The sequence below is a fragment of the Streptomyces avidinii genome (genome assembly GCF_014650695.1).
Classification (GTDB): domain Bacteria; phylum Actinomycetota; class Actinomycetes; order Streptomycetales; family Streptomycetaceae; genus Streptomyces; species Streptomyces avidinii.
Genome location: NZ_BMVL01000006.1, coordinates 451,976 through 566,053, shown reverse-complemented (window position 1 = coordinate 566,053; position 114,078 = coordinate 451,976). Strand labels below are relative to the sequence as shown.

103 protein-coding genes and 10 pseudogenes (1 of these 113 running past the window's edge) are annotated in these 114,078 nt (G+C 70.7%); 59 read left to right on the top strand and 54 right to left on the bottom strand.

The features are described 5' to 3' along the window. Positions 1–756: the 3' portion of an NF041680 family putative transposase gene (locus IE257_RS19085; protein ID WP_189970093.1), read on the top strand. The gene continues 711 nt to the left of window position 1, outside the view; 756 of the gene's 1,467 nt are visible here — the last part of the coding sequence; its start codon lies beyond the left edge, outside the window; the stop codon is at positions 754–756. A 541-nt stretch (positions 757–1,297) separates the two neighbouring features. Beyond that, a complete protein-coding gene (locus IE257_RS19080; protein WP_189970091.1) occupies positions 1,298–1,933 on the top strand; it encodes a VOC family protein in 636 nt (211 codons plus the stop codon). 103 nt (positions 1,934–2,036) lie between these two features. On the opposite strand, the gene IE257_RS19075 is transcribed toward IE257_RS19080, so the two are convergent. The 3 genes from IE257_RS19075 to IE257_RS19065 form a co-directional block, all read right to left on the bottom strand. Further along, a complete protein-coding gene (locus tag IE257_RS19075) occupies positions 2,037–3,917 on the bottom strand; it encodes a serine/threonine-protein kinase (RefSeq protein WP_372453073.1) in 1,881 nt (626 codons plus the stop codon). A gap of 179 nt (positions 3,918–4,096) precedes the next feature. Next, positions 4,097–4,348 (bottom strand): EF-hand domain-containing protein, encoded by a 252-nt coding sequence (locus IE257_RS19070; RefSeq protein ID WP_030387800.1) that lies wholly within the window; start codon positions 4,346–4,348, stop codon positions 4,097–4,099. A gap of 160 nt (positions 4,349–4,508) precedes the next feature. Next, positions 4,509–5,741, bottom strand: coding sequence for a cytochrome P450 (locus tag IE257_RS19065; RefSeq protein ID WP_189970087.1), 1,233 nt, complete (start codon positions 5,739–5,741; stop codon positions 4,509–4,511). A gap of 228 nt (positions 5,742–5,969) precedes the next feature. Here IE257_RS19065 and IE257_RS19060 point away from each other — a divergent pair, with 228 nt between their 5' ends. Both IE257_RS19060 and IE257_RS19055 read left to right on the top strand, forming a co-directional pair. Then, positions 5,970–7,292, top strand: a complete 1,323-nt coding sequence (locus tag IE257_RS19060) for an MFS transporter (protein WP_189970085.1) — start codon at positions 5,970–5,972, stop codon at positions 7,290–7,292. A 5-nt stretch (positions 7,293–7,297) separates the two neighbouring features. Continuing rightward, positions 7,298–8,584, top strand: coding sequence for an anhydro-N-acetylmuramic acid kinase (locus IE257_RS19055; RefSeq protein ID WP_189970226.1), 1,287 nt, complete (start codon positions 7,298–7,300; stop codon positions 8,582–8,584). A 45-nt stretch (positions 8,585–8,629) separates the two neighbouring features. Here the strand turns inward: IE257_RS19055 and IE257_RS19050 are convergent, their stop codons facing one another. The 3 genes from IE257_RS19050 to IE257_RS19040 form a co-directional block, all read right to left on the bottom strand. Next, on the bottom strand, positions 8,630–10,084 hold the full coding sequence (locus IE257_RS19050; RefSeq protein WP_229920494.1) for an amidase: 1,455 nt from the start codon (positions 10,082–10,084) through the stop codon (positions 8,630–8,632). 610 nt (positions 10,085–10,694) lie between these two features. Next, entirely contained in the window at positions 10,695–10,928 is a 234-nt protein-coding gene (locus IE257_RS19045) for a helix-turn-helix domain-containing protein (RefSeq protein ID WP_189970082.1), read from the bottom strand. Beyond that, on the bottom strand, positions 10,928–11,413 hold the full coding sequence (locus IE257_RS19040; RefSeq protein ID WP_189970081.1) for a DUF2975 domain-containing protein: 486 nt from the start codon (positions 11,411–11,413) through the stop codon (positions 10,928–10,930). The genes IE257_RS19045 and IE257_RS19040 overlap by 1 nt, the downstream gene beginning before the upstream one ends. Before the next feature lie 292 nt (positions 11,414–11,705). On the opposite strand from IE257_RS19040, the gene gdhA reads away from it, so the two are divergent. After that, on the top strand, positions 11,706–13,061 hold the full coding sequence (gdhA, locus tag IE257_RS19035; protein ID WP_229920493.1) for an NADP-specific glutamate dehydrogenase: 1,356 nt from the start codon (positions 11,706–11,708) through the stop codon (positions 13,059–13,061). Between the two features lie 76 nt (positions 13,062–13,137). On the opposite strand, the gene IE257_RS19030 is transcribed toward gdhA, so the two are convergent. Beyond that, positions 13,138–13,524 (bottom strand): hypothetical protein, encoded by a 387-nt coding sequence (locus IE257_RS19030; protein ID WP_189970077.1) that lies wholly within the window; start codon positions 13,522–13,524, stop codon positions 13,138–13,140. A gap of 330 nt (positions 13,525–13,854) precedes the next feature. Between IE257_RS19030 and IE257_RS38485 the strand changes: the two genes are divergently transcribed. From IE257_RS38485 to IE257_RS19000, 6 genes are all read left to right on the top strand, one after another. Then, a complete protein-coding gene (locus IE257_RS38485) occupies positions 13,855–14,649 on the top strand; it encodes a MetQ/NlpA family ABC transporter substrate-binding protein (protein ID WP_229920492.1) in 795 nt (264 codons plus the stop codon). A gap of 42 nt (positions 14,650–14,691) precedes the next feature. After that, positions 14,692–14,916 (top strand): NIL domain-containing protein, encoded by a 225-nt coding sequence (locus IE257_RS19015; protein WP_189970221.1) that lies wholly within the window; start codon positions 14,692–14,694, stop codon positions 14,914–14,916. Beyond that, a complete protein-coding gene (locus IE257_RS38480; protein ID WP_229920491.1) occupies positions 14,913–15,086 on the top strand; it encodes an ABC transporter permease family protein in 174 nt (57 codons plus the stop codon). Before IE257_RS19015 ends, IE257_RS38480 begins: the two co-directional genes overlap by 4 nt. Then, positions 15,071–15,382, top strand: coding sequence for an ABC transporter permease subunit (locus IE257_RS19010; RefSeq protein WP_229920490.1), 312 nt, complete (start codon positions 15,071–15,073; stop codon positions 15,380–15,382). Before IE257_RS38480 ends, IE257_RS19010 begins: the two co-directional genes overlap by 16 nt. Positions 15,383–15,499: 117 nt before the next feature. Then, positions 15,500–15,796 carry a hypothetical protein gene (locus tag IE257_RS19005; protein ID WP_189970074.1) on the top strand — a complete coding sequence of 99 codons (297 nt, stop codon included), beginning with the start codon at positions 15,500–15,502 and terminating at the stop codon, positions 15,794–15,796. Between the two features lie 140 nt (positions 15,797–15,936). After that, positions 15,937–16,299: a DUF5763 domain-containing protein gene (locus IE257_RS19000; protein ID WP_189970072.1), complete on the top strand. Its 363-nt coding sequence runs from the start codon at positions 15,937–15,939 to the stop codon at positions 16,297–16,299. Positions 16,300–16,345: 46 nt separating this feature from the next. Here the strand turns inward: IE257_RS19000 and IE257_RS18995 are convergent, their stop codons facing one another. Next, positions 16,346–16,870 carry a hypothetical protein gene (locus IE257_RS18995; RefSeq protein WP_189970070.1) on the bottom strand — a complete coding sequence of 175 codons (525 nt, stop codon included), beginning with the start codon at positions 16,868–16,870 and terminating at the stop codon, positions 16,346–16,348. 128 nt (positions 16,871–16,998) lie between these two features. Beyond that, positions 16,999–17,910, bottom strand: coding sequence for a LysR family transcriptional regulator (locus tag IE257_RS18990; protein ID WP_189970068.1), 912 nt, complete (start codon positions 17,908–17,910; stop codon positions 16,999–17,001). A gap of 76 nt (positions 17,911–17,986) precedes the next feature. Between IE257_RS18990 and IE257_RS18985 the strand changes: the two genes are divergently transcribed. Then, a complete protein-coding gene (locus IE257_RS18985; protein ID WP_189970067.1) occupies positions 17,987–18,877 on the top strand; it encodes a CTP synthase C-terminal region-related (seleno)protein in 891 nt (296 codons plus the stop codon). Here IE257_RS18985 and IE257_RS39215 read toward each other — a convergent pair. From IE257_RS39215 to IE257_RS18970, 3 genes are all read right to left on the bottom strand, one after another. Further along, a complete protein-coding gene (locus tag IE257_RS39215; protein ID WP_189970065.1) occupies positions 18,801–21,182 on the bottom strand; it encodes a bifunctional serine/threonine-protein kinase/ABC transporter substrate-binding protein in 2,382 nt (793 codons plus the stop codon). The genes IE257_RS18985 and IE257_RS39215 overlap by 77 nt on opposite strands. Before the next feature lie 103 nt (positions 21,183–21,285). Then, a complete protein-coding gene (locus tag IE257_RS18975; RefSeq protein ID WP_189970063.1) occupies positions 21,286–21,498 on the bottom strand; it encodes a hypothetical protein in 213 nt (70 codons plus the stop codon). Positions 21,499–21,881: 383 nt separating this feature from the next. Then, positions 21,882–22,607: a hypothetical protein gene (locus IE257_RS18970; RefSeq protein WP_189970061.1), complete on the bottom strand. Its 726-nt coding sequence runs from the start codon at positions 22,605–22,607 to the stop codon at positions 21,882–21,884. Between the two features lie 2,226 nt (positions 22,608–24,833). Here IE257_RS18970 and IE257_RS18965 point away from each other — a divergent pair. Continuing rightward, positions 24,834–26,225 carry an amino acid permease gene (locus tag IE257_RS18965; protein ID WP_229920489.1) on the top strand — a complete coding sequence of 464 codons (1,392 nt, stop codon included), beginning with the start codon at positions 24,834–24,836 and terminating at the stop codon, positions 26,223–26,225. On the opposite strand, the pseudogene IE257_RS18960 reads toward IE257_RS18965, so the two are convergent. Further along, positions 26,223–27,425 (bottom strand): annotated as a pseudogene (locus IE257_RS18960) (ATP-binding protein); the annotation flags it as partial. The gene IE257_RS18965 and the pseudogene IE257_RS18960 overlap by 3 nt on opposite strands. On the opposite strand from IE257_RS18960, the pseudogene IE257_RS18955 reads away from it, so the two are divergent. Then, positions 27,419–28,563, top strand: a pseudogene (locus tag IE257_RS18955) (cation:proton antiporter domain-containing protein); the annotation flags it as partial. The pseudogenes IE257_RS18960 and IE257_RS18955 sit on opposite strands and share 7 nt — an antisense overlap. A gap of 930 nt (positions 28,564–29,493) precedes the next feature. Continuing rightward, positions 29,494–29,922, top strand: a pseudogene (locus IE257_RS18950) (response regulator transcription factor); the annotation flags it as partial. Between the two features lie 593 nt (positions 29,923–30,515). Here the strand turns inward: IE257_RS18950 and IE257_RS39650 are convergent. The 9 genes from IE257_RS39650 to IE257_RS18910 all read right to left on the bottom strand — a co-directional run bounded on the left by IE257_RS39650 (position 30,516) and on the right by IE257_RS18910 (position 41,144). Beyond that, positions 30,516–30,590, bottom strand: coding sequence for a 50S ribosomal protein bL37 (locus IE257_RS39650; RefSeq protein ID WP_466395514.1), 75 nt, complete (start codon positions 30,588–30,590; stop codon positions 30,516–30,518). Between the two features lie 14 nt (positions 30,591–30,604). After that, positions 30,605–31,411 carry an SDR family NAD(P)-dependent oxidoreductase gene (locus IE257_RS18945; protein WP_189970059.1) on the bottom strand — a complete coding sequence of 269 codons (807 nt, stop codon included), beginning with the start codon at positions 31,409–31,411 and terminating at the stop codon, positions 30,605–30,607. Positions 31,412–32,149: 738 nt separating this feature from the next. Beyond that, positions 32,150–34,693, bottom strand: coding sequence for a DUF4118 domain-containing protein (locus IE257_RS18940; protein WP_189970057.1), 2,544 nt, complete (start codon positions 34,691–34,693; stop codon positions 32,150–32,152). A gap of 58 nt (positions 34,694–34,751) precedes the next feature. After that, positions 34,752–35,441 (bottom strand): response regulator, encoded by a 690-nt coding sequence (locus IE257_RS18935; protein WP_189970055.1) that lies wholly within the window; start codon positions 35,439–35,441, stop codon positions 34,752–34,754. A gap of 120 nt (positions 35,442–35,561) precedes the next feature. Then, the gene (locus tag IE257_RS18930) at positions 35,562–36,278 is read right to left on the bottom strand and encodes a potassium-transporting ATPase subunit C (RefSeq protein ID WP_189970053.1); all 717 of its coding nucleotides are present in this window, start codon (positions 36,276–36,278) and stop codon (positions 35,562–35,564) included. A 7-nt stretch (positions 36,279–36,285) separates the two neighbouring features. Next, on the bottom strand, positions 36,286–38,388 hold the full coding sequence (kdpB, locus tag IE257_RS18925; RefSeq protein ID WP_189970051.1) for a potassium-transporting ATPase subunit KdpB: 2,103 nt from the start codon (positions 38,386–38,388) through the stop codon (positions 36,286–36,288). Continuing rightward, on the bottom strand, positions 38,385–40,049 hold the full coding sequence (gene kdpA, locus IE257_RS18920) for a potassium-transporting ATPase subunit KdpA (protein ID WP_189970050.1): 1,665 nt from the start codon (positions 40,047–40,049) through the stop codon (positions 38,385–38,387). Before kdpA ends, kdpB (IE257_RS18925) begins: the two co-directional genes overlap by 4 nt. Positions 40,050–40,055: 6 nt before the next feature. Then, positions 40,056–40,145: a K(+)-transporting ATPase subunit F gene (kdpF, locus tag IE257_RS18915; RefSeq protein ID WP_033223114.1), complete on the bottom strand. Its 90-nt coding sequence runs from the start codon at positions 40,143–40,145 to the stop codon at positions 40,056–40,058. A gap of 240 nt (positions 40,146–40,385) precedes the next feature. Next, positions 40,386–41,144 carry a DUF4118 domain-containing protein gene (locus IE257_RS18910; protein ID WP_189970048.1) on the bottom strand — a complete coding sequence of 253 codons (759 nt, stop codon included), beginning with the start codon at positions 41,142–41,144 and terminating at the stop codon, positions 40,386–40,388. 119 nt (positions 41,145–41,263) lie between these two features. On the opposite strand from IE257_RS18910, the pseudogene IE257_RS18905 reads away from it, so the two are divergent. From IE257_RS18905 to IE257_RS18895, 3 genes and pseudogenes are all read left to right on the top strand, one after another. Continuing rightward, positions 41,264–43,130: pseudogene (locus IE257_RS18905) on the top strand (APC family permease). 260 nt (positions 43,131–43,390) lie between these two features. Next, positions 43,391–45,541, top strand: coding sequence for a potassium-transporting ATPase subunit KdpB (gene kdpB / locus IE257_RS18900; protein ID WP_189970046.1), 2,151 nt, complete (start codon positions 43,391–43,393; stop codon positions 45,539–45,541). Positions 45,542–45,699: 158 nt separating this feature from the next. Next, positions 45,700–47,637: an APC family permease gene (locus IE257_RS18895; protein WP_189970043.1), complete on the top strand. Its 1,938-nt coding sequence runs from the start codon at positions 45,700–45,702 to the stop codon at positions 47,635–47,637. Between the two features lie 41 nt (positions 47,638–47,678). Here IE257_RS18895 and IE257_RS18890 read toward each other — a convergent pair. From IE257_RS18890 to IE257_RS18875, 4 genes and pseudogenes are all read right to left on the bottom strand, one after another. Continuing rightward, positions 47,679–47,774 (bottom strand): annotated as a pseudogene (locus tag IE257_RS18890) (YnfA family protein); the annotation flags it as partial. Between the two features lie 301 nt (positions 47,775–48,075). Further along, positions 48,076–48,276, bottom strand: a complete 201-nt coding sequence (locus IE257_RS18885; protein WP_189970041.1) for a DUF5988 family protein — start codon at positions 48,274–48,276, stop codon at positions 48,076–48,078. Between the two features lie 171 nt (positions 48,277–48,447). Further along, entirely contained in the window at positions 48,448–49,398 is a 951-nt protein-coding gene (locus tag IE257_RS18880; RefSeq protein WP_189970039.1) for a 1-phosphofructokinase family hexose kinase, read from the bottom strand. A 942-nt stretch (positions 49,399–50,340) separates the two neighbouring features. Next, the gene (locus tag IE257_RS18875) at positions 50,341–50,817 is read right to left on the bottom strand and encodes a cupin domain-containing protein (RefSeq protein ID WP_189970037.1); all 477 of its coding nucleotides are present in this window, start codon (positions 50,815–50,817) and stop codon (positions 50,341–50,343) included. A gap of 509 nt (positions 50,818–51,326) precedes the next feature. Between IE257_RS18875 and IE257_RS18870 the strand changes: the two genes are divergently transcribed. Then, complete coding sequence (locus tag IE257_RS18870; RefSeq protein WP_189970035.1) at positions 51,327–52,049, top strand: hypothetical protein; 723 nt, start codon at positions 51,327–51,329, stop codon at positions 52,047–52,049. Between the two features lie 342 nt (positions 52,050–52,391). Here IE257_RS18870 and IE257_RS18865 read toward each other — a convergent pair whose 3' ends face one another. From IE257_RS18865 to IE257_RS18845, 5 genes are all read right to left on the bottom strand, one after another. After that, complete coding sequence (locus IE257_RS18865; RefSeq protein ID WP_079403952.1) at positions 52,392–52,658, bottom strand: metal-sensitive transcriptional regulator; 267 nt, start codon at positions 52,656–52,658, stop codon at positions 52,392–52,394. A gap of 53 nt (positions 52,659–52,711) precedes the next feature. Continuing rightward, positions 52,712–53,296 carry a rhodanese-like domain-containing protein gene (locus IE257_RS18860; RefSeq protein WP_189970033.1) on the bottom strand — a complete coding sequence of 195 codons (585 nt, stop codon included), beginning with the start codon at positions 53,294–53,296 and terminating at the stop codon, positions 52,712–52,714. 90 nt (positions 53,297–53,386) lie between these two features. Further along, positions 53,387–54,133 carry a sulfite exporter TauE/SafE family protein gene (locus tag IE257_RS18855; RefSeq protein ID WP_189970031.1) on the bottom strand — a complete coding sequence of 249 codons (747 nt, stop codon included), beginning with the start codon at positions 54,131–54,133 and terminating at the stop codon, positions 53,387–53,389. Then, entirely contained in the window at positions 54,130–54,489 is a 360-nt protein-coding gene (locus IE257_RS18850) for a rhodanese-like domain-containing protein (protein ID WP_189970217.1), read from the bottom strand. The genes IE257_RS18855 and IE257_RS18850 overlap by 4 nt, the downstream gene beginning before the upstream one ends. A gap of 41 nt (positions 54,490–54,530) precedes the next feature. After that, entirely contained in the window at positions 54,531–55,907 is a 1,377-nt protein-coding gene (locus IE257_RS18845; RefSeq protein WP_189970029.1) for an MBL fold metallo-hydrolase, read from the bottom strand. A gap of 153 nt (positions 55,908–56,060) precedes the next feature. Between IE257_RS18845 and IE257_RS18840 the strand changes: the two genes are divergently transcribed. Further along, positions 56,061–56,972 (top strand): ABC transporter ATP-binding protein, encoded by a 912-nt coding sequence (locus IE257_RS18840; RefSeq protein ID WP_189970027.1) that lies wholly within the window; start codon positions 56,061–56,063, stop codon positions 56,970–56,972. Continuing rightward, complete coding sequence (locus tag IE257_RS18835) at positions 56,969–57,790, top strand: ABC transporter permease subunit (protein WP_189970025.1); 822 nt, start codon at positions 56,969–56,971, stop codon at positions 57,788–57,790. The genes IE257_RS18840 and IE257_RS18835 overlap by 4 nt, the downstream gene beginning before the upstream one ends. Positions 57,791–57,804: 14 nt before the next feature. On the opposite strand, the gene IE257_RS18830 is transcribed toward IE257_RS18835, so the two are convergent. The 3 genes from IE257_RS18830 to IE257_RS18820 all read right to left on the bottom strand — a co-directional run bounded on the left by IE257_RS18830 (position 57,805) and on the right by IE257_RS18820 (position 60,460). Next, positions 57,805–58,458 (bottom strand): CBS domain-containing protein, encoded by a 654-nt coding sequence (locus tag IE257_RS18830; protein ID WP_189970023.1) that lies wholly within the window; start codon positions 58,456–58,458, stop codon positions 57,805–57,807. A 9-nt stretch (positions 58,459–58,467) separates the two neighbouring features. Then, positions 58,468–58,929 carry a Crp/Fnr family transcriptional regulator gene (locus IE257_RS18825; RefSeq protein ID WP_308278531.1) on the bottom strand — a complete coding sequence of 154 codons (462 nt, stop codon included), beginning with the start codon at positions 58,927–58,929 and terminating at the stop codon, positions 58,468–58,470. 103 nt (positions 58,930–59,032) lie between these two features. Further along, positions 59,033–60,460 carry an MBL fold metallo-hydrolase RNA specificity domain-containing protein gene (locus IE257_RS18820; RefSeq protein ID WP_229920488.1) on the bottom strand — a complete coding sequence of 476 codons (1,428 nt, stop codon included), beginning with the start codon at positions 60,458–60,460 and terminating at the stop codon, positions 59,033–59,035. A 175-nt stretch (positions 60,461–60,635) separates the two neighbouring features. Here IE257_RS18820 and IE257_RS18815 point away from each other — a divergent pair. The 16 genes and pseudogenes from IE257_RS18815 to IE257_RS18745 form a co-directional block, all read left to right on the top strand. After that, positions 60,636–60,992: pseudogene (locus IE257_RS18815) on the top strand (alcohol dehydrogenase catalytic domain-containing protein); the annotation flags it as partial. A gap of 108 nt (positions 60,993–61,100) precedes the next feature. Continuing rightward, the gene (locus tag IE257_RS18810; protein WP_189970017.1) at positions 61,101–61,781 is read left to right on the top strand and encodes a helix-turn-helix domain-containing protein; all 681 of its coding nucleotides are present in this window, start codon (positions 61,101–61,103) and stop codon (positions 61,779–61,781) included. Beyond that, entirely contained in the window at positions 61,778–62,536 is a 759-nt protein-coding gene (locus IE257_RS18805; RefSeq protein ID WP_189970015.1) for an HAD family hydrolase, read from the top strand. Before IE257_RS18810 ends, IE257_RS18805 begins: the two co-directional genes overlap by 4 nt. Continuing rightward, on the top strand, positions 62,533–64,935 hold the full coding sequence (locus IE257_RS18800; RefSeq protein WP_189970013.1) for a glycoside hydrolase family 65 protein: 2,403 nt from the start codon (positions 62,533–62,535) through the stop codon (positions 64,933–64,935). The genes IE257_RS18805 and IE257_RS18800 overlap by 4 nt, the downstream gene beginning before the upstream one ends. 239 nt (positions 64,936–65,174) lie before the next feature. Next, positions 65,175–65,630 (top strand): PEP-utilizing enzyme, encoded by a 456-nt coding sequence (locus IE257_RS38465; protein ID WP_308433289.1) that lies wholly within the window; start codon positions 65,175–65,177, stop codon positions 65,628–65,630. Continuing rightward, entirely contained in the window at positions 65,513–66,232 is a 720-nt protein-coding gene (locus tag IE257_RS18795; RefSeq protein WP_229920508.1) for a putative PEP-binding protein, read from the top strand. Before IE257_RS38465 ends, IE257_RS18795 begins: the two co-directional genes overlap by 118 nt. 50 nt (positions 66,233–66,282) lie before the next feature. Continuing rightward, positions 66,283–66,741 (top strand): Hsp20/alpha crystallin family protein, encoded by a 459-nt coding sequence (locus IE257_RS18790; RefSeq protein WP_189970011.1) that lies wholly within the window; start codon positions 66,283–66,285, stop codon positions 66,739–66,741. After that, positions 66,738–67,241: a flavodoxin domain-containing protein gene (locus IE257_RS18785; RefSeq protein WP_033223157.1), complete on the top strand. Its 504-nt coding sequence runs from the start codon at positions 66,738–66,740 to the stop codon at positions 67,239–67,241. The genes IE257_RS18790 and IE257_RS18785 overlap by 4 nt, the downstream gene beginning before the upstream one ends. 99 nt (positions 67,242–67,340) lie before the next feature. Continuing rightward, entirely contained in the window at positions 67,341–67,934 is a 594-nt protein-coding gene (locus IE257_RS18780) for an Rv1733c family protein (RefSeq protein WP_189970009.1), read from the top strand. Between the two features lie 64 nt (positions 67,935–67,998). Continuing rightward, entirely contained in the window at positions 67,999–70,608 is a 2,610-nt protein-coding gene (locus IE257_RS18775; RefSeq protein ID WP_229920487.1) for a cation-translocating P-type ATPase, read from the top strand. 22 nt (positions 70,609–70,630) lie between these two features. Beyond that, the gene (locus IE257_RS18770) at positions 70,631–70,930 is read left to right on the top strand and encodes a DUF1876 domain-containing protein (protein ID WP_189970005.1); all 300 of its coding nucleotides are present in this window, start codon (positions 70,631–70,633) and stop codon (positions 70,928–70,930) included. A gap of 169 nt (positions 70,931–71,099) precedes the next feature. Further along, positions 71,100–72,002, top strand: a complete 903-nt coding sequence (locus IE257_RS18765; protein WP_189970003.1) for a universal stress protein — start codon at positions 71,100–71,102, stop codon at positions 72,000–72,002. After that, a complete protein-coding gene (locus IE257_RS18760; protein WP_189970001.1) occupies positions 72,002–72,859 on the top strand; it encodes a universal stress protein in 858 nt (285 codons plus the stop codon). The genes IE257_RS18765 and IE257_RS18760 overlap by 1 nt, the downstream gene beginning before the upstream one ends. Before the next feature lie 8 nt (positions 72,860–72,867). Beyond that, positions 72,868–75,450, top strand: coding sequence for a cation-translocating P-type ATPase (locus IE257_RS18755; protein WP_209468387.1), 2,583 nt, complete (start codon positions 72,868–72,870; stop codon positions 75,448–75,450). Between the two features lie 5 nt (positions 75,451–75,455). After that, a pseudogene (locus tag IE257_RS18750) lies at positions 75,456–75,668 on the top strand (DUF1918 domain-containing protein); the annotation flags it as partial. 105 nt (positions 75,669–75,773) lie between these two features. Further along, a pseudogene (locus IE257_RS18745) lies at positions 75,774–76,790 on the top strand (histidine kinase); the annotation flags it as partial. On the opposite strand, the gene IE257_RS18740 reads toward IE257_RS18745, so the two are convergent. The 3 genes from IE257_RS18740 to IE257_RS18730 form a co-directional block, all read right to left on the bottom strand. After that, positions 76,762–77,355: a response regulator transcription factor gene (locus tag IE257_RS18740; RefSeq protein WP_281064003.1), complete on the bottom strand. Its 594-nt coding sequence runs from the start codon at positions 77,353–77,355 to the stop codon at positions 76,762–76,764. The pseudogene IE257_RS18745 and the gene IE257_RS18740 overlap by 29 nt on opposite strands. A 114-nt stretch (positions 77,356–77,469) precedes the next feature. Then, positions 77,470–78,114, bottom strand: coding sequence for a CBS domain-containing protein (locus IE257_RS18735; RefSeq protein WP_189969998.1), 645 nt, complete (start codon positions 78,112–78,114; stop codon positions 77,470–77,472). Between the two features lie 45 nt (positions 78,115–78,159). Beyond that, positions 78,160–78,624: a Crp/Fnr family transcriptional regulator gene (locus IE257_RS18730; protein ID WP_189969996.1), complete on the bottom strand. Its 465-nt coding sequence runs from the start codon at positions 78,622–78,624 to the stop codon at positions 78,160–78,162. A gap of 230 nt (positions 78,625–78,854) precedes the next feature. Here IE257_RS18730 and IE257_RS18725 point away from each other — a divergent pair, with 230 nt between their 5' ends. The 10 genes from IE257_RS18725 to IE257_RS18680 all read left to right on the top strand — a co-directional run bounded on the left by IE257_RS18725 (position 78,855) and on the right by IE257_RS18680 (position 88,473). Next, complete coding sequence (locus tag IE257_RS18725; RefSeq protein ID WP_229920486.1) at positions 78,855–79,319, top strand: pyridoxamine 5'-phosphate oxidase family protein; 465 nt, start codon at positions 78,855–78,857, stop codon at positions 79,317–79,319. A gap of 82 nt (positions 79,320–79,401) precedes the next feature. Then, positions 79,402–80,268 carry a potassium channel family protein gene (locus IE257_RS18720; protein ID WP_189969994.1) on the top strand — a complete coding sequence of 289 codons (867 nt, stop codon included), beginning with the start codon at positions 79,402–79,404 and terminating at the stop codon, positions 80,266–80,268. Positions 80,269–80,588: 320 nt separating this feature from the next. Then, complete coding sequence (locus tag IE257_RS18715) at positions 80,589–81,125, top strand: hydrogenase maturation protease (RefSeq protein ID WP_189969993.1); 537 nt, start codon at positions 80,589–80,591, stop codon at positions 81,123–81,125. 42 nt (positions 81,126–81,167) lie between these two features. Beyond that, entirely contained in the window at positions 81,168–82,337 is a 1,170-nt protein-coding gene (locus tag IE257_RS18710) for a 4Fe-4S dicluster domain-containing protein (protein ID WP_189969991.1), read from the top strand. Continuing rightward, complete coding sequence (locus IE257_RS18705) at positions 82,334–82,810, top strand: cyclic nucleotide-binding domain-containing protein (protein ID WP_229920485.1); 477 nt, start codon at positions 82,334–82,336, stop codon at positions 82,808–82,810. The genes IE257_RS18710 and IE257_RS18705 overlap by 4 nt, the downstream gene beginning before the upstream one ends. Beyond that, a complete protein-coding gene (locus IE257_RS18700) occupies positions 82,807–83,613 on the top strand; it encodes an FAD/NAD(P)-binding protein (protein WP_189969988.1) in 807 nt (268 codons plus the stop codon). The genes IE257_RS18705 and IE257_RS18700 overlap by 4 nt, the downstream gene beginning before the upstream one ends. A gap of 1 nt (position 83,614) precedes the next feature. Continuing rightward, positions 83,615–84,433, top strand: a complete 819-nt coding sequence (locus IE257_RS18695) for an NADH-quinone oxidoreductase subunit B family protein (RefSeq protein ID WP_189969986.1) — start codon at positions 83,615–83,617, stop codon at positions 84,431–84,433. Beyond that, positions 84,430–85,794, top strand: coding sequence for a Ni/Fe hydrogenase subunit alpha (locus IE257_RS18690; protein WP_189969984.1), 1,365 nt, complete (start codon positions 84,430–84,432; stop codon positions 85,792–85,794). Before IE257_RS18695 ends, IE257_RS18690 begins: the two co-directional genes overlap by 4 nt. A gap of 224 nt (positions 85,795–86,018) precedes the next feature. Further along, complete coding sequence (locus IE257_RS18685) at positions 86,019–86,894, top strand: universal stress protein (RefSeq protein ID WP_189969982.1); 876 nt, start codon at positions 86,019–86,021, stop codon at positions 86,892–86,894. A 103-nt stretch (positions 86,895–86,997) separates the two neighbouring features. Beyond that, positions 86,998–88,473: a bifunctional aminoglycoside phosphotransferase/ATP-binding protein gene (locus tag IE257_RS18680; RefSeq protein ID WP_189970208.1), complete on the top strand. Its 1,476-nt coding sequence runs from the start codon at positions 86,998–87,000 to the stop codon at positions 88,471–88,473. Between the two features lie 164 nt (positions 88,474–88,637). Here the strand turns inward: IE257_RS18680 and IE257_RS18675 are convergent, their stop codons facing one another. From IE257_RS18675 to IE257_RS18625, 13 genes and pseudogenes are all read right to left on the bottom strand, one after another. Next, entirely contained in the window at positions 88,638–89,513 is an 876-nt protein-coding gene (locus tag IE257_RS18675; protein ID WP_189969980.1) for a universal stress protein, read from the bottom strand. Between the two features lie 425 nt (positions 89,514–89,938). Beyond that, positions 89,939–90,814 (bottom strand): universal stress protein, encoded by an 876-nt coding sequence (locus IE257_RS18670; RefSeq protein WP_189969978.1) that lies wholly within the window; start codon positions 90,812–90,814, stop codon positions 89,939–89,941. A gap of 77 nt (positions 90,815–90,891) precedes the next feature. Next, positions 90,892–91,548: a CBS domain-containing protein gene (locus tag IE257_RS18665; RefSeq protein ID WP_189969976.1), complete on the bottom strand. Its 657-nt coding sequence runs from the start codon at positions 91,546–91,548 to the stop codon at positions 90,892–90,894. Between the two features lie 9 nt (positions 91,549–91,557). Continuing rightward, positions 91,558–92,184, bottom strand: a complete 627-nt coding sequence (locus IE257_RS18660) for a CBS domain-containing protein (protein ID WP_189969974.1) — start codon at positions 92,182–92,184, stop codon at positions 91,558–91,560. A 12-nt stretch (positions 92,185–92,196) separates the two neighbouring features. Beyond that, positions 92,197–92,805 carry a CBS domain-containing protein gene (locus IE257_RS18655; RefSeq protein ID WP_372453077.1) on the bottom strand — a complete coding sequence of 203 codons (609 nt, stop codon included), beginning with the start codon at positions 92,803–92,805 and terminating at the stop codon, positions 92,197–92,199. 240 nt (positions 92,806–93,045) lie between these two features. After that, complete coding sequence (locus IE257_RS39210; RefSeq protein WP_308278548.1) at positions 93,046–93,309, bottom strand: BON domain-containing protein; 264 nt, start codon at positions 93,307–93,309, stop codon at positions 93,046–93,048. Then, positions 93,240–93,542: a CBS domain-containing protein gene (locus tag IE257_RS39205; RefSeq protein WP_308433290.1), complete on the bottom strand. Its 303-nt coding sequence runs from the start codon at positions 93,540–93,542 to the stop codon at positions 93,240–93,242. The genes IE257_RS39210 and IE257_RS39205 overlap by 70 nt, the downstream gene beginning before the upstream one ends. A 55-nt stretch (positions 93,543–93,597) precedes the next feature. Continuing rightward, positions 93,598–94,467, bottom strand: coding sequence for a universal stress protein (locus IE257_RS18645; protein WP_189969970.1), 870 nt, complete (start codon positions 94,465–94,467; stop codon positions 93,598–93,600). Positions 94,468–94,578: 111 nt separating this feature from the next. Beyond that, entirely contained in the window at positions 94,579–94,830 is a 252-nt protein-coding gene (locus tag IE257_RS18640) for an acyl carrier protein (protein WP_189969968.1), read from the bottom strand. Next, a pseudogene (locus tag IE257_RS18635) lies at positions 94,827–95,791 on the bottom strand (2-oxo acid dehydrogenase subunit E2). The gene IE257_RS18640 and the pseudogene IE257_RS18635 overlap by 4 nt, the downstream one beginning before the upstream one ends. Further along, positions 95,688–96,143, bottom strand: coding sequence for a biotin/lipoyl-containing protein (locus tag IE257_RS38460; protein ID WP_268251418.1), 456 nt, complete (start codon positions 96,141–96,143; stop codon positions 95,688–95,690). The pseudogene IE257_RS18635 and the gene IE257_RS38460 overlap by 104 nt, the downstream one beginning before the upstream one ends. 16 nt (positions 96,144–96,159) lie before the next feature. Then, the gene (locus IE257_RS18630; protein ID WP_189969966.1) at positions 96,160–97,125 is read right to left on the bottom strand and encodes an alpha-ketoacid dehydrogenase subunit beta; all 966 of its coding nucleotides are present in this window, start codon (positions 97,123–97,125) and stop codon (positions 96,160–96,162) included. Between the two features lie 72 nt (positions 97,126–97,197). Beyond that, positions 97,198–97,893 carry a CBS domain-containing protein gene (locus tag IE257_RS18625; RefSeq protein WP_189969964.1) on the bottom strand — a complete coding sequence of 232 codons (696 nt, stop codon included), beginning with the start codon at positions 97,891–97,893 and terminating at the stop codon, positions 97,198–97,200. 264 nt (positions 97,894–98,157) lie between these two features. Between IE257_RS18625 and IE257_RS18620 the strand changes: the two genes are divergently transcribed. Then, positions 98,158–99,060, top strand: a complete 903-nt coding sequence (locus IE257_RS18620) for a universal stress protein (protein WP_189969962.1) — start codon at positions 98,158–98,160, stop codon at positions 99,058–99,060. After that, positions 99,057–99,917, top strand: coding sequence for a universal stress protein (locus IE257_RS18615; RefSeq protein WP_189969960.1), 861 nt, complete (start codon positions 99,057–99,059; stop codon positions 99,915–99,917). The genes IE257_RS18620 and IE257_RS18615 overlap by 4 nt, the downstream gene beginning before the upstream one ends. Before the next feature lie 180 nt (positions 99,918–100,097). Here IE257_RS18615 and IE257_RS38455 read toward each other — a convergent pair whose 3' ends face one another. After that, on the bottom strand, positions 100,098–100,349 hold the full coding sequence (locus tag IE257_RS38455; RefSeq protein ID WP_209468388.1) for a methyltransferase domain-containing protein: 252 nt from the start codon (positions 100,347–100,349) through the stop codon (positions 100,098–100,100). A 419-nt stretch (positions 100,350–100,768) separates the two neighbouring features. Between IE257_RS38455 and IE257_RS18605 the strand changes: the two genes are divergently transcribed. From IE257_RS18605 to IE257_RS18570, 8 genes and pseudogenes are all read left to right on the top strand, one after another. Then, positions 100,769–101,053 carry an SHOCT domain-containing protein gene (locus tag IE257_RS18605; RefSeq protein WP_189969957.1) on the top strand — a complete coding sequence of 95 codons (285 nt, stop codon included), beginning with the start codon at positions 100,769–100,771 and terminating at the stop codon, positions 101,051–101,053. 267 nt (positions 101,054–101,320) lie between these two features. Further along, positions 101,321–102,340, top strand: a pseudogene (locus IE257_RS18600) (PEP/pyruvate-binding domain-containing protein); the annotation flags it as partial. Positions 102,341–102,861: 521 nt separating this feature from the next. Next, a complete protein-coding gene (locus IE257_RS18595) occupies positions 102,862–104,256 on the top strand; it encodes an MFS transporter (protein WP_189969955.1) in 1,395 nt (464 codons plus the stop codon). A 90-nt stretch (positions 104,257–104,346) separates the two neighbouring features. After that, the gene (locus IE257_RS18590) at positions 104,347–106,326 is read left to right on the top strand and encodes a helix-turn-helix domain-containing protein (protein ID WP_189969953.1); all 1,980 of its coding nucleotides are present in this window, start codon (positions 104,347–104,349) and stop codon (positions 106,324–106,326) included. A gap of 37 nt (positions 106,327–106,363) precedes the next feature. Next, positions 106,364–107,107 (top strand): SOS response-associated peptidase, encoded by a 744-nt coding sequence (locus tag IE257_RS18585; protein WP_189969951.1) that lies wholly within the window; start codon positions 106,364–106,366, stop codon positions 107,105–107,107. Between the two features lie 136 nt (positions 107,108–107,243). Continuing rightward, complete coding sequence (locus IE257_RS18580; RefSeq protein WP_189969949.1) at positions 107,244–107,672, top strand: hypothetical protein; 429 nt, start codon at positions 107,244–107,246, stop codon at positions 107,670–107,672. Further along, positions 107,666–107,899, top strand: coding sequence for a helix-turn-helix transcriptional regulator (locus IE257_RS18575; RefSeq protein ID WP_189969948.1), 234 nt, complete (start codon positions 107,666–107,668; stop codon positions 107,897–107,899). The genes IE257_RS18580 and IE257_RS18575 overlap by 7 nt, the downstream gene beginning before the upstream one ends. Then, entirely contained in the window at positions 107,896–108,864 is a 969-nt protein-coding gene (locus tag IE257_RS18570; protein ID WP_189969946.1) for an NAD(P)-dependent alcohol dehydrogenase, read from the top strand. Before IE257_RS18575 ends, IE257_RS18570 begins: the two co-directional genes overlap by 4 nt. On the opposite strand, the gene IE257_RS18565 is transcribed toward IE257_RS18570, so the two are convergent. Next, positions 108,859–109,917 (bottom strand): endonuclease/exonuclease/phosphatase family protein, encoded by a 1,059-nt coding sequence (locus IE257_RS18565; RefSeq protein WP_189969944.1) that lies wholly within the window; start codon positions 109,915–109,917, stop codon positions 108,859–108,861. The genes IE257_RS18570 and IE257_RS18565 overlap by 6 nt on opposite strands. Positions 109,918–110,016: 99 nt before the next feature. On the opposite strand from IE257_RS18565, the gene IE257_RS39200 reads away from it, so the two are divergent. Further along, a complete protein-coding gene (locus IE257_RS39200) occupies positions 110,017–110,193 on the top strand; it encodes a DcsG N-terminal domain-containing protein (RefSeq protein ID WP_308278563.1) in 177 nt (58 codons plus the stop codon). Between the two features lie 157 nt (positions 110,194–110,350). Further along, positions 110,351–110,845, top strand: coding sequence for an ATP-grasp domain-containing protein (locus IE257_RS39195; RefSeq protein ID WP_308278565.1), 495 nt, complete (start codon positions 110,351–110,353; stop codon positions 110,843–110,845). A 41-nt stretch (positions 110,846–110,886) separates the two neighbouring features. On the opposite strand, the gene IE257_RS18555 is transcribed toward IE257_RS39195, so the two are convergent. Further along, positions 110,887–111,525, bottom strand: a complete 639-nt coding sequence (locus tag IE257_RS18555; protein ID WP_189969942.1) for a hypothetical protein — start codon at positions 111,523–111,525, stop codon at positions 110,887–110,889. Between the two features lie 116 nt (positions 111,526–111,641). Next, positions 111,642–113,708, bottom strand: coding sequence for an RICIN domain-containing protein (locus IE257_RS18550; RefSeq protein ID WP_229920484.1), 2,067 nt, complete (start codon positions 113,706–113,708; stop codon positions 111,642–111,644). Positions 113,709–114,078 lie beyond the last annotated feature (370 nt).

The window sequence follows — 114,078 nt, the reverse complement described above, 5'->3', positions numbered from 1 at the left end:
ATCTGCCCGCCGCAGGGCGGCCGCCCGCCCAAGCACGGCGGTGAATTCGTCTTCGGCCGACCCGAGACCTGGGGTGATCCAGACGCGGTCACCCTCACGGACACCGACAGGTATGGGACCGCGACGGCGCAAGCGTGGGACCGGCTGCATCCCCGGCTCACCCGCCGGGCGGCATGGGGCGATCACGAAGGGCCGCTGCCGATCATCGAGGGCACCGTGATCCGCCTGTCGGTCGAGAAACTGCCCAGCGGCGGTGTGAACAAGCCCGTCTGGCTGTGGTGGTCGGGCACCGGCGCCGATCCCCAGGACGTCGACCGCTGTTGGCAGGCGTTCCTTCGCCGGTTCGACGTGGAGCACACCTTCCGACTGCTCAAGCAGACTCTCGGCTGGACCCGGCCCAAACTGCGGGACTCGCAGGCCGCCGACCGCTGGACCTGGCTCGTCCTGGCCGCACACGCTCAGCTCCGCCTCGCCCGCCCGCTCGCACGGGATCTGCGTCGGCCGTGGGAGCGGCCGGCGGAACCGAACAGACTCACCCCTGCCCGAGTCCGTCGCGGGTTCAGGAACCTGCTGGCGAAGACGGGCACGCCAGCCCGTGCACCGAAACCGACCCGGCCCGGCCCCGGCCGGCCACTCGGATCGAAGAACCGACGGGCCGCCACCCGCTACGACGTCGGACGAGTCCTCGCCACCGGCGAGGCATACAGCCGCCCCGCACACCACAAGAAGGGGACGAAGCCGCGACGAACGGAATGAGCTGCAAGTCAGGTGCCACGGCGCAACCGTCTCTGGCAGGATCACCCCATGACGTTCTACAGAAAGGCCCATGCCGCGTAGACGGCCCGGGCGTGTCCGCGCCGAGCAGTGGCCGCGGCACCGGCTTACCTATCAACCCCCTATTGCTGGCCTGTCCCCGCCTGCTCTTGCCGAAGTTGCCAGGGTCGAGAGGAGCCGGAACTACCTGTGGCCTGGCGTCACAGCCGAGTCCGTGAGGATTTGGCGAGAGTTCGTGCGGGACCCGTACCGCAACCTCTGGAGTGAGTACGAGGACGGCGGCTGCGGTGTGTGGGAATGCTGCGGCAGCCCCTTCGAAGCACGGGAGTTCCTGGATGCCGTGATACACGGCATGTCCCGGCGCCGGGCTCGCGAGCTTCGATTCCTCGTAGAGCAACTCGACAACTCGTACTGAGCGAGTTCAGGCACGACGTTAAACGGCAAGCTGAATCCGCGGCGGACGCGGCCGGGGCGTCGGGCGTGGCGTCGGGATCTGTGCGGGCCGTCGGGTGATGATGGCGCCGTGCGACTTGATCACGTGTCCTATGCGGTGGCCCGCGACAGCTTCGTCTCGACCGTCCAGTGGATCGGATCGGCCCTCGGCGCCGGGTTCGTCGACGGGGGCGTGCACCCGCGATTCGGCACCCGCAATTTCATCCTCCCGCTGAGCGGCGGCACCTACGTCGAGGTCGTCACCACACTCGACCACCCCGCCGCCGACCGCGCACCCTTCGGCCAGGCAGTCGCGCGCCGCGCCGCCGAGGGCGGCGGCTGGCTCGGTTGGGTGGTCTCCGTCGACGATATCGCCCCGGTCGAGGCCCGCCTCGGCCGCACCTCGGCCGAGGGCCACCGTGTCCGCCCCGACGGGTTCGACCTGAGGTGGAAGCAGATCGGCCTGCTGGAACTGCTGGAGGACCCACAACTTCCCTACTTCCTGCAGTGGTTGGTCCCCACCGAGGAGCGCCCGAGCGCCGACCCGCGCACCTCCACCACCATCCACGGGGTCTCCATCGCCGGCGACGCCGCCTCCATCGCCGAATTCCTCGGCGAACCGGCCGACCACCCCCTCGACCAGATCGACGTCACCTGGGTCGAGGACGAGGAACCGGGCCTGGTCTCGGTCGAGTTCGCCACCGCCCACGGCCCGGTCACGATCTGACCCGGGCCCGACTGCCCCACGGGACCTGCCGGAGGAGCTGGGGCCGTCCCAGACCGCGCAGAAGCGGTTCTTGCGGTGGGCGGTCGATGGCACGTGGCAAAAGCTAGTTCTTCGCCGCGGCCTCGGCATTGCGCCAGACCGTCAGGTCGAGGGTGATGAAACCGGTCTCGTTCTTCCCGCCCGACCTGCCGCGGAAGGTCGCCAGCGTGATGTGGCCGGCCTTGCTCAGCACGCAGACCTGAGAACCGTCCGTGAGCTGGTCGAGGCCGATCTTCTCGGTGAAGCGGGTCACGGCGCGGCAGGTCTCCAGGGAACCCTTCTCGGAGTTGTTCAGCAGGACGATCTTGCCGTTCGCGGTACCGAACTTCTCGTCCCCGAACAGGGTGTCCCGGTAGTAGAAGAGGTCGCCGTGCCCGTAGAGCACCCCGGCGCCGGTCGGCTCCTCGGCCGGGCGCGGCGGGTTGTCGGCGAACATCAGCTGATGGTTCTGGGGCACGTCGATGCCCTGGTACGAGACCGGCTGCGGGTCGGGCCGCTTCTGCCCGGCGCTGCCGCCGCTCGACGCGCTGTCGCCCCCGTCCTTGTCGGAGCCGTCCGGCAGCAGGGACCCGATGACCGCGAGGCCGATGACCGCCGCCGCGATCGCCCCGACGACGATCAGACCCGTCCGCTTGGGGCGCGGCGCAGCGGGCCGACCGGGAACGAAGCCCTGGGGGTGGAACGGCGGCGGCGTGCCGTGGCCCGGAGCGTATGTGGGCTGCGTGTACGGGGGTTGGTTGTACTGCGGCTGCGGCTGCGGCTGCGGCTGCGCGTACGTGGGCTGCGCGTACGAGGGCTGCGCGTACGCGGGCTGCGTGTACGGGGGCGGCGTCGGGTATCCCGGCGGCACGGCCCCCGGAGCCCGCGGCGCGGGAGCTGCCTGCGCCGGGGCTGCCTGCGTCGGCGCGGCGGCCACACCGGTCGGCGTGTGGCCGGGTGCCGCAGGCGTGCCCGGGGCAGTGGCCGGGGGCTGCGGCGAGACCTCGGTCGGAGTCGGGGCGGCCGTCGGCGGCTGCGGCGGCGGGGTGGGCGCCGGCGCGGGGAGCTGCAGCCGCTCGGTGATGGAGCCGGCGACGGCCTGCGGCAGCCAGTCCTCGCCCTGGCGCAGCGGGGTCTTTGAGGCCGCGTTGCACAGCTCGATGACCTCGGTCAGGGTCGGGCGGTCGGCCGGGTCGCGGCTGAGGCAGCGGGTCACCACCGGCCGCAACTCCTCGGGCAGGGCGCTGAGGTCGGGGTCCTCGTGCACGATCCGGTAGAGCACCGCGTGCGAGGGCCCGTCGCCGAAGACGGACGCCCCGATCGCGGTGAAGGCCGCGATCTGCCCGAGGGCGAAGACGTCCGTGGCCGGGGTGACCGTACCGGCCGAGGCCTGTTCGGGCGCCATGAACGCGGGAGTGCCGACGCTGACACCGGTACTCGTGAGGGCGGTGGTGTCGGCGGCCCGGGCGATGCCGAAGTCGATGACGCGCGGTCCGTCGGAGGCGAGCAGCACGTTGGCGGGCTTCAGGTCCCGGTGGACGATGCCCGCGCCGTGGATGACGTGCAGCGCCTCGGCGACCCCGACGGTCAGCAGCAGCACGCTGCGCACCGGCAGCGCGCCGTGCCGGGCCACGGCGTGGGCGAGCGAGGGGCCGGGTACGTAGGCCGTGGCCAGCCAGGGCTGGGAGCCCTCGGTGTCCGAGTCGATGACCGGTGCCGTGTAGAGCCCCTGGACCCGCTCCGCGGCCCGCACCTCCTGCTGGAAGCGCCGCCGGAACTCGGGGTCCTCGCTGAACTCGGGCCGGATCACCTTGATGGCGATGGGCCGGCCGCCCGGCGTGTAGGAGAGGTAGACCTTCCCCATGCCGCCCGAGCCCAGAACGGCCGCCAGGCGGTAGCCGCCGACGACGGCCGGGTCGTCAGCCTTGAGCGGCTGGAAGAAGTCGGCGGAAGGTGCACTGCCCATGGGATCCATCTCTGATTGCGGCGGTTCAGCACCTGCCGGCGCCCCGAAGTCAACCGAGAGCGTACCCAATGCCCGGACCGCGCCCGCCCCGGACCGCCGGGCCGGCGTCGGCAGTTGGTGCGCCGAGCCGCGCCGCGGCGTCGCGGGTCCCGGCGGACGCCGCTCGGGCGGATCGGCCGCTACCAGCCGAAGCGGCGGTTGACCACGGCCGCGAACTCCTCGAACGTCAGCACGCGGTCGCCGTTCTGATCGGCCGCGTCGAACAGCGCCGAGGATTCGTGGGTGTCCCCGACGCCCCAGAAGGGGATCGCTCCCTGCGCCGCGAGGGTCGGACCTTTGGAGCGCAGGGCGCCGATGACCTCGGCGCGGGTCAGGGTGCCGTCCTGATCGAGGTCGAGGGCGTCGAACAGGCGCCGGGCCTTCTCACTCATCACGTGTTCCTCTCAGCGGTACACGCACCGCCTCCCGGGCGGGGCGTCCTGTACGGGAGGACGCCGAAAGGCCCTGCCGGGTTGCCCCGCCGCGTGCCGGATTCAAAGGGACGGTTCGGCTCCGGGGCACCGGTACGCATCGCGGGGCACCGGGTGCGCATCACCACGTGGCGTGCAGGGCCTGCGGTGAGCGGTGGATCAGCGTGGGCCGCATCTGCGGCGGTGGACGGTCCCGGTCCAGTCGTAGATCCGGCATCCGGCGGATGAACAGATCAAGAGTCAAACGGAGTTGTTCACGGGCCAGTCGGGAACCGGGGCAGCCGTGCGGGCCGTGCCCGAAGGCGACGTGCTGCCGGTTCCCGGGCCGGGTGATGTCGAACTCCGCCGCTCGCTCGTATCGTTCCTCGTCGCGGTTGGCCGAGCCGTACGCCACCAGCACGGTGGCACCCGCGGGCAGTTTCGTCCCGGCGAGCGTCACCGGCCGGGTGGTGGTCCGCCGGAAGGCCTGGATGGCGGTGTCGTGCCGGACGGCCTCCTCCACCGCCGCCGGGACCAGGGACGGATCGGCGCGGAGCATCCGCCACTGCCGCCCGTCGTCGTCTCCGAGCAGGTGCAGCAGCATGGTGCCGATGAGGGCGCTCGTGGTGAGGAATCCGGCGATCAGCAGGTTCTGCAGGCTCGTCACCAGTTCGTGGCGCTGTTCGAGGGTGAGCTCGGCGTCACCGGGTGCAAGGGCCGCCACCATGGTCGAGCACATGTCGTCCCGGGGCCGGGCGCGCCGGTCGCGGACGTACCCGTCCAGCAGGTGCTGGAGCGCGACCACGTCCTCGGCGGCAGCCACCTGCCCCTCCGGCGGCAGCGGCCGGAACAGCAGTTCCTCGGCCCGGTAGCCGCCCTGCACGGCCGCGGGCACGTCGGCAGGGTCCAGCCCGATCAGCCGTCCGACCACCATCCCGGGCAGCCGCCGGGCGTACGCCTCCACCAACTCCGCGGCCCCGTACCCCGTGAAGGCGTCCACCAACTCCTCCGCACACGCGCGGGCGTACGGCAGCAGCGCCGCCACCCGGGCGGCGGACAGCCCGCGGTTCAGCGGGGCCCGGTGCCGGCGGTGGGCCGGGCCGTCGCTGGACACGACGGTGGGGCGGGGACCGAACCCCCGCGGCAGGACACCGAGCGCCGCTTCCGACAGGGGGATGTCGGGCAGCAGCGAGTTGACCGAGGAGAAGTCCTCCGCGCGCAGCAGCACCTGTCGTACGTCCCGGTCGCGCGCCACGAGCCACGCATCGAACTCGGGCACGTACGTCAGACCGTCGGCCCGGCGGGCCCGGTCGTAGAGCGGATAGGGGTCGCGGTACAGCTCGTCACGCCGCGCCTGGGCGTCGTGCCACGTCACAGGGACCTCCGGATCACGGTCGGGACCGGGCGGGGGTCACCGTCGCGGGCGCCCTCCGGTGCGCCGGGTCATCCTGCCCGAAACCCTCCCGACCCGGTAGGGCGCCTGCTGGAGCGGAGCCGGAACCTGCGCGTCTGCCCGGCGCGCCTGAGCCCCCGAAATAATGCTCTGTACGGCAGATGGCGGACGGCGCTTGTGGAGCCGCCCGGGGATCAGCACGCTTGATCCATGACCACACCCGCCCCCGGTCCGGTGCGGCCTGCTGCGACGGTCCGGCCGGACGACGCGCGCCGGGCGCTGCTGGCGGGATCCGTCGGTAACTTCATCGAGTGGTACGAGTTCGGAATCTACGGCTACTTCGCCACCGTCATCGCGGCGCAGTTCTTCACTCCGGAGGGCGGCAGCGAGGTGGAGGGGCTCGTCAAGGCGTACGCGTCGTTCGCCCTGGCGTTCTTCTTCCGGCCGGTCGGAGCCGCGGTGTTCGGGCGGTTCGGTGACCGGGTGGGCCGCCGGCCCGCGCTCGTCCTGGTCGTCTGCCTCATGACCGGCGCCACGGCAACGATCGGCCTGCTGCCGACGTACGCCTCGATCGGCGCGGCCGCGCCGTGGCTCCTGACCCTGCTGCGGATCCTGCAAGGGCTCTCCGCGGGCGGGGAGTTCGGCGGGGCGGTCTCGGTCATGACGGAATGCGCGCCACCGGGCCGCCGGGGCCTGTACGGGGCCTGGCAATCGTTCACGGTCGCGCTCGGCCTGCTCGCGGGCGCCGGCGTGGCCGTGGTCCTGGCGAGCGTACTGACCGCATCGCAGCTGCACGGGTGGGGCTGGCGGGTGCCGTTCCTGCTAACCCTGCCGCTCGGGCTCGTCGCACTGCGACTGCGGCTGCGGCTGCCACCGGACGAGCCGCCCGCCCTCGCGGCGCCCGTCCCCGGGCCCGGAGGCCGGCCCCGCCCGCGTCCCGGGGAGACGGTCCGGGCCGTGGTGGCGGGAGTCGGTCGGATGATGGGCTGGTCGGCGGCCGGCTACACCTTCCTGGTGGTCCTGCCCTCCTACTTGCAGAGCACGCTCGGTACCACCTTCCAGCGGGCACTGCTCGGCACCGTCCTGGCGAACCTGGGGTTCGCCGCGTCGATCCTGCCCGCCGGCAGGCTGAGCGACCGGATCGGGCGGCGGACGGTGATGGTCACCGGGGCCCTGCTGGTGGCCGTGCTCGCACTCCCGCTGCTGCACCTGGTGCGGGACCCCGGAGGGCCGGCGTACGCGAAGGGGGCGGCGCTGTTCGCCGCAGGGGCAGGCGTCGGCCTGATGGCGGGTCCGGGACCGGCGATGCTGGCCGAGATGTTCCCGGCCGGGGTGCGCTGCACCGGGCTCGGGCTGGCGTACGCGCTGTCCAACGCCGTGTTCGCGGGCTGTGCAGGACTGATCATCACCGAGGTGGTCGAGCGGACCGGGAACGTCGACGTCCCCGGGTACTACGCCGCCGCCACCTGCGCGGTGAGCGTCGCCGCGCTGCTGACGCTGCGCGGCGACGACCACCGGAGGGCGCTGCGGTGAGCCGCCTGCGCGTGGTCGGCCTGATGTCCGGCACCTCGTACGACGCGATCGACGCGGCCGCCGCGGACCTCTCCCTCGACGGCGACACGCTGGTGCTCACGCCCCTGGGAATGATCAGCGAGGCCTACGACGACGATCTGCGGGCCGACCTGGCCGGGGCCCTGCCGCCCGCCGGGGCGGATCTGGCCACGGTCTGCCGGCTCGACACCCGCATCGGACGGGCCTTCGCCGCGGCGGCGGTGCGAGCGGACGAGGAGCTGTGCGGCGGGCGGGCCGACCTGGTGGCGTCCCACGGACAGACGGTCTTCCACTGGGCCGAGGACGGCCGGGTGCACGGCACGCTCCAGATCGGCGAGGCGGCCTGGATCGCCGAGGCGACCGGCCGGCCCGTCGTCTCCGGCTTCCGTACCCGGGACGTGGCAGCCGGGGGACAGGGGGCGCCGCTCGTCAGCATCGTCGACGTGATGTGGCTGCGGGGACGGCCCGGGGTAGCGGTCGCGCTCAACCTGGGCGGGATCGGGAACGTGACGGTCGTGCCGAGCGGGTCGGGCGGGTCGGGCGGGTCGGGCGGGTCGGAGGGGACCGGAGGCGAACCGCTCGCCTTCGACACCGGCCCCGCCAACGCGCTGATCGACGCGGCGGCCCGCGCGCTGGCGGGGCGCGACGCCTCGGGCGAGCCGTACGCGATGGACGCGGGCGGAGCTCTCGCCGCGCGGGGCGCGGTCCACCCGCCGCTGCTGCGAAGGCTGCTGGACGACCCCTACTACGCCCGTCCCGCGCCGAAGACGACGGGCAAGGAACTCTTCCACCTGCCCTACCTGCGCTCGGCGCTGGACTCGTGCGGGCCGCTGCCCGCCGAGGACGTCGTCGCCACGCTGACCCGGCTCACGGCCCGGACCGTCGCCGACGCGATCCGGCCCTTCGCGGCGACCGAGGTGATCGCGTCGGGCGGCGGGACGCGCAACCCGGTGCTGATGGACTGGCTGCGGGAGGAACTGGGCGGGATCGGCGGGGCCGGCGGGGCCGGCGGGTGCGTGGTGCGGTCCTCGGACGAACTCGGGCTGCCCGCGGGGGCCAAGGAGGCATACGCCTTCGCCGTGCTGGGCTGGCTCACCGCGCACGGTCTGCCGGGCACCGTCCCCTCGTGCACCGGCGCCCGGCACCCGAGCGTCCTCGGCTCGATCACGCCCGGCGGTCCGCGCCTGAGCCTGCCGCGGCCGCCGGCGACGGCGCCGGTCCGGCTCACCGTCGACGGCGGGCCCGGCCCGCTCCGGCCGGACCACGCGCGGTGATGCGGCCGGGCCGGTGGCGTCCGTCGCGTCCGCGGCGGCAGCAGCTCACCCGGCGGTCAGCGGCGGCCGGTGCTGCGCCCACGGCCGGACGGCCTCCAGCTGCGCCGCCACCCGCAGGACGCCCACCTCGTCGTCGCGGCGGCCGATCAGCTGCACGGCCAGCGGCAGCCCGTCCGCGCCGACGCCCGCCGGTACGGACGCGGCCGGGTGCCCGGTGACGTTCCACAGGGCGGTGTAGGCGACCATCGGGCGCGAGCGCACCATCGCCGTCAGCAGCCCGGCGCCGTCCAGCGCGCCCGCCGGGCGGGGCCGCTCGGCGATGACCGGGGTCAGCAGCAGGTCCATGGTGGTGAACATCCGGTCGGCGCGCTCCGCCAGCCGTTCGCCCGCCCTGATCCCGCGCTCCACGGCGGATGCGGGGACCAGCCGAGCCAGCGCGAGGGCCGTGCGGGTCCGCCGCTCCAGCAGGTCGGGGCGCTGCACCGCGGCGGCCTCCGCCCGGACGCCCCCGCAGAACTGGGCGACGAACGGGGCCGTCGCGTCGGGGTAGCGGGGGTCGACCTCCCGTACGTCGTGGCCCAGTTCGCGCAGCGCCCGTACGGTCTCCAGCAGGGCTTCGACGTGCGCCGGATGCGGGCGCACCCCGGGCACGGCGGACTTGGCCGAGTAGCCGATGCGCAGCCTGCCGGGCGGGGCCTCCAGAGCCCGTACCCAGCCGTTGGCCGCGGGGCCGGGGCCGGCGCTCCAGCGGTCGGTGGGGGTGGTGCCGGCGAGGACGTCGTACAGGAGGGCCGAGTCGCGCACGGTCCGGGTCAGCGGGCCGACGGTGCCGAGGGCGTACCAGAGGTGCGGGTTGGGGGCGGTGGAGACGCGGCCGCGCTGGGGTTTGAGGCCGAACAGGCCGCAGCAGGCGGCCGGGATGCGGATGGAACCACCGCCGTCCCCGCCGAGCGCCGCCGGGACCATGCCGGCCGCGACGGCGGCGGCACTGCCGCCGCTGGAGCCGCCGGGTGTGCGGGTGGTGTCCCACGGGTTGAGGGTGCGGCCGTACGCGGCGGATTCGGTGAAGGGCCACTGGCCGAACTCGGGCATCGCCGTCTTGCCGATGACGACGGCTCCGGCGGCGCGCAGGCGGCGTACGGCCTCGGAATCGGCGGAGACGGGGGTGCGGTTGGCGGCGCCGCCGAAGGTGGTGACCTGCCCGGCGACGTCCAGCTCGTCCTTGACGGCGACGGGCACGCCGTGGAGCGGACCGGTGGATTCCTGCGCGTCGCGGGCATCGGCCTCGGCGAGGGCCTGGTCGGCCAGGACGATGCGGAAAGCTCCGAGGTCCGGGTCGCTGCGGGCGATACGGCGCAGCGCGGCTTCGACGAGGGCGCGGGAGGTGGTCTTGCCGGCGCGGACCTGCTCGGCCTGCCGCTCGACCCCGAGGAACATCAACTCGGTGTCGTCCCGGTCCTGCTCCCTGCGCGCTGCGTCGTCGTCCCTGTCGATGGCCACCACGTGCCCCCTCACCCCTTACCTGCCGGTAACTCCGGCCAAGGCTGTCGCCCGGCGGCCCGCGCGTCAAGCGCACTGACCCGAAGTCGGCCTATGAGCAGCACCGTTGGATGCGCCCCGCGTCCGCCCGTCGGCGCCGCCAAGAGCCCCGCACCCACGGGATCGGTGGCGTCATCGCTGCCGGCGGACCACATGGGCGGTCGGCAAGCCCGTGTTGCGCGTCGCCGACGCATGAGAGGCCGCCCCGGGGCCGTCGCTTTCCTACGGAGCCGTCTCGACGGGCCGAAAGGCCTGCGGAGAGAACACCTGTGACCCCGTGAACGCGCCGACATGAGCGTGCAGCGCATGATCGGCCGGGCGGCGGGGGCGGCCGGGAACATTGCGCGTTGGTTGACCGTTCATCCATGTGTGGGGCGCGGGAAGGGGCTGTGTCCCCGGGCCCGACCACATGCTTGAGGGGAAGACCGTTCGGCTGAAGCCCCCCGGAGCCCTCCGCCGCGAGGCGGCCACCCTTCCCGCCCCACGCTCGTACCGCCCTGCCCGGCTCCCCCCGCCGGTCGGGGCGCGGCCCCGACCGGGCCCTTCCCCCCTGGGCCGGTCGGGGTCCCCTCTACTCGGCCGCGGGCAGTGCCCCGGGATCCTCGCCCTCCCAGCGCAGCAGGTCGCCCGGCTGGCATTCGAGCACCTCGCAGAGTGCGGCCAGCGTCGCGAAGCGCACTGCCTTGGCGCGGCCGTTCTTGAGCACCGCCAGGTTGGCGGGCGTGATCCCCACGCGGTCCGCGAGCTCGCCCACGGACATCTTCCGCCTGGCCAGCATCACGTCGATGTCGACGGCGATCGGCATCAGATGACCTCGTCCAGCTCGGCCTGCATCTGCGCGGCTTCGACGTCGCGCGCGACTGCCTGGGAGAGCAGCATCCGCAGCACCAGCACGATGAGCGCGACCCCCAGGATGGCCACCCCGACCCCACCCATGATGACGGTGACGCCCGGGTCCTCGCGTTGGCCCGGGGCGTTGACGGCGGTGACCGCGAACCATACGAGGGCGGCCGCCACGATCGCGCCGATCACACCGTTCACGTACCGGAAGGCGGCGTGGGAGAACACGGTTCCACGGCGCACCATCGCCACCAGTCGCCACACGCAGACCAGAGCGACCTGGGCCGATGCCATGCCCAGGATCGTGAGTATGCGCAGGGGGGTCAGTGGGAGCGACCCCTCCTTCTCGCCGGTGACCAACGCCCACACCATCGCGGCCTGTACGAGCACCGTCCCCGCGAGCACCACCACGAGCACGGTACGCAGCGCACCCACGGTCATTCTTCCCATGGCCCACCACCCCTTCATCAATCGATTTACGGTGGGAATCTATCGAATATCGATAGGCGTAGCAAGGGGCGGACGGCCGCGGAAGGCGGGCGTTTTTGTCCGCAGGGCAGAAGCCTTGCCCAGAGCGGCGACGTGCGGGGTAGCCTCCAGAAAGGGGTCGAGCTCCGGAAAAACTTTTCCGAAAGCGTGCGTTCGTAGTGCGCTGCACTCGGAATCGACCGGTACTCGCGGCCCCGCGGACACCATGGACCTGCCGTCGTCTGCGCACCGCGCACTCCCTGGAGGGACACACGTGAAGGACTCGAAGGACAGGCTGGAAGCACTGCGGGCCGAGATCGAGCGGCGCAATCCCGCGCAGCCCGAGTTCCACCAGGCGGTACGGGAGGTCCTGGAGACCTTGGCCCCCGTCTTCACCTCCCGGCCCGAGTACGCCGACCCGGCCGTGGCCCTGGTGGAGCGGCTCACCGAGCCCGAGCGGCAGATCCTCTTCCGTGTCCCGTGGCAGGACGACCGGGGCCGGGTTCATGTCAACCGCGGCTATCGCGTCGAGTTCAACAGCGCGCTCGGCCCGTACAAGGGGGGCTTGCGCTTCCACCCGTCGGTGGACATCGGCGTGGTGAAGTTCCTCGGCTTCGAGCAGATCTTCAAGAACGCCCTGACCGGCCTCGGCATCGGCGGCGGCAAGGGCGGCAGCGACTTCGACCCGCACGGCCGGTCGGACGCCGAGGTCATGCGGTTCTGCCAGTCCTTCATGACCGAGTTGCACCGGCACATCGGCGAGCACACCGACGTCCCCGCCGGCGACATCGGCGTCGGCGGCCGCGAGATCGGCTACCTCTTCGGCCAGTACCGGCGCATCACCAACCGCTGGGAGGCCGGCGTCCTGACCGGGAAGGGCCAGGGCTGGGGCGGTTCCGCGATCCGGCCGCAGGCGACCGGGTACGGCAGCGTGCTGTTCGCCGCCGAGATGCTGAAGGTCCGGGGCGAGTCGTTGGACGGGCTGACCGCGGTGGTCTCCGGCTCCGGCAACGTCGCCCTGTACACGATCGAGAAGCTCCAGCAGCTCGGCGCGAATGCGCTGACCTGCTCGGACTCCCAGGGCTACGTCGTCGACGACAAGGGCATCGACCTCGCACTGCTCCAGCAGATCAAGGAGGTCGAGCGGGGGCGCGTGAGCGACTACGCGGTTCGGCGCGGCTCCTCGGCGCGGTTCGTGCCCGGCGGCCGGGTCTGGGAGGTGCCGGCGGACATCGCCTTCCCCTCCGCCACGCAGAACGAACTGCACGCACAGGACGCCCGTACGCTCGTCGCCGGCGGGGTCAAGGCGGTCTCCGAGGGCGCCAACATGCCGACCACTCCCGAGGCCGTACGGATCCTGCAGGAGGCCGGGGTCGCGTTCGGGCCCGGCAAGGCCGCCAACGCGGGCGGTGTCGCGGTCAGCGCCCTGGAGATGAGCCAGAACGCCGGGCGGGTCGCCTGGAGCGCACAGCGGGTGGAGGACGAGCTCGCCGGCATCATGCGCTCGATCCACGACGTCGCGCACGAGACCGCGGAGCGGTACGGCGCGCCGGGGGACTACGTCACCGGCGCGAACATCGCCGGCTTCGAGCGGGTCGCGGACGCGATGCTGGCGCAGGGCGTCATCTGATCGGACGAGCGCGGCGCGGGGGCGGACCGGCCGACCGGTCCGCCCCCGCAGGCGCGCAGGAGGCTCCGGACAGGGGTCAGAACACGACGACCGTGAACGGGTTGTCCGCGTAGTTGCCCCTGAGGTCGTAGGTGTAGACCGTGACGGAGTCCGGGCCGCACACGCCGTTGGGGGTGGTGCTGAAGCTGCGGCGGTTGGAATTGGGCAGCTCGACGGAGACGACGCTGAACGCCAGGTTGACCTCTTCGCTGACGTTCACGCAGTACCGGCCGGTGTTGATGTGGCGTACCCAGTCGATGTTCTTCGCCCGCCTCAGCGCCCCGGAGGCGCTGACATCCGCGGCGGCCTGGACGTAGGGGGAGGTGATCGGCCTCGGGTCGGCCGCCGCGGCGGCGGTCGCGGGGACGGCGAGGGCCCCGGTCAGGGCGACGGCGACTGGCAGTGCGGGGATGAAACGGCGCATGACTGGTACTCCCGGCGAGGCGTCCTGCAGCGGGTTGCGGACGATCCATCCACACTCGACCGGCGCGCATCACGGTGCGGCCGCCACGCCGGTCCGGCATCGGCCAACCGGTGCGGAAGGTCACCCGGGTGGCCCGGCCGGTACGGCTGTAGGGGGGACCGGCCTCACCCGTCCGTCTGCATGTCCCGCCGGAAGTCACTGGATTCTTTATTCGTTTCAGATTCATGAAGAGAACCTTTCTTTCGAAGGTCAAACGGTGGATTCGATCTACGATCCATGCATCCCTTGCGCGGCCTTCCTCTGCACATGGACCACACAATGATTTCTGCAGTGCCGCGTCGACGTACCCTGCTCGCCACATCCACCGCCGCCGCCCTCGCACTGCTCGTGTCCGGCTGCGGCGCCGGCGGCACGGACGCCCACCGCATCAGGGTCGGCGTCTCCGGCGACTCCCCGGAATGGGACGTCCTCGCCAAGGAGGCCAAGAAGGAGGGCCTGGCCGTGGAGACGGTCGTCTTTGACGACTACTCGCTCCCCAACAAGGCCCTCAGCGCCGGTGACATCGAGCTCAACGCCTTCCAGCACCTGGTGTTCCTCGCCCAGTCGAACACCGAGAACAAGACCGGCATCGCCCCCATCGCGGCGACCACCGTGGTCCCCCTCGGCCTGTACTCCAAGAAGCACGAGCAGATCGCGGACCTTCCGGACCGGGCCGAGACAGCCCTCCCCAACGACCCCGCCAACCTACGCCTCCCGGGCCGTGCAGGACGAGGTCCGCCGCACCAGCAACGGCACCGCGCACCACGTCGAGCTGCCCGCCGCCGATCTCCAGGTCGAGGTCGCACGCATCCAGAAGCAGCCGGCACGATGACCGCCGCCGTGGAACTGCGCGACGTCGCCAAGGAGTTCCCGGGCGGATCGCGCGCCGTCGACGGCGTCAGCCTCTCCGTCGACGCGGGCACCGTCTTCGGGGTCGTCGGCCACAGCGGCGCGGGCAAGTCCAGCCTCCTGCGCCTGGTCAACGGCTTGGAGGAACCGACCTCCGGGAGTGTCCTGCTGAACGGCCAGGACCTCTCGTCCCTCGGTGAACGCCGCCTGCGCCCCTCCGGCGTGAGATCGGCATGATCTTCCAGCAGGGAACGACTCCGCGCCCGCCACCCGGGCCGCTTGATCACCCTGCCCGTCGCCGACGGCCGGCCCGGCCTGGAGGGCCTTTCGCAGCTCCTGCACGCCCACGGTGTCGACTTCACCCTCGTCCACGGAGGCGTGGGCGAGGTGCAGGGGCGCCCCCTGGGCAGCGTGACCCTGGAGCTGCGCGGCGAGGCCCGCGCCGTCGAAACCGTGGTCGCCGGACTCACCGCCGCCGATCGTGTGGAAGCGGGTGCCCGATGAAGGCGGAATGGAGCACGGACTGGAGCACGTTCTGGCCGAAGGTCCTCGACGCCACCGGCGAGACCGTCTACATGGTGCTCATCACCCTGGCGCTGTCGACGGCCGGCGGGCTGGCGGTGGGCCTCACCCTGTACGCGAGTCGAACCTGCTCTCCGTGGAACCCGGAGTGATCGAGGCCGCCCGCTCCATGGGCGCGAGCCCGCTGCGGATCCTGCTCACGGTGCTGGTTCCGGAGGCGCTGGGCCCCTTGGTCCTCGGCCTGACGTTCATGCTGGTTGCACTGATCGACTTCTCCGCGGTGGCCGGCACGGTCGGCGGCGGAGGCGTCGGCAACCTGGCGATGACCTACGGCTACCTGCGCTTCGACACCTCGGTGATGGTGATGACGGTGCTCGACCTGATCGCCCTGGTGCAGTCGGCGCAGCTGCTCGGCAACGTGGTGTCCCGCAAGGTGCTCCGCCGCTGACCGAAGGCGACGGGCGACGGGCGTGTGAGCCGCGGCCGGAGCGCTCCCACGGTGTTTGCTGGGGGGACGGAAGAACCGCGTCCGCGGGGACCGCCGTACGCCAGGAGGAACAGAAGAATGAAGTTCGCCCAGATCATCGACTTCGAGACGCAGCGTATCGACGAGGCACGCGACCTGCTGCGCGCCTACGAGGAGCAGGCCCGTGCGCAGGGCCGCACCGGTGCACCGACGGCCCGCACCCTGCTCCGGGACCGGGCCAATCCCAACCGCTATCTCGCCGTCGTCGAGTTCGACTCGCACGAGGCGGCCATGGCCAACAGCAGCGCGCCCGAGACCAGCGAACTGGCCGAGCAGCTGTCGGCCCTGATGACGAGGCCGACCGTCTACACCGACTGCGACGTCCACGACGAGTGAACTGCGGGGATCCGGGCGCCCGGGATGGCCGCGCGCCCGGATCCCGTACCAACAGGACCGGTCGGCCGACGAGTTGAATGACATACGGCAGGCCTCCCACCACGTGGGCCGGGAAGGGGCAGGCGGTAGCCTCGGGTGGCATGAGCATGCTTCAGTGCCGCGCGGCGACGAAGAAGGGCAGCCGGTGTCAGATCGAGGCCCGGCCCTCGGGCCTGTGTCACACTCATGATCCGGAGGTTCGGTGCCGGGTGATCAACGCCAAGGGCCGGCCCTGTGTGATCGCCTCCGGGGGCGGCCCGTGCGAGCGGCATCAGGGAGGGCAGCAGGCCCCGGTCGAGCAGGCATTGAAGGACGTGCCGCTCTACGAGCCGACCGGGGCGGAGAGCCTCTTCGCCTGCGCACCGGCGCAGGCTCCGGTCGTGGTGCGACCGGAGCCCCGGGAAGAGCCCCCGGTGGCCCGCTTGACGTACGCGTTCGTCGAACGGACCTTCAACTTCACCTGACCGTCGCGGGGCGGGGGCCGTCGCGCGGGACGGGATCAGGGGCGGATCAGTAGCCCCAGCGCTGTCCGACGCTGCTGTCCTGGCGGCAGTGGATCGTGCGGCCGTTGGCGTCCCGGCCGGAGGTTCCGACGTCGGCCTTCCTGCAGATCTGGCCGGCCTTGTAGCAGTTCCCGGCGTTGGAGCGCGGGTAGCAATCGGTGCTCGCCCCGGTGGGCTCGGGAGCGGGGGCCTGGGTGCGCGTACGGGTCGGAGCGGGAGGTGCGGGCGCAGGCTCGGTGGCGGCCGGGGCCGGCGCTGTGGTCCTGGCAGCGGGAGCCTCTGTGGTGGCCGCGGGAGTCGGTGCGGCCGAGGCGGGAAGGGCGCTCGGGGTGTTGCTCGGGCTCGTGGTCGGGAAGGCCGGCGTCGCCGAAGCGGCGGCGCCGGCCGTGACGCTCGCGCTCGGGGTGCCGGTGACGGATCCGGTGGCGCTCGGGTCGCATGCGGCGAGCAGGAGGACGGCGGATATGACGGCGAACAGGCCCCCGCATCTCTTCTTGAGGTTTTCCGTGCTGCTGGTCCACTGCATCGCCATTGAAGGGCTCCTGAGTCGCGAGAACACTTAGAACGGCGATCAAGCTACATACAACGGCGGGTCGAGCACCGGTGAGTCACCGGATTGAGATGCGCGGACGAAGTCCCTTCGTTCTCGCGGGATCGGGTTCAGTCCGCGTCCTCGTGGACACGGCTCCCGTCGCGGTGTGTGAGGAGGCCGGTCAGGCGGCGGGCCGGGGTCGAGGGGTCGGCCGGGTGGAGCAGTTCGGTGCGGTGGACCAGACGGGGGTGCCGGACCGGGACCGCCGTAACGCCGGGGAGGGCGGCGGCCAGCGGCAGGGGGAGCACGGCGAGGCCGTGATCTGCCGCGGCGAGTGCGGCCAAGCCGTGGATGTCGGTGCCGAGATGGCGGAACCGGGGACGGAATCCGTCCGCTCCGCAGACGGCGCGCAGCCGGTCGAGGGGGACGGCCGTGTCCGGGGAGTCGATCCACTGGGCCTGCGCCAGGTCGGTCAGCCGCACCGCGTCCCGCTCCGCCAGTGGATGGCCGTCCGGGAAGATGACCGCCAGGGGCCCTTCGGATGCGGCGAGCGTGACGGTCGGGCCGAGGTCCGGCAGCGGCAGAGGGTCGCTGGGTGCGGCCACGCCGTCGAGGAGGCCGAGGTCGGCGCGTGCCGTCAGTACTTCCTCGATCACTGCCTCCCGGCCCACCACCCGTACTTCGACGTCCACGCGGGCGGAGGCCCGCAGCCGGGCGAGGGCCCGGGCCACGGGTGCGCCGAGCGCGGCGGGGGAGCAGGCGAGGGTCAGCCGGTCGGAGGGGGCACGGTGCAGACGGGCGAGGTCGGCGCGGGCGGCTTCCAGGCGCAGCAGCAACGCGGGAGCGTGTTCCATCAGCCGGGCGCCGGCCGGTGTGGCGGCCACCGGACGGCGCTCGACCAGCCGGGTGCCCAGATCCGCCTCGAGCGCGGCGATGTGCTGGGAGACGGCGGACTGGGTGTAGCCGAGGGCCGAGGCCGCGAGGGAGAAGGAGCGGTGGTCGAGGACCGCGACGAACGTGCGGAGGAGATGCGGATCCATGCCCATCAGTATCGCTAATGCACGGACCGGGAATCATCGTTGGACCTGATGTCCTGGAGTCCGCAGGATGGATTCCATGAACAGCACCCCGACGTACCGGACGGTGAGCGAGTCCTCGCGATCCACCGCCCTCACCGCCCGCATCGGCCCCACCGCCCGCATCGCCCTCGTCGGCGACCGCTCCGAGGCCGTCCGCGCCCACGCCCGGATCCCCGGGCTGCTCCAGGCGCTCCGGCTGCGCGAAGGGCTGGACCTCGACGCCTATTGGATCCCCACCGAGGACGCCGGTCAGGGCATGGACGGCTTCGATGCCGTCTGGGTGCTGCCGGGCAGTCCTTACCGCAGCGAGGCCGGAGTCCTCTCGGCGATCCGGGCCGCGCGCGAGGGCGGCATCCCCTTCCTGGGCACCTGTGGGGGTTTCCAGCACGCCCTGCTGGAGTTCGCCCGCAACGTCTGCGGCCTGGACCGCGCCGCGCACGCCGAGAACGACCCGGCCACCGTGCAGGCGGACGCCGTGGTCGTCCCGCTGGCCTGCTCACTGGTCGGCCACGAGGGCACTGTCCGGGTCACTCCCGGATCGCGCGCCGCTCAACTGCTGGGGGCCGACCGCACGCAGGCGCGGTACCACTGCAGCTACGGTCCCAATCCGCACCACCTGGACCTCCTGCGGGCCCATGGCCTGACCTTCACGGGCGCTGACGACTCAGGCGACATCCGCATCGCCGAACTGGCCGGACACCCCTTCTTCCTGGCCACCCTCTTCCAGCCCGAACTCGACGGCGACGGCACCCGCGCCCACCCGCTGATCGTCGGACTCGCCGCGGCCGCCGTGGAGCACGCCCGCGGCCGCCGCCAGGCCGTCTCAGAGCGTCGGCTTCGTCCCGCGGGCGTCAGCGCGCGGCCGGTCCGCTCGTCAGGCTCGCCCAACTGCCGCCCTTCACCGCGTACACCGTCAGCCGGCGGTTGACCGTGTCTCCGGCCCCGTCGAAGGCGACGCGGCCCGTCACGCCGTCGAAGGCCAGCCCCGCCACGGCCTGGGGCAGCTTCGCGCGGGCATCGCCGGGGAGGGTGCCGTTGTTGGCCGCCACGACGGCCTTCACCGCCTCGATGAGGGTCCAGGTCGCGTCGTACGCGTAGGGGCCGTACCAGCCGGCCGCCTCCGGGTACCCCGCCTTCCCGTACCGGGAGAGGAAGTCCTGCCCCGCCGACGATTCCTCGGCGGCCACGCCGATGTTGGTGGCGAGGTCGCCCTCGGCCTTCGGGTTCGAGGTGAGGTACTGCTGGTCGAAGATGCCGTCGCCGCCCATCAGGGGGACGGTGACCCCGGCTTCCTCGAGTTGCTGGGACAGCGGTGCTGCCGCGTCGTAGTAGCCCCCGAAGTAGACGGCATCGGCTCCGGAGGACCGCACCCTCGCGGCGAGGCCCGCGAAGGCGCGTTCCGCGGGGTCGACCTGCTCGGTGCCGACGACGGTCCCGCCGAGCTTCGTGAACTCGGCCGTGAAACCGGCGGTGAGAGCGGTGCCGTGGGCGCTCGCGTCGTCCACCACGTAGAGCTTGCTCCTCTTCGCCTTGTCGTGCAGGTACCGGGCGGCGAACGGCCCCTGGTCGATGTCGGTGGCGACGGTGCGGAAATAGGTGGAGTAGGGGCGGGACCTGGTACCCGCGGCCCAGTCGGGGCCCAGCGTGAGCACGGGGTCGGTGTTGCCCGGGGACACGACGGCCATGTTGGCCTGCGCGAGCGGTGCCACCAGAGTCTTGGCGACTCCGGAGTTGAGGGGTCCGACGACGCCCAGCACCTTCTCGTCGGACACGAACCGGGCGGCGTTCGGTTCGCCCTGGGCGGGGTCGGCCCCGTCGTCCAGGGCCTTGATCTCGAAGTGCACGCCGGGGACATGCCCGGATTCGTTGGCGGTCCTGACCGCGAGGTCGGCGGAGTTCTTGATGCCGACGCCCATCGAGGACAGCGCGCCGCCGCCGCTGAGCGGTGCGTCCACCCCGATCACCACGGTCACGGAGGACGATCCTCCCGAGCCGCTGCCGGCCGCCCCGCCACCGCGGGGCGCGTCGTCGTCACGGGTGAGGGTCCAGGTCAGGACGGAGCTCGTGGCGAGCGTGGCCAGCACGGCGCTCAGCACCACGGCGCGCCGGGTGAGGGGCCGCCGACGGGTGGCCGCCGGCCCGCCCACGACCTCGACCGCGTCCTCGGCCGGGAGCTCCGGCACGGGGCGCCGCGGGGTGCCCGCGGCGGAACCGGGGTCCACGACCGTCGGGGTCGGCGGCGACGGCGTCGTCGACGGTGCCTGCTCCGGCGCCTCCGGAGCGGCAGCGGTCGTCACCGCGTCGGGTGGCGGTACGGGGGCCGTCCTCGGGTCGCGCGCAGGTGAGGTACCGGGGGAACCGGGCCCGGCTTCGTGCCCCCGCCCGGCGGACGCGTCGGGCCCGGTCGTGGCGGACCGCAGCACCGATGCCAGCATCTCGGCCGCTGCTCCGGCGTCCACGCGCTGCGCCGGATCCTTGGTGAGGAGCGCATCGAGCACGGGCGCCAGCGGGCCGGCGTGGACCGCCGGCCGGTACGGGCGCGTGAAAACGGCCACGGCGAGGGCGTGGAGCCCCTCCGCATCGAACGGCGGGCGCCCCTCGACGGCGTGGTACAGGGTCGCGCCGAGCGCCCACAGGTCGTTGGCAGGGGTCGGGCGCTTGCCCTCCAGCTGCTCCGGCGGCATGTACTGCGGCGTTCCGATGACCATTCCGCTGTGGCTCAGCTTGGTCGTCGCGTCCGCGAGGTGGGCGATGCCGAAGTCGGTGAGGACGACGCGGTCCTTGGTGAGGAGCACGTTGTCCGGCTTGATGTCGCGGTGGACGATCCGCGCCCGGTGCGCCTCGGCCAGTGCATCGAGCACGGCGGCGCCGATCTCGGCCACCCGCTGTACCGGCAGCCTGCCCCGGCTGCGGATGGTGGCTGCCAGGGACTGCCCGCGGATCAACTCCATCACGATGACGGGGACACCGTGGTGCTCCACGACGTCATGGATGGTGATGATCCCGGGGTGGCTGAGTGTGACCGCAGCGCGCGCCTCGCCGATGAAGCGCTGGAGCAGCGCCGCGCGGTCGCCGTCGTCCATGCCCGGCGGGAAGAGGATCTCCTTGACGGCCACTTCGCGTCCGAAGAGGTGCTGGTCGAGGCCACGCCATACCCGGCCCATACCGCCCTGGCCGATGCGTTCGACGAGCTGGTACCGGCCGGCGATGAGTTCGGGGTTGTGCTCGGTCACGCGCACACTCTAGGTCCTGCCGGGCCGATCGGGTGACGAAAAATGAATGGCTTGATCACACCGATGCGGACAGGCGATGGCTTCGCGCCGGGACCGGTCGGGGTCAGCGTCGGCGGCGGTCGAGTTCGCCGGGCGGGGTGTACAGCCTTCGCGCGGGGGACAACTTGTCGAAGCGGGCCTGCTGCCGGGCCCGTTCCTCCATCTGCAGCCCGTCGAGGTTCTTCGTCCGGGTGGCTCTGTCACTCCAGAGGAGGAACGCGACCAGTGCGGCGACGGGCAGTCCCAGACATGCATAGAAGACGATCAAGCCGTTCACAGCTCCCCCTGGCGAAGATCAACAAGCATGCCGAGTCTGCTCGCGGCGCGGGGCGCACGTCAAGGCCCAGGGGGAGAGCAGGTCCGCTCGGAGGCCGAAGGGGGCCCCTTCGGGGCGTGTGGTGTCGCTCGGCCTGTTTCAGCGCGCCACCGGCCGGGAGCTGTGGTGTCCGGTCCTGCCGGGACAGCGGAACCATCGGGCGACCCGCGACCCGCGACCCGCGACCCGCGACCGGCGACCGGCGACCGGCGACCGGCGACCGGCGACCGGCGACCCGCGACCCGCGAGGCCGCCGGACTGCTCCCGGCCAGGGCCGGGCACCAAGACCGCCACCCCTTGATCACGACTGAATGCTCGACCTGACGACGAATCTCCGACTCGGGTCACTCGGAGGTCTTGGGCTGGCGCACTGTGCTGGGATTCAGGTTGACGCAGCCAGGCTTGGCGCTGACGACGAACGGGGTGAGCTTGGACATCTTCTCCGAGCAGACGTAGCTCTTGAACCGGTCGGTGTCAGCTCCGACGTACGCAATGAGGAAGTTGTCAGGCGCACGCAACTCGGCTTCAACGGCGGCCCATTGGGCGTCCGGCACGGCTGCCACGCCGGCCGTGCCTTGGCCGCTCTGCAGGCCCTTGAACACCTTGGGCGTGTCCTTGCTGCCAGCGGTGAGCGTGGTGGCGGGGCGGGCGAAGTTGAGCTGGACGGTGCAGCCTGCCTGGGCCTTCTCCTTCGTGGCGAGGAAGGAGTTGACGGTTTCCAGGGAGCACACGGCACGGTCCGGGTTGAAGTAGGCGAGCACCTGGAGCTGGGGATCGCCGATGGGCGCCACGATACCGCTGACCGGCTTGAAGGACAGGGTGCGCCCGGAGGTGGTGTTGGTGACCGTCAGCTCCGCATCCGTCCTGATGAGGGCGGAGGAGAAGCCCGGTTTGTCGTTGGCGGTGTCCCTCTGCACGCCGGTCGTGCGGTAGGAGTAGGCGATGTCGAAGGTGTAGTTGTCGGCGTCCGTGACATGGGCGGTACCGGCGAAGTCGGCGGGCTGCGCCGGGGTGGTGGTCGCCCCGCCGGGCTCGGTCGCCGTGGCGGAAGCCTCTGCGGAGGATCCCACAGGGGACGGCTGGGAAGCAGTGTCCGCGGCGCCGGTCGCGGAGTTGGAGCAGGAGGTGAGGGCAAGGACTGCTGTGAGGGCGGCGGTGGCGGTGGCGGTGCCAAAGGCGGAGCGACGCATATGGTCTCCGGGCGTGACGATTGACAGTGGGAGTCTGCAGTGCGCAGGCGACGCTATCCACAACCACTGTGCCTACGTGCCGGTATGATCAAACGTCAGCCCATTTGGGGCCTGTCGTCCACGGCCTCTCGTCGTCAGGGCCGCAGGGTCGTCCACGGGCGTGAAGGTCTCCAAGGGGCGGGGCCCGGGGTGGGTGAGGCTGCGAGCGGGCGCCGCCCTCCCTCGCAGACCGGATGGATCTTGCTGGTCAGTCGCTCCGGAAGCCTTCTTGGCGGCAGTGTGGTGGCCGCGTACACAGGGTGGAGCATGAATGTGATGTCCTGCCACATACGCCGCTGAACTGGGGGCTTCTACGGTGTGGCCACACGGAACGTCCCCGCAGCCCCCCGGAAGTGGTGCACATGACCTCCCCCGCAACGGCCGCCGCACCGGCCCCGTCCGGCATACGGAGAATCGTCGCAGCGAGCCTGATCGGCACCACCGTCGAGTGGTACGACAACTCATCCGAACAGCGCTATGACCTGTGCTTTCCGTTCTTTTGAGCGCGAGCAGTCAGCACAGACCCGCACCGGAACGGCGCGTGCTCGTTATGCATGCCGGAAACCCGTACGTCGCCGCATCGGAGGTGACGCTTTCGCGACTGATGGCCGTCACGCGGAGTCACGCCTTGTGTCATCCTCGACGCTGTAGTCGGAGCCCTGTTCGAGACCGTTCGCACTGGTTCACCGCGGCACCTGCCCAGGGCGTGCGCCGCCTCCCCCGCCGTCGCGGTGAGCGCCACGACTCGCCTGCCGTACGATCCGGACTTCGAACGAGCGGTCTTGCTCATGTTGTGGCAGGCCTACATCGAATGCGCCGCGGTCCACTTGGACCCGATGCTTCACCTTGGCTGTGGATCACCAAGCTTCCCCTGGCCGCGCCGTAGGGGATGGGTCTGTAGGCAGCGAATCCTTCGAAGATCGCCATGTTCTGGAACTGGATCGGACGGTCCCAAGAGGATATCGCAGGCTTCCGCGAGGACTGGATGAACGGGACCCGCTACGGCGAGGTGAAGGGCTACGGCGGCGCTCCGATTCCAGCGCCGGAACTGCCCGTAGCCCGCCTGAAACCCCGAGGTCGTGTGCGCTGAACTGCGGCGATCAGGGAAGCGTGGTCACGTGAGTGGCCTCGGAGGTCCTTCCGCTTCAGATGCCCTTTCGGGAGTCGACGCGACTCCCGAAAGGGTTGGGCGATCTTGGCCGGGGATCTCAAGTGAGACAGTCTGTGGTCAGTTCTGGTCGGACGGATGCTGACACTTTGCTGACTCTACTGATGAGTAGTCAGATGGTGGGGGATCGGAGCAGAGCGTCGCTGCCGACCGCAGCAGAACTGGGCGATGCGCGTTGCACCGGATCCGTATCTCTCGTGGAAACCTCAGCCGAGCCGTCGGCTGGCTGTGGCGGTGGCCGCTGAATTCGGCGGTGGGGCCCAGTGTCGAAGTTGTGGGCAGTCGACAACGTGCGCCACGGGATGACTCCGGACGACCACCGGGACGCGAGCCGGCGCTTGGCCGGGCTTGTGTTGCCTGCCCGACTGTGGAGTGGCCCCGCAACACCTCGCCGTGCCCGTTCCACCCTCCGGCGCGACGATCTCGGCGTGATCCGAGGTCGCGCAGGGAGTATTCGCGGCGGGCGGCGTGCAGCCCTGTCGAACCCCAGCGGGATCATTGGGGCGACGGCAGTGAACGGAGCAACAGTCCCCCTGCCGGAGACCGCCCACGGCGCTGTCTGCGGCGTTCTACGGTCACTGTTTGGCGCGGGCCGCCGCAGGACCGAGCGCGACGCGCCCGATTGCACAAGAAGTCGCTGGTGTCCACGCGTCGCACGGGACGATGGCACCACACATCTGCTGACGAAGGGGTACTTCCCCTAACTGGATGGGCGCCTCGACTGCGCGCGGCCACGGGTCCTCGGCCATCAAGTGACCCGTCCGTGCAGTGCAATTAGCTATTCGTTAATGGGCTGCTGACGTATTGTTGACTCCTGGTGTGCCGGGAAGTCTGGTCGGCAGTTCAGGAGCCATGGGCTGTTCCATGGGCTCCGGCTCTCGCCTTGAAAGGCATCCCTCATGGCCGCCATACAGCAGCCCGCTGCGCCTGCGCCCCTGCCGGACGGCTCAGGCCGTCGGAGCCCGCGCCGCTCGGTCCTCTTCTTCGCGTTCGCCTTCGCTGTGATCGCAGACCCCGTCTCCTCCGTGGCGTACGCCATTGAGGCGGCGTTGCGTGCCCTGCACGGCGACCTCGCCTTGCTGCTGCCGACCATGTCGCTGGTCGTGGGCCTGGTCGTCGTGGTCACCGCCAACTACTGGCAGCTGGTGCGCCGCTTCCCCAAGGGAGGTGGGGCGGCAGCGGCGGCAGGGCGGGCCTTCGGGCCGCGCTGGACGTTCGTACCGATCGGCGCACTCGTCGTCGACTTCGTCCTGACCATCGGGATTTCCATCTCGGCCGCCGCCAGTGCCGTGATTGCCCTCTTCCCCGCAGCCGCAGCCTTCCGTATCCCGCTCGCCCTGCTCCTGTTGCTGGTCGTCGCCGGGTTGACCTGGTTCGGACACGGCGGGCGGCTGCTGTTCGCCGTCATGACCGTGCTCTTCGTGCTCGTCTGCGTCGCCGTACTCGTACACGGCTTCGTTTCGCCCCACACCATTGGTGAGGCCCCCGCCTCGACCGACCCGGGCCGCTCCGCCGCCCTCGCAGTCGTCCTCGCCTTCCCCGTCGCGATGGCCCTGGCCACCGGCATCGAGGCGCCGTCCACGGCCATCGCTCAGCTCGGCCAGCTCGACGACCGCCACCGTCGCCGCTTCGGGCGCGGTACGCTCGCCCTTCTCCTGGTCATCGTCGGCGGCCTCACCCTGGCCCTGACCGTGCTCGCCGTACGCCTGCGCATTGGCATCCCCGGTAAGGACTCCACCCAGATCGCCGACATCGCCCATGCCGCCACCGGCTCCGGCTGGCTCTACGGGGCCTTCCAGGTCACCAGTTCTTTGCTGCTCTTGGCCGCCGCCAGCTCCTCGTTCCAGGCCGGCCCCGGACTCCTCAAGGCCCTCGCCGGGTCTCCGGACCACCCGGGCGTCCTCCCGTCGGTGCTGGGCCGGACGAACCGCCACCACACGCCGTACTGGTCCGTCCTCGTCTACCTGGCCGCATCCGCCGTGATCATCGTGGCCGCTGCGGGGGAGGAGCAGGAACTGGTCCTCTTCTACGCGGTGGCGGTCTTCGTCAGCTTCCTTGTCGGGCTGCTGGCCATGACCCGCTTCGCCCGCAGCGAGGGTAAGACCGCCCTCGCCTGGCTCAACGGCCTGGCGGCCGTGGCGGTCGCCTTCACCCTGCTGGTGAACCTCCTCCGCGGCTGGCCCGTCCTCTCCCTGGTCGCCACCCTCGCCATCGGCGGAGCCTTCTACCTCCGCTGGGTCCGAGCCGGACGTCCCTCCGGCATCGAGGACGTGGAAGCCCGCGCCGCTTAAGTCGACCCGCCCGGCCAGGGCGCTGGCGGTCACCAGCACCGGGCGGTCCGCGGGTGCGTGGCGGACCGCGTTGCCGACGAGGTTGGCCAGTACCCGTTCGAGCAGGGGCGGATCGGCCTGAAGCGCCGATACCGATTCGAGGTTCTGCACATCGATGGCGGGCCCGCTCCCGGGCGTCAGGTCCAGCGACTCCAGTGCGGCCGGCAGGACCTCCTCCAGCGTGGTGGCCCGCAGGCCGAGCGTGAGCGCGCCGGCTTGCAGGCGGCTGAGATCGAGCAGGTTCTCCACCAGGCGGTTGAGCCGGTTCAAGGACACCTCGGCGGACTCCAGGAGTTCCGCGCGGTCCTCGGCGGAGACCTCGACCTCCTGGTTGCGCAGCGAGCTGACCGAGGCCAGCGCCCCTGCCAAGGGGGTTCGCAGGTCGTGGCTCACGGCTCGGAGCAGGGCGGTGCGCAGGCGGTCGGCGGCCTTGATGGGTTCGACCTCGGCGGCGGCCTCGGCCAGCCGGGCTCGCTCGACCGCCGCGCCGACATGCGCGGCGAAGGCGGCCAGCACGCGTCGCTCGGAGGACGGCAGCGTACGACCGCGCAGGACGAGGAAGGCTTCGTGCCCGGCCGCCACCGCAAGGGCGGGGCCCGCCTCGCGACGGGCGGGACGTCCGCTCTCCGTTCCCGGACCGATGTCGGGCGGTTCGGGAGTCAGTTCGACGGTGTCCATGCTGAACGTCTCCCGAGTACGTTCCAGCAGGGCCGGAATCGTCTGGTCGCCTCGGATGATGCTGCCCGCGAGCGACGACATGGTTTCCGCTTCTGCCGTGGCCCCCGCGGCACGGCGGGAGAGGCGCAGGGACCGGTCCGCCGCGGCTGCCACGGTGGCGGCGACGACGGCGAAGACCACCAGCGCCAGCACACTGTCCGGGTCGCTCATGGTGAACTCGCCCACTGGCGCCATGAACCAGTAGTTGAGGAGCAGGGCAGCGGTGAGCGCCGCGATCAGAGCGGAGACCACCCCGCCGATGCAGGCCACGCCCACGACGGCCACGAGGAACAACAGCGCCTCGCTGGTGAGGTTCAGCGTGCCGCGCATGCGGTCGAGAGTGAGGGTGAGCAGTAAGGGGAGCAGTAGAGCGGCCACCGGTCCGGCGATGAGGCGGGACGTGGGGAGCGTACGGCGGCGGGAGGGGAGCAGCCGGCCGTGGCCGGGTCCTGGTACAGGCTGAGAGCCTCTTCAACGACGCGACGTCGCTCGTGCTCTTCCGAGTCGCGGTCGTCGTAGCCGTGGCCTCCGCCGGGGTGTCCTGGCAGGCCGCGGGCACCGAGTTCGCGCTGCTCGCCGGCGGCGGCGTCCTGGCCGGGGGAGTGGTTGCGGGTGTGGTGGCTCTGATCCGCCGCAGGACCGAGGACCCGGTACTGGAGACCGTCATAGCCCTGGTGACCCCGTACGCCGCCTACGTGCTGGCCGAGGAGGTGCACGCGTCCGGCGTGACCTCGGTCGTGGTGGCGGGCGTCGTGCTCGGCGGTCAGGCGGGCCGGTTCACCAACGCCCGCATCCGGATCCAGCTGCACGCCGTCAACGGCACCGTTGTCTTCCTGTTGGAGAGCGTCGTCTTCAGTCTCATCGGCCTCACCCTGCTCGGACAGGTCGCGGCGCTGACCGATGCCGACCGACTCTGGCCCCTGTACGCCCTCGTCGTCGCCGCGACCCTGATCGCCGTGCGCCTGCTGTGGGTACTGCCGCTCTCGGTCATCGTCGAGCGCAGTGCGGGTACGCGGCCCTCTTGGCGGGTGCCGGCCGTGCTGACCTGGGCGGGCACGCGCGGCGTCGTCCCGCTGGCCGCGGCTCTCTCCATCCCTGCCGCGGCGGACGACGGCAGCCTGCTGGGCCAGCGCCCGCTCGTCCTCGTACTGACCACATCGGTGGTGGTCGTCACCATGGTGCCCAGGGCTTCACCCTGGCCGATGTGGTCCGCCGCTCCGGCATCGCCCTCGAACCGGACCACACCGAACGCGAGGAGGCATCCGCCCGGTGCAGCCTTGCCGCCGCCGGGATCCGCCGCCTGGACGAGATGTCCGACATCGAAGCCGTACCGGACGTCGTGGCGGACCGTTTGCGACGCAGCCTGCAGGCCCGCCTCGACCATGCCCGCGACCGCTTGGATGAAGCCGACCTGGCGGAGTCCGCAGACCATGTCTACCGGCTGCTGCGCCGCGACCTGATCCGGGTGGAGGCCGTCGAACTCCAGCGGCTGTACGACGAACACCACATCAGCGACACCACCCGCCAACGGCTGCAGCGCTCACTGGACCTGGAGGAGGCGCGGCTGGACCTGGTGACCTGAGCCGTGCTCCCCAGCGCCGACGCGTCGCAGGGGCCTGGTGGACGTACAGCATCCGTTCCCAGGGGACGACGCGCTCGAAGGCAGGGCCGAGCGTGGGCCAGAAGCGCGCGGGAGTTTCGACGTACTGGCCGGCGAACCGCTTCAACGAGTCCGGTGCGAGGACGCCCGGGTCGCCGCGCAGCAGCACGTGGTCAGCGCAGCTGACGGCGAGGACACGGGGTTGATCCGGGCGGTCGGCCCACCAGTGGCCGACGCCCGTGGTCAGCACGTGCTCGGCGAGGGCGCCGGGACCGGGCGAGCCCGTGGGGAACCAGCTGCTCAGGGCCGGAAGTTGCCGCGGTGCGATTTCGATCACGACGTTCTCCAAATGGTGCTCGGCTACGAGAGCGGGGAGGCGGGGCCCATGCGTGCACGCGGGTTCGATCGCGGACCGGGCGGGCGAACGGGAGGAGGCGAAGGGTGAGGCCCCGCGCCGACCCGGAGCGGGGGCAGGCGCCGGGTGAAGCGGCCGCCCGCAACGGGCGGGGCGGGCGGCCGCGGATGGGGCGGTGCGTCAGCGCACCGGCAGGTGAACAGCGTGCGAGGCCGGGCGCACCGTATGCGGCGGTCGGTCGTCATGGCGCAGAGCGCTGTTCACATCGCTCATCCAACTGGTTCACGAGGCGGGGCTCAAGGAGGTATGCGAGTCCTTGACGCCGCTCTGATGAGGAACGTTGACCCGGTCGTACGCGGCTCGTGCCCTGCCCGCCGGGCGAGTCGCGCCGTTAGAAGGGCGTCAAAGTAGCGCCCACGGTCGTATGGACGTCGTCAACGCCTGCCGAGGCCGCCGATAGCCGCTGTTTCCTCTAGTTGACTGCCCTGCCCGAAGCTCGTCAGCAGCTCACGACGGCCGGATCTCCAGGGGACGTACGACAGGAAGGCGGCACGCCGATGACCCGGGTGCTGGTGGTGGATGACGAACCGCAGCTGGCTCGGTTGCTGGTCATCAATCTGAAGGCGCGGAAGTACGAAGTGGACTCCGCCCAGGACGGGGGCGCGGCCCTGGACGCCGTGGCGGCGTGCCGCCCGGACGTGGTCCTGCTCGACCTCGGGCTGCCGGACATGGACGGCGTCGATGTGATCAAGAACCTGCCCAGGTCGTCGCAGGTGCCGGTCCTGGTGGTCTCCGCCCGCCACGGCTCGGAGGAGAAGATCCGGGCCCTGGACGCGGGCGCCGACGACTACGTCACCAGGCCTTTCAGCATGGATGAACTGCTGGCCCGCCTGGGAGCCGTCATCCGCCGCACGCCGCGTCAGGAGCCGGCCGCCGCGGAGGAAGCGGCGGTCGAGACCGACGAGTTCACCGTCGACCGGCCTGCCGCCGCTTTCCCGGTCGCCGCCGGTCTGCCGACGGCGTAGTGGGCGTACTCCAGCTCGGGGCGGAAGCCGGCGGTCCAGGCGAGCAGGCGGCCGAGGCGGTTGCCCGCCGGGCAGGTCCAGCTGGGCTGAGAGCGCGCGTGGCCCGGGCGGTCAGCCTGTGTACGGTCACCCCCCTGGGCGGCCGGGTGGCGGGCACGGGGGAGCGCTTGACGTACACCACGCGCTGCCAGGGCGCGACCCTGTCGAACGCGGCCCCGATCAGCGGAAGGAAGCGGCCCGGTGCCTCGATGGAGCGGTCCGCGAAGACCCTGAGATCCGTCGGCGTCAGGGCCTGCGGGTCTCCGCGCAGGAGTACGTGGTCCCTGTACTCGGCGGCGATCACGCGCGGCTGGATGACGCGGTCCACCCACCAGCGGCCGGCCTCGGTGGTCAGTACGTGCTCGGTCAGGGCGGCCGAGCCGGGGCCCCGGTGGGGAACCAGCGGACGGGCGCCGGGAGTCGGTGGGACGGCAAGTTGATCACGAGGGTTCCTGTCGGGACATGGAGGCGGGGCGGCCCGGTTCGGAGGGCCGCCCCGCGGATGGGGCCTATGGCTAGCAGGAGGGCTTGCTGCCGTGGTTGGAGCCCTTCTTGCGGCGGGCCCTCTTCTTGCGTGCGCGCTTCGACATGTGCGGGTATCCCTTCAGGCGGTGTGGCCGACGAGGAGGTCGGCGAGCTTGTTGAGGCGCTTGATCGTGCGGTCCTCGGTGGCGGCGGCGGCCGGGGCGACGCGCTCGGAGCGGTCGTAGTAGGCGCCGTTGACGATCTCGGTGGCCGGGTCGCAGAGACGAACGACGTGCTGGGCGCCCTCGGCCGCGGATTCGCCCTCGTTCCCGTACAGCGGCAGGAGACCGGTCGCGCAGACACCGGGGTGGACGGAGACGGCGGTGACGCGCAGGTCGGAGGCGAAGACGGTCAGGGCCAGCTGCGACTGCGCGTAGGCGGCGAGCCGTGAGTAGCGGCGCTCCCGGTTCGGGTCGCTCCACTGGATGGCCGCGGTGCGGTGGAGGGCGGAGGAGACGTTGACGACGCGCCCGCCGGGGTCGGTGGTGAAGGCGGAACCCAGGAGGTTGGTGAGGAGGTAGTGGGCGAGGAAGTTGACCTGGAAGGCGACCTCGTTGCCGTCGACGGTGAGCGTGTGACGCTCGGGGGCTGCGGTGGCCGCGTTGTTGACGAGTACGTCCAGGCGCGAGTGCTCCCGTACGACGGCGTGGGCCAGGTTCTCGACCTCCTCCAGGTGGGCGAAGTCGGCGGCGAGCGGTCGGAGACGGGCGCCGTCCACACCGGCGGTGGCCACGAGCCGGTCAACGGCGGCCTGGGCCTCCTCGGGTGTGCGGCCGTGGAGGAGGACGGTGGCGCCCCGCTCGGCGAGCCGGCGGGCGGTCTCGTAGCCGATGCCGGAGGTGGCTCCGGTGACGAGGACGGTACGTCCGGACAGGGAAGAAGACATGTCGGATTCCTGGAAGCAGGCATGGCTGACGCGCCCGGCGCCCCGGCGTCGGCAGGGGCGAGGGCTCAGGCCATGCGGTGAAGGGGAGGACGCGTACGGAGCCCCGGCCGGAGTCCTTCGGGACGCCGGCGGCGGGTGGTACGCGCAGGACGCGCGGCCGAAGTCAGAGGGCCGGGCGGACGGCGGGCGCTGTCGGCTGCACCTGATTCGGTGGCCGATCGTCGTAGCGCGGACCGCTGTTCATGAGCCCATCCCAGCGCATCAGGGATGCCGGGGCAAGATCCCGAACGGGACCTTGACGGCCTTCTGATGTATGTCGGGTGACGGTGCGAATCCGGCTTTCGCGCAGGTCATCAGGGGCGCGTCAAAGATCGGCAGCCGGTGGAAGGAACGCGTCAAGGAGCGTTGTCACCGAGGTCGGGCGGGAGCAGACTGGCGGAGTGACGGAGCCGGTGACGGTCCGGTGGCACGCGGCTGGAGGCCGGTGACCTGAACACTGACCATGACGCGCACGGTCCGGCCGTGGGGGTACGGTCCGGTGCGACCGCGTGCTGGTCAACCGTCGCACAACACATGAGCCGTCCAGCTCTCGGTGTGGGGATACCGGAGCTGGGCGGCTCGCGTGTTTCGGTCGTCGACGTGTGCACCGGCCGAAGTGGACTCGCGGCCCTTCCCGCGCCGGTTGTGCGTCTGTCGGTCGTCGTGGCTCTCGAATTTCGGGCCCGCCCGCGGGCCGATTCAGGTGACCGCCGAGGTCGGGAGATCCGCGGTGACCGGCGGTGTGCCGCCCGCTATGGGGAGGGTGATGACCATGGTGAGGCCGCCGCCGGGGGTGTCCTCGGCCGTGAGGGTGCCGCCGATGGCCTCGGTGAAGCCGCGGGCTACGGCGAGGCCGAGGCCGACTCCGGCGCCCCGTGGGGCGTCGCCGTGGCGCTGGAAGGGTTCGAAGATCCGGCTCTTGGCCTCGTCAGGGACGCCAGGGCCACGGTCGACGACGCGCAGTTCCACCCGCTCGTGCAGGGCACTCGCCGTGACCTTGACCGGCTGTCCGTCGGGGCTGTACTTGACGGCGTTCTCGACGATGTTGGCGACCGCCCGCTCCAGCAGGCCTCGGTCGACGGCGACCATTGGGAGCGTTTCCGGGATGTCGAGGTCGACACTGTCCTCCGGTACGCCGCCCAGCGCCATCGGGACGACCTCGTCGAGGTCGGTCTCCCGGATGAGGGGGACGACGGTGCCGGTGTTGAGGCGGGACATGTCGAGGAGGTTGCCGATCAGGGCGGCGAGGCGGTCGGCGCCGTCCTCGATGCCTTCGAGGAGTTCGGCCTTGTCCTCCTCGGACCAGTCGACGTCGTCGGAGCGCAAGGAGGTGACGGAGGCCTTGATCCCGGCGAGCGGGGTGCGCAGGTCGTGGCTGACGGCGGCGAGCAGGGCGGTGCGGATGCGGTTGCCCTCGGCGAGTTCCTTGGCCTTGCCCGCCTCGTCGACGAGGCGCTGGCGATCGAGTACGACTGCGGCCTGGGCGGCGAAGGCGCCGAGCACGCGCCGGTCCTCGGCGGGCAGTACCCGGCCGGTGAGGGCGAGCGCCATGTTGTCGCCTATGGGCAGGTCCACGTCCGCGTCTTCGGGCCGGCTGACCGGGCTGGTGCCGACGGACGAGGCGGTGTTCCAGGGATCGACCTCACTGCTCCGTTCGAGGAGGACGACCGACTGCATGGCGAAGGTCTCGCGGAGCCGTTCGAGGAGGGCGTCGAGGGAGTCCTCGCCGCGCAGGACGCTGCCGGCGAGGAAGGACAGGATCTCGGACTCGGCGCGCAGCCGGGCGGCCTGGTGGGTCCGGCGGGCGGCCAGGTCGACCACGGAGGCCACCGACACGGCGACGCCGACGAAGATTGCGATGGCGACGATGTTCTTCGGGTCGGAGATGGTGAACTCGTGCAGCGGCGGGGTGAAGAAGTAGTTCAGGAGCAGGGATCCGAAGGCCGCCGAGGCCAGGGCGGGCAGCAGGCCTCCCAGGAGGGCCGCCGCCACCGTGAGGGTGAGGAACAGCAGCATGTCATTGGCGAGCCCGAGGTCGGGAAGGACCTGGTTCAGCAGAACGGTGAGGAGCGCGGGTCCGGCGATACCGGTCAGCCAGCCCCAGATGAGGCGGGACCGGCCGAGACGGGCACCGCGGGCGATCGGCAGCCCGCGGCCCTTGGCGGCCTCGTCGTGCGTGACGATGTGGACGTCGAGGTCGGGTCCGGATTCGCGGGCGACCGTGGCACTCACGCCCGGTCCGAACACGTACTGCCAGGAGCGGCGGCGGCTGACGCCGAGGACGATCTGGGTGGCGTTGCAGCCGCGGGCGAACTCCAGCAGCGCGTCGGGGACGCTCTCGCCTATCACGTGGTGGAACGTGCCGCCCAGATCCTCGACCAGGGTGCGCTGAACGGCCAGCTCCTTGGGCGAGGCCGAGGTCAGTCCGTCGCTGGCTGCGATGTAGACGGCGAGCACCTCGCCGCCGGCCCCCTTCTCGGCGAGGCGCGCGGCGCGTCGGATGAGCTGACGCCCCTCGGGGCCGCCGGTCAGACCGACGACGATGCGTTCGCGGGCCTGCCAGGTGGAGCGGATGTTGTGCTCGCCGCGGTATTCCTGGAGGTACTCGTCCACGCGGTCGGCGACCCACAGCAGCGCGAGCTCACGCAGGGCGGTCAGGTTCCCGGGCCGGAAGTAGTTCGAAAGCGCCGCGTCGACCTTGTCGGGCTTGTAGACGTTGCCGTGTGCCATGCGGCGGCGCAGCGCTTGCGGGGACATGTCGACGAGCTCGATCTGGTCGGCCCGCCGGGCCACCTCGTCGGGAACGGTCTCGCGCTGCCGTACCCCGGTGATCGTCTCCACCACGTCACCCAGGGATTCGAGGTGCTGGATGTTGACGGTCGAGACGACGTCGATGCCGGCCTGGAGCAGTTCCTCGACGTCCTGCCACCGTTTGGCATTGCGCGAGCCGGGAACGTTGGTGTGGGCGAGCTCGTCGACCAGCGCCACGGCGGGGCGGCGGGCGAGGATCGCGTCCACGTCCATCTCGGTGAAGGTGCTGCCCCGGTACTCGATCTCGCGTCGCTCGATGAGTTCCAGGCCGTGCAGCATCACCTCGGTCCGCGGTCGGCTGTGGTGTTCGACGAAGCCGACGACGCAGTCGGTGCCCCGCTCGATCCGGCGGTGCGCCTCGGAGAGCATCGCGTACGTCTTGCCGACGCCCGGTGCCGCGCCGAGGTAGATGCGGAGCTTGCCGCGTCCCATGTTCCGACTCTTCTTCTCTGCTGACGACGGGGGTCCGTGCCGTGGATCGGGCGGGTGATCAAGGTTCGAAGCGGTAGCCCATGCGGGGTTCGGTGATCAGGTACCGCGGATGCGAAGGATCCGCTTCCAGTTTGCGCCGTAGCTGCGCCATGTAGACGCGCAGGTAATTGGTGTTCTCGCCGTAGGTCGGGCCCCAGACCTCCAGCAGAAGCCGACTTTGGGTGATCAGCCGGCCCGGGTGGGTGATGAGGATTTCCAGCAGGTGCCATTCGGTCGGGGTGAGCCGTACGGTGCGCTCGCCACGGCGAACCTTCTTCGCGACCAGATCGACGGTGAACTCGTCGGTCATGACCACGGTGACTTCGTCGGCCTGCGAAGCCGTCGGCGCTTCATGTCTCCGCGCCGCCGCCCGCAGCCGCGCCAGGAGCTCGTCCATGCTGAACGGTTTCGTCACGTAGTCGTCGGCGCCGGCGTCCAAGGCCCGGATCTTGTCCTCGGAGGTGTGGCGTGCGGAGAGGACCAGGATGGGGACCTTGCTCCAGCCGCGGACGGCCTTGATGACGTCGATGCCGTCCATGTCCGGGAGGCCGAGGTCCAGCACTATGACGTCCGGCTTGCGTGCGGCCGCGAGCCGCAGGGCCGAGCCGCCGTCGGAGGCCTCTTCGACCTCGAACTTGCGCGCCTGGAGGTTGATCTTCAGCGCGCGGACGAGCTGAGGGTCGTCCTCCACCACCAGCACCCGGGTCATCGGTGTGCAGCCTTTCCTTCGTAACGGGCACGGTGAGAGCCGGCGGGGGCGGGGCCCCGCCCAGCGGCAGCTGGGGGAGACTCCGCGCCCTGCCGGCTCCCGGTCCGTGCGATGTGGAGCTCAGCTCTTGGAGAGCGACTTCAGGGCGATGTTCAGCTCCAGGACATTGACGCGGGGCTCACCCATGAAGCCGAGCGTGCGGCCCTCTGTGTGGTCCTCGACCAGCTTCTCGACCTGCTTGACGTCGAGTTTGTTCTGCTCGGCGACGCGGTGGACCTGGAGCTTGGCGTATTCCGGGGAGATGTTCGGGTCGAGGCCGGAGCCGGAGGAGGTGACGGCATCGGCCGGGACGTCCTCGGGCTCGACCTGGTGGCCCGTCGTTGAGTTGTCGGCGATGACCGCTTCCTTGGCGGCGACGACCTGCGCGCAGAGGGTGCCTTCCTCGGCGTCCTTGGTGCACCGGCCGCCCACGGCACCGTTGTCGGCGGACCGGTTGGTGGCTCCGGAGAGGATCAGCGAGTACTGGGTGTTGAGGCTGTTGGAGCCGAGGCCGTTGGAGGGGCGCGGCTGGAACCACTTGAGGTCCGGCCTGGCGGCTTCTTCGGCGTCGTTCGGGTCGTTCTTCGGCAGGTTGTAGCTCTGCCCGATGAGGGAGGAGCCGACGACCTGGCCACTCTGGTCCTTGATCTCGGAGCCGTTGGCCTTGTCGTTGAAGAGGGCCTGGGCGACGCCGGTGACGGCGAGCGGGTAGAGGACCCCGCAGATCACGGTCAGGACGAGCAGGGCTCGCAGGCCCGCGCCGATCAGCCGGACGGTGTTGCCTACTGAGTTGTTCATTGTCGTCTCAGCCGATTCCGGGGATGAGGGAGATGAGCAGGTCGATGAGCTTGATGCCGATGAACGGGGCGATCAGACCACCCACGCCGTACAGCCCGATGTTGCGGCGGAGCATCTTGTCGGCGCTGGTCGGCCTGTACTGGACGCCCTTCAGGGCGAGCGGCACCAGCGCGATGATGATCAGCGCGTTGAAGATGACCGCGGAGAGGATGGCCGACTCCGGGGACGCCAGGCCCATGATGTTGAGCTTGTCGAGGCCCGGGTGGACGACCGCGAACATGGCCGGGATGATCGCGAAGTACTTCGCGACGTCGTTGGCGATGGAGAAGGTGGTCAGAGCCCCGCGGGTGATGAGGAGCTGCTTGCCGATCTCGACGATCTCGATGAGCTTGGTGGGGTTGGAGTCGAGGTCCACCATGTTCCCGGCCTCCTTGGCGGCCGAGGTACCCGTGTTCATCGCCACGCCGACATCCGCCTGCGCGAGCGCCGGGGCGTCGTTCGTACCGTCGCCCGTCATCGCGACGAGCTTGCCGCCCGCCTGCTCCCGCTTGATGAGGGCCATCTTGTCCTCGGGTGTGGCCTCGGCGAGGAAGTCGTCGACGCCCGCCTCTTCGGCGATGGCCTTCGCGGTGAGCGGGTTGTCGCCCGTGATCATGACGGTCTTGATGCCCATGCGGCGCAGTTCCTCGAACCGCTCGCGCATGCCCTCCTTGACCACGTCCTTGAGGTGGATGACGCCCAGCACGCGGGCGCCCTTCTCGTCCTTGACGGCGACGAGGAGCGGTGTACCGCCGGCCTCCGAGATTTTGTTGGCGAGGGTGTCTGCGTCGTCGGAGACCTGGCCACCCTGTTCCCGGACCCAGGTGATGACGGATCCGGCCGCGCCCTTGCGGGTCTGCTTGCCGTCCACATCCACGCCCGACATCCGGGTCTGCGCGGTGAAGGCGATCCACTCGGCCTGGGACAGTTCGCCCTGGTGGCGTTCGCGCAGGCCGTACTTCTCCTTCGCGAGGACCACGATGGAGCGGCCCTCGGGGGTCTCGTCGGCGAGGGAGGACAGCTGGGCGGCGTCGGCCAGTTCGGCCTCCGTGGTGCCCTTGACGGGCACGAACTCGGCGGCCTGGCGGTTGCCGAGGGTGATGGTGCCGGTCTTGTCGAGCAGCAGGGTGGAGACGTCGCCGGCGGCTTCCACCGCCCGGCCGGACATGGCCAGGACGTTGCGCTGGACCAGGCGGTCCATGCCCGCGATACCGATGGCGGACAGCAGGGCGCCGATGGTCGTGGGGATGAGGCAGATCAGCAGGGCCGTCAGCACGATCATCGACTGCTCGGCGCCCGCGTAGATCGCGAACGGCTGCAGGGTCACCACGGCGAGCAGGAAGACGATGGTCAGCGAGGCGAGCAGAATGTTGAGCGCGATCTCGTTGGGTGTCTTCTGCCGGGCGGCGCCCTCGACGAGGGCGATCATGCGGTCGATGAAGGTCTCGCCGGGCTTCGTCGTGATCTTGATGACGATCCGGTCGGAGAGGACCTTGGTGCCGCCGGTGACCGCACTGCGGTCGCCGCCGGACTCCCGGATAACGGGGGCGGACTCACCCGTGATGGCGGACTCGTCCACCGAGGCGACGCCTTCGACGACGTCACCGTCGCCGGGGATGATGTCGCCGGCCTCGCAGACCACCAGGTCGCCGATACGCAGCTCAGCGCCGGGCACCTGCTCCTCGCCCTTGCCGTCCTTGGTCAGGCGGCGGGCGACGGAGTCGGTCTTGGCCTTGCGCAGCGTGTCTGCCTGGGCCTTGCCGCGGCCCTCGGCGACGGCCTCGGCGAGGTTGGCGAAGATCGTGGTCAGCCACAGCCAGGCGGTGATCGCCCAGCCGAACCAGTCCGTCGGGTCCTTGATCGCGAGCACGGTGGTGACCACCGAGCCGATCAGGACGACGAACATGACCGGCGACTTGATCATGATGCGGGGGTCGAGCTTGCGGATCGCGTCGGGGAAGGACTTCAGGAGCTGTTTGGGGTCGAAGAGACCGCCGCCGACCCGCCCGGCCGGCTTGTGGCCTGTCGGGATGTCTTCGTGTGGTGCGCGGGTGGGGGTGATGGTGCTCATGAGGCGAGCCCTTCGGCAAGCGGGCCCAGCGCGAGGGCCGGGAAGTAGGTCAGACCGGTGACGATGAGGATGGTGCCGACAAGCAGCCCCGTGTAGAGGGGCTTGTCGGTGCGGAGCGTGCCTGCCGTCTCCGGTACGGGCTTCTGCTCGGCGAGCGAGCCGGCCAGCGCCAGGACGAACACCATCGGGAGGAAGCGGCCGAGCAGCATGGCGATGCCGATGGTGCTGTTGAACCACTGGGTGTCGGCGTTCAGGCCCGCGAAGGCGGAGCCGTTGTTGTTGGCGCCCGAGGTGTAGGCGTAGAGGATCTCGGAGAAGCCGTGCGCCCCGGAGTTCGTCATCGAGTTCGCCGGGGTGTCCAGCGCCATCGCCGCGGCGGTGAAGCCGAGCACCAGGGCGGGCGTGATGAGGATGTAGCAGGCCGCGAACTTGATCTCGCGGGTGCCGATCTTCTTGCCCAGGTATTCGGGGGTGCGGCCGACCATCAGGCCGGCGATGAAGACGGCGATGATCGCCATGATCAGCATGCCGTAGAGGCCGGAGCCGACGCCGCCGGGCGCGATCTCGCCCAGCTGCATGCCCAGCAGCTGGATGCCGCCGCCCAGACCCGTGTACGAGGAGTGGAAGGAGTTGACCGCGCCGGTCGAGGTCAGCGTGGTCGCGACCGAGAAGATCGCGGACGCGCCCACGCCGAAGCGGGTCTCCTTGCCTTCCATCGCCCCGCCCGAGACGTCGAAGGCCGGGCCGTGGTGGGCGAACTCGGTCCACATCATCAGCGCGGTGAAGCCGATCCAGATGGTGGCCATCGTGGCGAGGATCGCGTAGCCCTGGCGCAGGTTGCCGACCATGCGGCCGAAGGTGCGGGTGAGGGCGAAGGGGATGAGCAGGATCAGGAAGATCTCGAAGAGGTTCGAGAAGGGGGTCGGGTTCTCGAAGGGGTGGGCGGAGTTGGCGTTGAAGTAGCCGCCGCCGTTGGTGCCCAGCTCCTTGATGACCTCCTGGGAGGCGACGGCGCCGCCGTTCCACTGCTGGGTGCCGCCGAGGAACTGGCCGACCTCGTGGATGCCGGCGAAGTTCTGGATGGCGCCGCACGCGACGAGGATGACCGCACCGATCACGGAGATGGGCAGCAGGATGCGGAAGACACCGCGGACCAGGTCGGCCCAGAAGTTGCCCAGCTCACCGGTGCGGGAGCGCGCGAAGCCCCGTACGAGGGCCACGGCGACGGCCATGCCGACCGCGGCGGAGACGAAGTTCTGGACCGCGAGGCCGCCGGTCTGTACGACGTGGCCCATGGCCTGCTCGCCGTAGTACGACTGCCAGTTCGTGTTGGCCACGAAGGAGGCGGCGGTGTTGAAGGCCTGGTCGGGGTCGATCGCGGAGAAGCCGAGCGAGCCGGGCAGGATGCCCTGGGCCCGCTGGAGGCCGTAGAGGAACAGGACCGAGACTGCGGAGAAGGCGAGGACGGCGCGCAGGTAGGCGGGCCAGCGCATCTCGGCGGCCGGGTTGGCGCCGATGGCCTTGTAGATCCACTTCTCCGGGCGGTGGTGCTTCTCGGAGGAGTAGACCTTGGCCATGTAGTCGCCGAGCGGGCGGTAGGCCAGCGCGAGTGCGGCGATCAGTGCGAGGAGCTGGAGCACACCAGCGAGAACGGGACTCATCGGTGGCTAGAACCTCTCCGGGTACACAAGGGCGAGGACGAGGTATCCGAGCAGGGAGACGGCCACGACGAGGCCGATGATGTTTTCGGCGTTCACAGCTTGGTCACCCCCCGGGCGATGAGAGCCACCAGCGCGAAGACCGCGACCGTGGTGACGACGAAGGCCAGATCGGCCACCGTGAGCTCCTGGATGAATGAGGAAGGAATTGAATCGGCCAGATGGCCGATGTCGAGATAACCGTGTCTTCATCCCGGCGTTAAGACACCTTGATGGGGTCCATACGGAAGCAGGGGAACTCTTAACGCGGCGCATACGTGAGTGGTCGCGAACCGCCGGTCAGCCCTGGTGGGAGAGGCCGGCCGTGTCCAGCGCGGCACCGGCCTGAGCGGCCAGCGCGACCGCGACCAGGCGGGCCTCCTCGGGAGGCAGGGGACGGTCCGGGAGCGGATCGAGGAGGAAGCGGCCGTAGTAGTGCCCGCCGCCGACGATGCGCAGCTCGGTCTCTCCGTCCGGCCAGTCGGCGTACTCGACGATCCGGCTGCGGCTGCGCAACCACAAGCCACCGTCGTGCTCCAGGCGCGGCCGGTGCCCGAGCAGCCTGCCGTACTCGAAGCGGCAGCCGCGCAGCCCCAGCAGGCTCGCGAGCTCCCGGCGCACGTACTCGACCACCGCTTCCGGTGAGGCGCCGTCCTCGACCAGACGGGTGGTTCCCTGGAGGCTCGACAGATGCGAGGCGTCGGTGACCACGACCGTCCGGAGCCGCTGTACCCGAACGGCCAGCTGCGAGACGATCAGGCCGACGACGAGCAGGAGGACAGCCGTCTGGATCTCATCACGGTCGGCGATGGCGAACTGCTGGTAGGGCCTGGTGAGGAAGAAATCGAACCAGGCAGCCGCAGAGAGTGCGGCCAGCGCCCCGGCCGCCCGGGTCCCGAGCGCGGCGACGGCGACCACCGCGACGACCATGATCAGAGCTTCGTTCGTCGCTGAAATGCCCGTGCGGAACGGCACGAGGGCGAGCGCCACGAGGAACGGCACCACGAGGGCGGCGAGCAGAACGGCACGGTCGTGCAGGCGGTGCGAGGATCCGGACATGTGATGCCTCCCGTCCGGACGGGGCGGTCTTGAATCAGAACCTCTCGGGCGAGCACTGGTCATTCGGCCACGCCATCCGGACGCTGTCCTCACTTTGCCCAATCGGAGGAACAGCGAAGATGGCCATAGAAATGGGAAAGACGACCGCGGCCGGGCAGGCACCGGGCACGGAGGAACCTCCTGATACCGGCGTGCGGACGCCTCACGAGGCGGGGACCGGCACCGGCTGACCGCCCTCCAGGGCCTGGCCGCGCTGTCGCTCGACGCGATGGCCTCCGTGACGTACGGGCCCGAGCCGATCGTGCTGGTCCTGGCGGCAGCCGGTGCCTACGGCCTCGGGTTCCCCCTCCCCGTCACCCTCGCGATCGCAGCTCTGCTCGCCGTGCTGGTGGCCTCGTACCGGCAGGTCATCGCCGCGTTCCCGGACGGTGGCGGTTCGTACGCCGTCGCCAAGAAGCATCTCGGCCGACGCACGAGCCTGGTCGCCGCGGCCTCGCTGATCCTCGACTACGTCCTGAACGTCGCCGTCTCCGTCACCGCCGGCGTCGCGGCGCTGACCTCGGCGTTCCCCGAGCTGTACGGGGAACGGGTGTGGATCTGCCTCGGGGTCCTGGTCTGGTCACGGCGGTGAACCTGCGCGGGGTCGTGGACTCCGCCAAGGCGTTCCTCGTACCGACCGCGGTGTTCGTCGGGTCGATCCTCACCATGGTGGCGGTCGGTCTCTTCCGCGACGGCCCGGTCAGCACCGCCTCGGCCGCCGGCCACGCCTCCGCGCTCGGCGAAGGGGCCACCGGGGTCGGCGCGCTCCTGCTGCTGAAGGCCTTCGCGCCCGGCTGTTCCGCCCTGACCGGCGTCGAGGCCGTCGCCAATGCGGTGCCGGCCTTCCGTGCCCCGGCCGCGCGACGCGCCCAGCGGACCGAGGTGGCCCTCGGCGCCCTGCTCGGCGTGATGCTGATCGGCCTCTCGGTCCTGATCGGCCGCTTCCACCTCCAGCCGGTCGAGGGGGTGACCGTGCTGGCCCAGCTCGCGGACGCCTCCTTCGGCCACAACCTCGCCTTCTACGTGGTCCAGCTCGCGACGATGGTGCTGCTCGCGCTGGCCGCGAACACCTCCTTCGGCGGGCTTCCCGTGCTGATGAGCCTGCTGGCCCGGGACAACTACCTGCCGCACGTCTTCGCCCTCAAGGCGGACCGCCAGGTACACCGCCACGGGGTGGTGTGGCTGGCCCTCGTGTCCGCCGCCCTGCTGGTGTTCTCAGGCGGCGACACCAATACCCTCGTTCCGCTCTTCGCGATCGGCGTCTTCGTCGGCTTCACCATCTGCCAGGTCGGCATGGTCCGACACTGGTACGGCGAACGCCCCAAGGGCTGGCAGGCCAAGGCCGGCCTCAACGGCTTCGGCGCCCTGCTCACCGGAGTCTCGGCGGTCGTCGTGACCGCCACCAAGTTCACCGAGGGCGCCTGGCTGATCGTGCTCGCCCTGCCGCTGATCGTCCTCGGCTTCGAGAAGGTCAACCGGGCCTACGCCCAGATCGGCGCACGCCTGGAGCTCGGCCGCATCCCGCAGCCGCCCCAGCGCTCCCGCCCTCTGATCGTCGTGCCCGTGTCGGGGCTGTCCCGACTGACCTGTCAGGCGCTGACCGCGGCCCGCTCGCTCGGCGACGAGGTCCTCGCCGTGACCGTCACCCACACCGGTCCTGAGGACCGGCAAGCGGTCGAAGCGCTGCGCCGGGACTGGGAGTTGTGGAAGCCCGGCATCGAACTGATCGAGGTCGCCTCCGATACCCGCTCGCTCGGCCGGCCGGTGTCGGCGTACGTGTGCGAGCTCATGCAGAAACACCCGGATGCCCAGGTGACCGTCCTCATCCCGGTGTGGCTGCGGATACTGCAGAAGCAGCGTGGCTCCGTGGTCGCCCACGCGGTACGCCGCGACACCGACGCCGTCATCTGCCGACTGCGCTTCCGCATCACGGCCGACGCGCGTTGACATGCCCTTGACGGCGGCTTGACGCGTCTTGTGCGCCGCCGTCAAGAAGGTGCCAAATCCCCTGCCCACAGGGGAATTTCCGCTGGCACGGGCAGTAGTTTCCTGCCTGTTGCGCCACCGGGGATCTCGACCACTCACATGACGGCCGAGGGGGTCCATGCGAGACAGTCCCCGGCGGCGACACCTCTCACCCGCACCCGCCGCGTGCCGACCCGCCCGGCAGGGGTGCCCGGCCGAACTCACCAGAAGGTCTCCTCCCCATGCCTCCCGCCGCCGCGCAGCACGTGCCCCCGGGTCCAGGGACCCCTCCGCGGACCCCGCTCAACCGGCCGTCCCGGAAACGCTCCGGCCAGGTGAACGTGCTGGAGCCCGAGCTCCTCGCCACCTCCGCCCGGGAGGCCGTCGCCAAGCTCCACCCGCGCGAACTGGTGAAGAAGCCGGTGCTGTTCGTCGTGGCCGTGGGCTCCGTCCTGACGACGCTCTCGGCGCTCATCCACCCGTCCGTCTTTACCTGGGTGATCAGCGTCTGGCTCTGGCTGACGGTTCTGTTCGCCAACCTCGCCGAGGCCGTCGCCGAGGGCCGTGGCCGAGCCCAGGCCGAGTCGCTGCGCAAGGCGCGTACCGACACCGTCGCTCTCCGGCTGAAGCGCTGGACGTATGGGACGAACCTGCGCCACGCCGAGACCGAGGTGGTGACCCCGGCCGAGCTCCAGCCCTTCGACTTCGTCCTCGTCGAAGCGGGTGAGCCGGTACCGGCCGACGGGGACGTGGTCGACGGAGCGGCGATGGTGGACGAATCGGCGGTTACCGGTGAATCAGCCCCCGTGCTCCGGGAGTCGGGCGGTGACCGGTCCGCAGTCACTGGCGGCACGATCGTACTGTCGGCCTCGATCGTCGTACGGGTCACCTCGCGCTCCGGGAACAGCTTCATCGACCGGATGATCGCGCTGGTCGAGGGCGCGTCCCGGCAGAAGACCCCGAACGAGATCGCGCTGAACATCCTGCTGGCCGCCCTGACCGTCATCTTCATCCTGATCGTGGTCAGCATCCAGCCGATGGCCGCGTACGCGGGCGCCGCCCAGTCCACGACCGTACTGGTCGCGCTCCTGGTGACCCTCATCCCCACCACGATCGGCGCCCTGCTCTCCGCGATCGGCATCGCCGGCATGGACCGCCTCGTGCAGCGCAACGTCATCTCGCTGAGCGGCCGCGCCGTCGAGGCCGCGGGTGACATCAACACCCTGCTCCTCGACAAGACCGGCACCATCACCCACGGCAACCGCGAGGCCGCCGCCTTCATCCCGCTCCCGGGCATCGACCACACCAAGCTCGCCGACGCCGCCCAGCTGTCCTCCCTCGCCGACGAGACCCCCGAAGGCCGGTCCGTCGTGGCCCTGGCCCAGCGGTACGGGCTCCAGCCGGCCGCCGCCGAGGACCTCAGCAACCCCCGCTTCACCGAGTTCAGCGCCCGCACCCGGATGAGCGGCGTCAACCTGAGCTGGGACACCGGCGCGGGATGCGCCATCCGCAAGGGCGCGGCGACGGAGGTCATGGACTGGGTGGCGATGCGCGGCGGGACCGTACAGGCGGAGGCCGCCGCATGGTCCGCCCAGGTCTCGCAATCCGGCGGGACCCCTCTGCTGGTGGCGGTCCACGACTGGGACGGGCCGCGGGTCCTCGGCATCATCCACCTCAAGGACGTGGTCAAGGAAGGCATCCGGGAGCGCTTCGCGGAGCTGCGGAGCATGGGGATCCGTACGGTCATGGTGACCGGCGACAACGAGCTGACGGCCCGCGCCATCGCCGCGGAGGCGGGGGTGGACGAGTACCTCGCCCAGGCGACGCCCGAGGACAAGCTCGCGCTGATCAAGCGGGAGCAAGCCGGCGGCAAGCTGGTTGCGATGACCGGTGACGGTACGAACGACGCCCCCGCCCTCGCGCAGGCCGACGTCGGCGTGGCGATGAACACCGGCACCTCGGCCGCCAAGGAGGCCGGGAACATGGTGGACCTGGACTCCAACCCGACCAAGCTCATCGAGATCGTCGAGATCGGCAAGCAGCTCCTCATCACCCGGGGTGCGCTCACCACCTTCTCCATCACGAACGACGTCGCGAAGTACTTCGCGATCATCCCGGCGATGTTCACCGCGGCCTACCCGGGGCTCGAAGCCCTCAACATCATGGGCCTGAGCAGCCCGACCTCTGCGATCACCTCGGCGATCATCTTCAACGCGCTGATCATCGTGGCCCTCATCCCGCTCGCCCTGCGCGGTGTCCGCTACCGGCCCGCCTCCGCGCACGACCTGCTGCGCCGCAACCTCGGTGTCTACGGCCTCGGCGGGCTGATCCTGCCCTTCGTAGGCATCAAGCTCATCGACCTGGTGGTGTCCACCATTCCCGGCCTCGGCTGACCTCGGGAACACTGCGGCTACGCCACAGGTAGCTCTGTTCGCGTTAAGGACGCGTCAGGATTGCCTCAGCCGCGGGCATATGAGATCAATCTGCGTACGCTTGCTCCGCCGTCGGTGTCGATGGCTGATTCTTTGCCGTACGACAGGAGCTCCCCACGATGGCCACCCCGGCCCGCTCCTCGCGCCTGCGCGCGTGGATGCTGGAAGGCTTGACCGCCGAGAACAGTTCGCCCGCCGCCAAGGAGGCGGCGGCCCAGCCCCACGGCCGGCCGTGGTGGCGGGTCATGTGCCTGACGGGTCTGGACTACTTCTCCACCCTCGGCTACCAGCCCGGCATCGCGGCGCTGGCGGCCGGGCTGCTGTCGCCGCTCGCGACCATCGTGCTGGTCCTGCTCACTCTCTTCGGCGCGCTACCGGTCTACCGGCGAGTGGCCGAGGAGAGCCCGCACGGCGAGGGCTCGATCGCCATGCTGGAGCGGCTGCTGACGTTCTGGAAAGGGAAGCTGTTCGTCCTGACCCTGCTCGGGTTCGCGGCGACCGACTTCCTGATCACCATCACCCTCTCGGCCGCGGACGCTACCGCGCACCTGGTGGAGAACCCGCACCTCACCAGCACGTTGCACGGCCACGAGGTGCTGATCACGCTCATCATGATCGCGCTCCTCGGGGCTGTGTTCCTCAAGGGGTTCAGCGAGGCCATCGGCGTCGCCGTCGTCCTCGTGGCCACGTACCTCAGCCTGAACGTCGTCGTGGTGGCGCGCGGCTTGTGGGAGGTGGCCGCTGAACCCCATGTCGTCACCGACTGGACCGAGGCGCTGACCGCCGAGCACGGCAACCCGCTCATGATGGTCGCCATCGCCCTCATCGTGTTCCCGAAGCTCGCGCTCGGCCTGTCGGGATTCGAGACGGGTGTGGCGGTCATGCCCCACGTGAAGGGCGACCCGGAGGACACCGAGGAGAAGCCCGCCGGCCGGATCCGCGGTGCCAAGAAGCTGCTGACGACCGCGGCCATCATCATGAGCGTCTTCCTGATCACCAGCAGCTTCATCACGACGCTGCTGATCCCGCCAGCCCAATTCCAGCCAGGCGGTGAGGCCAACGGACGGGCCCTGGCCTATCTGGCCCACGAGTACTTGGGATCGGCCTTCGGCACGGTCTACGACATCTCCACGATCCTGATCCTTTGGTTCGCCGGCTCCTCCGCGATGGCCGGCCTGCTGAACCTGATGCCGCGCTACCTGCCCCGCTACGGCATGGCGCCCCACTGGGCGCGAGCGCTGCGACCGATGGTCATCGTCTTCACCCTTGTCGCGTTCGTGGTGACCTGGATCTTCAACGCCGATGTCGACGCGCAGGGCGGCGCGTACGCCACCGGTGTCCTCGTCCTGATCACCTCGGCCGCGGTCGCCGTGACCATCGCCGCCCGCCGGGCGGGGGAGCGCGGCTGGACCATCGGCTTCGGCGTCATCTCGGCCGTCTTCATCTACACCACCGCCGTCAACATCGCCGAACGCCCCGACGGCGTGAAGATCGGCGCCTGCTTCATCGCCGGCATCATGGCCCTCTCCCTTCTCTCCCGTCTGGCCCGGGTCTTCGAGCTGCGCGTCACGCACATCGAGTTCGACGACATGGCCCAGCGGTTCATCCGCGACACCGCCAACCGCACGATCCGGTTCATCGCGAACGAGCCCGACAACCGGGACCTCGCCGAGTACCGGCAGAAGAAGGAACAGATCCGCGCGGACAACGACATCCCCGCCGGGGACGACGTCATGTTCGTCGAGGTCACCGTCCTGGACGCGTCCGAGTTCGAATCCGGCATGCGCGTACGCGGCGAAGTACTGCACGACCGCTACCGCGTCCTGACCCTGGAGAGCTCCAGCATCCCCAACGCGTTGGCCGCCCTCCTCCTCCACGTACGCGACGAGACCGGCCAGCGGCCCCACATCTACTTCGAGTGGACCGAGGGCAACCCCTTCGCCAACTTCTTCCGCTTCTTCCTCTTCGGCCAGGGCGAGGTAGCCCCCGTCACCCGCGAGGTCATCCGCGAGGCCGAACCGGACCGCGCCCGCCGTCCCCACGTCCACGCGGGCTGACATCAGCGCCAGATGCCGACAGGAAACCCTCCGGATACTCGCTTGTGCTCGCGGATGCCCTGCCACACCAGCCAGGCTCCGCCGATCTCGAAGCGGGCGGCCACGGCGAACAGGGCAACGGAACGAGCGACGGTCATACCGGCTGACCCTACTGGCGGCCGCTGCCCGTGATCTCCAGCGGGACGGCGCCCTCCCGGCAACCGCACCCGCCCTCGCCTGCGCTCTTCGCTCCGCAAGAGCAAGAGCGGCGGCGTTGCCTTCGCGCCATTCGTTTGAGCGGTAGCGGCTGGAAGCCGGTCGCGAAGTACCAGGAGGACGGAAGCCGTTGGGGAACGGGTGGACTGGATCGAGGCCGGCGATCCAGTCCACCGTGCGGTGTCGGCCCGCGCATCCCGACCGCCGTGGTGAGGTACAGGCGAGCGTGCTTGACCGTCCGTTTCATTCGGCGATCTCTGTCCGTTCCCACCACTCGTAGACCGCCAGTCGTCCCTCCGGGCTGTCCTGGTGCCGCGACGTGTTCTTGAAATGCTCGTACCCGCCGCGGTGTGGAATCTTCAGGTCTTGTCCGGGGTCGGAGATCGGAACGATCCGCTCGGGCAGATCGTCCGGGCCGCCCTCAAGCACTGCCTTGGTCGCCATGCTTCCAGTCTTCCCAACCGCGGGCCCGCTCGCATCACGAGGTCGGCACTGGCGTGGCTCAGCACCACCGGCAGCGCCTCGCCCCGACGTGGTGACGGGGCAGGGTCGGCTTGTGGGCACGGGGTACGCAATGTGGTGGGGGGCAGACCGAACGGCAGGGGGTGGGCAGGGTCAAACGCCCCGGCGCCGAGCATCGGTCTGGGACCTGGTCCTCACCTGGGAGCGGAGGGATCGGGCCACGTCCAGGTCGAAGGGCTCGGTGCTTGGGGTGAGCATCGCTGCGGCGGCTGCGGCCACCCCCAGCGCGCAGGCGCTGACGGGATCCTCTCCGGCGGCCAGCTGTGTGATGAGGGCGGCGACCATGCTGTCACCCGCCCCGGCGTCGCTCAGGGGCTCGCCGGGCAGCGGCGGCGCGTAGAGCTCGGTGTGGCCGTGGTCGGTCGAGCACAGTGCGCCCAGTTCACCGAGGGTGGTGACGGCGATCTCGGCGGCCCCTGTGGTGAGCAGGTGCTCGTTGAGGGCCCGGGCGTCGTCGAAGCCGCGGACCGGCCGGCCGGTCAGGCTCTCGGCCTCGGTCCGGTTGCACCTGAGCAGGAACACGCCCTGCGCGAGTGCGCTGCGCAGCGCCGGCCCGGAGGTGTCCAGGACCAGCCGGGATCCGGCTTCCCTGATGCGGCGGCAGACGGCCGCGTAGAAGTCATCGGGCAAGCCGCCGGGCAGGCTGCCGCTGGCCACGACGTACGGGCAGTTGCCGACGGCCCGCTCCAGCGCATCCAGGGATCGCCGCCTCTCGTGGTCGTGCAGGTGCGGGCCGGGCGGCACGATGTGGTAGCCGCGGCTCGATTCGGCCTCGAACAGCACGAGTGCTTCGCGGGTGTCGTCGTCGATGTCGACGGCGACGTGGTCGATGCCCTCTTCGTCCAGCAGCCGGTTCAGGCGCAGGCCGACCTCGCCTCCGGCGGTGTGGACGGCGGTGGCTCGTCCTCCGAGCCGCACGACATGACGGGCGACGTTGATGCCTCCGCCCCCGGCGGCCACCGACCTGACCCGGGCACGGTTCTTGCCGATGACCTCCAGGTGCCCGACCTCCCAGCAGAGATCGACCGCAGGATTCATCGTCAAGGTGAGGATCGACGGCTCGGCCGCACTCTCCGATCCTCCTGCACCGTCGGTACTCCTGGCTGGGGTGGGTTCCGGTGTCGCGGCCGTCCTCATCGCGGTACCCAGGTGGTCGCGCTGACCCCTTCCCGGCGCACCGCCCGCTGGGCACGGCCCCGCTCACTGCAGACTGAGGAAATCGGGGCCGCTGTTCTCTCGCACAGATTCACGGAGGCCGTTTCCCGCCCCGTGCCGTGGCTGCTTGCGCCTTGGGAATGGTGACCGTGAGCGCACTGTCGGCCGGAGCCGTACCGACGTCCTCGCTCTTCACCGCCGAGGGGAGCATGGCCTGGTACTCGCATCTGCTGGAGCGGCGTGTGCCGCGTCCGTGGCGCGCCAAAGAACTGGTGCGTGCGGCCGAAGAACGCGTCCGGCTCCACCGGGCCACCGGTCCGGCGCCGCGCGGGAAGCGTCATCGCACTCACCTCCGTGGACAGCGACACGTCCGACCCGACTTCCATACTGAAACAGCCTGACGTCACCTGCATGCCGGCCCACGGCTGGGGCTGTTCCTCGGCATCTGGATCCACAGGAGCATCGGGTAGGCGGTGACAGCTGCGGCACCCGGGGCAAGAACGTGCGGCCTTGGCCATCTCGTCGTCCAGCTCGGACGGGGACAGCGTTGCATCGGCCTTCTTGGAACGCTTTTGCACTGGGGAACGAACGGTCGAGGCTGTAAGCAGGCCGACGCCAGCCCGTTGCGGAGGAACGCGGGCGCCGTACTTTGCGGACAGGTCGAGCACCGAGCCGGTCGCTGACTGCCGCAGAGGTACGTCCATGCCTTCAGAGGTCGAGCGGAACGTCGCGTGCCGTGGGGCCAGATGGGTGTACGGGCGGAAGGGAGGAGCGTGATTCTCCCGGCTCGCCTCTGGGCGAGGAACTACTGTCGCGATAAGCCCTCGGTGGTCAGGCGTGCTCGTCCGATGGCTGCTGGTCAGGCTGGGCCGACCAGCTTGCCGGCTCGTCGTCGCCTGAGTCCTCGTCGCGCTCCGCGTCGGCGGCTGTCGCGTGGATCTTGCCCGACGCGTGGTGGACCGGTGCGTATACGGCGTAGAGCTGCAGGGTCTCGTCACCGATGTTGGTGACGTTGTGCCAAGTGCCGGCGGGTACGAAGATTGCCCAACCATCCTCGACCTCCTGGTCGAAGTCGAGTCGATCCTTCGCGCGGCCCATCTGGACGCGGCCCCGGCCTGCGTCGAGTCGTAGGAATTGGTCAGTCTCCGGGTGTGCTTCCAAGCCGATGTCCTCACCCACCGGGATCGACATGAGGGTCAACTGAAGATACTTCCCAGACCAGGCGACGGCGCGATAGTCCGTGTTTTCAAGCGTCGCCTTCTCAAGGTCGAAGCTTTGAGGTTCCGGCCCGATGTCCTTGATGGTCATCTTCTCTCCCGGTCAACGAAGGCGGTACGCGGTACGTGGTCGCGGTCTTGGCCAGCGCGCGTCGACATTCTCAGAGCCCTGGGCGTTTCTGGCCACAAGTACGCTAGCTGCTATCGCACAAGCAACCGGTTGTGACCCGTTGCCGCATTCCGCCGTGCGTGCAGTCGATGACGGTCTTGCCGGCCATGAGCCGACGCGGCACCTCCATGATCGAGTGCTCGTCCGCGCACTCCAGCACAATCCGCGACTCCTGAATCAGAGCCTGCGTCGTCTCCTTGCCCGTAGTGCGGTGGTCTGCGGGGTGCGCCATACTCTCGTTCGCCTCCCGGATGGGTTCGGCTCCGCCTGTACAGAAGCCTGCGCTCCTGATGAGGGCGCCGCAACGGCTGCTGCCGCGCCAGGATTCGGGGGTGCTGCCGCGACCGGCCTCCTTCTGAGAGGGGCCTTGGTTCCTGACCGGCGGCGTGTTGTCATTCGGGCGGGCGGGGTCCTGGGCGCACACTTCTCACATGCCCGAGGACGAGGCGCTGACCATCCCTCCCGAACCGCTGTTGCAAGTGATCGCCAACCTCGCGCGGTTCCATCGAGAACACGAGCAGTTCTACTCGCAGGCTCCGTTGCGGCAGGCGGACGAGCTTCAGTCGAGGTCCCGGGCACTGAAGTCGCTGGCAGGCCGGTGGAGCGTGACCGACGTCGGTGAGTCGGCAGGGAATCCGTTCGCCGGTGCGGAGGATCTGAATGCCCCCGGGCTCGTCGCGGAGTCGGGGATCCTCTTCATGGAAGGGGAGGACGAGCCCGTCGAGCTCCAGCGGCTGAAGCGGGATGTCAGGGAGCTTGCGGAGGACAGCGATCAGACCGGCATCTGGCTCGCGCACGCCATGGAGCAGGCGTGGGAGGCCGTAGGCCCGCTGGCAGCCTATCCGGCGCTTGCCGATCTGCTCGGGGAGCGCCATCGCATCATCGCCAACGACTGGCAGTCGGCGGGGTTGCTGGCGCTGGTGGCCAGGCTGCTGCGCCGCTCCCTTGACCTGTTGGACCGGGTCGCGTTCTCTCCTGCGGCGCTGCGGTCCGACCTCCGGTCCGAGCGGAACGCCCCCGCCTACCTCTACTCGGCGTCCGAGCTGCTCGACCGAGCGGCGGACCTCCTCGCGGAATCGGCAACACTCGTGCGCGACAACGAGCGGCGCTGGCGCGTGTTCGGCACACGGATTCACCGGCTGCGGTCCGGGTGAGGCGGGTTCCTCATGGGGATGCCGCCGAGAGGGAAGCCAGGGAGGATCGCGGTGTGCTTGCGTACCTGCCGCGTCGGATCGGTTGTAGATCCGTTCACCGCGCTGCCCGCGGATGGCCGGATGATGTGCCCGCTGGTACGCGACCGACCATCCGGTTGGCGACCATCGGATGGAGGCGCGTGGCCGACCCGTTGCGTGGGCTCGCGGAGTACGACCCAGCGCGACCTCCGCTTCCGTGTCCATGGGGCGGGCACGGATGCCACCTCCGGTGCGCCGACCACGGACCGCGCGAGGCCGGGGGCCATGGCGAAATATCGACCTCGCGCGGCTTCCGGATGGTTGTCAGGCCAGGGTGAGGAAGAGCTTTTCGAGTTCTGCCTCGGTCATGGGCGCCTGGCTCTCATCGGCGTTGTTCATGCACTGGCGCATGCCGCTGGCGACGATTTTGAATCCGGCGCGGTCGAGGGCCTTGGAGACGGCAGCGAGCTGGGTGACGACGTCCTTGCAGTCCCGCCCGGCTTCGATCATGGCGATGACACCGGCGAGCTGCCCCTGGGCGCGACGCAGTCGGTTGAGGACTGAGCTGACCGCGTCGTCGTCGACCTTCACCGGGTACCTCCTGATGGGTGTGCTGTCCGCGTCCATGGTACCCCAGGGGGTATTTACCTCCGGGGTCGGTGATCGAGGAGGGTTGCCAGTGTGGCATCGATGTCGCCATGCCGCGGACGGTTGTGGGGGAGTTTGGCGAGGACGGCAGCCATGCCGCAGCTGTTGGTGAGGGCCGAGAAGGCCAGTCCGCCGGCGACGGCGGCGGAGATGAGCTGGAAGGCGGGGTGGAGCAGGCCGAGCCCGAGGCCCGCCAGGACGAGAGCGCCGGCGGTCAGGCGGACCTGCCGTTCCATGCCCCACGTAGTGCGCGAGCCTTGCTCGGGGCGGTGGAGGTCATGGCCCGCGGCGGCCCAGGCGCCGGTGCCCCCGGCGAGGGTGGCGGTGTCGATGCCGTGCTCCGCGAGCGTCTTGTATGCGCTGTCGGAGCGGGCTCCGGAGGCGCAGACCACCAGGATGTCGCCGAGGTCGGCGGCGTGGTGGATGGCGGGGAGGGCACGTGAGATCTGATCGAGGGGGATGTTCAGGGCACCGGGCAGGTGACCTGTGGCGTATTCGCCGGGCGTGCGGACGTCGAGGACGGTGAGCTCGTGCAGGCGGGTGAGGGCCTGGTCGGAGTTGAGGGCGTGGGGGGTGCTCATGGCGGACTGTCTCTCCTGCTGGATGTTGGCGGTGGTCCGGGTGCGGATACCGGGCGAGCTGTGGGGGTGGCCGTGTGGGCGGACCCGCTGTCAGCGGATCGCGTCGGTGAGCATGAAGGCCGCGACGGACAGCAGCACGACAGCGAAGATGCGTTGAAGGGCTGGGCCCTTGATCGCGGCGGACAGGCGCTTTCCGTCCCGGGCGGCGAGGATCGCCGCCCCGGTGAAGGGCGCGACGACTGCCCAGTCCAGAGGACCGGCCCCGCCGGTACGGACGGTGAGCGCGGCGAGCGAGTTGACGGTGATGACGAGCAGGCTGGTCCCGATGGCCGCCCGCATCCTCAGACCCAGCACTCCGACCAGGGCGGGGACGGCGAGGAATCCGCCGCCGACGCCCAGGAATCCGGTGACCGCCCCCAGGCTCGCGCCGGCTCCGGCGGCCCGGGCCGGGCGGACCGGGCGGACCTCGTTCTCGGGTGCGGGGGACTTGAGCATGCGCAGGGCCGCGAGACCCGCGACGGCTGCGAACGCGGCCGTGAGCAGCTGTCCGGGCAGTCGTGCGGCGAGGGCGGCTGCCGCCATGGCGGGAGGGATGCCGGCGGCCGCGAAGAGCGCGCCGGTTCTCCAGCGGACGTTGCCGGAGGTCGCGTGGGTGTAGAGGGCGGTGGCGGACGTGGCTGTGACGATGATCAGCGACGCGGTGGTGGCGGCTGCAGGGGTGAAGCCGAGCAGGTAGATCAGTGCGGGGACCGCGAGTACGCTGCCGCCGCCCCCCAGGGCACCTAGTGCCAGGCCGACGACGGCTCCTGCGACCAGGGCGAGGACGAGCGTGCTCACGCTATCGAGCCGCTGCTTCCGCGGCCGTCGACGACCGGGAGCCCCGCCGCGGCCCAGGCGTTCATGCCGCCCTTGACGTCGACGGCCTCGGCTCCGCGGTCGGTCAGGATTCTCGCGGCCCGCTGGGACCGGTGCCCGGAGCGGCAGATCACCACCAGCGGCCGTCCCTGGGCAGCCGGAGGCAGACCGGAGCCGGCCAGCAGGGCGGAGAGCGGGGCGTGCACGGCGCCGGGAGCGTGCCCGGCCGTCCATTCCGCCAGCTCGCGTACGTCGAGCAGGACGGCGCCCTCGCCGCGGGTGCGCTGATGGGCATCGGCCGGAGTCACGCGGGCAGGGCCGCGCCGAAAGAGGAACATCATCGGGGCCTTCTCTCGTGGGGAACGGGGAGGGTGAGCAGTCAGCTGCCGGGACGGGGCCCGGTGACCATCGGTAGGCCCGCGCTTCGGGCGGCGTCGAAGGAATCGTCGACGGCCACGACGTCGCGTCCGGCGGCGTCGAGCAGGGAGGCGGCGATACCCGCGCGCATGCCGCCCGCGCAGTGGACCCACACCACTCCGGCCGGTACCTCGTGCTGGCGTCGGTGGAGCTGGTGGATCGGGATGTGCACCGAGTCCTTGATCCAGCCGTCCGCGCGTTCGGAGTCCCGCCGTACGTCCAGCACGATCCGGTGCTCGTAGGGGTCCAGGGCGGCGAGGTCGGCGAACGTGGCCCGTGGGAAGCCCCGCAGCTGTTCGTGCGCGGAGATCCAATCGACAGGCTCTCCGGTGGCTGCGGCGGCAGGCCGGTCGATACCGACCCGGGCCAGTTCCCGCTGAGCCTTCGCCAGCTGCTCGGGGGATTCCGCGAGGAGCGTGACGGGCTTGCCCCAGGGGATCAACCATGCGAGGTAGGTCGCGATCTTCCCGTCGGCCTCGAAGTTGAACGATCCGGCTACGTGTCCCCGGGCGAAGGCGATGCGGTTGCGCAGGTCGACCACCCACTCCCCGGCGGCCAGGCGGGCGGCGATGTCGGCGGCGTCCGCCACGGGAGGTGCGGTGAGGTCGACCGGAGCCGGACCCGCGGCGTTGGCCGGGCCCATGTGGGCGTAGTAGGCAGGCACGTCGTCGAGTCCGGCCAGCAGGGCGGAGACGAAGGAGTCGACTTCCTGGACCAGGGCGTCGTTGCCGGCCTTTTCCTTGCCGATGGTGGTGGCGTCCCCGTCGGCCTGGGCCGAGGAGCAGAAGCTTCCGAACCCGTGGGTGGGCAGCACCTTGGTTCCGTCAGGCAGTTCAGCGGCCAGCCGGCGTGCGGAGGCGTGCTGGGCGCGGGCGAGCTCCTCGGTCAGTCGCGGCTCGACCAGGTCGGGCCGTCCGACCGTCCCGATCAGGAGGGAGCCTCCGGTGAACACGGCGACGGACGAACCCCGCTCCTCCAGAACGTAGGAGGTGTGGTGCGGGGTGTGGCCGGGGGTGACCAGGGCCCGCAGCGTGATGCCGTCGTCCACGGCGAAGGTGTCTCCGTCATGGACGGGGGTGCGGTCGAAGGACACCCGGGCCGCGGCGGGCACAAGGTAGGCCGCGCCGGTGAGGCGGGCCAGGTCCAGGCCGCCGGTGACGTAGTCGTTGTGGACGTGCGTCTCCACGACGTGGGAGATCCGCACCCCGCGCCGTGCCGCCATGGCGAGCACCTGGTCGACGTCGCGCGGCGGATCCACTGCCACGGCCGTGTGGGCGCCACCCGCCAGGTAGCTGCGGTTGCCGAGCCCTTCCAGTTCAAGGGTGTCGATGAAGAACACGCTGTCGCTCCTTCTCGCGAGAATTACCCCCGGGGGTATATCCCGAGCGTAGCACTAGTACCCCCGGGGGTATCTTCCGTGGCGCTGCGGGACCCGTTCTCGGCTCACTGCGCGTCGGTCCTGGCCAGGGCACAGACTGGTGGGGTGGGCGCCATGGACGCGATCGAGCTCAGAGGACTGACCAAGCGGTACGGGGCCGTGGTCGGGGTGGAGGAACTCACACTCGGCATCGGTCCGGGCGAGGTGTTCGGATTCCTCGGGCCGAACGGGGCGGGCAAGACCACCACCCTCAGGTGCCTGACCGGCTTGCTGCGCCCGACGGCCGGGCATGTGCGGGTGCTGGGGATGGACCCGCTCGCCGATCACCGCCGGGTGGCTCGGGAACTCGGCTATCTCCCGGGTGAGCTGCGGCTGTACCCGGAGCTCACCGGGGCGCAGACCCTCGACCTCCTGTGTTCCCTCCAGGGCCGACCCTGCACACGGCGGGCTGAGCTGTGCGAGTGGCTGGGGCTGACGGCAGCGGTCCTGCGCCGCACGGTGGGCGGGTACTCGCGCGGCATGAAGCAGAAGCTGGGCCTGGTGCAGGCGCTGCAGCACGATCCCCGGCTGGTGGTACTGGACGAGCCGACCGAGGGGCTGGATCCCCTGGTGCAGGAGACGTTCTTCGAGCTGATGGAGCAGGCGGCGGCCGACGGCCGCACCGTGCTGTTGTCCAGCCATGTCCTCCCGGAGGTGCAGCGGGCCTGTGGACGCGTGGCGATCGTCCGGGACGGGCGCCTGGTGACGGTGGAGAGCGTGGCCGCCCTGCGGGAGGCGCGTGCGCGAAGGATCCGCCTGACCTTCGGTGACGGGAAGGGGGCACGCCCTCTGGGGCGCGCGGAGCAGTGGGCGCCCCGCTGGGAAGGCGACCGGGTGGAGCTGCTCGTACCCCCGAGCGAGGTGGTGGGGGCACTGCGCGAGCTGCTGACCCTGGGGGTGGCCGACGTCATCGTGGAGGAGGCGGGGCTGGACGAGGCGTTCCTGGACCTGTACCGCAACGGCAAGGCGGAGGGGGCGGCGCCGTGAAGACGCGGTGGCCCCTGCTGTGGCTGGCACTGCATCGGCGCCGGCGGATGCTGATGGCCCTGGTGGTGGGGATGGTCGCCTTCGAGGCGCTGATCGTGGTGGTGGCGAACACGATCGCGCCGGGGCAGCTGTTCTCGGCGGGCGGGAAGGGCCCGCCGTCGGCGTACCGCGCGTTCAGCGGGTCGGGCGGGGACGTGTCGATCGCGAGCTATCCGGGGCTGCTCGGGGCCGGGCTCGTGCATCCGTTCTGGATCGCCATGCAGCTGACCGCGATCGGCGCCCTGGCCGCGGCGGCGGTGGCGGCCGACGTGGAATCCGGGACGATCGAGCTGATCATGGTGCGCCCCGTGAGCCGCAATCGGCTGCTCGCGGAGCGGACGGCCGCCGTGGTGATTGCCGCTCTCGCCCTCAATGCCGCGGCGACGCTAACCGTGGCGGCAGGCGTCTGGCTGTCGCCGGACATCCACCGGGACGTGCCGCTCAGCGGTGTCTTCGCCGCCGGGTTGATGGGGTGCGGCTTCGCGCTGTGCCTGGCCGGACCGGCCCTGGCCGTGTCCGCATGGGGGAGCCGGCGCGCCCAGGTGATCGGTGCGACGATCGCGATCGGGGCGGTCGGCTTCGCGCTGAACTTCATCGCGCTCGCCTGGTCCAAGGCGGCACCCCTGCGGTTCATCAGTCCCTTCCACTACTACACACCGGGTGACGCACTGGCGCAGGGCCACGTGCTGTGGCCGCAGTTGGGCGTTCTGGTCGGGGTCGGAGCAGTGGGGCTCATCCTGGGCCACGCGTTGCTGATGAGGCGGGACCTGGCCCCGTAGCGCAGGGACAGCAGTCAGGGGGATGCAGGGCCTTCGAGGCGGGAGTGCACACCGACCACGCCTTCGACAGCCCGGGCGAGGCGAGTGGCCACGGGGATGAGGTGGGGGTCGCGGGTCCTTCCCCTCAGGGTGACGACGCCGTGCGTCACCTCAACCGTGATGTCACGGCGAGAGAGCGGGAACAGGCGCTCGACGACCTCGCGGCGGACTTCGGCGGCCAGGTCGTCGTCGGTGCGGAGGAAGACCTTCAGGAGGTCGGCGCGGCTGACGACGCCGAGGAGAGTGCCGTCGGCATCCACGACCGGGAGACGCTTGATGCGGCGGTCGGCCATCAGCCGGGCGGCCTGGGGGAGCGTGGCGTCGGGGCGGATGGTGACGGCCGGGCTCGTCATCAGCTCCTCGGCGCGGACCGATCCGGCCTTCGCGGTGTCGCCGAGGCGGCGCATCTGCTCGATCAGGCTCGGTCCGTGTTCGTGGAACTCCTCCTTGGTGAGGAGGTCGGCCTCGGAGACCACGCCGACGACACGGCCTTCGCCTTCGATGACGGGGACCGCGGTGACCTTCCAGCGCTCCATCGCGGTGGCGATCTCCTTGAATTCGGCGGCGGGCGTGACGGTGACGACGGTCTTCGTCATGACGTCGTTGACGGTGTACGGGGTAGAGGTCATGGCTGGTCCTCAGCGGGCGTAGGCGAGGGGCATGTCGCTGTGGTGGGGTGCGAACAGGTCGAGGATCCGGGTGCGGGCCGAGTCGAGCCGACGGGCGATGACTGCGGCAACAGCGGTGGATATGCAACGGCCCACGGGCGGGTTCTCTTCGCAGAGCTTCCGTACGGCCACCGCGTCGAATTCGAGTGCGCGGACAGGGTGGGTGGTGACGGCGCCCAGGTGCCAGGCGTAGGGCGGGACCATCCAGGACCAGCCGAGGAGCTCTCCCGAACCGAGGGTGTCGATGACGGCGGCCTTGTGCCCGGGGACGTGCAGGTCGAGGTCGACGGTGCCGTTATCGATGATCCAGAAGCGGTCGGCCCGTTGTCGTTCCTTGAAGATGCGGGTTCCGGCGGGGATGTCCACGCGGTGGGCGTGGGCGAGCAGGGCCTCGCGCGCTTCGGGTCCCATCTCGTCCAGGAGAGTGTTCATGCTGGTCATGGTGTGCCTCCAGTCCTTCCCCTTCAGGCTCGCGCCGGTCCTCGGGGTGCGGGAGGGCCTCGTGGTGCATACCGCAGGGCCCATACGGCCCGGGTCAGCGGACCAGGACGGCCTCCCCGGGCTTGGGTACGACTGCCGTCCAGCCCAGCTCGCGGTCGATGCGGTCCCGGAGAGTCTCGGCCGCGGCCTCCTCGCCGTGGACCAGGTAGGTGGTGTGCGGGGCGGGGGCGGCGCGCAGCCAGTCGATGATCTGGTCGGCGTCGGCGTGGGCGGAGAAGTGGGGTACGTCGGCCACCTCGGCACGTACGGGGATGTACTCGCCGAACATCTTCAGGGTGCGGGCGCCGTCGACGAGGTCACGCGCCCGCGTTCCGGCGGCGGCGAAGCCGACGATGACGACGGCGTTGCGGGGGTCGGGCAGGAGCCGGTGGAGGTGGTGCAGGACCCGACCACCGGTGGCCATGCCGGCGGAGGAGACGATGACTGCCGGCCCGGTGGTGCTGTTGATGTCGATCGACTCCTGGACGGTACGGGCGGCCAGGAACGGCTCCGGGCTGAACGCCGCCTCGCCCTGGGCCAGGATCTCGGGCCGCAGCTCGGGAGAGTGGGAGCGCAGGGCGTCCCGGTAGACGTCCAGGGCGGCCAAGGCCATGGGACTGTCGACGTAGACGGGTACGCTCCGGGACAAGGTGCCGTCGCGGCGCAGCTCGGCCAGCTCGTGCAGGACGACCTCGGTCCGGTCGATCGCGAACGACGGGATGACCACGGTTCCGCCACGCGACAGCGTTCTGGTGACCACGGCAGCGAACTCGCGCCGCGCCGTCTCGTGGTCGTGGCGGCGGTCGCCGTAGGTGGACTCCATCAGCAGGACGTCGGCGCCGGAGAACGGCTCCGGGGGCAGCAGCAGGGGGTGCCCGGGACGGCCCAGGTCGCCGCTGACGGCCAGGGTGTGGCCGTCCTCCAGCGTGAGGTGGGCCCAGGCGGAGCCGAGGATGTGCCCCCCGTGGTGCAGCCTCAGCTTCGTTCCGGCCATGATCTCGATTTCGCTGCCGATCTCGACCGGGTCGAAGAACTTCAGCGTGTTCTCGACGTCCGTGTCGTCGTAGAGCGGCTTGGCGGGGCGGTGCTTGGACCAGCCGTGGCTGTTGGCGTGCTCGGCTGCCTCCATCTGGAGGCGGGCGCTGTCACGGAGCACGATTTCGGCGAGCCGGGCGGTAGGGGCGGTGCTCAGAATCGGACCACGGAAGCCGTGCCGGACCAGGCGCGGCAGATAGCCGCAGTGGTCCAGGTGAGCATGGGTGACGACCACGGCGTGGAGGTCGGAGGCATCGAAGCCGGGCTTCTCCCAGTTGCGACGGCGCAGGTCCGCGAAACCCTGGAAGAGCCCGCAGTCGACCAGGATGCGGGCGTGGTCGCTCTCAACGAGGAACTTGCTGCCGGTGACCGTGCGTACCGCACCGAGCAACCGCAGGAGTGCGGGTCTGGGCGACGCGGTGGCGGGGCGCTGGGCTGTCTCCGACACGACCGGCCCTCCCTTCGGTAAGGGGATCCGGTTCTCACCATCGCACCGGGTGCGGGGGCCGGCAGGGGGCCGACAGGCCCCGGCAGGGGACCGATCGGCCCATGCGCGGCCGGTCGAGTCCGGTCCAGCCTGGCGGTGACACCTCAAGCGGTGGGAAATGGAAGAAAGGGACGTCATGGAGGCACTCGCCTTCCACGGCTCCGGACAGACCGCATGGCAGGGCCTACCGGTCCCGGGCATCAAGGACGCCGCCGACGCGATCGTTCGTGTCGACGCCGTCACCATCTGCGGTACCGACCTGCACGTCGTCAAGGGCGACGAGCCCGACGGGACCCCGGGCAGGATCCTCGGCCATGAGGCGGTCGGCACCGTCGTCGAGACAGGTGGCGACGTCCCTACGGTGCGGCCCGGGGACCGCGTGCTCGTTTCCTGCATCTCGGCCTGCGGCCGCTGCCGCTTCTGCCGCGAGAGCCACTACGGCCAGTGCTGCGGGAGCGGCGGCTGGGTGCTGGGCCACACGATCGCCGGCACAGCCCGTGCGGGCGACACCGGCGCCCCCAAGGTCGCGCTCGGTGGGGCCCGGCACGACGCCGTCACCGTCCCGGCCACCCGGCCGTGACACCGAGAGGACGTGAAGACGATGAGCAGAACCCAGCACAGGCCGGGCGCCGCGGAGGCGCCGGCCGGACGCACGGACCTCGGACGGCGGATCGCCACGCGCCGTGAGGAGCTCGGCCTCACCCGGGATCAATTGGGCGAGCGTTGCGGGGCTGACGGCGGGTACATCACCTACCTCGAGGAACACGCGGCAGCGCCGGAGATCGGCTCCCTCCTGCGTCTCGCCGACGCGCTGGGGACGACCGCCGCGGAACTCTCCGGCGCGACGACGGAATACCCACCCGGCAGAGGAACGGCCGTGCGGGACGCCGAGCTGGTCGAGTTGTCCGACGGCGAGTGCCGGGGGCTGCTTTCCACGCACGGCGTCGGCAGGATCGCCGTCTTCACTCCGGACGGTCCGGCCATCTTCCCGGTCAATTACGTAGTGGCGGGCCGCGACATCGCCTTCAGGACATCGGGTGACGCGGTGCTCGCGCGGGCCGCCGGGACGGAAGCGGCCTTCGAGGTCGACCGCATCGACGACGTCACGCGCCTGGGCTGGAGCGTCATGGCCGTGGGCCAGGCAGAAGGCGTCACCGATGCGGAGGAACTCGGCCGGCTCGATGCCGTCGCGTACTCCCTGCCCTGGGCCGGTGGTCCGCGGACCCACTGGATGAAGCTCACTGCGATCCGGATCACCGGGCGCCGGGTGATCCGGCAGTGAGCCCGCTGCGCGCCGTCGTCCTTGACACCGACGGGGTCCTTCTCGACTCCGCCGTGCTGCACGCCGCAGCGTGGAAGTCGGCTTTCGACGGCTGCCTCGACGCCTGGGCGGCCGTCCCCGGCCACGCAGCTCAGCCGCCCTTCGACGCCGAGCGGGAGTACCGGGAACTGGTGGACGGGAAACCCCGTCTCGACGGCGCTCTCGCCTTCCTGACCGCGCGCGGCATCGAGCTCCCGCTGGGCGACGCAGCGGATCCGCCGGGGTGCGGTACGGCGTGGGCGGTCGCCGCCCGGAAGGAGCGCGCGTTCACGGAAGCGCTCCAGGCCGGAGCCGTCGAGGCGTTCTCGGAAGTCCGGCCCGCACTCGAAGCGCTGCGTGCCCAGGGGATGCGGTGCGCCGCGGTCTCCGCATCCAGACATGCCCGCCCGTTGCTGGAGTCCGCCGCGATCACCCCCCTCGTCGACGTGCTCGTGGACGGCGCGGATGCCGAGCGGCTGACCCTGGCGGGCAAGCCGGACCCCGCCCTGTTCCTGGAAGCGGTACGCCGGCTGCACGTGGACCCGGCCGACGCGGCGATGGTCGAAGACGCTCTGGCCGGGGTGGAGGCAGGCCGACGCGGCCACTTCGGCCTGGTGATCGGCCTCGACCGGTCCGGCGGCACGTCCGCCGCAGCGAACCTGCGGGATCGCGGCGCGGATGTCGTCCTCCCTGACCTCACCGCCGTCGTCGACACCGTTGCCGGAGCGCGGTCGTGAACACCGCGTGGACCTGGACTTTCGACCGCTACGACCCGAAGACGGAGCGGGTCGTCGAGGCCCTGTGCACGCTGGGGAACGGCCGGTTCGCCACGCGCGGAGCCGCCCCCGAATCGCCCGCCGACGCCGTGCACTATCCCGGCACCTACATGGCTGGCTGCTACAACTGGCTGCCCTCGCAGGTCGCCGGCAAGCAGGTCGGCAACGAGGACATGGTCAACCTCCCCGACTGGACCAGGGTGCGCTACCGATGCCTGCCTGAGGACGGGCCGGCGGGGGAGTGGCTCACTCCCGACGACCCGAGCCTGCGCCACCACCGCGCCGTCCTGGACCTGCACGCGGGGACCCTCAGCCGCCGCATGCTGTTCCAGGACGGCCACGGCCGTCGGCTCGGCGTCACCCACACCCGACTCGTTCACATGGCCGACCCCTACCTCGCCGCCCAGCAGAGCACCTTCCGCGCGTCCGGATGGCGTGGAACCATCGAGATCCAGTCCGTACTCGACGGTGACGTCACCAATGCCGGCGTCGCGCGGTACCGGGCCCTCAATGGGCGCCACCTCACCGGCCACCGCGCCGGCGTCGGCGCGGACGGCATCGCCTGGCTCTCCTGCGAGACCACATCGCTCCGCACCCGGATCGGCATCGCGGTACGCACATCCTCCCGCCCTCTGGCCGCCGTGACCCTGAGCTGCACGGAGGAGGCGACCGCGCAGACGTTCCGGTTGCCGATCTCCCGCGGACATCCCGTCGTCGTCCTCAAGGCAGCCGCCCTTTACAGCTCGCTGGATCGACCCGCGGGCGATCCGCTCACGTCTGCGGTCGAACACGTCACGCACGCACCGGACTTCGCGACCGCGCTCGCCGGCCACCAGGCCGCCTGGGAAGACCTGTGGAGCCGAGGCGAGGTAAAGGTGCCCGGTGAGGCCGGCCGGATCCTCCGCCTCCACGCCTTCCACGTCCTGCAGACCCTCTCCCCGCACACGGCGGAGCTCGACGTTGGCGTACCCGCCAGAGGCCTGCACGGAGAGGCATACCGGGGTCACGTCTTCTGGGACGAGCTGTTCGTCACCCCCTACCTCACCCTGCACCTCCCCGAGGTGGCACGCGCCGTGCTCATGTACCGCCACCGGCGTCTGCCCGCGGCCCGTGCCGCAGCGCGGCGTGCCGGGCGACCGGGCGCGATGTTCCCCTGGCAGAGCGCCAGTTCGGGGCACGAGGAAACGCAGACGCTGCACCTCAATCCGCGCTCCGGCCGCTGGCTGCCGGACCACTCCCACCTCCAGCGCCATGTGGGCTCCGCGATCGCCTGGAACGTCTGGCGCTATGCGCAGACCACCGGGGACACCGGTTTCCTGTACGGCCCCGGCGCCGAACTGCTCATGAGCATCGCCCGCTACTGGGGAGCGGTCGCCGACTACGACACAGACCGGGAGCGCTACCGGATCCGCGGGGTCGTGGGCCCGGACGAATACCACGACGCCTACCCGGGGGCCGCAACTCCGGGGATCGACGACAACGCCTACACGAACGTGACCGCCGCATGGGTGCTGGCCCGCGCACTCGAGCTGGCCGCAGAGCTGCCGAGGACGCGCATGCGTCAACTTGAGCAGCAACTGGACGTCGACACAGAGGTGTTGAACCGCTGGGAGGACGTGTCACACCGTCTCCACGTCCCCTTGCACGGCAATGTCATCAGCCAGTTCGAGGGCTACGGCGATCTGGCCGAGCTGGATTGGGACGCCTATCGCGCTCGATACACGGACATCCGCCGCCTCGACCGGATCCTGGAGTCCGAGGACGACACGGTGAACCGCTACCAGGCGTCGAAGCAGGCCGACGCCCTCATGCTCGGCTACCTCTTCCGCCCCGACGAGCTGCACGACATCTTCGCCCGGCTCGGCCACCGGCTCGACGATGACCTCTGGCGGGCGACCGTCACGTACTACTTGCAGCGCACGAGCCACGGTTCGACGCTCAGCAGCCTCGTCCACGGCTGGGTCCTGGCCCGCCACAAGGGACCCGACGCCTGGCGGTACTGCGAGGAAGCACTGCTCGGCGACGTGATGGACATCCAGGGCGGCACCACCGGCGAAGGCATCCACCTCGGAGCCATGGCCGGCACCCTCGACCTCATCGAACGGGGCATCGTGGGGCTCGAGGTCGGCCCGGACGGATTGCGCATCGAACCCGTCCCGCTCCGGGAGGTCCCGCGCTGCTCCTTCACCGTCGACTGCCTGGGTCACCGCGGCATTCGTATCCGGTTCGTCCCAGGAAGACTGGGTATCGCGGTCCCCTCATCCCGAACGGCGCCTCCCCTTCCCCTGTGCCTGCCCGGTGGCGTGACTGCGGACCTGCCCGCGGGTCGGCAGAGGTGGTTCCGCATGGAAGCCGGCTGACCAGTGGATACGCACACCCCCTCGCAGGTACGGCACGGCCATCGCCGCCCCGCGGAGGTCGGTGGTGGTCGCATCGGACGTGCCCCTGGCCCGCGCCTGCCGGGCATGAGCCCTTTGGTCCCCCGCCCGGCCGGCCATGGGCGGATCGGCCCTTCTCGGATACGGGCCGCTCGGCCCCTCGCTGCTGTCCCAATCGGCACTGCGCCACAGCCACCTCCAGGCGTGATCGTGGAAGCCGGATGCCGATCCAGGCTCCGTTTCCCGAAGAGGTGGCCACGATGCAGCGCATCCGTATCCAGCCCCACCACTGGGAACCGATCATGAAGCGTGCCTCCGCCATCGTCACCGACCACGGCGGCCGCACCTCGCACGCAGCGATCGTCAGCCGCGAACTCGGCGTCCCCGCCGTCGTCGGCACCGGCCGGGCGACTCAGGCCCTGCCCGACGGACAGACGGTGACCGTCTCCTGCGCCGAAGGCGGACGCGACAAGGACGCTGCGCCGTCGATCAACTCACCGAGGGCCACCTCGACCGCACCCGCTACTTCACGGACCGCCTGGCGTACGGCATCGCCCGGATCGCCGCCTCCCGGTGGCCCGCCCCCGTCGTCGTACGGACCAGTGACTTCAAGACCAACGAGTACGCACGCCTCCTCGGCGGCCGTCCGTTCGAGCCGGTCGAGGCCAACCCGATGATCGGCTGGCGGGGCGCGAGCCGCTACTACAGCGACGGATACCGGGAAGGATTCGCCCTCGAATGCCGGGCCCTCATGATCCCCTTCTGCCGCACCCTCGAAGAGGCCGACCGGGTCTTGGAGGTCATGGGCGAGGAAGGCCTCAGGCGAGGGGAGAACGGGCTGAAGGTGTACGTCATGGCGGAGATCCCCGCCAACGTCATCCTGGCCGAGGAATTCGCCGAACACTTCGACGGCTTCTCCATCGGCAGCAACGACCTCACCCAGCTCACCCTGGGTGCCGACCGCGACTCCGAAGCCCTCGCGCACGTCTTCGACGAGACCGACCCGGCCGTCACCCGCAGCATCGAGACCCTCGTCCCGCGCGCCCAGTCCGTCGGCCGCACGGTCGGCCTGTGCGGCCAGCGTCCGAGCGACGACCCCGCCTTCACCGAGTTCCTGGTCAAGACCGGTATCGACTCCATCTCCGTCGCCCCGGACAGCTTCGCCGCGGTCAAGCAGCACGTGGCCGCCGCCGAACTGGCCCGGTACGGGGAGGGCCGAACGGCCCCATCCGGGACCCGATGGCCCCAAGCGGAGCAGCCGTCCCCCTCGCGACAGTGAAAGAAAGCAGCACGGGAAGGCGCTGACCAGGCGCCGGAGCGGAGCACACCATGCCAGGAACGCACCCAGAGCGCAGGCGCAGCCCGTTCCCCGACGTGAGGGACTGGTTCGGCACCGACTTCCCCCGGTTCCCGCTGTGGCGGACGTCGTTCGACACCCACCCGATCGCGATCGCGGTGACCAACAAGGACGGGCAGTACACGTTGCGTGCCGAACTTCCCGGGATGGACCCCGCCAAGGACATCCGGATCACGGTCGAGGGGGACACCCTCACCGTCAGTGCCGAACACACCGAGAGCAAGGAGGAGAAGGATCACTCGGAGTTCCGCTACGGCTCCTTCCAGAGGACCGTGCGCCTGCCCGGGCCGATCCCCTCCGACGGAGTCGAGGCAGCATATGAGGACGGTGTTCTCACCGTGTGCGTGCCGATGCCGGCCGCGCCCGAGGAGTCCAGGCGCAGCATCCCCGTCAAGCGCACCACAGCAGATGGCAAGGGAGAGTCGTCATGACTTCCAAGCGCGTCCTGGTCGCCTACGGCACCAAGCACGGTGCGACCGCCGGAATCGCTTCCGAGATCGGCAGGACCCTGCGTGAGGACGGCCTCGACGCCGTCGTGGTCCCCGCCGACGACGTGGACGACGTACGCGGCTATGACGCCGTGGTGCTCGGAGGCGCCCTGTACGCCGGGCACTGGAGCGGCAAGGCCAAGCGCTGCGCCGAACGCAACGAGGACCTCCTCAAGCATCGTCCGGTCTACCTGTTCAGCAGCGGCCCCGTCGACAGTTCCGCCGAGCAGCACGACATAGCGCCGGTCCCGGCGGTGGCCCGGGAGATGGAGCGCCTCGGCGCACGCGAGCACGTCACTTTCGGCGGCAGCATTACCTCCAATACGCCCGGGTTCATCGCCCGAGCCATGGTCCGTGCGGGCAAGGGCGGGGACTTCCGCAATCCCGAGCGGATCCGGACATGGGCCCACCACATCAGCGCCGAACTCGCCGCTCCCCGCTGAGCGGCCGGGCAGGATCAGAGCGCACGGAGGTGCACGATGTCCGAGGTCGGCACGCCCGGAGACGGGCCCACTCGATCGCGTCCGGCGAGAGCCGGCCGGGTGCGTCGGCTGTTCGACGGACGTCCGAACGAGCTGCGTCGGCCGGTCGACCGGACCCGGCGCCGCTGGAGCGTCATCGTCGTACTGTCCTTCCTGATCGCCTTGCTCTGCGGCGTCGTCGTCACGACGGCCGTCTGGGACTCCGAAAGCCGGACCGCCAGGGAGACGGCCCGCCACCGGCACCGGATCGAGGCGACGACGGTCGGCTCCGCGGAGCGCGCGGTCTCCAGCCGTTCCAGCGGCAACTTGCGGGTGGTTGCACCAGCCGTCTGGGAGTACCCGGCCGCTCACCAGCACTCCGGCACGATCTCCGTCCCGCTCGGCACACCCGCAGGCCGACCGGTCACGATCTGGGTCGATGACGCGGGCACGGAAGCGCAGGCCCCTTCGTCCGAAGCTCAACGCGCGCTCACGGCCGCAGCGGCGGGAGCCGGAGCTTTCGGACTGCTCGCCCTTGCCTCGGGAGCAGTGATCCGTCTTCGCCTCCACCTCGTCGAGACCCGCAGCCTGGCCCAGTGGGAGCACGAGTGGGAGGCCGTGGAGCCACGCTGGTCTGGCAGGCCTCGGCGCGAACAGAGGCCCGGCGATGACTGAGGCAGCCACCCGGCCCCCGTCCCCCGCGGGCGGGCTGCCCCCGAGCGCTGACCCTCTGGAACCGTTGCCGCTCCTGAGGCGCGAACTCGGCACCGGGCCGAGTGGACTCTCCGCACGCGAGGCGGCCCGCCGCCTTGCTGTCTACGGCCCGAACGAGGTCCGCCGCAAGGCGCGTACGTCACTGGGACGTGAACTCGTACGGCAGTTGGTGCACCCCTTGGCCCTGCTGCTCTGGGCGGCCGCCGCGCTGGCGTTCGTCGCAGGCATCCCCGTGCTCGGGTGGGCCATCATCGCCGTGGTCCTCGTCAACGCGGCGTTCGCGCTCCTCCAGGAACGGCAGGCCGAACAGGCGGTGGAGACTCTCGCGAAGTACCTGCCCGAGCACGCCCTGGTGATCCGCGACGGCCGGCCCTCGGCGGTGGAGGCAAGAGAACTGGTGCCGGGCGATCTGGCCGTTCTCGAAGAGGGCGCCAAGGTTCCCGCCGACGCACGGCTGACCGAGGGTGGCATCGAGGTCGACCTGTCGATGCTGACGGGGGAGTCCACCCCCGCCGAACGCATCGCCGGCCCCGGACTTGTCGGAGCACCGCTACTGCAGGAACCCAACCTCGTGTTCAGCGGCACCGTCTGCACCGGGGGCCAGGCCCAGGCGATCGTGTTCGCCACCGGAGACCACACGGAACTCGGCCGCATCGCCGCACTGAGTCAGCGCACCCTGCGCGACCCCAGCCCCCTGGAACAGCAGGTCAAGAAGGTCGCCTGGCTCATCGCCGCCGTAGCGGTCGCCATGGGCGGCGTGTTCCTGGCGGCCGGAGTCGCCGTTGGCCTGCCGCTGACGGACACCCTCATGTTCGCGATCGGTCTCCTCGTCGCCAACGTCCCCGAGGGCCTGCTGCCGACCATCACCCTGGCACTTGCCGTCGGCGTACGCGTCCTCGCCCGCCAAGGAGCGGTGATCAAACGCCTGAGCGCCGTCGAAACACTCGGCTCCACCAACGTCATCTGCACCGACAAGACCGGAACCCTCACCCAGAACCGCATGCGACTCCAAGCCGTGTGGACGCCGGAGCACGGAAGGGAGCCCGGCCCCTGGGACGGAGAACTGCTGCGAACCAGCGCGCTGTGCACGACGGTCACCCGCGACGAGGCAGGCGAACTTCACGGCGACCCGACGGAAATGGCTCTGGTGGAAGGTGCCGCTGCCCACGCCGCGCCCGTCGACCTCGACGGCCGTGACACCGGGCACCGAGCCCTCTTCCGATTCGACCCCCGGCTGCGTCTGATGTCCGTCGTCCACGCCGATGGCGTGCAGGGGCTGCGCGTCATCGTCAAAGGAGCGCCGGAGACGGTGTTGCAAACCCTGGAAGGCAGTGCGGGGTCCGCGGCGGCCGCGGCGGAGGAACTTGCCCACGAAGGCATGCGCGTCCTGGCGGTCGCCGTCCGAACACTCCCGTCCGGTGCGGAGGTGCCGACCCGCCGCCAGGACGCGGAGACCGGGCTCCGCCTGCTCGGGCTCGTCGGCCTGTACGACCCACCGCGTCCCGAAGTCGCCGCCGCCGTCCGGCGCTGCCACGAAGCAGGACTCCGCGTGCACATCGTCACCGGCGACAACGGCGCCACCGCCGCGGCCGTCGCCCGCGAAGTCGGCATCGGCCTACCTCGTCTGCAGGTGGTGGCACAGTCCGAGTCGGTCGGCGACCACGAACTCGACGCACTCCTCGCACCGTCGGACGCCGAAGTCGTCTTCGCCCGCTCCTCACCGGAGACCAAGCTGAAGGTGGCCGACGCCCTGCGCGCCCACGGGCAGATCGTCGCCATGACCGGTGACGGGGTCAATGACGCCCCCGCCCTGCACCGGGCCCACATCGGAGTGGCGATGGGACTCTCCGGCACGGACGTGGCCCGGGAGGCGTCGACCATGGTGCTGACCGACGACAACTTCGCCACCATCGTCACCGCGATCGAATCGGGCCGCCGCGTCTACGACAACGTCCGCAAGTTCATCGTCTACATCTTCGCCCACCTCACTCCCGAGGTCGTGCCCTTCCTGGTCTTCGCGCTGTCGGCCGGCACGGTCCCACTTCCGCTGACCGTCCTGCAGATCCTCGCCATCGACCTCGGCACCGAGACCCTCCCCGCCCTCGCTCTCGGCCGCGAACGAGCCGAGCCGGGCACCATGAGCCGCCCGCCCCGCCCGAGCTCGCAAGGAGTCATCTCCCGAGACATGCTCATCCGCAGCTGGGGCTACCTCGGTACCGTCTCCGCGGTCCTGGTCATGGGCGCGTTCTTCTACGTACTGTGGCGCGCGGGCTGGCACCCGGGCGACCCCACCGGCACGGGCAGCCCCCTGCACCACGCGTACGTCACCGCGACCACGGCCACGTTCGCAGGCATCGTCACCTGCCAGGTCGGCACCGCCTTCGCCGCCCGCACCGACCATGCGGCCCTGCGCGACATCGGCCTGTTCACCAACCCCCTGCTCCTTGCGGGCATCGCCTTCGAGCTCGTCTTCACGGCAGCCCTCGTTTACGCGCCGCCCCTGCAAGGCCTGTTCGGTACCGCCGCCCTGCCGCTGGACGTCGTCGCCCTCATCGCGACCTTCCCCGTCATCGTCTGGGGCACCGACGAACTGCGGCGCTGGGTCCGGCGCACCCACCAGCACACGACGCCCTGACACCCATGACCGGAGGCACGCCATGACACACACCGCAGAATGGAAGGTCCGTCTCTACCTCTTCGAGGAGGACCACACGACCAAGGCCCGCCTGGAGCTCGACACGGGCACGAACAGGCTCACGGGCCACGGCACCGCCCGCTGCGCACCCCAGGACACCGACGTCCCGGAGATCGGCGACGAACTCGCGGTCGCCCGCGCCATGGAGGATCTCGCCCTCCAGATGAAGCGAGCCGCCTACGGTGACATGCAGGCCGCCGGCGTCCCGTCCCTCCAGGAGTCCCTCAAACCGTACTCAGGGTGGCTGGACACCGAAGTGTGAATACGAAGGGTCGGCACCGGCCGGGCCGGCGCGTTCGCAAGGAATCCCGCGGGCCGTCTTCGACAGGGACCTTTGGCCCCCATGAAGGTCCTGAGAGGCCCTCTTGCTGACGGGGTCGGCGGTGTCAACGTGAGAACAGACCCCCACCGGCCCCGGGCGAGGAGGAATCATGAGGAACACCGTCAGCGGCTCGGAACTCGGCTCCGTCATTGTCGGCGTCGACGGCTCCGAGCCCGCCCGTCAGGCCGCGCTCTGGGCAGCGGCAGAGGCCGAACGCCGCGGGCGTCCGCTGCACATCGTGTACGGCGCCGACACGGACGGCCGGGCCCTCTACGTATCCGCCGAGACCATCGAGCGCGTCCGCAGCGCCGGCCGCGAACTGCTCGACGAAACTGCCACCGCGGTCAAGGAACAGCACCCTGGTCTGGTCGCCACCACAGAGTTCAGCCGCGGCGACCCCGTGGCCAGCCTGCACCGGGCTGCCGGACTTCGCGGCACCATCGTGGTCGGCAACCGGGGTCTGGGCGGATTCAACTCGCTCATGCTCGGATCCGTAGGCCTGAAGGTCGCAGCAGGAGCGAAGACGCCCGTCATCATCGTCAGAGGAACCGACGGCGGTGCCGAGAGCGGGACGGTGCTCGCCGGGGTCCGTGACGAGCACGACCTGGACTGCGTCCGTCACGCGGCGCGGGAGGCCGAGCTCCGCAAGGCCGAGCTGCGGCTGCTCCACGTGTGGAACGTGCTCGAGTCCGTCGGCAGCGTGGTGACCATGATGGACGACGTCACGGAGATCGCCGACGAGTACGTCCGGCACCTGACCGCGGTGACCGAGCAGATCCGCCAGGAGTTCCCGGACCTCACCGTGCGGGCGGACGCCGAGAAGAGCGTGTCCGTCGCCGGTGTCCTGGTCGAGGCTTCCCGACACGCCAACCTGCTGGTCATGGGCGGACGGCGGGCGTCCGCATACCTGGGACCCACCCTCGGGCGGCACACCCACAGCCTCGTGCACCACTCCCACTGCCCCGTGCTGCTCATCCCGCGCCACACGGACAAGCACGGAGACGAATCGTGATGGCCGCCGCCGAACGCCGCGAGATCGTCGTCGGCATCGACCCTGGGAGGGACTGGCGTCTGCCCCTTGCCTGGGCGTCGGACGAGGCCCACCGCCGTGGGACGGGGCTCCGACTCGTCGTGACCGTGCCTCCGCCGCACCAGAAGCGGCAGGTCAACGGCACCCCTCGCACGACGGCCCTGCACCAGGCGGGCTCGGAAGCCCTGGCAGCCGGTACCGACTGGGCGCGGGAACGGCACCCGGGGTCCGCCGTGGCCACAGACCTGATCGAAGGATTCCCCGTCCCCGCCATAGGCCGCCTGTCCAAGCAGGCCCGCATGCTCGTACTCGGATCCCGCCACCTGAGCCGGACCGCGGAGCACTTCAGCGCCGGCTCCACGGTGGTCCCGGTCACGGCCCAGGCGCACTGCCCGGTCGTCGTGGTCGGAAACCCCGAACACATCACCCAGCAGCCGCCCTACCTGGTCGTGGGCATCGACGGCAGCGAGTCCTCCAAGGCCGCGCTCGCGCTGGCCTTCGAGGAAGCCGACCTGCGCGGCGCCGCGCTGCGCGCCATCGCGGTGTGGCAGCCGCCGGTCTTCCTCCTCCACGACGAGGAGGTCGCACTGCAGGCCCAGCGGCGGATGCTGTCCGAGGCCACGGCCGGATGGTCGCAGAAATACCCCGACGTGTTGCTCTCCCACGAGATCCCGATCGGACATCCGGTCGAGGAGCTCGCGGAGGCCGCCGAACACGCCCTGGCCGTGGTGGTGGGCCGCCGCGGACGCGGAGGCTACTCCGGCATGCGCCTGGGTTCCGTCGTCCACGGACTGCTGCACCGGGCGTTCTGCCCGGTGATCACGGTTCCGGCCGAATAGGAACCGCCATGGTGATGACCCCGGCCACCGCGGAGGTACCTGTCCGCACGCCCGACGGCCTCACCGACGTCGAGGCGGAACGCCGTCTGGCCGAGCACGGCCGCAACGAGATCCCGCCCGCCCCGGCGACACCCTGGTACGTCAGGGTGCTGGCCCAGCTGCGCGATCCGCTGATCATGGTGTTGCTGGGCGCGGTGGTACTGACGATCGCGATCGGCGACCACGCCGACGCGGTGGTCATCGCCGTGGTGATCGTCGTCAACACGAGCGTGGGCGTCGTACAGGAGACCCGTGCCGACCACGCCGTGGCCGCTCTCTCCGCGATGTCGGCACCAAAGGCGCGGGTCCTGCGGGACGGTGCTCCGCGCGAGGTCCCCGCAGCCGCCGTGGTGCCCGGCGATGTCCTGCTCCTCGCCGAGGGTGACATCGTGGCGGCCGACGCCGATGTCACCGAGGCGTCCGCCCTGATGATCGACGAATCCATGCTCACCGGGGAATCCGTCCCCGTGGACAAGGAGGACGATTCGACGGTGGGCGCGGGGACCGTGGTCGTGCGAGGCCGGGGTGTGGCGACGGTGAGGGCCACCGGCCCCGACAGCGCGCTCGGCCGGATCGCCGCCCTCCTCGACACCAAGCGGGAGCCAACACCCCTGCAACACCGTCTCGCCTCGCTGGGGCGCATCCTGGCCATCGTGACCCTGGCCCTCTGCCTGGTGGTCTTCGGCCTCGGGCTCATACAGGGCCTGCCGCTCGGAATCATGGCGGTGACTGCGATCAGCCTCGCCGTCGCAGCGGTCCCGGAATCCCTGCCGGCCGTCGTGACCCTGGCCCTCGCACTGGGAGCCCGGCGCATGGCGGCCCGGCACGCTCTCATCCGCCGGCTCCCCGCCGTGGAGACCCTCGGCTCCGTCACGGTCCTCGCCACGGACAAGACAGGCACCCTCACCGAAGGCCGCATGGTCGTCCAGCACGTGTGGACGCCACGGGCCGCGGTCGACTTCTTCGGGGTGGGGTACGAGCCGCAGGGAGACGTCCTGGTCGAGGGCAGGAAGCCGACGGCGGCCGAGCTCGGCCCCCTACAGGAGCTGCTGACGGCCGCGTCGCTCTGCAACGACGCCTCCCTGCGGCCGCCCCAGGGAGAGCCCCCGGACGAGGGCCGCTGGACCGCGGTCGGCGACCCCATGGAGGCCGCCCTCCTGTCGGCCGCCGTCAAGGCCGGGTGCGACGAGCCGGAGCTTCTCAGGCGCACCCACCCCAGGACGTGGGAGATCCCGTTCGACAGTGGACGCAAGCGCATGACGACAGTCCACCGCCTGCCGTCCGGCGGCGCCCTGGTGTGCCTGAAAGGTGCCCCGGAGGTGGTGCTGGACGCAGCCGTTCTCGCAGACCGCACCGACCTGGTGGCCGGCGCCCGGCAGCAGGCGGCGATCCTGGCCTCCCGCGGATACCGGGTGCTCGCCGTGGCGTCCGCCGAACACGCCGAGCAACCGGATAACGCGGAGACGGCCGAGGCGGGGCTGAGGCTCTTGGGCCTGGTCGCCATCAGTGATCCGCCGAAGCCCGCGGCAGCGGCCACTCTCGCCGCTTGCCACGCGGCCGGCATCACCCCGGTCCTGATCACTGGAGACCACCCGGCCACGGCACGCGCGATCGCCGTCCGCGTGGGTCTGGCCGGCGCGGACACCGATGACCAGACCGTGGTCAACGGCCCCGATCTGGCGGCAGGCCGGGTGGCCGACCTCACCGCCGCACGCGTCTTCGCCCGGACCGATCCACAGCAGAAGCTCGACATCGTCGACGCTTGGAGGGCCAAGGGGGCCGTCACTGCCATGACCGGCGACGGGGTCAACGACGGCCCCGCCCTGCGCCGCGCCGACATCGGGGTGGCCATGGGACAGCGGGGGACCGAAGTCGCCCGCCAGGCTGCCGACCTCGTGCTGACCGACGACGACCTGTCGACCGTGGTCGCGGCCGTCGAGGAGGGCCGGCGGGTCTACGACAACATCCGCCGCTTCCTCGTCTACGGTCTGGCCGGCGGCGCCGCCGAGATCCTCGTCATGCTGATCGGCCCCCTCCTCGGCCTTCCGCTCCCGCTCCGGGCGGGCCAGATCCTGTGGATCAACCTCCTGACCCACGGTCTGACCGGGGTGGCCATGGGCGCCGAACCGGTGGACCCGGAGGCGATGCACAGGCCCCCGAGGCCGCCCGGCCAGCACATCCTCGGCGCGGGCGCCTGGCAGCGCCTCGTGGTGCTCGCCGCGGTCGTCACAGCCGCCTGCCTCACCGCCGGGACGGTCGCACGGGCCTGGGACCTGCCCTGGCAGAGCGTCCTCTTCCTGTCCTTGCTCGCTGCGCAGCTCGGTGTCGTGCTGGGACTGCGAACCCGCTTGCTGACCCGGGAGAACCTCTTCCTGCCCCTGTCCGTCCTCGCCTCCGCCCTGCTCGGGGCGGCAGCGCTCTACCTTGCGCCGCTGCAGTCGGTTCTGGAGACCGCACCTCTTGGATGGCCGGGCCTTGCCCTGGCATCAGCCGCCCTCGTGAGCGGCTTCGCGGCAGCCCGACTCGCACGGCACGCATTCCGAAGGAGCTGATGATCATGAAGGCGCACACGTCCGAGCACGGTCCCCACGCCCGCGTGGGCGACGAGATCGTGGTGGGCGGGCCCTCGGTGGGCCAAGCGGGTCGCGACGGCGAAGTCGTCGGTCTGCATCACGACGACGGCACCCCGCCCTACGACGTCCGCTGGTCGGACACCGGCAGGACGACCCTCTTCTTCCCCGGACCGGGCGCACACGTCCGGCATCTCGGCACCGACGACTCCGGCTGACGCCTTCAGCCTGCGCGGAAACGTGGGGGCGGGGATACGGTGAAGAGGCAGGCCGGACTTCGCCCGGGCGCCGCTTGGAGGTTACGCATGGGCGGGGACGAGCAGCGTTCGGGGCTGCCGCGGCTCCGGCTGGGCGAATTGCTCGAAGAGCTCCAGGTCCGCATCGACGAAGTGCGCGGCACCAGGGACCGGCTCAACGGGCTCCTTGAAGCCGTGATGTCCGTCGGCCGGGAGCTCGACCTTCCGCAGGTTCTGAGGGGCATCGTCGAAGCCGCCGTCGTCCTGGTGGACGCGGAGTACGGAGCCCTGGGCGTCATCGGCGACGTCCGGAAGCCCCCCAGTTCCTCCCCGTCGGCATCAGCGACGGCCTCCGGGCCGAGACCGGCGACCTGCCCTCCGGCCACGGCATCCTCGGCGAACTCATCGGGCCCGCGACATCACGGGAGCCGACATCGGTGTCTTCTACCTCGTGGGCCAGGGCGGGGAACTGCGCGGCTCGCTGGCGCTGGGAGACGGCGCCGAGGCGCATCGCGGCATCGTGCTGCCCAGCAGCGCGGGAACCCTGGCAGCAGCCGCCCTCGGCGAGGAGGACGGGCTGATCACTGTTGCCGACGTCGGAACCGAGGTCCGGATCACGGTGCAGCCGGAACGCTGGAAGGGCTTCGGCCCCGCCGTCGCCGTAACGGTCGGCACCAAGGAGAAGCTGAGCGGCGTCCTCATCCTGGCCCGCAGGTGCGGCCGCCCGGCGTTCGCCCGCGCCGAGATCGCAGCCCTGCCCGGCTTCGCCGGCCAGGCCGCCCTGGCCCTGGAGCTCGCCGACCGGCGCCGGGACACCGAGCAGATGAGCATGCTGGCGGACCATGACCGCATCGCCCGCGACCTGCATGATCTCGCCATCCAGCGCCTTTTTGCCACAGGCATGACCCTGCAGAGCGCCCAACGCTTCGTCGAGCATCCCGAGGCTTCGGAACGGCTCGCCCGAGCCATCGACGACCTGGATGCCACCAGGGCCTCATCGACACCGACGTACCCCGGGAGACCGCGGACGAGGCGTTCGCGGTGATCGGGGAGGCACTCACGAACGTGGCCCGCCATGCACAGGCAGGCCGATCTGCGCGTTCGTGAGGCCCTCGCCGATCAGTTCGAGCACGGAACGCTCCCGCTCGGAGAGAGCGGCCAGGCGATCGTCGTCCGGAGTCTTGACGGTCTCCGGGTCCCTCAGCGAGTGCATCAGCCGAGCGGTCGTCGCAGGGTCCAGCATGGACTGTCCGGTCGCCACGGTCCGTACGGCCGAAACCAGGTCCGACCCCTTGATCTGCTTGAGGACGTAGCCGGCCGCTCCGGCCATGATCGCGTCGAGCAGCGCGTCTTCGTCGTCGAACGAGGTCAGCATCAAGCAGGCGAGATCCGGCATCCGCGAGCGCAACTCGCGGCACACGGTGATCCCGTCGCCGTCGGGCAGCCGGACGTCGAGCACGGCGAGGTCCGGGCGCAGCGCCGGCCCGCGGGTCAATGCCTGCTCGGCGGTCGATGCCTCGCCGATGACGTCGATGTCGGGCTCCGCGTCCAGCAGGTCGTACAGGCCGCGGCGTACTACCTCGTGGTCGTCCAGGAGGAAGACCCTGATGGGCGCCCCGGACGAGACAGAGGGTGCTGGTGCGTCGGACATGTACGCCCCTGTGATCGATCGGCTGTGCGTACGTCTTGTCGTACGCGTTGTCTCAGGGGAGCGGGCGGACGCACCTTGTGGTGCGTCCCGGAGCCGGCGCGGCGGTGAAGGGTTTCAGGCAGCTCCGGCGGGCTGCCCTTCCGGCTCCATCCGGACGTCCACCACGCCTTCCACGGCACGGATGGCGCGGGCCACCAGCGGCACCAGGGCGCGACTACGGAGAGATCCCCGCAGGGTGACGACGCCGTCCTTCACCGATGCCTGTAGATCTACCGGGGGAGCGAGCTCGGCGAGAACCGCGTCGCGGATCTCCTCCTCGATCTCCTCGTCGGTGCGCAGGAAGACCTTGAGCAGGTCGCTCCGGCTCACGACCCCCTCCAGCATCCCCACGCCGTTCACCACGGGGAGGCGCTTCACGTGCTTGCGGGCCATGATCTGGGCAGCTTCGGCGAGCGTGGCGTCGGGGTGCACGGTCACGGCCGGACTCGACATCAGCTCCTCGGCCAGCACACCCCCCGCCTTGGAAGCCTCTTCCATCTGATCGGGAAGCCGGGGGTCGTCCTGCCGGAACTCCTCCTTGGGCAGGAGATCCGCCTCGGAGACCACTCCGACGACGCGGCCCTCGCCCTCCAGGACGGGGACGGCGCTGACCTTCCACTGGTCCATCAGCTCGACGATCTCCTTGTACGAAGCCTCGCGGCCGATGGCCACGGCCGTATGGGTCATGACGTCGCTGACGGTGTACCGGGACGCGGGCATGACGCCCTCCTCACTGCTGGGGGTTCAGGTGTGGGACACCGGCCGTCAGAGATAGCTGCCACTGCCGTGCGGGGCATAGAGGTCGAGGAGCCGGATACGGGCGGCGTGCAGCCGGTGCGCGAGCACCTGCGCGACCCAGTGGCCCATCGCGGAGCCGAAGGCAGGGTCGGCATCCATCATCGTGCGCACCGCGGCGGCGTCGAATTCGTACGTGCGCACCGGCGTCGTGGCCACCGCGCCCAGTCTCCAGGCACTGGGCTGCAGCATCCACGAGCACCCCACGAGTTCGCCCGGTCCGAGCCTTTCGATCACTGCCGGCTGTCTGCCGGGCACATGCACGTCCAGGGCGACGATGCCGGTTCGGACGATCCAGAACCTGTCCGCCCGGCCGCCCTCGTTGAAGAGGCGCGCGCTCTCGGGGAAGTTGACCTCCCGTGCGATGTCCATCAGCCGGGAACGGTGCTCAGCCGGCAACGCACCGGCGATCTTAGTAGGGGGAGTGGTCCTCATGGCGTCCTCCGGTCGATTCCGATTCAATTCTGGGCGGTCCAGAGGCGCTGGGCATGGGCCGACCGGCCCCCGATTCCACAGGACTGGGGACCGTTCGGCCCTGGCACGGCGCGCGAGGAGGCAAGGACGCTGGGTGAAGCCGAGGCCGACACGACGCGGTCGGAGCGGAGGGCCGTGTGATGGATCATGAAACCGCCCGGAGGCCGGACCACGACCCTGTCACGGACCCGATGCGGTCGACGGAGCAACTGGACCGCTCTGAAGCGCTGCGGCTCCTGGGCACCGTGCCGCTGGGCCGCATCGTCTTCACCCACCAGGCGCTGCCGGCCATCCGACCGGTGAACCACGTGGTCGAGGGGGAGGACGTGATCATCCGGCTCGACGAAGGTGCTTCACGCGCGTCGCTGGTGGCGACACCCGGCACACCCGGCATCGTCCTCGCCTACGAAGCCGACGCCATCCACCCCGACACGCATCTCGGCTGGAGTGTCGTGGTGATCGGCTACGCCGAGCTCGTCGAGAACCGCAACGAGGCCCAACGGCTCGAGGCGCTGCTCGACCCGTGGTCGCACCAGCCGGTGGCCGGCGTCCTGCGCATCCGGGCCGAACTCGTCACAGGGTTCCGCCTGGGGCCGGAACCTCGGCCGATTTCGACGCCGGGTGAGCACCGGCGTGAGTCCCGGCCCTGCCTCTGACACCTGGCGACGGCGTGGGCTGCGATCAGCGGCTACGGAGGTGCGCGAACCTGGGCGAAACGCGGTGGAAAAGGGGTGCCGGATGGATTGGCTGGTGACGGTCACGGGCGCGGCCCTGGTCCTGCTGATCCTGCGGGACGTGTTCCACACGCTGTGGCACCCGACGCGTCACGGCGGGCTGAGCCGCCTGGTCATGACCACACTGTGGCGGCTGTCGTCCGTCCTGGGCACCCGTCGGACGGCAGCCGGCCTGGCCGGCCCGCTCGCCATGGTGTCCGTCGTCGCCCTGTGGGCCCTGACCGTGGCCGCGGGCTGGGCGCTGATCTACTGGCCTCACATGCCCGAGGCGTTCGTGTACGCGGGCGGGTTGCAGCCCGACGACCATGCGAGCCTGCTGGACGCGACCTACGTCTCGCTGGTCACGCTCTCCACGCTCGGCCTCGGCGACGTCGCACCTGCCGAGGGGTGGCTGCGCCTCCTCGCACCCCTGGAGGCACTGGTCGGGTTCGCCCTTCTGACCGCGACGGTCTCCTGGATCCTCGGCATCTATCCGGCTTTGGCGCGCCGCAGGGCACTGGCGTTGCGGCTCTCCCATCTCTCCCGTACCCATCCCTCGAAGGAACAGATCGACTCCCCGGCCGGGGCTGCCATGCTGGACAGCCTGGCCACGGCGCTGTCCGTCGCAGCGGTCGACTTCCTCCAGTACGCGGAGTCCTACTACTTCCACGACGGCGACGACCGGACCTCCCTCGCGCGCCAGATCGGCTACGCCGTCGACATTGCCGATGAGGCTTCGCGAGCCGGACACCGGGATGTTCGGCTCGCCTCCGCGGTGTTGCGTTCCGCACTGGAAGACCTCGCCACCATCCTGGACGAGCGCTTCCTGCACACGCAGGGCACGCCCAGGCAAGCTCTCGCCGCGTTCGCACACGACCACGGGCACCGGTGACACGCCCTGCCGTGCGTCTTCCGGCGTGGACGACGACCTCGACCGTCAGGCCGTTCTACGCCGCGGCGTCGACACCGCTCTGCCCGGCAGACTCCGTTGAGGTCCATACCGGCGATGTGCGCGTGGTGAAGACTCCAGCTGCGGGACGTGCGGGCCGCCGTCTCCTTGCGGGCCTCGTCGCTCAGCGGCACTTCGCGGCACCGGGCGAGGGCCCCGGGCAGGGGGATGCGCCGTGCGCCGTTTGCCCCATCGCGCAGGGCCCCGCCCCGTGAGTAGGGCAGGCTGTGCCGGGAGACGCCCGAAGAAGGAAGCGGGTACGTATGAAGCCGCTCGCCGGTACGGCGGTCATCGGGATCGGTAACGACTTCCGGCGCGATGACGGCGTGGGGTGGGCCACCATCGCGTTGTTGTGCGAACGGGAAGCACGGCGACCTCTCCCCTCCGGTACTGAGCTCGTACAGTGCGACGGAGACCCCGGCCGCCTGATGACCCTCTGGGAAGGCAAGGCCCTCACGCTCGTCATCGACGCCTGCTTCCCACCTGCGGCGCAGCCCGGGCGGACACACCGGTGGTGTGTGGCCCCGGGCGAGATGCCGCACCCGGCTGCCGCAGGCAGGCAGAGCACCCACGGGCTGGGGCTCGCCGAGGCCTTGTGCCTAGCCGACAGTCTCGGGCGCGGTCCCGGCCGCCTCATCGTGTACGCGGTCGAGGGAGCGGACCGCTCGCTGGGCACGGGGCTGACCCCAGCGGTGGCGGCCGCCCTGCCGCATCTGGCCCGGCGCATCGAGGAAGACGTCCGCGAACACGGCGAGCGGACTCGCCGGACCAGGTTCGAAGCCGGGAGCCCGCCGGTCTGACATGCTGCCGGATCTAGGCACGTGGAGACCGAGAGGTGCACCATGACCGACGCTTCGGATGCCGGAGCCGTCCTCGACCGCCAGGCCGAGATGGTTCTCGATCGAGACGGTCTGGCCGCGCTCGTGCGTGTCCTGAAGCGGCGCGGCCGCACCGTGATCGGCCCGACCGTGCGCGACGGCGCGATCGTCCTCGACGAGCTCGACTCCGCCGATGCGCTTCCGTACGGGTGGGGGGTCGAGCTGGAGGCGGGGCGGTACCGGCTCCGCCGCCGCGAGGACGGGGCTGCGTTCGCGCACAGCGCGGGGCCCCAGTCGTGGAAGTCGTTCCTGCATCCGGAGCGCGTCCGCCAGTGGTCCGCGAACCGCGGCCCAGACGGTGCGCTTGCCGTCCGAGAGGAGAAGCAGGAGAGCATTTCGTACGCGTTCCTCGGCGTGCGGCCCTGCGATCTGCGTGCCATTCAGATCCTGGACCGGGTGATGAGCGGAGGCCGGTACCGGGATCCCGCCTACCTCTCCCGGCGCACGGGCGCCTTCCTGATCGCGGCCGAGTGCACCGAGCCGGGTGCCACCTGCTTCTGCGTCTCGATGGGGAGCGGGCCGGCCGCCGACGCCGGGTACGACCTCGCCCTCACCGAGGTCGTGGACGATGCCGGTCACCGCTTCCTGTGCCGGAGCGGGAGCGAGGAGGGAGCTGCGGTCCTCGCGGAACTGCCGGGCCGGAGCGCCGATGGCCTCACCAGAACAGCGGCGACCCAGGCCGTGAGCGCCGCCGCCGAACGCATGGGCCGCTCCATGCCACCGGTGGACCTGCGCACGCTGATGCGGGACAACCTGGAAGCGGAGCGCTGGGACGACGTCACCGCCCGGTGCCTCAGCTGCGGCAACTGCACCATGGTCTGCCCCACCTGCTTCTGCACCACCACGGAGGACGTCACCGACCTGACCGGCGATCACGCCGAGCGCTGGCGCCTCTGGGACTCCTGCTACGACCTGGACTTCTCACTCCTCCACGGCGGCCCGGTCCGGTCCACCCCGCGCAGCCGCTACCGCCAGTGGCTCACTCACAAGCTGGGTACCTGGCACGACCAGTTCGACAGTTCCGGCTGTGTCGGCTGCGGCCGGTGCATCGTCTGGTGTCCCACGGGCATCGACCTCACCGAGGAAGCCCACGCCCTGCACCAGGAGGCCACGCAGCGGGAGAGCACGCCGTGACCTCGCATCCGGTTGGGTCTACCGGCGAGGGGGTGTTCACCGCTCTGACGGCGGAGCACCGCGGGAAGCTGATGGCCCTCGCCCGTGAAGTCTCCCTTCCGGGCGGCGCGCGGATCTTCGAGGAGGGGGAGAGAGCCGACCGCTTCTGGGTCATCCGCTCGGGCACGGTCGCGCTGGATGTCCACATGCCCGGCCGGGGGCGAGTGGTCATCGAGACCATCGGCGCGGGCAGCCTGCTCGGCTGGTCATGGCTGTGCCCGCCGCGGCAGTGGCACCTCGCAGCCGAGACCCGGGACCCCGTCCGTGCCTGGGAATTCGATGCCGCTGCCGTCCATGACCTGTGCGCCGAGGACACGGCGCTGGGCCTGTCGCTGGTCACCGTCGTCGCCGAGATCATCGGCGACCGGCTTCGAGCCACCCGCACCCGGCTGCTCGACCTGTACGGACCGCCGGGGAGCGGGCCGGTGCCATGACGCTCACGCCCCTCTCCTACCGCGTGGTGGACCGCCGCGACGAGACGCACGACACGGTCACGCTCGTACTGGAGCCTGCCGCGGATGCCCTGAAGCCCTTCGCACCCGGCCAGTTCGCGATGCTGTACGCGTTCGGTGTCGGCGAGATCCCGGTGTCGGTGTCCCGGCTCGGGGACGGGCGCCGGCTGACGCACACGGTCCGCGCCGTCGGGGCCGTCTCCCGCGCCTTGTGCGGCCTGCGGATCGGCGGGTGGGTCGGCGTGCGCGGCCCCTTCGGTACCGCCTGGGACACGGCCGCCGCTCACGGCAACGACCTGCTCGTCATCGCCGGCGGCATCGGGATCGCTCCGCTCCGTCCCCTCGTCGACGCCGTTCTGGCCGAGGCCAAGGCGTTCGGTCGGCTGAATGTCCTCGCGGGCGCCCGGACCCCCGCCGATCTGCTGTACGGGGATGAGTTCCCCGCCTGGGGAAAGCCGTTCGGCGCCGTCACTGTCGACCGGCCTTCCGGCGGCTGGACCGGCCGGGTCGGAGTCGTCACCACGCTGCTTCGCGAAGCCCGGTTCACACCTTCGGGCACGGTCGCCTTCGTCTGCGGTCCCGAGGTGATGATGCGCGCGACCGCACGCGCGCTGATCCACCAAGGGGTACGTCCCGACCGCATCCGGGTCTCCCTCGAACGAAACATGCGCTGTGCCACCGGCCACTGCGGGCATTGCCAGCTCGGCCCCCTGCTGCTCTGCCGCGACGGCCCGGTCGTCGGCTACGACCAGGCCGAGCCCCTGCTCACCGTTCGGGAACTGTGAGATGAGCACCCCCACCACACCCCAGCCCCCTGCCCGACCCCGCCTCGGCGTGTTCAAGTTCGCCTCCTGCGACGGATGCCAGCTCACCCTCCTCGACTGCGAGGACGAACTGCTCGGCATCGCCGCCGAACTGGAGATCGCCCACTTCCTGGAGGCGTCCAGCGATGCTGCTCCCGGCCCGTACGACCTCGTGCTCGTCGAAGGGTCGGTCAGCACACCTGAGCACGTGGAACGCATCCGGCGCATCCGCGCCGATGCCCGCCACCTCGTCACCATCGGGGCTTGCGCCACGGCGGGCGGCGTGCAGGCGCTGCGCAACTACGCCGATGTCGAGGGATACCTGGCGACCGTCTACGCCCGCCCCGACTACATCGAGACCCTCGCGACCTCCACGCCGGTCTCGGCCCACGTACCCGTCGACTTCGAACTGCGCGGCTGCCCCATCGACCGCGGTCAGCTCGTCGAGGTCATCACCGCGTTCCTTGCCGGACGCAAGCCCGCCATCCCGAACCACAGTGTCTGCTTCGCCTGCAAACGGCGCGGCAACGTCTGCGTCACCGTCGCCCACGGCACACCCTGCCTCGGCCCCGTCACCCACGCGGGCTGCGGGGCCCTGTGCCCGACCTACGGGCGCGGCTGTTACGGCTGCTTCGGGCCGGCCGGAACCACGAACCTTCCCGCGCTGGTTCCGCTGATGCAGCGTGACGGGATGAGCGAGGAGGACATCGGCAGGTTCCTGCACACCTTCAACGTGACCGCCTTCACCGCCGTGGAGGAGCAAGGACAGTCCGGCGTGGTCGACGCTGAAGGACCGGGATGAGCGATTCCACGCCCGGGTTCCAGGAGCTGCGCATCCCCTCACTCGCCCGTGTCGAGGGTGAGACCGCGCTGCACCTGAGGATCCGCAACGGCACGGTCACCGAAGCGCGGCTCAAGATTTACGAGCCGCCGCGGTTCTTCGAGGCCTTCCTCCGGGGCAGAGCCCACACGGAGCCACCCGACCTCACCTCCCGCATCTGCGGGATCTGCCCCGTCGCCTACCAGATGAGTGCCTGCCGTGCCATCGAGGACGCGTGCGGCGTTGTCGTCGACGGACAACCGGCCGACCTTCGTCGCCTGCTGTACTGCGGCGAATGGATCGAGAGCCAGACGCTGCACATCCACATGCTGCACGCACCGGACTTCCTCGGCGAACACGACGCGATCGGTCTCTCCCGCTCCCACCCGGAGCACGTCAAGCGAGGACTGCGCCTGAAGCAGACCGGCAACGCCGTGGTCGAACTGCTCGGGGGCCGGGCCATCCACCCTGTCAACGTCCGGATCGGCGGATTCCACCGCGCTCCGACCCGTGCCGAACTCCGACCCCTGGAAGAACGGCTGCGCACCGCCCTCGACGACGCCTGGGACACGGTGCGCTGGGTCGCCGGCTTCGAATTCCCGGACGCCGAGTGCACCGCCGACCTGCTCGCCCTCGCCGAGACCGGCACCTACGCCATCGAGTCCGGTGTCCCCACCGTGCTCCCGTACGACGCGACGCTCCCGCCGTACAGCTTTCCCCTGCGGGACTTCACCGACCACGTGGCCGAGGAGCAGGTCTCCCACTCCACCGCCCTGCACTCCCGGCTGGACGGCCGAAGGCACCTCACCGGCTCCCTCGCCCGCTGGGCGGTCAGCGGCCACCTCCTGTCCCCGCTGGCTCTGGAAGCGGCACGGGAAGCCGGACTGGGTGACCCCCCGTCGCGCGCGGGTGCCGGGCGGGCAGAGGTCTGCAGGAACCCGTACCGAAGCATCCTCGTCCGGGCGGTGGAAGTCCTGTACGCGGTGGAGGAGGCCCTGCGGATCATCGCGGAGTACGAGCGTCCGGCCAGCCCGTACGCGGAGGTGCCGCCTCGGGCCGGCACCGGGCACGGTGCCACGGAGGCCCCACGCGGCTTGCTCTACCACCGCTACGCGTTCGACGACGGGGGGCGTGTCACGGACGCCCGCATCGTTCCGCCGACCGCCCAGAACCAGGGTGCCATCGAAGAGGACCTGCGCCGGCTGGTCCAAGCCGGGCTCGATCGGGGTGAGGGCTCCGAGGCCGAGCTCACCCGGCTGTGCGAGCGAGCCGTCCGCAACCACGACCCGTGCATCTCGTGTTCGGCCCACTTCCTGGAACTGGACATCGAACGCACCCACTGATCACGCCCTGGAGGGACGGCCTCCTGCGCGCTGCGGGGAGGCTTCAGGTGCTCCTCGGATGACAGGCGGCCGTAGCTCGGCGCGTTGGCACAGGCGCTTCATCGAGTACCGCTTACGGTCACTTGCACGGCTACCGGCGCGATCGGGGACGACAGGGCTCCGGCCGACCGGACACCGGACACCTCACCGCCCTTCCAGTCATCTATCCAGACGGAGCAGCCGGCATGGAGCCAGTCGTCACTGTGGGCCTCGACGGTTCACCCGAGAGCCTCGCTGCCGCCCGTTGGGCCGCTGACGAAGCCGACCGCCGCAAGCTCACACTGCGACTGCTGCACGCGTGGCCCCTGCTGGCGCCGGAACCGATCCACCTCCCCTCCGAGATGGATCAGAACTATTGGGCGAAGCGGATCGTGCACAACGCGAAGGCGGAGCTCCAAGCGCGCCACCCGGGCCTGACCATCGTCGGCAACCTGGTTGCCGAGGACGCTGAGGAAGCGCTGCTGAAAGCGTCGGCGGAGTCCGAGATGACCGTGCTCGGCTCGCGAGGGATGGAGCCCGTCGAGAGCTATTTCCTGGGTGACATCAGCATGCCCGTCGTGGCACGGGCCGAGCGGCCGGTGGTCCTGGTGCGCGCCGGGGCGCGTGAAGAGGGTCCGCCGTCCACTCCAGGCGCCTCGGGCGGCGTAGTGGTGGCGCTGAAACTGCACGGTCCGTGCGAAGACCTGCTCGCGTTTGCCTTCGCCGCCGCCGCGGCACGAGGTGTTCCCCTGCAAGCCGTCCACGGCCGAAGCATCCCCCTCCACGCTCACGCTCCCTGGGGCACGGACCACGACGTGACCGAAAAGATCAGGCAGGACGCGCAGAAGCTCCTGAGTGACGCTCTCCGCCCCTGGCGCGAGAAGTTCCCGAGCGTGGAGGTAACTTCCGGTATCGGTCTTGAAAGCCCTACCAAGGTCGTGGTCCGGACTGCCAAGGGCGCAGGGCTCCTGGTCGTAGGCCGACGCAGGCATCGTCCCGCCCTGGCACCCCCACTGGGTTCCGTGGTCACCGCCGCGATCCATCACGCGCGCTGCCCCGTCGCCGTCATTCCCCATGACTGAGCCGAGCCACCGCGAGGAGCCGCCGGTGCCGGCGCACCGGACCGACGCGTCCGCGCTCCGGACCGGCACCGGCCTCGATGTTCCGTCACTCCCGCGCGCAGAGGTGTGCGAGACGCACACCGCGGTCCTGTTCTTCGTCGGTGACCGCGCCTACAAGCTGAAGAAGCCGGTCGACCTGGGGTTCCTCGACTACGCGACCACGGCGGCCCGGCGGGCCGTGTGCGAACGAGAAGTCGCCCTCAACCGTCGCTTCGCCCCTGATGTCTACCTGGGCCTGGGTGAATTTCGCGGACCGGACGCGGACACGCCCGAACCTCTCGTGGTGATGCGCCGCATGCCGGCGGAACGCCGCCTGTCCCTGCTCGTGAGCCAAGGCGCCGACGTCGACGACGCCCTGCGGTCCGTCGCACGCCTCCTCGCCTCCCGCCACGCGGACGCGCCCCGCGGCCGGGACATCGACGAGCAGGGCAGGCGAGACGCGCTGTCCGCACGCTGGGAAGCGAGCTTCACGCAGGTCAGGCAACTGACCGAAGACGGCGGTCTGCTCGACGGGGTGGAGGAGGTGGAGCACCTGGTGCGTCGCTATCTCGCAGGCCGCGAGGCACTGTTCGACGCCCGTATCGAGCAGGGGCGGGTGGTCGACGGCCACGGTGACCTGCTCGCCCAGGACATCTTCTGCCTCGACGACGGCCCCCGCGTCCTGGACTGTCTGGAGTTCGACGACCGCCTCCGCTACGTCGACGGTCTCGACGACGCGGCCTTCCTCGCCATGGACCTGGAGCAGACGGGTGCCCCGGAGGCCGCGGCGTTCTTCCTCGCCCAGTACGGCCAGTACTCCGGCGACCCCGCACCGCCGTCCCTGTGGCACCACTACGTCGCTTACCGCGCGTTCGTCCGTGTCAAGGTCTCCCTGATCCAGGCAGCTCAAGGCGCCCGCGGCGCGCAGGCGGCAGCGCGGCGACTGGTCACCACGACCCTGCGCCACCTGCGTACCTCCGCTGTCGGCCTGACCCTCGTCGGCGGCCTCCCGGGCAGCGGAAAGTCCACGCTCTCCGGCGCATTGGCCGATCGCCTGGGCGTCACGCTGCTCAGCAGCGACCGCCTCCGCAAGGAGCTGGCAGGCATGCCGGCGGAGGAATCCGCGGCCTCCGACTACGGCGAAGGGCTGTACACGCCCGAGTGGACCGTGAGGACGTACGCGGCCCTGCTCGACCGGGCGTCCGCCCTCCTGTCCCGCGGCGAGTCCGTCGTCCTCGACGCCACCTGGTCCGATGCGGGACAGCGCGAAGCCGCTCTGCGCATGGCCGAACGCGCCAGCGCCGACCTGGTGGCCCTGCACTGCCAGGTTCCGGGCGATGTGTCGGCAGCGCGCCTGAGCACCCGCGCCCCCGGGGCGTCCGACGCCACCCCCGATGTGGCCAGGGCTATGGCAGCCACGGAGCCGTCGTGGGACGAGGCCGTCCCCATCGACACCGGCGGCCCTTTGGAGGCCGCGGTCATCCAGGCGATGGCGGCCGTACGCCCGTACGGCTCCGGTCAGGCACCGGTCTTCCGCCGCCCTTACATGGAGCCGGATTAAGGAGAATGACGACCCCGCGTGCAGAGGCGCGCTCGCCAGAGGAACTTCCATGGCTGGGCGTTGTGCATGGACGGAGCCGTGACAGCATCCTCGACGAGCGGAACATTCTCTGCCGGGGTCGGAAGCGATGCGGTCATGCGACTTTCCTGCCGGTGCGGTGGGCCTCACTCGTGGGCGATGACGGCGACCGGCGAGACCGCGTGGTGCATCACGGCGTGTGTGATGGGGCCGATGTGAGTGCCGAATGCGGAGTGGCGGATACGGCGGCCGACGACGACGAGGGCGGCGGTGGAGGCCGCGTCGAGGATCTGAATCGCCGGCTGGCCGATGGTGGCCCGCGAGTCGACCTGCAGCGAAGGATGCTTTTTGTGCCAGGGGCTGATCATCTCGTCCAGTGTGGTGACGATGCCGTGGGCCATTTCCTGCTGGACCCCCGGGTCGAGAGCCGGTGCGTAGCTGAGGATGGGCGGTGGCGACCAGCCGTGGATGATCACGAGCGGGCAGTTGCGGTGGGACGCCTCCTCGAAGGCGAAGGCGAGCAGCTTGTCACAGGGCTGGTGGATGTCCAGGCCGACCACGATGGGCCCACGGTCGCGGGCACCGTCCGGCGGATTGCCCGCGCGGTCCACCGACCGGACCAGCACGACGGGGCGCGCGGCCTCGGTGACGGTGGCGAAGCCGGTGGATCCGACGAGGAATCCGGCGACGCTGCCGAGCGCGCGCGAGCCGAGTACGAGCATGGCGGAATCCTCGGCGGCGTGCGTGAGCGCCAGGGCGGGCAGGCCGCTCACTCGGCGGGTGTCGACCTTCAATGACGGATGCAGGCGGCGCACGTCTTCGGCGGTGTCGCGGAGGACGGCCTCGGCCCACTGCCGGCGGTCCTCGGTGGTCGTGACGGGAAGGGGCGGATTCTCCAGCCATTCCTCTGCGTGGACCAGGTCCAGGCTGGCACTGCGGAGCTCGGCTTCATGGGCTGCCCAGCGGGCCGCCGCCGTACTTTCCGGGGACCCGTCGAGGCCGACGGTTACTCGGTTCGCCATGGTCTCCACTCCTTCTTCATGGGGCGGTGCTTCTCCCGCTCAGTCAAGCCTGGCTGCCCGACGGTCTCCTGTTGAGGGGCCGGTCGGTCCATCGAGGGACCGACCGGCCCTGTCTGCAGTGCGGTGGACGAGAGGTCTGGGCCCTTGATCAACCAGTGCGGTCACGGCAGGCGGTGTGCCGGCCGGCCCGGCGTCCGGCAAGAGCTCGCAAGGCCTTGCGCTGTTCCCCATGGCGCAGAGAAGCAACCCCATGATCTCGCGTCGACGAGCGCGGCGCTGGGCCGAAGCCCAGACTGGAGGCGGACACGGGTACGCATGTGATCAGCGAGGCCGATCTCGCCAGGCACCTGTCCGAGGAACGGGTGGGGCACTTCGTCGAGACGATCTGCGCGGAGCGGTAAGCCGCAGCGCGCCGCCTTGTGGCGCTAATCGTGCGCGATGACGGCGACGGGCGCCTTGGCGTGGTGGAGGACCGCGTGGGTGACCGGTCCGATGTGCGCGCCGATCGAGGACCGTCGGATGCGGCGGCCGACAACGATGAGGCCCGCTTCGGAGGACCTCTCGACGAGCTCGGTAGCGGCATGCCCGGCGCTCGCGCGCGAAATGACGCCGACATCCGGGTACTTGTCCTGCCAGGGCTCCAGGACGTCGCCCAGAGAGGCATTCGCGCTCATTTCGAGCTGGGCGTGAACTCTCGGATCGTACGCCGCGCCGTACCCCACCAGTGGAGGCAGCGACCAGCTGTGCAGGACGTGGAGGGCGCACGCCCGCCGCGCTGCCTCCTCGAAGGCGAAGGTGAGCAACGCGTCGCACGGCCGGCTGATGTCAACGCCCACCAGAACCTCGCGGGCGGCGTGCCGACTGTCGCGGCGCGGTACCGCGTCCTCGCTCGCCCGCACCATGACCACCGGCCGTACCGTCGCCCGGATGACCGCCATGCCGACGGAGCCGAGGACGAAGCCCGTCATGGTGCCCGGTCCCCGGGAACCCAGGACGATCATGTTCGCGTCGGCCGCGACGCCGACGAGCTCGGCGGCCGGTCTGCCGTCGAGTGACCGGATACCGACGTCCAGCTCGGTGTGGCTCGCACGCAGTTCGTCGGCGGTCTCGGTCAGCAGCGCCTGAGCCCAGTGGCGGCGCACTTCGCCCGTGGGCACCGGGAGGTCGCTGGGCGACGGCCATTCCTCGGCGTGGACGAGGTGGAGCGGCACGCCGCGCAGGAGGGCCTCCCGCGCCGCCCAGTGAGCCGCCGCGAGGCTTTCCGCGGATCCGTCCAGGCCTACGACGATTCGATCGTGCATGATGGCTTCTCCCGGCAGGGGCCCACATGGGTCAGGTAGTTCGTCCCCGCCCGTGTCGAGGCGGATCGGCGGCTTCTTCAGGCTGAGTTCGTGTCGTCGATGGCGTATCCGAGATGCTGGGTCACGGAGACCACGCCGTCCACGGTCCGGCAGAGGCGCTCGATGAGCGGGATGAGGCTCCTGAAGTCGACGGTTCCGTGCAGTTCGACCCGGCCGTCGGTGACGGCCACGGTGATCGCCGAGGCGCTTTGGCGCAGGCTGAGGTCGAGCACGTCACCCATGATTTCGTGACGGATGTCCTCGTCGTCCCGGAGGAAGATCCGCAACAGGTCTCGTCGGCTGACGATACCGATCAGTACGTCGGAGTCGTCCACGACGAGGAGTCGCTTGACCCCTTGTGCTTCCATCAGCCTGGCCGCTTCGGCGACGGTCCACTCCGGCCGGGCACACACGGGGGGCGAGGACATCAGCTCCTCGGCGCGCGTCCCCGCGGCTTTGTCCTCCTGCCACGCCTCCCGTTCGGGAAGTGACCGGAAGTAGTCTCCTTGGCCTGCCGACTTCGGCAACAGGTCCCGTTCCGAGATCACGCCGAGTGGACGGCCGGCAGGGTCGACGACCGGAACGGCCGAAACCTTGTGCTCCGTCAGGGTGCGGGCGATCTCCTTGAACGGAGCGTTGTTGGGGACGGTGACGACCTCGCGGGTCATCAGCTCGCGGACTTCCCGATGCTTCATGCTCTTCTCCTACCGCTCGGTGGGCGTCCGTGCGCCGACCGACACGTCGTCCTGCTCGTAGTCGAGCCGGTTGACCACGTCCACCACGCCGTCGACGCTCTGGCACAGGCGCAGCACTATGGGGACCAGACTGCGTCGACCGACTGTGCCGCTGAGGGTCACCAGCCCGTCCGCGACTTCGACGGTCAACGATGACGGGCTGAGCCCGAGGGTGTGGGTCACCACGTCCTCGAGGATTTCCTCCTGGATCGCGTGGTCCCTGCGCAGGAAGAGCTGAAGCAGGTCACCGCGGCTCAGGATGCCGATCAGCCGGCCGGCGGCGTCCACCACGGGCAGTCTCTTGACCTGGCGCCCCCGCATGACGCGCGCCGCGCGAACGACGCTCCATTCGGTCCGGGCGGTGACGGCGGGGCTGGTCATGAGATCGGCGGCGGTGTTCGTGCCGCTGCCGGAGCCGCGCTCGCCGAGCAGGTCGGCTTCGGAGACGACGCCCACTGGACGCTCGTCCTCATCCACCACGGGCACGGCGGAGATGTCGAACTCCTTGAGGGTCCTGGCGATTTCCTTGAACGGGGTGCCCCGCTGGACGCTGATGGCTGTCGGAGTCATCAGGTCGGCGACGCTGCGATGCCTCATCGTCGGCCTCCTTCACGCGCGGACTTCGGTGTCGAGGCGCACGGCCGTGACGTCCACGACTCCGGGTACGGTGCGTGCGACTCGGACCAGCACGTCTTTGAGGGCCGGGTCCGGGATGGAGCCGTCCAAGTGGACGATGCCGTCGGCCACGTGGACCTGCACCATGGCCGAGCCGCCGGGGATGAGCTCGGCCATGATCAGCCGGCGGAGCTCCTCGGCGATGTCCGCGTCCGGGCGGAGGTAGATCTTGAGGAGGTCGCCCCGGCTGACCACGCCGACGAGGCGGCCGTCGCCGTCGACGACGGGGAGCCGCTTGAGGTGGCCGCGGGCCATCAGACGTGCGGCGCCGGGGATGGTGGCGTCCTGGGTCACCGTGACCGCCGGTACGGTCATCAGCTGCCCGGCGGTGACTGCACGGGACTCGTCCGCGCCCTGGGCCTTGAGCAGTAGATCCGCTTCGGACACCACGCCGGCGACCTGTCCTTCCTCCGACATGACGGGCAGGGCGCTGATCCGCCACTGCCGCATGGTCTCCACGATGTCCTTGAACGGTGTTCTGCGGTCGACGGAGATGACGGCATGCGTCATCACGTCCTCTACGGTGCGAAGCTGCTTCATGATGCCTCCAGAAGCGGAGTCCTGATACGTCCGAGCGTGGACACCTGTGCCCGTCGGCGGTAGGGCCGTCAGGGGGTCACTTCGGGCTGATCAGCCCTGTTGTCGGTCATGTCTGGCGTGCTTTCATGACATTGACGGAAAGAGTCCCTGAGAGGATGCGGAGAAGCGGCTGGCGGCCGTGCACCGCACGATCGGGATCCGCGAGAAGCGGGCGGACTCTTTCCGCCCTTTTGCTGTGAGGGGTCAATGGACGGCGCGGTCCGGGTCGGCAGCCGTCGACAGGTCGTCGATCGCGTAGCCGAGTGCTTGGTCCACGCTGACGACCCCGTCGACCGACTGGCACAGTCGTTCCACGACCGGAATGGTGGACCGGTCCTCGACCTGGCCGCTCAGGGAGACGACCCCGTCGCGTACGGTCACCGCAACGCCGCCGGGTGTCATCCTGAGCGTCCGGCCCAGCACGTCGTCGACGATCTCATCGCGGATGGCGTCGTCGCGACGGAGCATGGGCCGCAACAGGTCGGTACGGCTGACGATGCCGACCAGGGTCCCGGGGGATCACGCCCTTCGGTATCGGGCAGGCCCGCTTGCCTGCGGAGGAGGTCGGCTTCGGAGACGACGCCGATCGGGTGGTGACGGGTGTCCACGACGGGCAGGGCCGAGACCCCGTCGTCGTCGAGCATCCGGGCGACCGTTTTGAGTGACGCTTCGGGGCCGGCCGTGGCCACGTTCCGGGTCATGACGTCTGCGACAGTGCGGTGAGACATGGTCCGATCTCCCTCGTGAGTAAGGCTGTCAGTCGTGAGCGATGACCGCGACGGGGGCGGTGGCGTGGTGCAGGACCGCATGGGCCACGGAGCCCATCTGCGCCCCCAGAGGGGAGCGGCGCAGATGGCGGCCCACCACGACAAGGTCCGCGCGCGCTGCGGCTCGGACGAGCTGGTCGCCGGCGGGTCCCATGAACGCCTCGCGAGTGACGCTCAAGAACGGGAACCTGTGCCGCCACGGCATCAGCATGTCGTCGAGCATCACGGTGACACTCCGGCCGATCTCCCGTTCGTTCTCCGGGTCGAAGAAGGGCGCGTACCGGTAGATGGAGGGCATCGTCCAGCCGTGGATCACACGCAGGGCGCAGCCGCGACGGTCGGCTTCTTCGAAGGCGAAGGCCAAAACCTTGTCCGCGGCCTCGTGGATGTCGACACCCAGGACGATTTCCCCGTACCGGACGGGCTCGGCTTCCTCGGGCGCGTCCGGCCTGCGTACGAGCGCCACCGGCGTCTCGGTGGCCACCAGTGTCGACCAGCTCACCGAGCCGACGAGAAATCCGACCAGACCTCCCACCCCGCGGGAGCCGAGGACCAGCAGCCCGGCGTCTGCCGCCTCGGCGGCCAGGGCCGCCGCCGGCCTGCCGGAGAGGCACCTCGTCGAGACCTCCAGGCCGGGATGCCGGCGTCGCACGTCCTCCAATGCCGCAGTGAGCGCCTCGTCGGCCCAACGGTCGGCCGCCTCGCGGCCCGGCCTCGTTACCGCAGGGCTGATCAGCCAGTCGACGGCATGGACGAGCCTCAGCGGCACTTCGCGCAAGGCCGCCTCCCGGGCGCCCCAACGGGCCGCGGCCCGGCTCTCCGGAGAGCCGTCCACCCCGACGGTCACATGGTGCTTCATGGTCAGAACCTCCTCGGGCGGCGCGGGGCCGCGGTCCTCTTCCAGCGTCGCCTGCGGCGTGACGACCGAGGAGGGGCCGAGTGGCCCCCTGTGGGGCCGACCAGCCCCCCGCTACTTCACGGAGGTGCGCGAGGTGACGTAGTCCGCGCAGCCGTCCAGGGTGTTCAATGCCGGATAGTCGGACTCGGGCAGAGCGAGCCCGGTGCGCTCGCTCAGTGCCTCGATGAAGTTGAGGAAGTCCAGCGAGTCCATCTCCAGGTTGTCGCGGAAGCTCTCGGCCGGCGCGAGCGCCGCCGCGTCGGCACCGGGAACCACGTCGGTCAGAACGTCCTTGATCAGTACGAGGGCCTCGTCGCGGTTCACAGTTCCTCCGGTCGTTGGAGCAGGCGGTCGATGGCCGTCAGCAATCGCGCCCCGGTCGCACCGTCGCTCGCGCGGTGGTCGGCGGCGAGCGTGGCCGTCACGGTCGGGTGCACCGTGAGCATCCCGTCCACGGCCACCGGCCGCTCGGTGACACGCCCCAGGCCGACGAGGGCGACCTGAGGCGGGTAGATCACCCCGAAGACGGCCTCCACCCCTGATCGCCGAGGTTGGTCACCGTCAGTGTCGGATCTGCCGTCTCCGAAGCCCGCAGCCGGCCGCTGCGCGCCCGCGAGACCAGACCCTTCAGCGCCGCCATCAGCTCCGGCAGTGGCATGGTGTCGGCGTCCGCCAGCGCCGGTGCGACCAGGCCGCCGCCGCGCAGGGACACCGCGACGCCGAGTCGCACGCCAGGCGAGGGGACGAACGCCTCGTCCTTCCAGTAGCCGTTCAGTTCGGGCACTTGGCGTGCTGCCAGGGCAACCGATTTGAGCAGCAGGGCCGCCGGCACGAGCCGTTCCGCCACGGGCCTGCTCGCATTCCGTTCGCGCAGCCACGCCATCGCGACGGCCAGGTCGAGCGTCGTCGACAAGTAGTAGTGGGGGATGTCGCGGTTGGCGCGGCTCATCAGAGTCGCGATCGCCGCGCGCGCCGGATGCACGGGCTCGGCCGTGGCCGAAGACGGGCGCGCCGGTTCGCGGCTTTCGACCGTACGGGACGCAGGGCCCGCCGTGGCGGCCCGTACGTCATCGGCCCGGATCGTGCCGCCCCGCCCGGTTCCCCTCAGGGCAGTCAGGTCGACGCCCGACGACATCGCCAGCCGACGGGCGAGCGGCGAGGCCTTCACCCGGTGCGGCCGCTCAGCCGGTGTGTGCTCCACGTCGGAACGTGTGATCCGACCGCCCTTGCCGGAACCGTGCACGGACGACAGGTCGATGCCCTTCTGCTCGGCCAAGTGCCTCACCAAAGGGGTGGACACGGCGTCCCTGGTCGGGGTGGTGGTGTGTCCGGGAGCGGCTAGCAGTTCGGAGGTCGGGGCCGGCGGCTGCTTCGCAAGGGGAGAGGCAGGAAGCCGGGGCAGCGGCGGGAGGCTCGGCCCCCGAGTCGATGACGGCCATCCGCGTGCCGACCGGCACGGTGGTACCCGGTTCGATGAGGAGTGCACCGACCGTGCCCGAGTCGAAGCACTCGACCTCGATCGTCGACTTGGCCGTCTCCACGACAGCGACGACATCGCCCTTGGTGACGGTGTCACCGGGCCCTACCAGCCATTCCACGAGGGTGCCCTCGTCCATGTCCGCGCCGAGGGAAGGCATGGTGAAGTCGGCCATGTCAGCTCACCGTCCGGCGAACGGCGTCCACGATGGTCGCGGGCCGGGGCAGCGCCGCTTCTTCGAGCTGCCTGGCATAGGGAATGGGGACTTCCGCGCTGCATACGCGCTGAACGGGGGCGTCGAGCTCGTAGAACGCCTGCTCGGTGATGCGGGACGAGATCTCCGCGGCCAGGCTGCCGCTGCGCCATGCCTCGTCGATGATCACGGCACGGTGGGTTCGACCGATGGATGCCATGACGGTGGCGTCGTCGAGGGGGCGCAGGGATCGGAGGTCCACGACCTCCGCGCTGATGCCGTCCCCGGCAAGGGTTTCCGCAGCTGCCAGGGCCTTCGGCAGGGAGCCGCCGTAGGTGATCACTGAGACGTCCGTGCCCGACCGGCGTACGGCCGCCGTGTCGAGATCGACGGCATCGACGGTCTCGTCCAAAGAGCCCTCCGTGTAGAGGCCACCGTGCTCGAAGATCAGCACCGGATCCGGGTCGGCGAGCGCGGCCGCGAGCATGTGGCGCGCGTCGTCGACCGTCGCGGGGGCCAGCACCCGGATGCCGGGGATGTGGGCGTACCAGCCTTCGAGGCTGTGAGAGTGCTGGGCGCCGAGCTGCCGGCCCGCTCCGGTCGTCATGCGGATCACGACCGGGACGCTCAGCTGTCCGCCCGACATGTGGAGCAGTGTGGCAGCGTTGTTGAGGATCTGGTCCAGTGCCAGGAGACTGAAGTTGACGGTCATGATCTCGACCACGGGCCGCATCCCGCCGAGCGCGGCGCCGATCCCCGCGCCGACGAATCCGGATTCGGACAGCGGTGTGTCGCGGATCCGGTCGGGTCCGAACTCTTCGAGCAGTCCCAGGCTGACGCCGAAGCATCCGCCGTACCGGCCCACGTCCTCGCCCATCAGGAAGACGCGCTCGTCCTGCAGCAGGGCTTCGCGCAGCCCCTCGCGGAGCGCCTCCCGGTAGGTGGTCACGTTGCGTCACGGCCGTAAGCGCGGCGAGCGGTAGTCCGGGCTCCCCCGGACGGTCCACACCGGACGCCGCGGTTACAGGGGCATCCCGAGGGCACTGCGGTGCGGTGGGGTGAGCCGGGAGTCATCGATGCGGGCCGTCAGGCGGGGGGCGACCGCGACCACACCGTCCAGCTGGTTGGTGAGGCGGATCAGGACCGGAATCTGGCTCTGTCTCTCCAGCCGGCCCTCCAGGGTCACAATGCCGTCGACCACATGGACAGTGACCGCCTCCGCGGCCAGCCCCATGGTGTCCACGAGGATGTCCGTGACCACGCGGTGTCGTATTTCCGAGTCCGGTCGCAGGAAGAGCCAGAGCAGGTCACGGCGGGTGACGATGCCGACGAGGCGGTCCTCGTCGTCCACGACCGGCAGCCGCTCGACGCCCCTGCGGGCCATCAGCCGGGCGGCTCCCGCCGCGGTCTCGTCCCCATGAACCGTGACCGCCGGCGCGGACATGGCCTCACCGGCGGTAAAGGTCACCTCGGACGGGAACGCGGCCCCGTCTCGGCCGGCATCGGGTTCTTCGCCCACCGGTGGGTGATCGGCGGCTGCGCGGCCGATCAGGTCGCTCTCGGAGACGACGCCGAGCACCCGGTCGTCGTCGTCGAGGACGGGCAGTCCGCTGATGTCGTGCTGAGCGAGCAGCTTGGCGACATCCTTGAAAGGGGTGGACGTCAGGACCGAGACGACCTCGTCGGTCATCAGGTCTCCGACCTTGATGTGCTTCATGAGGCACCTCCTGCCGTCACAGCGATCCCCCCGGACGGGAGGGCCGGAGGACGCCGATAACCACGATCCGCCGAATGCCGCGAGAGGAGGAGGGCCGAATGGTCCGCAGCCGGGCCCGATCGGACCCGTGCCGCACCCGCGACGCGGTGTCGCGTGAACCAGGTCCACTGGTCCCCGCCGGGAGGGACTGAATCCCCTCCCGGCGGAGACGCCCGAAGAACCGACCCGGGAGCGGGACCCCTGGCGGCTCTCTGAGGAGGAAGCATGGAAGGCACCACGAGCAGCTCGGAACTCGGCGCCGTCATCGTCGGCGTCGACGGCTCCGAACCGGCCCGCCAGGCAGCAATGTGGGCAGCGGCAGAGGCCGCACGCCGCGAGCGTCCGTTGCACATCGTGCACGGCTCCGACACCGACGGCCGGGTCCTCTACGTCTCGGCGAAGAGCATCGAGCACGTCCGGCGGGCCGGACGTGAACTGCTGGACGCCACGGCGGCCGAGGTCAGGGAGCGGTTTCCCGGCCTGCAGGTCAACCCCGAGTTCAGCCGCAGCGCACCTGTCCGAAGCCTCCACCAGTCCGCGGGCCCCGATGGCACCATCGTGGTCGGCAGCCGGGGCTTGGGCGGTTTCGGCTCCCTCATGCTCGGATCGGTCGGCCTCAAGGTCGCAGCGGGAGCGAAGACACCCGTCATCATCGTCAGGGGCACCGAGAACGGCGCTGAGACGGGCGCGGTGCTCGCCGCCGTCCGCGACGAACACGACCTCGACTGCGCACGATATGCCGCACGCGAGGCACACGTCCGCGAGGGCTCGCTGCGGCTGCTGCACGTGTGGAACATCCTGGAGTCCGTCGGCGAGGTCGTGACCCTGCTCGACGACGTGGAGGAGATCGCCAACGAGCAGGTCCATCACCTGAACGCCGTGGCGGACCGGATCCGCGAGGAGTTCCCGGGCCTGACAGTGCAGGTGGACGCGGACAAGAGCACGTCAGTGGCTTCTGTACTGGTTGAGGCCTCAAGCCAGGCGGACCTGTTGGTGATGGGCGGCCGACGGTCACCCAGCTACCTCGGGCCCACCCTCGGGCGGGTCACGCACAGCCTGGTCCACCATGCCCACTGCCCCGTACAGCTCATTCCGCGCCACACGGACAAGCACGGGAGTGAATCGTGACCGACGCGGGCGAACACGAGGAGGTCGTCGTCGGCATCGACCCGGCCAGGGACTGGCGCCTGCCCCTGGCCTGGGCGGTGGACGAGGCCGGGCGACGCCGCCTACGTCTGCGACTCGTCGTAGCCGTGCCTCCCCAGCACGACACGCAACACGTCGACGACACGCCGCGCAGCATCGCCCTGCACCGGGCGGCCTCGGAGGCCCTCGTCTCGGCTGCTGCCTGGAGCAGGGATCGACATCCGGAGGCCGAACCGGTGGTGGATCTCGTCGAGGGGTTCCCCGCTCCGGAGATCGCCCGACTGTCGAGGCATGCCCGCATGATCGTGCTCGGCTCCCGTCACCTGAGCCGGACCTCGGAGTTCCTCAGTGCCGGCTCCCTGGTCGTCCCGGTCAGTGCCCAGGCGCAGTGTCCTGTCGTCGTCGTGGGTGACGCCGAGCACGTCACTCAACAGCCGCCCTACCTGGTGGTCGGCATTGACGGAAGCGAGTCCTCGAAGGCGGCACTCGCGGTGGCATTCGAGGAGGCCGACCTCAGGGGGGCCAAGCTGCGTGCCGTGTCGGTGTGGCAGCCACCGCTCTTCCTGCCCCGCGAAGAGGAGGCCGCGATCCAGGGGCAACGACGCATGCTGTCCGAGACGACGGCAGGCTGGTCGCAGGAGTACCCGGACGTTGTGTTGACGCACGAGGTGCTGACCGGACATCCGGTGGAGGCGCTCGCCGGTGCGGCCGAGCACGCCCTCGCCGTGGTCGTGGGCCGGCGAGGCAAGGGCGGTTACACGGGCATGCGACTCGGGTCGGTCGTCCACGGGCTGCTGCACCGTGCGCACTGCCCGGTGATCACGGTCCCGGTGCGGTGAGGACTGCGTGACGACGCCCGCCGCCCGGTGCACCGAGCATCGGGGCGGCACGAAGGAAGTTGAGCCAGAACCCGAGACAGGACAGCACTGAGCCTTCAGGGGCACTCACCGGGGGAGGGTCTGCGTAACGCGCCACAACCGCCGCGGAAGGCCCCCCTTCCTCGAGCGCTGCAACCTCGTTTACAGGGGCTCACGTACCTCGTGAACCGCCGTGGCGACCCGCCCGGCCACGCCTTGGGCAGCGGCGGCTTCACGCAGCTGTTCCAGTCCCACCGGGCTGAGGTCGCCGGCCAACACGGAGAAACCCTGGCGGGCGAAGTACAGCGCTTCACGGCCGTGGCCGGCACCCGGCTCCAGCACCTCGCGGGCGCCGACGGCCCCGAAGACAGCCGAGGCATGGACCGCCGGCTCGGACGGTTCCTCGCCGTACACACCGGGGTGCTCGCCGTAGGTCTGCTTCCAGTGCGCACGTGAACCTCGGCCAGCTCGTGCTCGGACTCCGACATGCCGACGCCTTCCTCACCAGGCCGGTATCCAACAACCGGCCTTCGCGAGGCCACCCCAGAGGGGCACCGTGTCGTCACCGCGCCCACTCGCTGCGCCACGGCCGTCAGGGCTGTCGGTGCTCGACTTCCGGCACAACGTCGTTGGCGATGAGCCGACTCCTGCGGCGACGATCAGGGGCCGGGAGGCGTGCCAGGAGGCGGACAAAGCCATGGGGAGGGGCCGATCGGCCCTGGTCACGACCCCGACCGGCCCATGCCCGGACGGCAGGGGCCGACGGACAGTGAGGGCATGGGGGACATGCCCTGTGGGCCGTGTCCCAGACCATCGAAACAGGAGCGTGAGCCATGTTCTGGTACGGCCACGGAATGGGCGGATGGGGCTGGGCCGTCATGTCGTTCAGCATGGTCCTCCTCGTGGCCCTGGCCGTTGCGGCCGTCGTTCTGCTCCTCCGCAGCGTCGACCGCTTCCCCTCGGGCCCGGCGCAGCCCTCGGTTGCGCCTTCCGCCAAGCAGGTGCTCGCCGAACGGTTCGCCCGAGGCGAGATCGACGAAGAGGAGTACGAACAACGTCTGACCGCATTGCGCGCGCACGGGACAGGTCCAGGCCGGCGGGGACCGGGAGAGAACTGAGCCGGGCCCTCCGCCTGGAACGCGAGCGCCGCAGCGTCGTCATCGCTGCGGCCCCGGCAAGCAGGACCTGCGCGGAAGCCTGGACCTTTGCGGGCCGGGAGGGGCCGAACGGCCCCTCCCGGCGGCGATCCGGCCAGTCAGACCGAACAGAGGGGGGCAGCGCAGCATGTGGTTCCGCCGGTTGTGCCCGCACACTACGGCGCGTGGCCGCGCGGCTGCGTCTGTGCCCCGAGATGACAGGGCACGTCGAACAGGCTGGTGGAGGTCATGGGGTCCTACGTGTACGACTTCACCGAGGGTGGCCGGGGCCTGGCCGATCTGCTCGGAGACAAGGGCGCGAGCCTTGCGGAGATGGCGTGCATGGGCCTGCCCGTTCCGCCCGGCTTCACCATCACCGCCGAGGCCTGCCGCGTCTTCCTGGCCACCGGCGAGCCGCCGGAGGGCATGGACCACGAGATCAGCAAGCACCTGGCTGCGCTGGAGCGGGCCGCCGGCAGGCGGCTGGGGCAGGTGGACAACCCGCTGTTGCTGTCGGTCAGGGCGGGGGCGGGGCGCTCCACGCCGGGCATGATGGAGACCATCCTGGACATCGGCCTGAACGACCTGTCCGTGCTCGGGTTGGCCAAGGTGCCCGGACGGGAGAGGTTCGGATGGGATTCCTACCGCCGTCTTGTGCAGATGTTCGGCAGCACGGTCATGGGCGTCGAAAGCTCAGTTTTCGAAGACGTGCTCCGGCGAATCAAGGGGCAGCACCGCGTCGTGAACGACTCCCGTCTGGACGCCTGCGACCTTATTCGGGTCGTCGAAACGTTCAAGGACATCATTCTCGAACGCACAGGGAGGGCCTTTCCGCAGGATCCGGCCGAGCAGTTGCGGCAGGCGATCCTCGCCGCATTCCGGTCGAGGAACGGCGAGCAGGCCGGCTTCCGCCGGCACGGCGAACACATCCCGGACGACCGTGGAACGGCGGTCACAGTCCAGAGCATGGTCTTCGGGAACTTCGGAGCCGACTCCGGCAGCGGCGTCGCGTTCAGCCGTGATCCGACCACTGGGCGTCCCGGGCTGTACGGCGAGTACCTGCCGAACGCCCAGGGCGACGACGTCGTCTCGGGCGCCCGCACCACCTTGCCGCTCCAGGAGCTGGCCACGCTGGACCCGGCCTCGTTCGAGCGCCTGCGCAGCTACATGGAGCAGCTGGAAGCGCACCACCACGACCTGTGCGACATCGAGTTCACGATCGAGCGCGGCACTCTGTGGATGCTCGAGACGCGGGTCGGCAAGCACACCACGTAGGCGAGCCATGGACCGGTCGGCCGGACTCGGTCGGATGGGGCTGGGCCCGAGCCCGCAGTCGGTGGGGCGCCGGCGTGCTGACGGTGGTGTGGGCGGCGAGCGCGCGGCGGCTACCGGTGATCAGCTGGTGCGCAGAGTTCGCCGGGTCTTCGGCGTAGGCCTTGATGTGCAGGCCCGGTGAGCAGGTGGTCTCGGCTGTTGCTGAGCCGCCACGTGGCAGAGGAGGCCAGCACCCGTGGGGCGGCGCCCCACGGGCGCGATCGGGGTCGTACTCAACGCTCCATAGTCGGCTCCGAACCAGCACCGCATGTCCCCATCGGGTTCAACTCTGCAATTCAGGCAGGGTCTGTTCCCGCTGCGTTCGAGGGTGCTCGGAGGCTTCGGCTCCAAGGTGTGGTCGCGCGGCACATAGGTAGGTGCCTGATTGTGATGGTCCACCACATACGCCGCTGACCTGGGGGCTTCTACGGTGTGGCCACACGGAACGTCCCCGCAGCCCCCCGGAAGTGGTGCACATGACCTCCCCCGCAACGGCCGCCGCACCGGCCCCGTCCGGCATACGGAGAATCGTCGCAGCGAGCCTGATCGGCACCACCGTCGAGTGGTACGACTTCTTCCTCTACGGTTCGGCCGCCGCACTCGTCTTCAACGAGCTGTTCTTTCCCGGCAGCGAGCCCCTGGTCGGTACCCTCCTCGCCTTCCTCACCTACGCGATCGGCTTCGCGGCCCGCCCGCTGGGCGGCCTGGTCTTCGGTCACTACGGGGACAGGGTCGGCCGCAAGAAGCTCCTCGTCCTCAGCCTGCTCCTCATGGGCGGGGCCACCTTCGCCATGGGGCTGCTGCCCACCCACGCGAGCATCGGCGTCGGAGCCCCCGTCCTCCTCACCCTCCTGCGGCTGATCCAGGGGTTCGCACTCGGCGGTGAGTGGGGCGGGGCGGTGCTGCTCGTCTCCGAGCACGGGGACGACCGGAGCCGCGGGTTCTGGGCCTCCTGGCCCCAGGCCGGGGCGCCCGGAGGCAACCTGCTGGCCACCGGGGTACTCGCCCTGCTCGCCGCCGTCCAGTCCGACGCGGCCTTCCTCGCCTGGGGGTGGCGCATCCCGTTCCTGCTCTCCGGCGTGCTGGTGGTGATCGGCCTGTGGATCCGGGTGTCGGTCTCGGAGTCCCCCGTCTTCCTCCAGGCGCAGGCGAGGGCAGCGGAACGGGCTGCCGCCGGGGTCAGGGCCAAGCCGCCCGTCGCCGAGGTGTTCCGGACGAACCGGCGCGGAGTCCTGACCGCGATCGGCACCCGCCTCGGCGAGAACATCTCGTACTACGTCATCACCGCCTTCCTCCTCGTCTACGTCACCAGCCACCTCGGGCTGCCCAAGAGCGACGGCCTGAACGCCGTACTCATCGGGTCCGCCGTCCATTTCGTGACCATTCCGGCGTGGGGCGCGCTGTCCGACCGCGTCGGGCGCCGCGCCGTGACCCTCATCGGATCGGTGGGCATGATCGGCTGGGCCTTCGCGTTCTTCGCGCTGCTGGACTCCAAGTCCTTCCCGGTGATCGCCGCCGCCGTGACCGTCGGGCTGCTCCTACACGGCGCCATGTACGGACCGCAGGCGGCCTTCATCTCCGAGATGTTCGACACCGAGGTCCGCTACTCCGGCGCCTCGATGGGCTCCCAGCTGGCCTCCATCATCGGCGGCGCACTCGCCCCGATCATCGCCGTGGCCCTGCTGCGCGACTACGACTCGTCCCTGCCCATTTCGGTCTACCTCGCCGCGGCGGCCGCGGTCACGACGCTGACCGTCCTGGTGGCGAAGGAGACCTGCGGGCGTAGCCTGACCGGGGAACACGCCGCGGCGCAGACCGCGGTTCCCGCTGCCCGCCGGGCCGGTCACGACCCGGTGGCCGCCGACAACTGACCTCTTTCCTGCCGGAGCTTGCGGTCGGGGGCGGTGACGGTTCGGCCGGCGCCGCCCCTCGTCCCCGTCCAGCACCACGGAGAGCACCCGATGCCCACCACCGACGACAGCGGGAACGCCGGCACCGGCGCGCTGCTCCGGATGCGCGACCTCCTGGACCAGCTGGACCGGGGCGCGCCCGCAGAGCAGTTCGCCCCGCCGACCGCCGGTACGCCCGAGGACGGGGAACTCTCCGACGCGGATGCGGCCGTGCTCGCGGACGCCACCCGGATCGCGCTCCGCATCCGGCGCACCCTGAGCCAGCACCGTCGCCGCGAGGCCGAACTCGCCGCCCTCTTCGACACCGCCGGCGACCTCGCCCGGCTCCGGGAGCCGGACGCCGTGCTGAAGGCGATCGTCCACCGGGCCAAGCTGCTCCTCGGCACGGACGTGACGTACCTGTCCCTCAACGACGAGGAGGCGGGCCACACGTACATGCGAGTGACGGACGGCTCGGTCTCCGCCGCGTTCCAGCAGGTGCGCCTGGGGCTGGGGGAGGGCCTCGGCGGGCTGGTCGCGGAGACCGCCCGCCCCTACTCCACCGGCGACTACCGCGACGACCGGCGCTTCCGGCACACCACGAAGATCGACACCGCCGTCACGGAGGAGGGCCTGCGGGCCATCCTCGGCGTACCGCTGCGCCTGGGTACCCGGGTGATCGGCGTCCTGTACGCGGCGGACCGCACCGCCCGTACCTTCACGCCCGACGAGGTCGCCCTGCTGTCCTCCCTGGCCGACCACGCCGCCATAGCCATCGACGGCGCCCGGCTGCTGGACGAGACGCGCACCGCTCTCGTCGACCTCAATGAGGCCTCGCGGACCATCGAGGCGCACAGCGAGGCCGTGCAACGGGCCGAGGACGCGCACGACCGGCTCACCGACCTGGTGCTGCGCGGCGGCGACGTCACCGACGTGGCCACCGCCATCGGTGCCGTCCTGCAGGGCGGCACCCTCGTCCACGACGCAGAAGGCGCCGAACTCGCCAGGGCGGGAACCGACTCCGGGCCACCGTCCGCCGAGGCCGTCGCCGCGTCCCGGGCCGGCGGACGCGCGGTCTGCGCGAACGGAACCTGGGTGTGCGCGGTCCTCGCCGGCCACGAACTGCTCGGCAGCATCGCTCTGACCGGCCGCGCCGACCTCGACGACGCCGACCGCCGCCTCTTCGAGCGCGCCAGCCTCGTCACCGCCCTGCTCCTGCTGCTGCGCCGCTCCGTCGCCGAGACGGAGGACCGGGTACGGGGGGAACTGCTCGGCGACCTCCTCACCCGGGCCGCCGACCCGGCCGGACTGGCGGCGCGCGCCCTGCGGCTCGGCGTGAACCTGGGCCGCCCGCACGCCGTGTTCGTCCTGCACACCGGGGCCGCGCCGAGGCCCCGGCTGCTGGCCGCCGCCGCCCGCCTCGCCCAGGCACGCAAGGGGCTGGCCGGTCTGCACCACGAGGACGTCGTCCTCGTGTGCCCGGCCGAGCCGCCCGCCGCAGACCCCGGCCGCGCGGCAGGTACCGGCCCGGCCGCCGTGAGCCTCGCGGGCGAGCTCGGCCGGGCCCTCGCCGGTCCGGTCACCGTCGGAGCGGCCGGCCCGGTCACCGGCCCCGCGGAGTTCGCCGAGGCCTACGCGGAGGCCCGCCGGTGCCGGACCGCACTGCGCGCCCTGGGCCGGGAAGGCACCGGGGCGGCCCTGCGTGACCTGGGCTTCCTCGGGGTGCTGCTCGGCGACCAGACCGACCTGGGCGGCTACGTGCGCCAGACCCTGGGGCCGGTGCTCGCGTACGACGCGAAGCGCGGTACCGACCTCACCCGCACTCTCCGCGCCTACTTCGACTCCGGCACGAGCCGGTCCCGGGCCGCGGAGGCCCTTCACGTGCACGTGAACACCGTGGTGCAGCGCCTGGACCGGATAGGCGGCCTGCTCGGCCGTGACTGGCAGCGTCCCGAGCGGGCGCTGGAGCTCCAACTCGCGCTGCGGATCCACCGGGTGAACGGCCCCGACGACGGCGGCGGCGACCCCGGCCCGGGCGACTTCGCGCCGTAGCCTGCGGGAACCCGGTTCAGCTGGCAGGGTGGACGGCATGTGCGGCCGTTACGCTTCCACCCGCAGTCCCGAGGACCTGTCCGGCCTCTTCGAGGCCACGCCCCCGGATCCGGGGCACGTGCTGGAGCCGAGCTGGAACGTGGCCCCGACCGATGCGGTGTGGGCGGTACTGGAGCGCGCCGACCGGGAGAGCGGCGTACTGGAGCGGCAACTGCGCCCCCTGCGGTGGGGGCTGGTCCCCTCCTGGTCGAAGAGCCTCTCCGGCGGCGCGAAGATGATCAATGCGCGGGTGGAGACGGTCCACGAGAAGCCCGCCTACCGGCGCGCCTTCGCCAAGCGCCGGTGCCTGCTGCCCGCCGACGGGTTCTACGAGTGGCAGCCGGTCCCCGCCTCCGGCTCCGTGAAGGCGTACAAGCAGCCGTACTTCATCCGCCCCGAGGACGGCGAGGTGATGGCGATGGCCGGGCTGTACGAGTTCTGGCGCGACCCCGCCGTCACGGACGACGACGATCCGGCGGCCTGGTGGGCGACCTGCACCATCATCACCACCGAGGCCACCGACGCGGCCGGCCGCGTCCACCCCCGGATGCCGCTCGCCCTCGCTCCGGCCGACTACGAGGCCTGGCTCGACCCCTCGCACCAGGACCCGGACCGCCTGCGGGCCCTGCTCGCCGCTCCGGCGGACGGCCGGCTGGACGTCCGCGCCGTGTCGACCGCGGTCAACAACGTGCGCAACAACGGCCCCGAACTCCTCGACGGGCCCAGCGCCCCGGGGCGCTGAGGCGCACCCGGGGACGATCCGCCCTCCTCGGCCGGCCCGCGCCTTGCCCGCGCGTGGCGAGGTAAAGAAATATTGACATCGTGTCCTGGATCTTTGACACTGGCGATGTCGGGTTTTCTTTACATCGGGAGTGGCAGTGGCAGTCGAGGAGAAACGCGCGTGGATCATGATCGTGGTCACGGTCCTCGCGTACGGGGCGTATCTGACCGTCGTTCTCGGACGCTCCGGGAGCGTGCCCCTGGCCGACCAGCCGTACGCCGCCGCGCTCCTGTGGTCGGTCGGCGCGGCGATCGTCGCCTCGATCGCGCTCCACATCGTCGTGTCGCTGATCTCGCCCGAGGACGGCAAGGTCAAGGACCAGCGCGACCGGGAGATCCACCGGTTCGGTGAGCACATCGGCCAGTCGTTCATCGCGATCGGCGCCGTGGCCGGGATGTTCCTCGCGATGGTCGAGGCGGACCAGTTCTGGATCGCCAACGTGATCTGTCTGGGCTTCGTCCTGTCGGCGCTGCTCGCCTCCATGGCGAAGATCGCCTCCTACCGGCTCGGCTTCCACCCGTGGTGAGGCCCACCCGGGTCACCAACAGCATCCGGGCCCTGCGCTTCGCCAACGGAGAGATGACCCAGGCCGAGCTCGCCCGCCGGATCGGAGTGACCCGGCAGACGGTGATCGCCATCGAACAGGGCCGCTACTCGCCCTCCCTGGAGAAGGCCTTCGAGATCGCCCGCGTGTTCCAGGTACCGCTCGACTCCGTGTTCCAGTACACCGTCACCGAGGGAGACGACTCATGAAGGCCATGGTCCAGGACATATACGGACCGCCCGAGGTCCTGCGGCTCGAAGAGGTGGAGCGGCCCGAGCCGGGCCGGGGCGAGGTCCTCATACGGGTGCGCGCGGCCGGCGTCGACCAGGGTGTCTGGCACCTCATGGCAGGGATGCCCTACGCGGTCCGGGCCGTGTCGGGCCTGCGGACACCCAGGACGCGCGTCCGCGGCATGGATGTCGCGGGGGTGGTGGAAGCGGTCGGTCCGGACGTCACCCGCTTCCGGCCGGGCGACGAGGTGTACGGCAACTGCTCAGGCTCCTTCGCCGAGTACGCCGTCGCCAAGGAGGGCACGCTCGCTCCCAAGCCGGCCGTCCTCGACTTCGAACAGGCCGCGGCCGTACCCGTCTCCGGGTGCACCGCCCTGGGCGCCGTACGCGACAGCGGGCGCGTCGAAGCCGGCCGGAGCGTCCTCGTCCTCGGCGCCTCCGGTGGCGTGGGCAGCTTCGCCGTACAGGTGGCCAAGGCCTACGGAGCCCACGTCACCGGAGTGTGCAGCACCGCCAAGACCGACCTGGTCCGCTCCCTCGGCGCCGACGAGGTCATCGACTACACGCACCAGGACCCCGTCGACGGCAGCCGCCACTACGACGTCATCCTGGACATCGCGGGCAACCGCCCGATAGCCCGGCTGCGTCGCGCCCTCACTGCGCGCGGAACCCTCGCCATCGTCGGCGGGGAGGGCGGCGGCAAGTGGATCGGCGGCAATGAGCGGCAGCTGGGCGCGATGCTGCTGTCGCCCTTCGTCGGCCACCGGCTCCGCGCGCACGGCACCCTGGTGCGCAGCCGCGACCTCGAAGCCCTCACGGAACTCATCGAGGCGGGTGCGGTGACCCCCGCCGTCGACCGGATCCACCCGCTGGCCGAGGTACCCGACGCCATTCGCCGGCTGCGGGACGGCCAGGTGCGGGGCAAGCTCGTCATCCGGCTATGAGGCGTCGAACCTGATACGGGCGGCGACCGGCAGGTGGTCGCTGCCGGTGGCGGGCAGCGTCCACACCTCGGGCGCGGTCGCCGAGCGGGTCAGCACCTGGTCGATCCGGGCCACCGGAAAGACCGCGGGCCAGCTCAGGGCGAATCCCCGCCGCGGCGCGCTCAACCGGGAGGTCAGCGGGGCGAGACCCCGGTCGTCCACCGTGCTGTTGAGGTCGCCCAGCAGGACCACCCGCTCCACCTTCTCGGCGGCGACGGCCGCGCTCAGCAGCCGCGCGCTCTCGTCCCGCGGGCCCGAGCCGAAACCGGTCGACCGGAAGCGGACCGAGGGCAGGTGCGCCACGTACACCGCGATCTCGCCCCGGGGCGTGCGCACACCGCAGCGCAGGCCACGGTTCCAGCCCTCCCCGATGCCCGAGGGCCTGATGTCCACGCGGCGGACGTCGGTGAGCGGATGCCTCGACCAGAGTCCGACCGTGCCCTCGACCGCGTGGAACGGGTACTCGGGGGCCAGCGCCGCCTCGTAGGCCGGCAGGGCGGCGGGCGTCAGCTCCTCCAGGGCGACGATGTCGGGCGCGGACCCGATCAGGGCGCGCGCGGTGCCCGCGGGGTCGGGGTTCTCGTCACTCACGTTGTGCTGGACGGCCGTGATGTCGTGCGCGCCGCGGTCCGCGGGCAGCAGCAGTCCGCCGAAGAGAACGGCCCAGGCGGCCGCGGGCAGCAGCACGGCCACCAGCGCGGTGACCGAGCGGCGCACCAGCCCCGCCACGAGCAGGACCGGAACAGCGAGGCCCAGCCAGGGCAGGAACGCCTCCAGCAGACTGCCCGGGCGGCCCACGGCGTTGGGGACCGCGGAGTGGAACACCAGCAGCGCGGCCGTCAGTACGGCCGACGCCGCGAGAACGCGTCCTCGGGTCCGAGCCGTACGGCCCCGCGCGTCCGTGCCCCGGCGCCACCGGGCGGTGCGCCGCGCACCGCTCCCCGCCACGTCCACCACCGGTGCCCCGCCCGTCCGCCGCAGCCCGTCTGCCGCCTCGCGTTGCGTACGACGCATGATCCGGCGGCCGGGTTCCCGCCGGGCGCGTGTGGAAGAGTGATCGTCCGGAGCGGCGGCCGCACCGGGCGGTCCCGGGCACGAGGACGGGAGACTCCCATGGGTGCTGCAAGGGTCGCGGTCGTGACGAGCAAGGGCGGCGCCGACGTCGACGCGGACCTCCCGCTGGTCCTCGCGGCGCTGCGGGACGGGGGCCTGTCGGTGCACGCGGTCGCCTGGGACGCGGAGCGGCCCCCATGGGACGGGTTCGAACTCGCGATCATCCGGTCGACCTGAGACTACGCGGACCGCTTGCCCGAGTTCCTGGCCTGGGCCGACGCGACGGCCGAGGTGACCCGGCTGCGCAATCCGGCGCCGCTGGTGCGCTGGAACAGCGACAAGCGCTACCTGCTGGAGCCTCGACGCGGCGGACTTCGACGGGCCGCACGGAGTGGTGGTCAAGCCCGCAGTCTCCGCGGGCGCACGGGACACCGCGCGCTACGAACCCGGCCGCGGGGCGGACGCCGAGCGCCACGCACGGATGCTGCTGGACCAGGGCCGTACGGCGATGGTCCAGCCGTACCTGCCGCTCGTGGCGGAGGGGGAGCGGGCCCTGGTCTTCTTCGGCGGCACCTTCAGCCACGCGATCCGCAAGCAGCCGCTGCTGACGGAGGCGGGCCTGATCGACAACTTCCGGGTGCCGCACCCCGGAGCCGCGCCCTACGAGCCGTCCGAGGCGGAGCTCCGTACGGCGAGGGCGGCGCTGGCCGCGGTTCCCGACCCGGGCGACCTGCTGTTCGCCCGGGTGGACCTGGCGTTGGACGAGGCCCGGGAACCGGTGGTCATGGAGCTGGAACTCATCGAGCCGAACCTGTTCCTGCGCATCAACCCGCAGGGGCTGGAGCGCTTCGCCGAGGCGGTCGCGGCCGCGCTGGCCGTGGGCCGGTAAGCCACGGCACGGTGCTCCGCCCCCCCCCGGGGGACCGGGTACTAGCCGAGCCGGTCCAGCCGCACGCGTCGGCGGCGGCGGAGCAGGAGACCCACGGCCGCGCCGGCCATGGCGGTCACCGCCACACCCGCGGTCGTCCACCAGACGGCGTACCCCTCGGTGTCGGCGGCCGGATCCGGTGCCTGCGCCGAGGACGCGGCCGATGCCGAGGCGGGGGAGGCCGACGCCGGAGCAGCCGACGGAGTCGACGACGGCGCTGCGGACGGCGTGACGGGAGACGTCGCGGAGGCGACCGGAGCGGGGTCCACCACGGGTACGGCCACTTCGAGTTCGCCGTGCCCCAGGGCCGGGAAGCCCACGTCGACGCCGACCTTCCACGAACCCGGCGGCAGTGCCTCGGCCGTGGTCCAGCCCGCGGGCGCCGCGGCGGGGTCGCGGACCAGTCGCCACGGCCCCATGGTGCGGGTGCCGTCGACACTGACCGCGTTCACGGTCGCGGCGACGGCCTCGTCGACGGCGTCCCCGTCGTTCTCCCAGGTGACATCGGCGGTGACGTGGCCGTCCCGCTGCCCGGTCACCACCACCTTCACGGTGTCACCGTGGGCGTGGGCCGCGGCGGGGAGCGCGAACATGAGGCCGAGTGCGGCCAGGGCGGCCGAGAAAACGATTCGTATGCGCATCGTCGGGGTGCTCCGGTCAAGATGAGGGGTGCCGGCGGACGGCCGCGGGGTGCGGCCGTCCGCCGGGGTGGTTTCACGCCGTCAGGGCGTCAGGTGGTGCTGCGCCGTGGCAGTGATCAGCCGGACTTCTGCAGGGTCCAGGCCTGCGTCGCACGGCCGTCGGCGCGCTGGAGGTCGAGCAGCCAGTACCCGTAGTAGGGACGGCTGCTGACGGTGAGGGCGAAGCCGCCGCTCGCGTCCGTCACGGTCACCGAGCCACCGCGCGAGGTCAGCTTCCAGGCCTGCGCCTTGTTGCCGCCCGCGCAGGGCTGCTGGGAGACCCACATGCCCGCGGCGGGGGTGCCGCCCGGCTGGAGGCACTTGCCGGAGGCCGCGGACTTGATGCGCACCTGGCCGCTGCCCGCGTCGTCGAAGTACCACTGCTGCTGGGCGTACCCGTTGGTGCGGCCGCCGACGAGGACCGTGCCGTCGGCGGTGCGGCCGCCCCACAGCTCCGCGGCCATGCCGGTGCTGCCGTTGCCGAGCACGTAGCGGGTGCCAGGGGTGGTCGCGCCGCCGCCCGCGCCCGTCGTACGGAAGGACGCTGCCTTGCCGGGTCCGCTGTCACGGCCGGAGCTGTCGCGGACCGAGACGGTGACCTTGTAGGCGGTGTTGGGCTGCAGGTTGTAGATGCGCAGCACCTGGGACTGGACCCACGTCAGGTGCTTGCCGTTCAGCTGCACCGCGTACCAGGAGGCGCCGTCGACCTTGGGCCAGCTCACGACGACGGAGTCGGACTGGATCTGGGCCGCCGTCACGGTCGGTCCGCCGGTCGGCTTCTTGGTCGGCGTCGGCGTGGGCTTCTTGGTGGGCGTCGGGGTCGGGTTCGGGTTCGGACCCGGGTCCGTGCCGCCGCCCTTGTTCTTCATGAGGAACTGGTTGTCGGCGATGTTCCAGTGCGTGGCCAGGTAGCTGCCGGGCTTCGGACTGGTGTGGAAGTAGTCGTCGTGGTTGCAGTCCAGGATGTTCTCGGACGCCTGGTTGGTGCAGATGTTGCGCATCTGCGGGTAGTACGGGGTGTCCGAGTAGCACATCACGTCGAACTCGTCCGTGCAGTGCGCGCCACGGCTGGTGTTCGGGGCACTGTTGTTGACCGCGCCCAGGTTGTGGCCGAGTTCGTGCGCGGCGGTGTGACCGCCCCAGCAGCCGGAGTCGGTACGCCCGTAGGAGGGGCCGAAGTTGCTCTGGTTGGCCTGGCCGGGCCGCTCGTCGCCCGCGAAGGTACCGATGCCGCAGTAGACCTGGGTGTCGGCGAAGATCATGTACTTGCGGTCGCGACGGTCGAGGCCCTTGCCGGCGAGCGCGTTGTTGGTCGCGCTGAACTCGGCCAGGGAGGAGGCCGGGAGCTCGATGTTGAGCACGGTCGGGGTGCAGTCGGCGGCCGTCACGTAGCGGATGTGACGTACTCCGCCGGTCTCCTTGGCACTCGCCGAGTAGATGAGGTCGGCGTCGGCGGCCCACTTGCGGAACGAGGCGACGTACTCGGAGTAGCGGTCCTTGCCCGGCGCGTGGACGTAGACGACCTGCACGCGGTTGCCGGTGCTGCCGTCGCCGTCGCACTGGACGGTCTGGCCCGCGGGGCCGGCGGCGACGTTCTGGCTGCCGGCCGCGGCAGCCGGTTCGGGCGCAGAGGCCTTGGTGGCCGAGGCGTCGGCCGCGGGCGCGTCCTGAGGACGCCCGCCGCCTTCCTTGCTGGCCGGGTCGGCAGCCGCGGGGCTGGCCGGATCGGCCGCCGGAGCCTTCTCCTTGACGGCGGGCTCGATGTCCTTCGTGATGTCGACGCCCTTGGGCGGGGCGTCGGGGCCGTGGGTGCACAGCCCGGCGGCGGTGCGGTAGACACCCACGCACTTGTCGCCCTTCGGCGCGGCCTCCAGCCCGTCGAAGATCATGCCGCGCTCGGTCTCGTTGGAGGGCGCGGCCGCGATCGGCTCGGGCTCCTGGTCGCGCGCGGGCGCGGCGGCCGGTGCCTCGGCGGCGGCGGCCTGTACGGGCGCGGCCGCCTGGGCGCCGTCGCCGATTCCGGAATAGGCGATGCCTGCGGCTATCAGCCCCGCCGCTGCGGTGGCGGCGGTGACGAGTATCAACCGCCGGGGTTTGCGGCGGTGGTCGGCGGCGGCGGCAGGCCGTCTGCGACGTCCTGTCATGGGCACCTCAAATCGTTGTCGGAAGACTGGGTGCGCGGAAGCCTGCCAGACGAAAGCGGAGGAGAATTCGGACAAACGGGGGCGCGCGTCGAGAAATCATTCCGTTACCTGTCGGCCTGATTTGACGAACAGTCAACTCCCAATAAAACAAGGGGAGTTACGCGCGTCGCGCACCAATGGTCCAGTCCTTCGAGGATGGGTTGTTATCAAATCGAGATATGAAGTGGAGGCTTATTGACGGGAATTCAGTCAGGAATTCACCTAATTGCTACCAGCTGAATTCCCTCCGTCACGACCCGTGAGGTGCGAGGGGCGTGAATCGCCCGTACCGGCCGCCGAGGCCTGCGCGAGGTGCAGGAGTTCACCCGAG

Excerpts from the sequence above, each read along its gene's own strand:
- IE257_RS19075 (WP_372453073.1), bottom strand. The coding sequence starts at position 3,917 with ATGGGCAGTGCACCTTCCGCCGACTTCTTCCAGCCGCTCAAGGCTGAC.
- IE257_RS19070 (WP_030387800.1), bottom strand. The coding sequence starts at position 4,348 with ATGAGTGAGAAGGCCCGGCGCCTGTTCGACGCCCTCGACCTCGATCAG.
- IE257_RS19060 (WP_189970085.1), top strand. The coding sequence starts at position 5,970 with ATGACCACACCCGCCCCCGGTCCGGTGCGGCCTGCTGCGACGGTCCGG.
- IE257_RS19045 (WP_189970082.1), bottom strand. The coding sequence starts at position 10,928 with ATGCCGATCGCCGTCGACATCGACGTGATGCTGGCCAGGCGGAAGATG.
- IE257_RS19040 (WP_189970081.1), bottom strand. The coding sequence starts at position 11,413 with ATGGGAAGAATGACCGTGGGTGCGCTGCGTACCGTGCTCGTGGTGGTG.
- IE257_RS19030 (WP_189970077.1), bottom strand. The coding sequence starts at position 13,524 with ATGCGCCGTTTCATCCCCGCACTGCCAGTCGCCGTCGCCCTGACCGGG.
- IE257_RS38480 (WP_229920491.1), top strand. The coding sequence starts at position 14,913 with ATGAAGGCGGAATGGAGCACGGACTGGAGCACGTTCTGGCCGAAGGTC.
- IE257_RS19005 (WP_189970074.1), top strand. The coding sequence starts at position 15,500 with ATGAAGTTCGCCCAGATCATCGACTTCGAGACGCAGCGTATCGACGAG.
- IE257_RS19000 (WP_189970072.1), top strand. The coding sequence starts at position 15,937 with ATGAGCATGCTTCAGTGCCGCGCGGCGACGAAGAAGGGCAGCCGGTGT.
- IE257_RS18995 (WP_189970070.1), bottom strand. The coding sequence starts at position 16,870 with ATGGCGATGCAGTGGACCAGCAGCACGGAAAACCTCAAGAAGAGATGC.
- IE257_RS18990 (WP_189970068.1), bottom strand. The coding sequence starts at position 17,910 with ATGGATCCGCATCTCCTCCGCACGTTCGTCGCGGTCCTCGACCACCGC.
- IE257_RS18985 (WP_189970067.1), top strand. The coding sequence starts at position 17,987 with ATGAACAGCACCCCGACGTACCGGACGGTGAGCGAGTCCTCGCGATCC.
- IE257_RS18965 (WP_229920489.1), top strand. The coding sequence starts at position 24,834 with ATGGCCGCCATACAGCAGCCCGCTGCGCCTGCGCCCCTGCCGGACGGC.
- IE257_RS18945 (WP_189970059.1), bottom strand. The coding sequence starts at position 31,411 with ATGTCTTCTTCCCTGTCCGGACGTACCGTCCTCGTCACCGGAGCCACC.
- IE257_RS18940 (WP_189970057.1), bottom strand. The coding sequence starts at position 34,693 with ATGGGACGCGGCAAGCTCCGCATCTACCTCGGCGCGGCACCGGGCGTC.
- IE257_RS18935 (WP_189970055.1), bottom strand. The coding sequence starts at position 35,441 with ATGACCCGGGTGCTGGTGGTGGAGGACGACCCTCAGCTCGTCCGCGCG.
- IE257_RS18930 (WP_189970053.1), bottom strand. The coding sequence starts at position 36,278 with ATGAACAACTCAGTAGGCAACACCGTCCGGCTGATCGGCGCGGGCCTG.
- kdpB (WP_189970051.1), bottom strand. The coding sequence starts at position 38,388 with ATGAGCACCATCACCCCCACCCGCGCACCACACGAAGACATCCCGACA.
- kdpA (WP_189970050.1), bottom strand. The coding sequence starts at position 40,049 with ATGAGTCCCGTTCTCGCTGGTGTGCTCCAGCTCCTCGCACTGATCGCC.
- IE257_RS18910 (WP_189970048.1), bottom strand. The coding sequence starts at position 41,144 with ATGTCCGGATCCTCGCACCGCCTGCACGACCGTGCCGTTCTGCTCGCC.
- kdpB (WP_189970046.1), top strand. The coding sequence starts at position 43,391 with ATGCCTCCCGCCGCCGCGCAGCACGTGCCCCCGGGTCCAGGGACCCCT.
- IE257_RS18895 (WP_189970043.1), top strand. The coding sequence starts at position 45,700 with ATGGCCACCCCGGCCCGCTCCTCGCGCCTGCGCGCGTGGATGCTGGAA.
- IE257_RS18885 (WP_189970041.1), bottom strand. The coding sequence starts at position 48,276 with ATGGCGACCAAGGCAGTGCTTGAGGGCGGCCCGGACGATCTGCCCGAG.
- IE257_RS18875 (WP_189970037.1), bottom strand. The coding sequence starts at position 50,817 with ATGACCATCAAGGACATCGGGCCGGAACCTCAAAGCTTCGACCTTGAG.
- IE257_RS18870 (WP_189970035.1), top strand. The coding sequence starts at position 51,327 with ATGCCCGAGGACGAGGCGCTGACCATCCCTCCCGAACCGCTGTTGCAA.
- IE257_RS18860 (WP_189970033.1), bottom strand. The coding sequence starts at position 53,296 with ATGAGCACCCCCCACGCCCTCAACTCCGACCAGGCCCTCACCCGCCTG.
- IE257_RS18850 (WP_189970217.1), bottom strand. The coding sequence starts at position 54,489 with ATGTTCCTCTTTCGGCGCGGCCCTGCCCGCGTGACTCCGGCCGATGCC.
- IE257_RS18840 (WP_189970027.1), top strand. The coding sequence starts at position 56,061 with ATGGACGCGATCGAGCTCAGAGGACTGACCAAGCGGTACGGGGCCGTG.
- IE257_RS18830 (WP_189970023.1), bottom strand. The coding sequence starts at position 58,458 with ATGACCTCTACCCCGTACACCGTCAACGACGTCATGACGAAGACCGTC.
- IE257_RS18825 (WP_308278531.1), bottom strand. The coding sequence starts at position 58,929 with ATGAACACTCTCCTGGACGAGATGGGACCCGAAGCGCGCGAGGCCCTG.
- IE257_RS18810 (WP_189970017.1), top strand. The coding sequence starts at position 61,101 with ATGAGCAGAACCCAGCACAGGCCGGGCGCCGCGGAGGCGCCGGCCGGA.
- IE257_RS38465 (WP_308433289.1), top strand. The coding sequence starts at position 65,175 with ATGCCGATCCAGGCTCCGTTTCCCGAAGAGGTGGCCACGATGCAGCGC.
- IE257_RS18790 (WP_189970011.1), top strand. The coding sequence starts at position 66,283 with ATGCCAGGAACGCACCCAGAGCGCAGGCGCAGCCCGTTCCCCGACGTG.
- IE257_RS18785 (WP_033223157.1), top strand. The coding sequence starts at position 66,738 with ATGACTTCCAAGCGCGTCCTGGTCGCCTACGGCACCAAGCACGGTGCG.
- IE257_RS18770 (WP_189970005.1), top strand. The coding sequence starts at position 70,631 with ATGACACACACCGCAGAATGGAAGGTCCGTCTCTACCTCTTCGAGGAG.
- IE257_RS18765 (WP_189970003.1), top strand. The coding sequence starts at position 71,100 with ATGAGGAACACCGTCAGCGGCTCGGAACTCGGCTCCGTCATTGTCGGC.
- IE257_RS18760 (WP_189970001.1), top strand. The coding sequence starts at position 72,002 with ATGGCCGCCGCCGAACGCCGCGAGATCGTCGTCGGCATCGACCCTGGG.
- IE257_RS18755 (WP_209468387.1), top strand. The coding sequence starts at position 72,868 with ATGGTGATGACCCCGGCCACCGCGGAGGTACCTGTCCGCACGCCCGAC.
- IE257_RS18740 (WP_281064003.1), bottom strand. The coding sequence starts at position 77,355 with ATGTCCGACGCACCAGCACCCTCTGTCTCGTCCGGGGCGCCCATCAGG.
- IE257_RS18735 (WP_189969998.1), bottom strand. The coding sequence starts at position 78,114 with ATGCCCGCGTCCCGGTACACCGTCAGCGACGTCATGACCCATACGGCC.
- IE257_RS18730 (WP_189969996.1), bottom strand. The coding sequence starts at position 78,624 with ATGAGGACCACTCCCCCTACTAAGATCGCCGGTGCGTTGCCGGCTGAG.
- IE257_RS18725 (WP_229920486.1), top strand. The coding sequence starts at position 78,855 with ATGCGGTCGACGGAGCAACTGGACCGCTCTGAAGCGCTGCGGCTCCTG.
- IE257_RS18720 (WP_189969994.1), top strand. The coding sequence starts at position 79,402 with ATGGATTGGCTGGTGACGGTCACGGGCGCGGCCCTGGTCCTGCTGATC.
- IE257_RS18715 (WP_189969993.1), top strand. The coding sequence starts at position 80,589 with ATGAAGCCGCTCGCCGGTACGGCGGTCATCGGGATCGGTAACGACTTC.
- IE257_RS18710 (WP_189969991.1), top strand. The coding sequence starts at position 81,168 with ATGACCGACGCTTCGGATGCCGGAGCCGTCCTCGACCGCCAGGCCGAG.
- IE257_RS18700 (WP_189969988.1), top strand. The coding sequence starts at position 82,807 with ATGACGCTCACGCCCCTCTCCTACCGCGTGGTGGACCGCCGCGACGAG.
- IE257_RS18695 (WP_189969986.1), top strand. The coding sequence starts at position 83,615 with ATGAGCACCCCCACCACACCCCAGCCCCCTGCCCGACCCCGCCTCGGC.
- IE257_RS18690 (WP_189969984.1), top strand. The coding sequence starts at position 84,430 with ATGAGCGATTCCACGCCCGGGTTCCAGGAGCTGCGCATCCCCTCACTC.
- IE257_RS18685 (WP_189969982.1), top strand. The coding sequence starts at position 86,019 with ATGGAGCCAGTCGTCACTGTGGGCCTCGACGGTTCACCCGAGAGCCTC.
- IE257_RS18675 (WP_189969980.1), bottom strand. The coding sequence starts at position 89,513 with ATGGCGAACCGAGTAACCGTCGGCCTCGACGGGTCCCCGGAAAGTACG.
- IE257_RS18670 (WP_189969978.1), bottom strand. The coding sequence starts at position 90,814 with ATGCACGATCGAATCGTCGTAGGCCTGGACGGATCCGCGGAAAGCCTC.
- IE257_RS18665 (WP_189969976.1), bottom strand. The coding sequence starts at position 91,548 with ATGAAGCATCGGGAAGTCCGCGAGCTGATGACCCGCGAGGTCGTCACC.
- IE257_RS18660 (WP_189969974.1), bottom strand. The coding sequence starts at position 92,184 with ATGAGGCATCGCAGCGTCGCCGACCTGATGACTCCGACAGCCATCAGC.
- IE257_RS39210 (WP_308278548.1), bottom strand. The coding sequence starts at position 93,309 with ATGCTCCGTCGCGACGACGCCATCCGCGATGAGATCGTCGACGACGTG.
- IE257_RS39205 (WP_308433290.1), bottom strand. The coding sequence starts at position 93,542 with ATGACCCGGAACGTGGCCACGGCCGGCCCCGAAGCGTCACTCAAAACG.
- IE257_RS18645 (WP_189969970.1), bottom strand. The coding sequence starts at position 94,467 with ATGAAGCACCATGTGACCGTCGGGGTGGACGGCTCTCCGGAGAGCCGG.
- IE257_RS38460 (WP_268251418.1), bottom strand. The coding sequence starts at position 96,143 with ATGCCTTCCCTCGGCGCGGACATGGACGAGGGCACCCTCGTGGAATGG.
- IE257_RS18625 (WP_189969964.1), bottom strand. The coding sequence starts at position 97,893 with ATGAAGCACATCAAGGTCGGAGACCTGATGACCGACGAGGTCGTCTCG.
- IE257_RS18620 (WP_189969962.1), top strand. The coding sequence starts at position 98,158 with ATGGAAGGCACCACGAGCAGCTCGGAACTCGGCGCCGTCATCGTCGGC.
- IE257_RS18605 (WP_189969957.1), top strand. The coding sequence starts at position 100,769 with ATGTTCTGGTACGGCCACGGAATGGGCGGATGGGGCTGGGCCGTCATG.
- IE257_RS18595 (WP_189969955.1), top strand. The coding sequence starts at position 102,862 with ATGACCTCCCCCGCAACGGCCGCCGCACCGGCCCCGTCCGGCATACGG.
- IE257_RS18590 (WP_189969953.1), top strand. The coding sequence starts at position 104,347 with ATGCCCACCACCGACGACAGCGGGAACGCCGGCACCGGCGCGCTGCTC.
- IE257_RS18585 (WP_189969951.1), top strand. The coding sequence starts at position 106,364 with ATGTGCGGCCGTTACGCTTCCACCCGCAGTCCCGAGGACCTGTCCGGC.
- IE257_RS18570 (WP_189969946.1), top strand. The coding sequence starts at position 107,896 with ATGAAGGCCATGGTCCAGGACATATACGGACCGCCCGAGGTCCTGCGG.
- IE257_RS18565 (WP_189969944.1), bottom strand. The coding sequence starts at position 109,917 with ATGCGTCGTACGCAACGCGAGGCGGCAGACGGGCTGCGGCGGACGGGC.
- IE257_RS39200 (WP_308278563.1), top strand. The coding sequence starts at position 110,017 with ATGGGTGCTGCAAGGGTCGCGGTCGTGACGAGCAAGGGCGGCGCCGAC.
- IE257_RS18555 (WP_189969942.1), bottom strand. The coding sequence starts at position 111,525 with ATGCGCATACGAATCGTTTTCTCGGCCGCCCTGGCCGCACTCGGCCTC.
- IE257_RS18550 (WP_229920484.1), bottom strand. The coding sequence starts at position 113,708 with ATGACAGGACGTCGCAGACGGCCTGCCGCCGCCGCCGACCACCGCCGC.